103 protein-coding genes, 2 pseudogenes and 2 riboswitches (1 of these 107 only partly in view) are annotated in these 113745 nt (G+C 61.7%); of the genes and pseudogenes, 56 read left to right on the forward strand and 49 right to left on the reverse strand.

The genetic code is table 11. The features are described 5' to 3' along the window. Positions 1–137 precede the first annotated feature (137 nt). On the reverse strand, positions 138–1529 hold the full coding sequence (locus ACFWEM_RS14910; RefSeq protein ID WP_378534623.1) for a PLP-dependent aminotransferase family protein: 1392 nt from the start codon (positions 1527–1529) through the stop codon (positions 138–140). Positions 1530–1578: 49 nt separating this feature from the next. Here ACFWEM_RS14910 and ACFWEM_RS14915 point away from each other — a divergent pair, with 49 nt between their 5' ends. The 4 genes from ACFWEM_RS14915 (at position 1579) to ACFWEM_RS14930 (ending at position 5834) form a co-directional block, all read left to right on the forward strand. Next, positions 1579–2037, forward strand: coding sequence for a carboxymuconolactone decarboxylase family protein (locus tag ACFWEM_RS14915; protein ID WP_378534625.1), 459 nt, complete (start codon positions 1579–1581; stop codon positions 2035–2037). A 623-nt stretch (positions 2038–2660) separates the two neighbouring features. After that, the gene (locus ACFWEM_RS14920) at positions 2661–4139 is read left to right on the forward strand and encodes a hypothetical protein (protein ID WP_378534627.1); all 1479 of its coding nucleotides are present in this window, start codon (positions 2661–2663) and stop codon (positions 4137–4139) included. A 129-nt stretch (positions 4140–4268) separates the two neighbouring features. After that, positions 4269–4958, forward strand: coding sequence for a class F sortase (locus ACFWEM_RS14925; RefSeq protein WP_378534629.1), 690 nt, complete (start codon positions 4269–4271; stop codon positions 4956–4958). Positions 4959–5036: 78 nt separating this feature from the next. Then, positions 5037–5834 carry an SDR family NAD(P)-dependent oxidoreductase gene (locus ACFWEM_RS14930; protein WP_378534632.1) on the forward strand — a complete coding sequence of 266 codons (798 nt, stop codon included), beginning with the start codon at positions 5037–5039 and terminating at the stop codon, positions 5832–5834. Positions 5835–5848: 14 nt separating this feature from the next. Here ACFWEM_RS14930 and ACFWEM_RS14935 read toward each other — a convergent pair whose 3' ends face one another. Beyond that, positions 5849–6970, reverse strand: coding sequence for a GGDEF domain-containing protein (locus ACFWEM_RS14935; RefSeq protein ID WP_378534634.1), 1122 nt, complete (start codon positions 6968–6970; stop codon positions 5849–5851). Between the two features lie 175 nt (positions 6971–7145). Between ACFWEM_RS14935 and ACFWEM_RS14940 the strand changes: the two genes are divergently transcribed. Then, the gene (locus ACFWEM_RS14940) at positions 7146–7790 is read left to right on the forward strand and encodes a GntR family transcriptional regulator (RefSeq protein ID WP_378534636.1); all 645 of its coding nucleotides are present in this window, start codon (positions 7146–7148) and stop codon (positions 7788–7790) included. Next, the gene (locus ACFWEM_RS14945; protein ID WP_378534638.1) at positions 7790–9064 is read left to right on the forward strand and encodes an MFS transporter; all 1275 of its coding nucleotides are present in this window, start codon (positions 7790–7792) and stop codon (positions 9062–9064) included. Before ACFWEM_RS14940 ends, ACFWEM_RS14945 begins: the two co-directional genes overlap by 1 nt. Positions 9065–9111: 47 nt before the next feature. Here the strand turns inward: ACFWEM_RS14945 and ACFWEM_RS14950 are convergent, their stop codons facing one another. The 6 genes from ACFWEM_RS14950 to ACFWEM_RS14975 all read right to left on the reverse strand — a co-directional run bounded on the left by ACFWEM_RS14950 (position 9112) and on the right by ACFWEM_RS14975 (position 19375). Then, entirely contained in the window at positions 9112–10671 is a 1560-nt protein-coding gene (locus ACFWEM_RS14950) for an SPFH domain-containing protein (protein ID WP_378534640.1), read from the reverse strand. 11 nt (positions 10672–10682) lie between these two features. After that, a complete protein-coding gene (locus ACFWEM_RS14955; protein WP_378534642.1) occupies positions 10683–11198 on the reverse strand; it encodes a hypothetical protein in 516 nt (171 codons plus the stop codon). Between the two features lie 161 nt (positions 11199–11359). Next, positions 11360–12688 (reverse strand): M1 family metallopeptidase, encoded by a 1329-nt coding sequence (locus ACFWEM_RS14960; protein WP_378534644.1) that lies wholly within the window; start codon positions 12686–12688, stop codon positions 11360–11362. Next, complete coding sequence (locus ACFWEM_RS14965; protein ID WP_378536137.1) at positions 12673–16566, reverse strand: Pls/PosA family non-ribosomal peptide synthetase; 3894 nt, start codon at positions 16564–16566, stop codon at positions 12673–12675. The genes ACFWEM_RS14960 and ACFWEM_RS14965 overlap by 16 nt, the downstream gene beginning before the upstream one ends. 122 nt (positions 16567–16688) lie before the next feature. Continuing rightward, the gene (locus ACFWEM_RS14970; protein WP_378534646.1) at positions 16689–18542 is read right to left on the reverse strand and encodes a BCCT family transporter; all 1854 of its coding nucleotides are present in this window, start codon (positions 18540–18542) and stop codon (positions 16689–16691) included. A 428-nt stretch (positions 18543–18970) separates the two neighbouring features. Continuing rightward, positions 18971–19375 (reverse strand): hypothetical protein, encoded by a 405-nt coding sequence (locus tag ACFWEM_RS14975; RefSeq protein ID WP_378534648.1) that lies wholly within the window; start codon positions 19373–19375, stop codon positions 18971–18973. A gap of 58 nt (positions 19376–19433) precedes the next feature. Between ACFWEM_RS14975 and ACFWEM_RS14980 the strand changes: the two genes are divergently transcribed. After that, on the forward strand, positions 19434–19760 hold the full coding sequence (locus ACFWEM_RS14980) for a hypothetical protein (protein ID WP_378534650.1): 327 nt from the start codon (positions 19434–19436) through the stop codon (positions 19758–19760). 15 nt (positions 19761–19775) lie between these two features. Here ACFWEM_RS14980 and ACFWEM_RS14985 read toward each other — a convergent pair whose 3' ends face one another. Then, a complete protein-coding gene (locus ACFWEM_RS14985; RefSeq protein ID WP_003941170.1) occupies positions 19776–19916 on the reverse strand; it encodes a hypothetical protein in 141 nt (46 codons plus the stop codon). 243 nt (positions 19917–20159) lie between these two features. On the opposite strand from ACFWEM_RS14985, the gene ACFWEM_RS14990 reads away from it, so the two are divergent. From ACFWEM_RS14990 to ACFWEM_RS15025, 8 genes are all read left to right on the forward strand, one after another. Beyond that, positions 20160–20891 (forward strand): SDR family oxidoreductase, encoded by a 732-nt coding sequence (locus ACFWEM_RS14990; protein ID WP_378534652.1) that lies wholly within the window; start codon positions 20160–20162, stop codon positions 20889–20891. Positions 20892–21041: 150 nt separating this feature from the next. Further along, complete coding sequence (locus ACFWEM_RS14995; RefSeq protein ID WP_378534654.1) at positions 21042–22409, forward strand: purine-cytosine permease family protein; 1368 nt, start codon at positions 21042–21044, stop codon at positions 22407–22409. Positions 22410–22439: 30 nt separating this feature from the next. Next, positions 22440–24020 (forward strand): hydantoinase/oxoprolinase N-terminal domain-containing protein, encoded by a 1581-nt coding sequence (locus ACFWEM_RS15000; protein ID WP_378534656.1) that lies wholly within the window; start codon positions 22440–22442, stop codon positions 24018–24020. After that, positions 24017–25126 (forward strand): DUF917 domain-containing protein, encoded by a 1110-nt coding sequence (locus ACFWEM_RS15005; RefSeq protein WP_378534661.1) that lies wholly within the window; start codon positions 24017–24019, stop codon positions 25124–25126. The genes ACFWEM_RS15000 and ACFWEM_RS15005 overlap by 4 nt, the downstream gene beginning before the upstream one ends. A 6-nt stretch (positions 25127–25132) precedes the next feature. After that, on the forward strand, positions 25133–26191 hold the full coding sequence (locus ACFWEM_RS15010) for a DUF917 domain-containing protein (RefSeq protein ID WP_378534663.1): 1059 nt from the start codon (positions 25133–25135) through the stop codon (positions 26189–26191). Beyond that, positions 26188–27723: a PucR family transcriptional regulator gene (locus tag ACFWEM_RS15015; RefSeq protein ID WP_378534665.1), complete on the forward strand. Its 1536-nt coding sequence runs from the start codon at positions 26188–26190 to the stop codon at positions 27721–27723. Before ACFWEM_RS15010 ends, ACFWEM_RS15015 begins: the two co-directional genes overlap by 4 nt. A 60-nt stretch (positions 27724–27783) precedes the next feature. Next, positions 27784–27898, forward strand: a riboswitch (SAM riboswitch). Between the two features lie 53 nt (positions 27899–27951). After that, the gene (locus ACFWEM_RS15020; RefSeq protein WP_378534667.1) at positions 27952–29277 is read left to right on the forward strand and encodes an aminotransferase class V-fold PLP-dependent enzyme; all 1326 of its coding nucleotides are present in this window, start codon (positions 27952–27954) and stop codon (positions 29275–29277) included. Between the two features lie 210 nt (positions 29278–29487). Next, positions 29488–30102, forward strand: coding sequence for a hypothetical protein (locus tag ACFWEM_RS15025; RefSeq protein WP_378534669.1), 615 nt, complete (start codon positions 29488–29490; stop codon positions 30100–30102). Here the strand turns inward: ACFWEM_RS15025 and ACFWEM_RS15030 are convergent. Further along, positions 30081–30992: a PaaX family transcriptional regulator C-terminal domain-containing protein gene (locus ACFWEM_RS15030; protein ID WP_378534671.1), complete on the reverse strand. Its 912-nt coding sequence runs from the start codon at positions 30990–30992 to the stop codon at positions 30081–30083. The two genes, ACFWEM_RS15025 and ACFWEM_RS15030, sit on opposite strands and share 22 nt — an antisense overlap. A 110-nt stretch (positions 30993–31102) precedes the next feature. On the opposite strand from ACFWEM_RS15030, the gene ACFWEM_RS15035 reads away from it, so the two are divergent. Together ACFWEM_RS15035 and ACFWEM_RS15040 are read left to right on the forward strand one after the other, a co-directional pair. After that, entirely contained in the window at positions 31103–32101 is a 999-nt protein-coding gene (locus tag ACFWEM_RS15035; RefSeq protein WP_378536139.1) for an alpha/beta hydrolase family protein, read from the forward strand. Next, positions 32094–33305: a saccharopine dehydrogenase family protein gene (locus ACFWEM_RS15040; protein ID WP_378534673.1), complete on the forward strand. Its 1212-nt coding sequence runs from the start codon at positions 32094–32096 to the stop codon at positions 33303–33305. The genes ACFWEM_RS15035 and ACFWEM_RS15040 overlap by 8 nt, the downstream gene beginning before the upstream one ends. Here the strand turns inward: ACFWEM_RS15040 and ACFWEM_RS15045 are convergent, their stop codons facing one another. Continuing rightward, entirely contained in the window at positions 33306–33650 is a 345-nt protein-coding gene (locus tag ACFWEM_RS15045; protein ID WP_378534675.1) for a hypothetical protein, read from the reverse strand. A 93-nt stretch (positions 33651–33743) separates the two neighbouring features. Further along, complete coding sequence (locus tag ACFWEM_RS15050) at positions 33744–34121, reverse strand: hypothetical protein (RefSeq protein WP_378534677.1); 378 nt, start codon at positions 34119–34121, stop codon at positions 33744–33746. A gap of 63 nt (positions 34122–34184) precedes the next feature. On the opposite strand from ACFWEM_RS15050, the gene ACFWEM_RS15055 reads away from it, so the two are divergent. Beyond that, positions 34185–34763, forward strand: a complete 579-nt coding sequence (locus ACFWEM_RS15055; protein ID WP_378534679.1) for a CGNR zinc finger domain-containing protein — start codon at positions 34185–34187, stop codon at positions 34761–34763. A 134-nt stretch (positions 34764–34897) separates the two neighbouring features. Continuing rightward, on the forward strand, positions 34898–36505 hold the full coding sequence (locus tag ACFWEM_RS15060; RefSeq protein WP_378534681.1) for an ABC transporter substrate-binding protein: 1608 nt from the start codon (positions 34898–34900) through the stop codon (positions 36503–36505). A 355-nt stretch (positions 36506–36860) separates the two neighbouring features. On the opposite strand, the gene ACFWEM_RS15065 is transcribed toward ACFWEM_RS15060, so the two are convergent. Beyond that, positions 36861–38363, reverse strand: a complete 1503-nt coding sequence (locus ACFWEM_RS15065; RefSeq protein ID WP_378534683.1) for an MFS transporter — start codon at positions 38361–38363, stop codon at positions 36861–36863. Between the two features lie 157 nt (positions 38364–38520). Between ACFWEM_RS15065 and ACFWEM_RS15070 the strand changes: the two genes are divergently transcribed. Continuing rightward, positions 38521–39195 carry a TetR/AcrR family transcriptional regulator gene (locus ACFWEM_RS15070; protein WP_378534685.1) on the forward strand — a complete coding sequence of 225 codons (675 nt, stop codon included), beginning with the start codon at positions 38521–38523 and terminating at the stop codon, positions 39193–39195. On the opposite strand, the gene ACFWEM_RS15075 is transcribed toward ACFWEM_RS15070, so the two are convergent. Next, complete coding sequence (locus ACFWEM_RS15075) at positions 39185–40144, reverse strand: DMT family transporter (RefSeq protein WP_378534687.1); 960 nt, start codon at positions 40142–40144, stop codon at positions 39185–39187. The two genes, ACFWEM_RS15070 and ACFWEM_RS15075, sit on opposite strands and share 11 nt — an antisense overlap. A 273-nt stretch (positions 40145–40417) precedes the next feature. Here ACFWEM_RS15075 and ACFWEM_RS15080 point away from each other — a divergent pair, with 273 nt between their 5' ends. Next, positions 40418–40696, forward strand: a complete 279-nt coding sequence (locus ACFWEM_RS15080; protein WP_378534689.1) for a hypothetical protein — start codon at positions 40418–40420, stop codon at positions 40694–40696. Between the two features lie 79 nt (positions 40697–40775). On the opposite strand, the gene ACFWEM_RS15085 is transcribed toward ACFWEM_RS15080, so the two are convergent. The 3 genes from ACFWEM_RS15085 to ACFWEM_RS15095 form a co-directional block, all read right to left on the reverse strand. Continuing rightward, positions 40776–42098: an MFS transporter gene (locus ACFWEM_RS15085; protein ID WP_378534691.1), complete on the reverse strand. Its 1323-nt coding sequence runs from the start codon at positions 42096–42098 to the stop codon at positions 40776–40778. Continuing rightward, on the reverse strand, positions 42082–42609 hold the full coding sequence (locus tag ACFWEM_RS15090; protein WP_378534693.1) for a carboxymuconolactone decarboxylase family protein: 528 nt from the start codon (positions 42607–42609) through the stop codon (positions 42082–42084). Before ACFWEM_RS15090 ends, ACFWEM_RS15085 begins: the two co-directional genes overlap by 17 nt. A gap of 73 nt (positions 42610–42682) precedes the next feature. Continuing rightward, entirely contained in the window at positions 42683–44113 is a 1431-nt protein-coding gene (locus tag ACFWEM_RS15095) for an MFS transporter (protein ID WP_378534695.1), read from the reverse strand. A gap of 311 nt (positions 44114–44424) precedes the next feature. Here ACFWEM_RS15095 and ACFWEM_RS15100 point away from each other — a divergent pair, with 311 nt between their 5' ends. From ACFWEM_RS15100 to ACFWEM_RS15110, 3 genes are all read left to right on the forward strand, one after another. After that, positions 44425–45171, forward strand: a complete 747-nt coding sequence (locus ACFWEM_RS15100; RefSeq protein ID WP_378534697.1) for a hypothetical protein — start codon at positions 44425–44427, stop codon at positions 45169–45171. A 198-nt stretch (positions 45172–45369) separates the two neighbouring features. Then, positions 45370–45723, forward strand: a complete 354-nt coding sequence (locus ACFWEM_RS15105; protein ID WP_378534699.1) for a metal-sensitive transcriptional regulator — start codon at positions 45370–45372, stop codon at positions 45721–45723. Between the two features lie 35 nt (positions 45724–45758). Then, the gene (locus tag ACFWEM_RS15110) at positions 45759–46139 is read left to right on the forward strand and encodes a 6-carboxytetrahydropterin synthase (RefSeq protein ID WP_378534701.1); all 381 of its coding nucleotides are present in this window, start codon (positions 45759–45761) and stop codon (positions 46137–46139) included. Between the two features lie 40 nt (positions 46140–46179). On the opposite strand, the gene ACFWEM_RS15115 is transcribed toward ACFWEM_RS15110, so the two are convergent. Then, a complete protein-coding gene (locus ACFWEM_RS15115; protein ID WP_378534703.1) occupies positions 46180–47781 on the reverse strand; it encodes an ABC transporter substrate-binding protein in 1602 nt (533 codons plus the stop codon). Positions 47782–47944: 163 nt separating this feature from the next. Further along, the gene (locus ACFWEM_RS15120) at positions 47945–48382 is read right to left on the reverse strand and encodes a hypothetical protein (RefSeq protein WP_378534705.1); all 438 of its coding nucleotides are present in this window, start codon (positions 48380–48382) and stop codon (positions 47945–47947) included. A gap of 110 nt (positions 48383–48492) precedes the next feature. Here ACFWEM_RS15120 and ACFWEM_RS15125 point away from each other — a divergent pair, with 110 nt between their 5' ends. Continuing rightward, positions 48493–49167 carry a class I SAM-dependent methyltransferase gene (locus tag ACFWEM_RS15125; protein WP_378534707.1) on the forward strand — a complete coding sequence of 225 codons (675 nt, stop codon included), beginning with the start codon at positions 48493–48495 and terminating at the stop codon, positions 49165–49167. Here the strand turns inward: ACFWEM_RS15125 and speB are convergent. Then, entirely contained in the window at positions 49131–50087 is a 957-nt protein-coding gene (speB, locus tag ACFWEM_RS15130) for an agmatinase (RefSeq protein WP_003941134.1), read from the reverse strand. The two genes, ACFWEM_RS15125 and speB, sit on opposite strands and share 37 nt — an antisense overlap. Positions 50088–50233: 146 nt before the next feature. Here speB and ACFWEM_RS15135 point away from each other — a divergent pair, with 146 nt between their 5' ends. From ACFWEM_RS15135 to ACFWEM_RS15150, 4 genes are all read left to right on the forward strand, one after another. Beyond that, positions 50234–50869, forward strand: a complete 636-nt coding sequence (locus ACFWEM_RS15135; protein WP_317551735.1) for an XRE family transcriptional regulator — start codon at positions 50234–50236, stop codon at positions 50867–50869. A 133-nt stretch (positions 50870–51002) separates the two neighbouring features. Further along, a complete protein-coding gene (locus ACFWEM_RS15140) occupies positions 51003–51848 on the forward strand; it encodes a carbon-nitrogen hydrolase family protein (RefSeq protein WP_378534709.1) in 846 nt (281 codons plus the stop codon). After that, positions 51845–53533, forward strand: coding sequence for a flavin monoamine oxidase family protein (locus ACFWEM_RS15145; protein WP_378534711.1), 1689 nt, complete (start codon positions 51845–51847; stop codon positions 53531–53533). Before ACFWEM_RS15140 ends, ACFWEM_RS15145 begins: the two co-directional genes overlap by 4 nt. A gap of 127 nt (positions 53534–53660) precedes the next feature. Next, positions 53661–56852, forward strand: coding sequence for an NAD-glutamate dehydrogenase domain-containing protein (locus tag ACFWEM_RS15150; RefSeq protein WP_378534713.1), 3192 nt, complete (start codon positions 53661–53663; stop codon positions 56850–56852). Here ACFWEM_RS15150 and ACFWEM_RS15155 read toward each other — a convergent pair. Further along, entirely contained in the window at positions 56829–58346 is a 1518-nt protein-coding gene (locus ACFWEM_RS15155; protein WP_378534715.1) for a PucR family transcriptional regulator, read from the reverse strand. The genes ACFWEM_RS15150 and ACFWEM_RS15155 overlap by 24 nt on opposite strands. A gap of 128 nt (positions 58347–58474) precedes the next feature. Between ACFWEM_RS15155 and gabT the strand changes: the two genes are divergently transcribed. Both gabT and ACFWEM_RS15165 read left to right on the forward strand, forming a co-directional pair. Further along, positions 58475–59839 carry a 4-aminobutyrate--2-oxoglutarate transaminase gene (gene gabT, locus ACFWEM_RS15160; protein WP_378534717.1) on the forward strand — a complete coding sequence of 455 codons (1365 nt, stop codon included), beginning with the start codon at positions 58475–58477 and terminating at the stop codon, positions 59837–59839. A gap of 1 nt (position 59840) precedes the next feature. Continuing rightward, positions 59841–61286, forward strand: coding sequence for an NAD-dependent succinate-semialdehyde dehydrogenase (locus ACFWEM_RS15165; protein WP_378448105.1), 1446 nt, complete (start codon positions 59841–59843; stop codon positions 61284–61286). 52 nt (positions 61287–61338) lie between these two features. Here ACFWEM_RS15165 and dszD read toward each other — a convergent pair whose 3' ends face one another. The 3 genes from dszD to ACFWEM_RS15180 all read right to left on the reverse strand — a co-directional run bounded on the left by dszD (position 61339) and on the right by ACFWEM_RS15180 (position 63718). Then, positions 61339–61917, reverse strand: a complete 579-nt coding sequence (gene dszD, locus ACFWEM_RS15170) for an NADH:FMN oxidoreductase DszD (RefSeq protein WP_003941189.1) — start codon at positions 61915–61917, stop codon at positions 61339–61341. A 208-nt stretch (positions 61918–62125) separates the two neighbouring features. After that, positions 62126–62599 carry a YbaK/EbsC family protein gene (locus ACFWEM_RS15175; protein ID WP_003941167.1) on the reverse strand — a complete coding sequence of 158 codons (474 nt, stop codon included), beginning with the start codon at positions 62597–62599 and terminating at the stop codon, positions 62126–62128. Between the two features lie 15 nt (positions 62600–62614). Further along, the gene (locus tag ACFWEM_RS15180; RefSeq protein WP_378534719.1) at positions 62615–63718 is read right to left on the reverse strand and encodes a hypothetical protein; all 1104 of its coding nucleotides are present in this window, start codon (positions 63716–63718) and stop codon (positions 62615–62617) included. A 126-nt stretch (positions 63719–63844) separates the two neighbouring features. On the opposite strand from ACFWEM_RS15180, the gene ACFWEM_RS15185 reads away from it, so the two are divergent. The 3 genes from ACFWEM_RS15185 to ACFWEM_RS15195 all read left to right on the forward strand — a co-directional run bounded on the left by ACFWEM_RS15185 (position 63845) and on the right by ACFWEM_RS15195 (position 68403). After that, positions 63845–64429: a TetR/AcrR family transcriptional regulator gene (locus ACFWEM_RS15185; RefSeq protein WP_039972784.1), complete on the forward strand. Its 585-nt coding sequence runs from the start codon at positions 63845–63847 to the stop codon at positions 64427–64429. A 45-nt stretch (positions 64430–64474) separates the two neighbouring features. Continuing rightward, positions 64475–64648, forward strand: a riboswitch (M-box (ykoK) riboswitch). Between the two features lie 347 nt (positions 64649–64995). After that, complete coding sequence (gene mgtA / locus ACFWEM_RS15190; protein ID WP_378534721.1) at positions 64996–67689, forward strand: magnesium-translocating P-type ATPase; 2694 nt, start codon at positions 64996–64998, stop codon at positions 67687–67689. Positions 67690–67698: 9 nt separating this feature from the next. Further along, positions 67699–68403 (forward strand): MgtC/SapB family protein, encoded by a 705-nt coding sequence (locus ACFWEM_RS15195; RefSeq protein WP_003941187.1) that lies wholly within the window; start codon positions 67699–67701, stop codon positions 68401–68403. A 13-nt stretch (positions 68404–68416) separates the two neighbouring features. On the opposite strand, the gene ACFWEM_RS15200 is transcribed toward ACFWEM_RS15195, so the two are convergent. The 5 genes from ACFWEM_RS15200 to ACFWEM_RS15220 all read right to left on the reverse strand — a co-directional run bounded on the left by ACFWEM_RS15200 (position 68417) and on the right by ACFWEM_RS15220 (position 72796). Further along, a complete protein-coding gene (locus tag ACFWEM_RS15200; RefSeq protein ID WP_378534723.1) occupies positions 68417–69778 on the reverse strand; it encodes a lipase family protein in 1362 nt (453 codons plus the stop codon). Between the two features lie 64 nt (positions 69779–69842). Beyond that, the gene (locus ACFWEM_RS15205) at positions 69843–70292 is read right to left on the reverse strand and encodes a GNAT family N-acetyltransferase (protein ID WP_378534725.1); all 450 of its coding nucleotides are present in this window, start codon (positions 70290–70292) and stop codon (positions 69843–69845) included. Positions 70293–70310: 18 nt separating this feature from the next. Then, positions 70311–70787 carry a GNAT family N-acetyltransferase gene (locus tag ACFWEM_RS15210; RefSeq protein WP_378534728.1) on the reverse strand — a complete coding sequence of 159 codons (477 nt, stop codon included), beginning with the start codon at positions 70785–70787 and terminating at the stop codon, positions 70311–70313. Between the two features lie 174 nt (positions 70788–70961). Further along, positions 70962–72083 (reverse strand): DUF475 domain-containing protein, encoded by a 1122-nt coding sequence (locus ACFWEM_RS15215; protein WP_378534730.1) that lies wholly within the window; start codon positions 72081–72083, stop codon positions 70962–70964. A 137-nt stretch (positions 72084–72220) separates the two neighbouring features. Continuing rightward, positions 72221–72796, reverse strand: a complete 576-nt coding sequence (locus tag ACFWEM_RS15220) for a TerD family protein (RefSeq protein WP_003941199.1) — start codon at positions 72794–72796, stop codon at positions 72221–72223. Positions 72797–73039: 243 nt separating this feature from the next. Between ACFWEM_RS15220 and ACFWEM_RS15225 the strand changes: the two genes are divergently transcribed. The 9 genes from ACFWEM_RS15225 to ACFWEM_RS15265 all read left to right on the forward strand — a co-directional run bounded on the left by ACFWEM_RS15225 (position 73040) and on the right by ACFWEM_RS15265 (position 83293). After that, complete coding sequence (locus tag ACFWEM_RS15225; protein WP_378534732.1) at positions 73040–74185, forward strand: hypothetical protein; 1146 nt, start codon at positions 73040–73042, stop codon at positions 74183–74185. 92 nt (positions 74186–74277) lie between these two features. Beyond that, positions 74278–75435 (forward strand): HpcH/HpaI aldolase/citrate lyase family protein, encoded by a 1158-nt coding sequence (locus ACFWEM_RS15230; RefSeq protein WP_378534734.1) that lies wholly within the window; start codon positions 74278–74280, stop codon positions 75433–75435. After that, positions 75432–76721 carry a phosphoribosyltransferase family protein gene (locus tag ACFWEM_RS15235; RefSeq protein WP_378534736.1) on the forward strand — a complete coding sequence of 430 codons (1290 nt, stop codon included), beginning with the start codon at positions 75432–75434 and terminating at the stop codon, positions 76719–76721. Before ACFWEM_RS15230 ends, ACFWEM_RS15235 begins: the two co-directional genes overlap by 4 nt. Further along, positions 76718–77827, forward strand: a complete 1110-nt coding sequence (locus ACFWEM_RS15240) for a cysteine protease StiP family protein (protein WP_378534738.1) — start codon at positions 76718–76720, stop codon at positions 77825–77827. Before ACFWEM_RS15235 ends, ACFWEM_RS15240 begins: the two co-directional genes overlap by 4 nt. Then, on the forward strand, positions 77824–78681 hold the full coding sequence (locus ACFWEM_RS15245; protein ID WP_378534740.1) for an HAD family hydrolase: 858 nt from the start codon (positions 77824–77826) through the stop codon (positions 78679–78681). The genes ACFWEM_RS15240 and ACFWEM_RS15245 overlap by 4 nt, the downstream gene beginning before the upstream one ends. 27 nt (positions 78682–78708) lie before the next feature. Further along, entirely contained in the window at positions 78709–80103 is a 1395-nt protein-coding gene (locus tag ACFWEM_RS15250) for a TerD family protein (protein WP_378534742.1), read from the forward strand. A gap of 159 nt (positions 80104–80262) precedes the next feature. Further along, the gene (locus tag ACFWEM_RS15255; RefSeq protein ID WP_378534744.1) at positions 80263–81156 is read left to right on the forward strand and encodes an SGNH/GDSL hydrolase family protein; all 894 of its coding nucleotides are present in this window, start codon (positions 80263–80265) and stop codon (positions 81154–81156) included. Between the two features lie 40 nt (positions 81157–81196). Beyond that, positions 81197–82753: a TerD family protein gene (locus tag ACFWEM_RS15260; protein ID WP_378534746.1), complete on the forward strand. Its 1557-nt coding sequence runs from the start codon at positions 81197–81199 to the stop codon at positions 82751–82753. 84 nt (positions 82754–82837) lie between these two features. After that, the gene (locus ACFWEM_RS15265) at positions 82838–83293 is read left to right on the forward strand and encodes a tellurite resistance TerB family protein (protein WP_003941110.1); all 456 of its coding nucleotides are present in this window, start codon (positions 82838–82840) and stop codon (positions 83291–83293) included. Positions 83294–83349: 56 nt separating this feature from the next. On the opposite strand, the gene ACFWEM_RS15270 is transcribed toward ACFWEM_RS15265, so the two are convergent. Further along, positions 83350–83871 (reverse strand): 2-oxo-4-hydroxy-4-carboxy-5-ureidoimidazoline decarboxylase, encoded by a 522-nt coding sequence (locus tag ACFWEM_RS15270; RefSeq protein WP_209448315.1) that lies wholly within the window; start codon positions 83869–83871, stop codon positions 83350–83352. Positions 83872–84156: 285 nt separating this feature from the next. Between ACFWEM_RS15270 and ACFWEM_RS15275 the strand changes: the two genes are divergently transcribed. Further along, on the forward strand, positions 84157–84606 hold the full coding sequence (locus ACFWEM_RS15275) for a hypothetical protein (protein ID WP_209448316.1): 450 nt from the start codon (positions 84157–84159) through the stop codon (positions 84604–84606). A 297-nt stretch (positions 84607–84903) separates the two neighbouring features. Here the strand turns inward: ACFWEM_RS15275 and ACFWEM_RS15280 are convergent, their stop codons facing one another. After that, entirely contained in the window at positions 84904–85143 is a 240-nt protein-coding gene (locus ACFWEM_RS15280) for a hypothetical protein (protein ID WP_333829481.1), read from the reverse strand. A gap of 462 nt (positions 85144–85605) precedes the next feature. On the opposite strand from ACFWEM_RS15280, the gene ACFWEM_RS15285 reads away from it, so the two are divergent. Then, complete coding sequence (locus ACFWEM_RS15285) at positions 85606–86301, forward strand: hypothetical protein (protein ID WP_209448318.1); 696 nt, start codon at positions 85606–85608, stop codon at positions 86299–86301. A gap of 130 nt (positions 86302–86431) precedes the next feature. On the opposite strand, the gene ACFWEM_RS15290 is transcribed toward ACFWEM_RS15285, so the two are convergent. Both ACFWEM_RS15290 and ACFWEM_RS15295 read right to left on the reverse strand, forming a co-directional pair. Further along, the gene (locus tag ACFWEM_RS15290; protein ID WP_256083042.1) at positions 86432–87178 is read right to left on the reverse strand and encodes a phosphotransferase family protein; all 747 of its coding nucleotides are present in this window, start codon (positions 87176–87178) and stop codon (positions 86432–86434) included. 77 nt (positions 87179–87255) lie between these two features. Next, the gene (locus tag ACFWEM_RS15295; protein ID WP_209448320.1) at positions 87256–87663 is read right to left on the reverse strand and encodes a VOC family protein; all 408 of its coding nucleotides are present in this window, start codon (positions 87661–87663) and stop codon (positions 87256–87258) included. A gap of 88 nt (positions 87664–87751) precedes the next feature. On the opposite strand from ACFWEM_RS15295, the gene ACFWEM_RS15300 reads away from it, so the two are divergent. Together ACFWEM_RS15300 and ACFWEM_RS15305 are read left to right on the forward strand one after the other, a co-directional pair. Beyond that, a complete protein-coding gene (locus tag ACFWEM_RS15300; RefSeq protein WP_333829486.1) occupies positions 87752–88309 on the forward strand; it encodes a GNAT family protein in 558 nt (185 codons plus the stop codon). Positions 88310–88419: 110 nt separating this feature from the next. Then, entirely contained in the window at positions 88420–88812 is a 393-nt protein-coding gene (locus ACFWEM_RS15305; protein ID WP_256083040.1) for a nuclear transport factor 2 family protein, read from the forward strand. Positions 88813–88965: 153 nt separating this feature from the next. Here ACFWEM_RS15305 and ACFWEM_RS15310 read toward each other — a convergent pair whose 3' ends face one another. The 3 genes from ACFWEM_RS15310 to ACFWEM_RS15320 all read right to left on the reverse strand — a co-directional run bounded on the left by ACFWEM_RS15310 (position 88966) and on the right by ACFWEM_RS15320 (position 91623). Continuing rightward, positions 88966–89343, reverse strand: a complete 378-nt coding sequence (locus ACFWEM_RS15310) for a hypothetical protein (RefSeq protein ID WP_333829489.1) — start codon at positions 89341–89343, stop codon at positions 88966–88968. Positions 89344–90014: 671 nt separating this feature from the next. Next, positions 90015–90818 (reverse strand): pyrroline-5-carboxylate reductase, encoded by an 804-nt coding sequence (gene proC / locus ACFWEM_RS15315; RefSeq protein WP_209448324.1) that lies wholly within the window; start codon positions 90816–90818, stop codon positions 90015–90017. Positions 90819–91146: 328 nt separating this feature from the next. After that, positions 91147–91623: a DUF5956 family protein gene (locus tag ACFWEM_RS15320; RefSeq protein WP_134932037.1), complete on the reverse strand. Its 477-nt coding sequence runs from the start codon at positions 91621–91623 to the stop codon at positions 91147–91149. Positions 91624–91761: 138 nt separating this feature from the next. Between ACFWEM_RS15320 and ACFWEM_RS15325 the strand changes: the two genes are divergently transcribed. Both ACFWEM_RS15325 and ACFWEM_RS15330 read left to right on the forward strand, forming a co-directional pair. Beyond that, positions 91762–91950 (forward strand): hypothetical protein, encoded by a 189-nt coding sequence (locus ACFWEM_RS15325; protein WP_378534752.1) that lies wholly within the window; start codon positions 91762–91764, stop codon positions 91948–91950. A 573-nt stretch (positions 91951–92523) separates the two neighbouring features. Then, a complete protein-coding gene (locus tag ACFWEM_RS15330) occupies positions 92524–93654 on the forward strand; it encodes a lipase family protein (protein ID WP_378534754.1) in 1131 nt (376 codons plus the stop codon). A gap of 376 nt (positions 93655–94030) precedes the next feature. Here ACFWEM_RS15330 and ACFWEM_RS15335 read toward each other — a convergent pair whose 3' ends face one another. Further along, entirely contained in the window at positions 94031–94516 is a 486-nt protein-coding gene (locus ACFWEM_RS15335) for a DUF6301 family protein (protein ID WP_378534756.1), read from the reverse strand. A 115-nt stretch (positions 94517–94631) separates the two neighbouring features. Further along, entirely contained in the window at positions 94632–95858 is a 1227-nt protein-coding gene (locus ACFWEM_RS15340; protein WP_378534758.1) for an MFS transporter, read from the reverse strand. A gap of 308 nt (positions 95859–96166) precedes the next feature. Here ACFWEM_RS15340 and ACFWEM_RS15345 point away from each other — a divergent pair. Beyond that, positions 96167–96373: pseudogene (locus ACFWEM_RS15345) on the forward strand (lipid-transfer protein); the annotation flags it as partial. Here ACFWEM_RS15345 and ACFWEM_RS15350 read toward each other — a convergent pair. The 3 genes from ACFWEM_RS15350 to ACFWEM_RS15360 all read right to left on the reverse strand — a co-directional run bounded on the left by ACFWEM_RS15350 (position 96373) and on the right by ACFWEM_RS15360 (position 98479). Next, positions 96373–97194, reverse strand: a complete 822-nt coding sequence (locus ACFWEM_RS15350; RefSeq protein WP_378534760.1) for an HAD-IIB family hydrolase — start codon at positions 97192–97194, stop codon at positions 96373–96375. The pseudogene ACFWEM_RS15345 and the gene ACFWEM_RS15350 overlap by 1 nt on opposite strands. An 890-nt stretch (positions 97195–98084) precedes the next feature. After that, entirely contained in the window at positions 98085–98225 is a 141-nt protein-coding gene (locus tag ACFWEM_RS15355) for a hypothetical protein (protein ID WP_378534762.1), read from the reverse strand. Continuing rightward, positions 98222–98479, reverse strand: a complete 258-nt coding sequence (locus ACFWEM_RS15360) for a hypothetical protein (RefSeq protein WP_378534764.1) — start codon at positions 98477–98479, stop codon at positions 98222–98224. The genes ACFWEM_RS15355 and ACFWEM_RS15360 overlap by 4 nt, the downstream gene beginning before the upstream one ends. A 386-nt stretch (positions 98480–98865) precedes the next feature. Here ACFWEM_RS15360 and ACFWEM_RS15365 point away from each other — a divergent pair, with 386 nt between their 5' ends. Next, entirely contained in the window at positions 98866–99816 is a 951-nt protein-coding gene (locus ACFWEM_RS15365; protein ID WP_003941115.1) for a hypothetical protein, read from the forward strand. 509 nt (positions 99817–100325) lie between these two features. On the opposite strand, the gene ACFWEM_RS15370 is transcribed toward ACFWEM_RS15365, so the two are convergent. The 6 genes from ACFWEM_RS15370 to ACFWEM_RS15395 all read right to left on the reverse strand — a co-directional run bounded on the left by ACFWEM_RS15370 (position 100326) and on the right by ACFWEM_RS15395 (position 106452). Further along, complete coding sequence (locus tag ACFWEM_RS15370) at positions 100326–101192, reverse strand: fumarylacetoacetate hydrolase family protein (RefSeq protein ID WP_378534766.1); 867 nt, start codon at positions 101190–101192, stop codon at positions 100326–100328. Between the two features lie 149 nt (positions 101193–101341). Continuing rightward, entirely contained in the window at positions 101342–102970 is a 1629-nt protein-coding gene (locus ACFWEM_RS15375) for a long-chain fatty acid--CoA ligase (RefSeq protein ID WP_378536142.1), read from the reverse strand. Positions 102971–103388: 418 nt separating this feature from the next. Continuing rightward, positions 103389–104312 carry an acetamidase/formamidase family protein gene (locus tag ACFWEM_RS15380; RefSeq protein ID WP_378534768.1) on the reverse strand — a complete coding sequence of 308 codons (924 nt, stop codon included), beginning with the start codon at positions 104310–104312 and terminating at the stop codon, positions 103389–103391. Between the two features lie 56 nt (positions 104313–104368). Next, positions 104369–104680, reverse strand: a complete 312-nt coding sequence (locus ACFWEM_RS15385; RefSeq protein ID WP_378536144.1) for an EthD family reductase — start codon at positions 104678–104680, stop codon at positions 104369–104371. A 65-nt stretch (positions 104681–104745) separates the two neighbouring features. Next, on the reverse strand, positions 104746–105180 hold the full coding sequence (locus ACFWEM_RS15390; protein WP_378534770.1) for a hypothetical protein: 435 nt from the start codon (positions 105178–105180) through the stop codon (positions 104746–104748). 300 nt (positions 105181–105480) lie between these two features. Beyond that, positions 105481–106452: an NAD(P)-dependent alcohol dehydrogenase gene (locus ACFWEM_RS15395; protein WP_378534772.1), complete on the reverse strand. Its 972-nt coding sequence runs from the start codon at positions 106450–106452 to the stop codon at positions 105481–105483. 94 nt (positions 106453–106546) lie between these two features. Between ACFWEM_RS15395 and ACFWEM_RS15400 the strand changes: the two genes are divergently transcribed. Next, positions 106547–107146 carry a TetR/AcrR family transcriptional regulator gene (locus ACFWEM_RS15400; protein ID WP_378534774.1) on the forward strand — a complete coding sequence of 200 codons (600 nt, stop codon included), beginning with the start codon at positions 106547–106549 and terminating at the stop codon, positions 107144–107146. A gap of 477 nt (positions 107147–107623) precedes the next feature. On the opposite strand, the pseudogene ACFWEM_RS15405 reads toward ACFWEM_RS15400, so the two are convergent. Continuing rightward, a pseudogene (locus ACFWEM_RS15405) lies at positions 107624–107827 on the reverse strand (recombinase family protein); the annotation flags it as partial. A 317-nt stretch (positions 107828–108144) separates the two neighbouring features. Between ACFWEM_RS15405 and ACFWEM_RS15410 the strand changes: the two are divergent. The 4 genes from ACFWEM_RS15410 (at position 108145) to ACFWEM_RS15425 (ending at position 113220) form a co-directional block, all read left to right on the forward strand. After that, positions 108145–109872 carry a bifunctional 3-(3-hydroxy-phenyl)propionate/3-hydroxycinnamic acid hydroxylase gene (locus ACFWEM_RS15410; RefSeq protein WP_378534776.1) on the forward strand — a complete coding sequence of 576 codons (1728 nt, stop codon included), beginning with the start codon at positions 108145–108147 and terminating at the stop codon, positions 109870–109872. A 30-nt stretch (positions 109873–109902) separates the two neighbouring features. Beyond that, the gene (locus tag ACFWEM_RS15415; RefSeq protein ID WP_378534778.1) at positions 109903–110766 is read left to right on the forward strand and encodes an alpha/beta fold hydrolase; all 864 of its coding nucleotides are present in this window, start codon (positions 109903–109905) and stop codon (positions 110764–110766) included. A gap of 12 nt (positions 110767–110778) precedes the next feature. Further along, complete coding sequence (locus tag ACFWEM_RS15420) at positions 110779–111729, forward strand: 3-carboxyethylcatechol 2,3-dioxygenase (RefSeq protein WP_378534780.1); 951 nt, start codon at positions 110779–110781, stop codon at positions 111727–111729. A 132-nt stretch (positions 111730–111861) separates the two neighbouring features. Beyond that, positions 111862–113220, forward strand: coding sequence for an MFS transporter (locus ACFWEM_RS15425; RefSeq protein ID WP_378534783.1), 1359 nt, complete (start codon positions 111862–111864; stop codon positions 113218–113220). A 66-nt stretch (positions 113221–113286) separates the two neighbouring features. On the opposite strand, the gene ACFWEM_RS15430 is transcribed toward ACFWEM_RS15425, so the two are convergent. Then, positions 113287–113745, reverse strand: the 3' portion of a protein-coding gene (locus tag ACFWEM_RS15430; protein WP_378534785.1) for a MarR family winged helix-turn-helix transcriptional regulator. The gene runs 108 nt beyond the window's last position; 459 of the gene's 567 nt are visible here — the last part of the coding sequence; the start codon falls outside the window, past its right edge; its stop codon occupies positions 113287–113289.

The following is a 113745-nucleotide window of genomic DNA, read 5'->3' on the forward strand; positions in this document are numbered from 1 at the left end:
CCGGGCAGGGGCGTGACCGACGACGCGCCGGGATCGAGCGAACGGCACTTCCGTCGCCTTCAACGAGATGAACGGTACGTTCGCTGGGGCAGGGCTGGCGGGGTGGGCCGACAAACCCCGGCAAAACCCGTGGGCTCTTATCGCAGCGCCGCCTGTAGCACCTCGCACAGCACATCCAGCGTCCTCGGATACTGGGATTGCGTCGGCGTGCTGTATCCGACGACGATGCCGTCACCCCCGACTGAAGACACGTCGGGGTGCCGGAAGGTCGAGAGCCCTTCGAGGCCGAGATCGCGTGTCTGAGCAGCAGCAAGCACGGCTTGTTCGCTTCCTGAAGGCAATCGGACCACAGCGTGAAGTCCCGCGGAGATCCCCTCGATCCGGACCTGAGGTACCTGCTGAGCGAGCGTCGCAACCAGTTGATCGCGTCGTCGTCGGTAAGTGGCGCGCATCTTCCGAATATGGCTGTCGAATCTTCCGGACTCGATGAAGTCTGCCAAGGTCAATTGATCCGTTGAACTGACCCAGCGTTCGTAGGGTCCCTTTGTTGCGAGAACGGGTTCGATCAGCCTGTCCGGCAACACCATCCACCCAATTCGAATCGCCGGCGACAGTGTCTTGCTGACAGTGCCCAGGTAGGCAACCTGCTGCGGTGCGATGCCTTGGAGTGCTCCGACAGGCTTTCTGTCATAACGGAATTCGCCGTCGTAGTCGTCTTCGATGATGACGCCGCCCGTGCTCGAGGCCCATTCGACAGCGGTTGCTCGCCTTGCCGGCGTCAGTGGTCCCCCGAGAGGGAACTGATGCGTCGGAGTCAGAAGCGCGTTGCGCGTGGATGTTGACGCCAATTCTTGTGTGCAAGTTCCGGATTCGTCTACGGAGATGGGAACTGTTCGTAATCCTTCGTCGACAAGTAGCTGCCGGTGAAGGTGAAGGCAGAAAGAATCGACTGCAATCGCTCCGCCAAGTGCACGGGCGAGGAGGGAGATCCCGTGACCCGAGCTGGCACTGATCACTATGCGGTTCGGGTCGACGCGAACTCCTCTGGCTCGGCTCAAATAGGTGGTGAGGGCGTTTCGGAGCTCGACTCGGCCTCTGGGGTCAGTGGCGGCGAATGCGTCGTTCGGTGCGGCAGTCAACGCCCGCCTGGCGGAGGAAATCCATGCAGCGCGGGGAAACGCCGACGCGTCCGGCGATCCGGGGAGAAGGCTGTAGGTGAAGCGCGGTCTTGTCGGCGACGGATCGGTCCCGCGAATGTGTGCGTCGGCGAGCGAAGCGACTACGGTCCCCGAACCCTGCCGTGTGACGAGCCATCCAGCTGCAGCAAGCTCGGCATAGCAGTCCGCAACGGTGTTTCGTGCGACGCCGAGGTCGAGTGCCAGGGTGCGAGAGGGTGGAAGCCTGGTGCCAGGTTTCAACAGCCCACTGTCGATCGCGTCGCGAAGCGTCTGTAGCAACGCGGCTCGAACTCCAATTCCGTGCGGTAGTTCGACATGCAGATCGAACCCAAGATTGGCCCATGAATTCATCACCGGATTGAACCACGTTTCGGGGTCTTTTCGGGCTTACGGTTTAGGTATGACTACAACAACAGGCCAACGAATCGACATTGCGAAGCTGGCGCCCGAGGTCTACAAGGCGATGATTGCGTTGGATGCCGCTGCGCGTCAGGGGCTGGAGCCGACGCTTGTCGAATTGGTCCTCACCCGCGCGTCGCAGCTGAATCACTGCGCATGGTGCTTGGACATGCACACACGTGATGCTCGAAAGGTCGGTGTGACGGAGCAGAAGCTGTATCTGTTGAGCGCGTGGGAAGAAGCGCGAGGGATGTACTCCGATCGCGAACGCGCCGCTCTCGCCTTGACCGAGGCCGTCACAGTCCTCACCGACGGTTTCGTTCCGGACGGGGTGTACAGCGAGGCGGCCGGCGAATTCTCGGACGTGGAACTGGCCCAGCTCATCAGCGTCATCTTGACGATCAATGCGTGGAATCGCATCGCGGTGACCACGAGGAAGGCGCCTCCGGTTCGAAGCTGACCCCGAGTCGCATCCTCTGCGTTCGATCCGGGGTCCTTTGTCTCAGCCGAAGATTTAGGTAATCGCCCCAAAGGCGACCAAAAGATTGATTACGAGTGTGAACAAAACCGACTGAATCTTTGAATGTGATGCAAATCACATTAAGAACTATCGGACGAGCGTGCCGAGCGCGGACAGGTTGTCCGAATTCCGACAAAGCAGTCTCGGTTGAAATCTCCCATGAAGGGGCCCGCCACGCGGGCCCCTTCATTTTGCGCGCGGACCGAAAGCGTCCCTTCCTGTGGGTTTCCTTGGAATCCATGAGTTACCTACTGGCTAGCGGCCGAGAAATGACGGGATCGTCTGGGTTGGGTGAGCCATTTTTGGGTTGATCGTGACGGTTGTGCGGTTGGACAAGGTTTCAGTCACCGGCTTGGCTAACTCGTTGCCCGTGGGGCGTCGCTGCGCTCAAAGGCTGGATGAGCATGTGTACTTTCTTGAAACATGCACTACATTGCCTTCTAGTAACTGGCTGGTTGCCATAAGTAACTGGCCTATCCTCTCGGAAGTGAGTGCTGGACAGCGTGGTCTTGGGAATCCAGGCAACCTCCCCGCTACCGAAATGTCTTGAAAGGGAAGCTTTGATGACTGTGTCTGGTTCACGGCGGAGGCCGCTTGCTCTCCGGCTCTCGCTAACCGCAGCTATTGCCGTGACGGTAGCCGGCAGTAGCGTTGCTTTTGCTTCGCCGGCTGTCTCCGCGCCACTGCCGGTGCGAGCCGCGGCGGCTCCGGCATTCACTGCCGGGCTGTGCGAGGGCACCGAGTACACACCCTCGGAGCAGATGCTCGACATCGCAGGTGTTCGACTCGAACATTACAACGACGGCAACATCGTGCCGCTGTACGGCACTACTGATCGGGGTACCTCGACCGCGGTCGACGCGCCGGTCTGCGGTGTTCGCGACGTCGACGGAATCGCGAAGTCGGAATGGATGTACTGCACGGACTTCGATCTCGATCCCTGTGCCGGCGTCGACGAGAACGGCTTGCCCGTCGACAAGCACAACGACGAGATGGGGCCGACCGTGCCGTCTTCGGGCAATCCCGATCTGTCGGCCGACGATCTCGCTGTCATCAGTTGGTTGCTGCAGAATCCTGCCAAGCTCGACGGCAGCGTCTCGGGCAATGGCAGTGAAGATGCGCGTTCGGCGCGCCAGACGCTGGTGTGGTGTGTCTCGGACTACGACAATCCGCTGATGGCCGACTTCAAAGGCTTGTGCGACAGGAATCTCGGCGCAGACGAGCGTGCTCGCATCGTCGAGATCATGAACGTCACGCAAACGCTCGACCTTGCTCGCAAGACGCCGGCGACCGGCACCCTGAAAGCCGGAGAAACCGCCGTTTTCGCCCTGAACACGAATATGTACCGGAAGCCGATCAGTGTTCAGTCTTCGGCGGGAACCGAACTCACTGTCTGTGGCGACAACGGCAAGGCGACGCTGAGTGGAAACCAATTGACGGTCGACGGTCGCGGAGATGCACCGACCGCCGTTGATCTTTGCCTCACCGCTGCGAACAGCGGGGACTACTCCGTGACCGCAAGCGTCATTCCGGATTCGGTCGAGAACCTGCACTGGAACACTGCCGGGGCGGAATGCCAGATCTTCGCGTCGTTCGACACCGTTCGGCCCGCTTCGATGAATGCATCCGCCAGCGTCGGATATGCCGCAGTGCCCACGACAACACCGGCAACAACGACGCCCGCAACGACGACACCGGCAACGACAACACCGGCAACAACGACGCCCGCAACGACGACACCCGCAACTCCCGTCGTTCCGATCGTGCCCATAGTGCCGATTGTTCCGATCGTGCCCATCATTCCGATTGTGCCGGTCGTGCCCGTAGTTCCCGGTGTTCCTGTTCCGTCGCAGCCGGTTGCCACGTCTGCGACTCCGGCACCGGCGACTCCGAAGCCGGCCACCGGACCTCGGCCGGTTGCCATCGACGGTGGTGCTGCTGAACAGAATTCAGGCCGTAACGTCGCCGTCGCAGTGACAGGTCTCGCCCTGGTCGGAATGGCTGCTGCCGGAGCAGTTGCTCTCCGCCGCAAGCGTTCCTGACGCCAGGCACAAGCAGTAGACGTCGGCACCGATCACAGGCTGTGTGATCGGTGCCGACACTGATCAGACGCAGGGGGCGTCAATTCGCAAGAGGTGCCGGGGGTGCCTCATCCCGCAGGAGACAGTTCGATGACAATGTACGAGTCGGATCCCAATCCATACGACGATCCCAACCACGACCAGCCCGCGAGTCCCGCTAAGGGGCGTCGTGTCGCGTTCATCCTGGCTGTCATCGCGGTGCTTGTCGCTGGTGCTTCCATGGCCTTCGTCGGCCTACGATCCTCCGATGACAATGCTGCGATTCCGCCGAGTCCGGGAGTTGTCATGTCGCACTCCGCGAATCCGGCAGCGCCGGCGGATGCGTTGATGACTCCCAACACCCTTTCGCTCGATTCGGTGGGTGTTCAGGCGCCGATCGTGGACGCCACAGTCCCTGACGGCGTCCTCACTCCGCCGGAGAACGTCAAGAACGTCGGAATCTGGCTCGACGGTGCCGCCCTCGACTCGGTCACCGGCACGACTTTGATTGCCGGACACGTCAATTTGACCGGCCAGGGGAACGGCGCGCTGTTCGACCTGGGCACGATCGAACCGGGCGAAGTGATCCGTACATCCGACGCGACCGGCAAGAGCACGTCGTGGAAGGTGACCGCGGTGAAGACGCGTCCGAAGGCCGACGGCGTGGAGGAAAGCGTGTTGGCCGGCCCGGAGGGCGCCCGCAAGTTGGCTGTTGTCACCTGCGGCGGTGAACTCCAATTCGAGGACGGTGTGGGGAACTACGCCGACAACGTCTACCTGTACGCGGACCTGATGGTCTGACTCACTGGAAATTGCGCCCACGGTCCCCGATCTCTCGTCGTAGAGATCGGGGACTACCTGTTGGATAGTGTCGCAGGCATGGATCTTCACCTTTCTGGGAAACGTGCCATTGTCGCCGGCGGGAGCAAGGGGATCGGCCTGGCTATTGCCAGAGGTCTCGCAGCTGAAGGGGTTGATGTCGCGATACTTGCGCGGACGGAATCGACTGTCGTGGACGTTGCCCGAGATTTGGCTTCGGAGTTCGGAGTTCGAGCTGTCGGCATCGCGACCGACACGCGTGACGACGATTCGGTCCAGGCTTCGGTGCGGCGGGTGGTCGAGGAGTTCGGCGGCGTCGACATTCTGGTCAACTCGGCTGCGACGCCGTTCAGTGCGGGGCGATCGTTCGACTTGGAGGCGACCTCCGATGATGTCGTGCGTGGTGAGCTCGACGTCAAAGTGCTGGGGTACCTGCGCACTGCACGCGCAGTAGCGCCATATCTGATCGATCAAGGCTGGGGCCGGATCATCAACATCAGCGGCTTGGGGGCCAGACAGGCCACTTCGATCGCCCACACGATCCGCAACGTCAGTGTGTCGGCGCTGACCAAGAATCTTGCAGACGAGCTGGGCCCCAAGGGAATCAACGTCACCGTCGTCCATCCGGGGGTTACGCGAACCGAAAGGTTGACCGCGCGGATCGCGCGCGAGTCGGAAGAATCCGGCCGTTCGCCTGCGCAGGTGGAAGAGGGCATCGCGACGAACTCGATACATCGGATCATCGACGCCGAAGAAGTAGCGGACGTCGTGACTTTCCTGGCATCGCCGCGGAGCATCGCAATCACGGGGGACGCAGTGGCTGTCGGTGGGGGAGTGCCGGGGCCGGTCTACTACTGATACCTCGCGTACGGCTACCTGGTCGCGGTGGTGACGATCGTGTGAACGCGTCCGCCGCCGAGTCTCTTGCTTTCGTACATCGCCGAATCAGCGACTTTCTGCATGTCCGTGAACGCTGCTGCGCGCTCTTCTCCGGCGACGAATTTGTGGGTACGCACGGCGATTCCGATGCTCGACGTCGACGGGATCTCGTCGGCGTTCGAGTGCATTGCCGGCCCGATCGAGTCGAGCATCGGGCCGATTGCCGGGACCGGAAGTCGTTGTACGAGGACGAATTCGTCGCCACCGACTCGCGCGACGACAGCATCGGCATGCGCCCAGGACGACAAGCGCTGTGCCACTCGAAGAATGATGCGATCGCCGACGTCGTGACCGTGGACGTCGTTGATCGTCTTGAACCGGTCGATGTCGATCGCGATCACGAGTAGTGCCGCAGATTCCTGACGCTGGAACCCCTCGAGTACCTTCTCGACGTGGCGGTCGAGACCACGACGGTTCAGGAGACCGGTGAGTGGATCCAGGTCGGAGCTGGATGCGTCCATGCTGAGCATCGTCAGCACGATCTGCGAGATGAACGCGCAGATCATGAGTGCAGTGACGACAACCAACATTTTCGAAACGCCCAGCGCAGGATCGCGATCCGGTCCGAAGAGGATCGGCTCCGCAGCCACCACGATCATCACAACCGAGAAGGTCAGGTGTGCGACCTGCAACTTCGGATTGTGAAAATAGGCGATGTAGATGCCGATCAGTGCGTAGATGACGCAAGTGAGCAGACGTGCGAGCGGTGCCGAGTCGCCGAGTATGGCGATCGAGACCGCAACGTCGCAGAAGACCACGAAGCCGAACGATCTACGCTTGGTCGGGCCGAATGTCCACCAGGCGATTCCGACCGCGAAGCATGCGAGCGTGACGACGGTGTTGAAGAACAGAGCAACAGGGCTTGTCGGACCGGACGGGCTGAACCGATTGAGCAGTGAGCACACGCCGAGCCCGATGACGATGATGCCAAGAAGTAGCCGGGTGACGGCAGTCAGGCCGTTATCGCGAAGGTAGCGAGTGAAGCGGTCGTATTGATCGGGAAGAACCAACCACTCGCGGGTCAGCGTCCTCATGGACTTCATCTGCGACGTCATGGGCGCTTCAGTGTGCGATGGCGGGGGTGTGTACCGCGCATCGTGAACCGACTCCTCTTCTGTCCTGCACCTTGCAATGCTAACTGGGCCGATGCCGCATTGGACTGAGATGTTCGGATCGATGACCCGAGAGACGGGGTTGGGCCAGCATGGAGTATAAATACATCTTGTGTCTATGTTGTATTCCGCTTCCGAAACCGTCTTCCGCGAAGTCAAGGAACTGATCCTTTCCGGCGAGCTTGCCGGAGGGGAGTTGATCAGTGAGGGTGACATCGCCGCACGGACCAATGTGAGCCGCACGCCGGTGCGTGAGGCGTTTCTGCGTCTCGAATCGGAAGGTTGGATGCGCCTCTACCCGAAGAAGGGGGCGCTGATCGTCCCGGTCGCGGACGGGGAAGCGGAACACGTAATCAGTGCCAGACAACTCGTCGAGACTCAGAGTGTTCGAGTGGTGTCGGTCCGACCGCACGCACGCGAAGTGCTTGTCGCAGCGTTGCGCGCGAATCTGATCGAGCAACGTGAGATTGCTGACCGCGGGGACGTGGCCGCATTCAGCGCAATCGACGCCGACTTTCACAAGATGATCGTTGCCGCCGGTGGGAACCCTTTGCTCGACTCGTTCTACGCAAGTCTGCGCGACAGACAACGGCGGATGACAGCACGGTCGATCTCGCGCGACCCTGGCCAACTCCCTCGGATACTGGCGGACCACACGGCGCTGACCGACCTCGTCGAATCCGGCGATGCTGACGGTTACAACACTGCCGCCCTCACACACATGCGCCAGGTGCACGGCCTCGGCTTCGAAGGAACTCTGTGATGAGCACCCAAACTATGGGCGCTGCGGCCGCGGTCGATCGTCGTCCCGGCAGTGAACGCGGCAGCGGTGGGAACTGGCTGTGGCTGACCGTCGCTGCCAGTATGTTCGCCGCGGCCTGGGGCGGTAACGAATTCACGCCGCTGCTGGTGATGTACCGACTCGACCACGGCTATTCGCCCGTGATGGTCGACTTCTTCCTCTTCGCCTACGTGGTCGGGATCGTGCCTGCCCTTCTGCTCGGCGGACCGCTGTCAGATCGATTGGGCCGACGCCCGATCATGCTTCCGGCACCGATCATCGCGATCGCCGGTTCGACGCTTCTCGCTTTCGGTGCCGACTCCGCCGCTGTCCTGATCTTGGGAAGAATCCTCTGCGGCATCGCTCTGGGGATCGGCATGGCCGTCGGCGGTTCGTGGGTAAAGGAGTTGTCCACGCAGCCTTGGGATTCGGAGGCGTCGGAAGGTGCGGGAGCCCGGCGAGCAGCGATGAGTCTGACCGCCGGCTTCGCGTTGGGGGCAGGTGCTGCGGGAATCTTGGCGCAGTGGGCGCCCATGCCGAGCGCGTTGGCGTACGTGCTGCACATCGTGATCACCGTAATTGCGGGCGTGGCGCTGTGGCGTGCGCCTGAAACCCGACCGGCACAGGAGAAATCCGATCGACGCAGGTTGATCGACGACCTCAAGATCCCTTCGGTGGGCCATCGCAGATTCCTCTACGTCGTTGTTCCCTTGGCTCCGTGGGTGTTCGGTGCTGCCAGTGTCGCGTATGCAGTCATTCCGTCGCTGATGACCGGGCACAGTGGCGATGCGCCCGTGGCCTTTTCGGCTTTGCTGTGCATGGTTGCGCTGACATGTGGGTTCGCGATTCAGTCGTTGGGGCGCAAGATCGATACCGACCGTAGTGCGCGTGGCGCTGTGGTGGCGCTGGTGTTTCTGGTGGTCGGCATGGCGGCCGCTGCTCTGGTTGCGTCGACGCTGACCGTGGCGGTCGCGATCGTCGCCGCAGCGATCCTCGGCTGCGGGTACGGCATGGCATTGGTGTCCGGATTGCTGGAGATCCAGCGAATCGCGGGCCCAGATGATCTGGCAGGGCTGACGGCAGTGTTCTACTCGATCACCTACATCGGGTTTGCCGTGCCGGCTCTGCTGGCAATGCTCTCGGAAAGCATTCCGGCGCTGAGTTATACGGTGACTCTTCTGTTCGGATCAGTTGCCGCAGCTGCTTGCCTGGTGCTGATCCTTTTCAAGTCGCGTTCACATCTTCCGACTGCCTGACACCGCCGGGTCCGCCGACTCCCGCAAGAGTCGGCGGACCGGGTGAATCATGCATCTACAGTTGCGGACCCGTTCTCGGAACTGTGTACTGAAGCAGCATGAACCGGTGCCGTCCTGTTCAGGCCGTTGAGCAAGCCGGTGATATCGACGCCTGAGCTCTCGAGAGTTTCGATGACGCCGGCAATCACCTGGGGACTGATGCCCAGTATCGAACCGATCGAGCCCTGCGCCCCGTCGCTGCCTCCGACGATCGAGATGCGATCGATGTCTCCGACCGGCTTCGCTGCCGCTGCGGTGGCGTCCACCAGTGCCGCCAGAACGTCTGGCAGAGTGAGCAACTGTGCCGCCTGCGGGGTGTAGGAATTGAGCGCCTCGGCGATCTGACGCTTACCGGCCGCCTCCGCTTCGAGCTTGGCGCGCAAACCGTCCGCCTCGGCTTGCTGCTCGGCGCGAACGGCGTCGGCCGCTACCTTGCGTCCGTCAGCTTCGGCTTCCAGACGTGCTCGCAGACCGTCGGCGTCAGCCTGCTGCTCAGCGCGAACGGCGTCGGCGACGAGCTTTCGTGCATCGGCCTGAGCGCCACCGGCCTGCCTTGCGGACTCGGCCTGTGCCTGCGCGCGGAGGATCGCAGCCTGCCGTTCACCTTCTGCGCGTGCGATGGAGGCTTGGCGTTCGGCCTCGGCCGGTGCAATGACATCTGCCTGCAACGCCGCTTCCGATTGCTGGGCGCGACGACGCTCGACCTCGGTGCGAGCCTCGACGCGGGCCGCCTCGGCCTGCTCACGTGCGATGCCGACGGCCTTCTCGGCCGTTGCCTGCGCGAGTGGTCCAGCCTGGTCGGCTTCGGCGTTCTCGGCTTCGGTCTGAGCTCGCAGGCGAGCGAGTTCGACGTCGCGCTTCTGATTCGCACTGGCGATCGCGGTGTCGGCTTCTGCCTGGGCGACGGATCCCGCCTGGCGCGCTTTTGCCGACTGAATCTGCGAATCACGCTCTGCTTCAGCAGTTCCGATCGCAGCATCGCGTTTGACCTCGGCGATACGGCGCTGACCCAGCGACTCGAGATAGCCGTTGAAGTCGGAGATTCCCGCGATCTTGATGACATCGACTTCCATGCCGATGCGGGCAAGGTCGCCGCCTGCCTCCTCGACCACGCTGCGGGCGAGGGAGTCGCGGTTGGAGTTCAAGTCCTCGACGGTCATGGTTGCGGTGATTCCGCGCAGACTGCCCGCGAGGATTTCGTTGATCTGCTGCTGCAGCTCGTCGAGATCGGAGGTCAGGAATCGTTGCACCGCTGTCTGAACCGCTTCGTCGGCGGAACCGATCCGTACCAGTCCGACTGCCTCGACATTGACCGGAACGCCGTCGTTGGAGAGTGCGTTCTTGAGGTTGATGCTGACGTTGAACGGTTCGAGAGACATGATGTCGACACGTTCGATGCCGGGAATCTTGAATCGGGCACCGCCGCGTACCACTTTCGGCTTGCCGCGACCGGTGAAGACCGCCACTTCGTTCGGCGGGACCTTGACGTAGTTCTTCACGTAGATCGCGGGTAGAACGATGAAGATGATTACCGCGACTACAACTGCAATGATGATGATTGCCAGCATGTATCGAGTCCTTAGATCGCGTCGTCAACCGTGACGACGTGAAGGTATTGATCGTCCACATCGGCGATGTAGACGGTGGTGCCGGTGGTGAGCGCCACCGGCTGTGAACTGATTGCCTTCGCCTGCACGCGATTGCCTTCGGCATCGACGAACGAGACTTCTCCCCAGCCTTCGGCGGCGATCGTGAGGGTGACTGTGCCCAGTAGTCCGGAGTATGAATCTCGCCCGATGTGCGAATTATCTTGTTGCTTCAGGAGATAAGGGAGGAGAAGGCCGCGCGTGACGACAACGAGAACGGCGGCGAGTGTGACTGCCGCAATCACCGCAACCAACGTCGGAGCGTCCGCGAGAGTGGCAGCTACGCCGCCGGCGCCGAAGCCGAAAAGTGCTGTGGCCAAAGTTGTCAGGCTCAGAAACGGCAGCCCGTCTGCGTGGCCGCCGCCGAGATCCGCAACCTCGCCGACGGCAAAGGCTCCGATCAGAGCGACAACTCCGATCACGAAACATATTGTGAATACAACGAACATCGATCCCCCGATCTACCTGTCGAGGAAGCGTGCCCTGAAATTTGTGTTGTCGGGGTCGTCCCTCGGCCCACCTCTATAGTAAAGGTAAGACAAAGCTAATCGGCGCATTCGGAATGTTTCGGCGTGGTGGTGCGGCTGTGTGGTGGTACGTCGTGTAAGCGTCAGAGTCGAGGTAGGAAGCGTTGATTCAGCCAAGCATCCCAGAGGGGCCGCAGCGGAGTGTCGGTGAAACGTGAAGCAAGATCGGTGAATTGCTCGGTGCTGACCGTGCTGTGCCGATGCTTCGTGGTCCACTGACGGATCAGTTCGAAGAACTTCTCGTCTCCGAGGACGCCGCGCAGGGCGTGCAGAGTCAACGCGCCCCGCTTGTAGATTCGATCGTCGAACATGTGGGCAGGGCCAGGATTGCCGATGATCAAGAACTGAGGTTTGCGCCGGAGTCCCTGATAGGCGTTGGCGGCCAATTGGTCGGAGGACGGACCGCCGGAATTCTCGGACCAAATCCACTCCGCGTAGCAGGCAAAGCCTTCGTGCAGCCAGATGTCACACCATTGTCCGAGAGTGAGACTGTTGCCGAACCACTGGTGGGCAAGCTCGTGCGCGACAAGACGTTCGGAACCGCGCCTGCCCGTGCAGTGGTTGGCTCCGAAGATCGAGAGACCCTGCGCTTCGATGGGGATTTCGAGTTCGTCGTCGGTGACCACAGCCGTGTAGTCGGCAAAAGGGTATGGGCCGAACAGTTTTCCGAAGACTTCCAACATCTGGGGCTGACGACCGAAATCGATGTCGAACGCTGCGCGAAGCCGTGGCGGGTGAACGGCGAAGACCGGCACCGGACCGGCGCTGACCTGACGGTGCTCGTACTGGCCGATCTGAATGGTGGCCAGATAGGTTGCCATCGGTTCGGTTTGCTCGTAGACCCACGTGGTCTGACTCGCGCGGGTCTGCTTGCGGATCAGCTTTCCGTTGGCGAGGGCGTAGAACGGTGAATCGGTGGTGATCGAAATGCGGTACGACGCTTTGGAAATCGGATGGTCGTCGCAGGGGAACCAGGATGCGGCGCCGTTGGGCTGACTTGCGACCAGTATTCCTTCGTCGAGTTCCTCCCATCCGACCTCGCCCCACAGGCTTTTGATCGGCTCGGGATTGCCGTTGTACGCGATGGTGACCGACAGCGCACCGCCAGCGGGAATCTTGGTGGACGGTGTGACGACCAGCTTGCTGTTCTGGTGCGTGTACTTGGTGCCGCGGGCACCGTTGACTGACACCTTGGACACCTGCAAGTTCTGCGCGAGGTCGAAGCTGAACTTGGATCGGCTCTCGGTGGTGACTGCGGTGATGACGGCTTTGCCCGCGAGACGGTTACTGAAGACCTTGTACGTCAGTTCCAGTTCGTACCGAGACACGCGGTAACCGCGGTTGCCGTTGTGCGGCAGGTACGGATCGAGCGGCTCCTCGAGTATGCGGTTCGGCTTCACGAGGCCGCCCACGGTGCAATCGGGTTGCCCTGCCAGCGCGTGGAAGGCGGAACGGTGTCACCTCGCATCACCAGAGATGCAGGCCCGACTGTCGCTCCCGCGCCGATGCCGGCTGCGGGTAGCGCGACACAATGCGGTCCCAGTGTTGCTCCTGCTCCCAGAGTGACGGTATCCATGGACATGATCCGATCATGGAAGAGATGAGTTTGCACGACGCACCCCCGTTCCACCGTCGCCCCGTCGCCCAAAGTCACAAGATCTGCCTCGGGTAGCCAGTAGGACTCACACCAAACGCCCTTGCCGATTTTCGCCCCGAGCCCGCGCAGGAAGATGTTCAGTACGGCAGTACCAGTCGCCGCGCGGGCGAACCACGGTGCGGCGACGGTCTCGACGAACGCGTCGGCCACTTCATTGCGCCAGACGAACGAACTCCACAACGGATGCTCGACCTTGGTGATGCGTCCCACGACGATCCACTTTGCCGCGATGGTGATCGCGCCTGCAACCGCGCCGGCGACGAGCAGGACTACACCGCTCAGCAGCGCCGCGAACCAGTATCCGACTGCGACGACCATCGCTTCGAGTGCAAACAGAACACCGAGGCCGATGCCGAACGTCACTATGACCGGGATCAGACGGCAGGTTTCGACCACTCCACGGGCGATCTTGAGGCGCGTCGGCGGATTGAACGTACGGGCAGCGTCGGTGCCCCCGGCAGCCCTCCGCAGACGTACCGGCGGACTGCCGAGCCAGGATGATCCGGACTTCGCCTTGGACGGTGTAGCGGACAGGACGGCCACCAGACCGTTCTTCGGGACGCGTCGACCGGGTGCGGTCATGCCGGAGTTTCCGAGGAACGCACGCTTGCCGATCTTTGCCTGTTCGATGTGCATCCAGCCGCCGCCGAGGCCGTAGCTCGCGACCATGGTGTCGTCGGCGAGGAATGCACCGTCGGCGACCGTCGTGAACTTGGGAAGCAGGAGCACCGTGGATGCTTCGACGTTCTTGCCGATCTTGGCACCCAGGAGACGGAGCCAACCCGGCGTCAGCAGGCTGGCGTAGAGGGGGAAGAGGAAGGCCCTGGCGGAGTCGAGCAGTCGTTCGGTCGCCCACACCTGCCAGCCGACGCGGCTGCGGACCGGGTGGTAGCCGGGGGTCATCCCGATCGAGAGAAGACGAACGGCAACCAGCGTCACGAGAGCAAAGACGAGCAGGGACAAGACAGTCGCCAAAGGGAGAATGATCATCGACTGAAGTACTGCGTTCCCGAGAGTCTCGGTGTCTCGAACCCACCAGCCGATCAGAGCGATTCCGGTCATCAGCGCAAAGATAGGCATGCCGGCCAGGAAGATCGAGGTGACGCCGTACACCGGAACCCAGCCAGGCGCGCGCTTGGGATGTTCGGACGGCCACGGGTGATTTGCTTTGCCGATCTTGACCGCCGGGGATCCGGCCCACTGCTGGTTCGCTTTGACGCGGCCGAACACCGCCGATCCGGGTTCGACGACGGCGTCGCGACCGATACGTGCGCCGGGCAGAAGCGTCGAGCGTGAGCCGACGGAGGCGCCGTCACCGATCTTGATCTCGCCGATGTGAATGACGTCGCCGTCGATCCAATGACCGGAGAGGTCGACTTCGGGTTCGACGGAGCAACCGTCACCGAGTTCGAGCATGCCGGTGATGGGGGGAAGTGTGTGGAGATCGACGCCGCTGCCGATGTCGGCACCGAGGGCGCGTGCGTAGTACAGCATCCACGGTGCACCCGAAAGATTGGCTGCGCCACTGGCTTCGGTGAGTCGCAGCGCTATCCACAGACGCAGATGCTCACTACCTCCTCGCGGATATGTGCCTGGTTCCAGCTTGCGGAGGAGCAGTCGCGCTCCGACGACGGCGATGGTCATGCGCCCGATCGGCGTGATGAACACGATGAACGCCAACAGGATCCACCACCACGAGACGGTGGGGGCCCAGCTCACGTCGACGAACCAGCCGAGGACGTTGTTCGCGATCGCCAGCCAGGTCACCCATTGCAGTCCGGTGAGCGTCGTGAGCGGAACGGTGACGGCGATCTGCGCCAGCTGCGTTTTCAACGGAGTCGGAGCGACGATGCGCGGCTCGACAGTTTCGGTGGGCGCCAATTCGTCGAGATATTCGGCGAGTGAGCCCAACCGTGGATGATCGTAGAGCTGTGCGACGGTCACTTCGGGGAACCGCTCGCGCAGGGCTGTCACCAGCTGAGCAGCGGAGAGGGATCCACCGCCCACTTCGAAGAAGTCGTCGTCGAGTCCGGTGATCTGCGCGCCCAGGATCGATCCCCACAGGCCGGCAACCCAGGCAGCGGTGCCGTCGAGTCCCAATGCGGCCCCGGCATCTTCACCGGCGCCGGGCAACGGCCACGGCAGGGCATTGCGGTCGACCTTGCCTGACGTGCGCGTCGGAAGTTCGTCCATCAATGCCAGACGGGGCACGAGGGCTGCCGGCAGTTGTTCGCTGAGCAAAGCGTGAGCGGCTTTGAGATCGAAGTCGGGATCCGTGCTCGCGATGTATCCGACGAGGATTTGATTGCCGGCGGCCGTTTTCTTCACGGCTGCGGCAGCGCCGCTGACGCCCGGCAGGTTCTGCAAAGCGTTGTCGACTTCACCGAGTTCGATGCGCCTGCCGCCGAGCTTGACCTGATCGTCCGCGCGGCCCTGGAACATCAAGCCGGTGGTCTCGAGCCGGACCAGGTCGCCGCTCCGATACGCGCGTTCCCACCCGAGCGAGGGCATCGACGCGTACTTCTCGGCGTCCTTCGCGGGATCGAGGTAGCGGGCCAGGCCGACTCCGCCGATCACCAGCTCGCCGACCTCACCGACCGCGACGGGATTGCTCTGGGCGTCGACGACGGCAAGGTCCCAGCCGTCGAGGGGGAGGCCGATACTGACGGGGCTCTTGCCGTCCATCAGCGCGCCGCAGGCCACGACGGTCGCCTCGGTGGGGCCGTACGTGTTCCAGACCTCACGGCCCTCGACGGCGAGGCGCTCGGCCAGTTCGGGTGGGCAGGCTTCGCCGCCGAAGATCAGGAGTCGAACGGCTTCGAGAGCTTCGGCCGGCCACAGAGACGCAAGCGTCGGCACGGTGGAGACGATGCTGACGTCTCGCGAGACCAGCCACGGGCCGAGGTCCATACCGCTGCGGACCAGCGAACGAGGTGCTGGGACGAGGCAGGCGCCGTGACGCCACGCAAGCCACATCTCCTCGCAGGACGCGTCGAATGCCACGGAGAGTCCCGCGAGGACGCGGTCGCCCGGCCCGATGGGCTCGTCCTGGAGGAACATGCGCGCCTCGGCGTCGACGAACGCTGCGGCGTTGAGATGGGTGACCGCGACGCCCTTGGGGGTGCCGGTGGATCCGGAGGTGAAGATGATCCAGGCGTCGTCGTCGGGTTCGGGCTCGCGAACCGGAGGATGCTCGAGTCGCTTCGGCGCCGTCCCTGGCTGGATACCGTCGCCGGTGATGATCGCCGCTACCTGCGCCTCGCCGAAGACCAACTCGGCGCGCTCTTCCGGATCGTCGGCGTCGACGGGCACGTAGGCTGCGCCCGCCGCGAGGATCGACAGGATCGCGACGTACAGCGACCGCGAACCAGACGGCATCCTGATTCCGACGCGGTCACCTGTGCCGACGCCGGCATCACCGAGCCAGCGCGCACCGAGCTCGATCTCGTCGAGCAACTCCGAGTACGACAGTGTGGTGTCGCCGTCGTCGATGGCAGGTGCTTCCGGGTTGGCCTCGGCTGAGGCCCGCACGATGTCGATGAGCGTGCGCGGCGCAGGTGCATGCGCCGACCGTAGGAATACGGACGGTATCTCGAAAGATTGTTCCGTCTCCGACTGCGACTGGAGTGGCAAACCCGTTGGTCCTGTTCTACTCACGAAACTTAGAGTCCTGCGAACTGTCGAGTTGAAAGTCTCATGACAAGTTTGCGAGTTGGTGAACAGATATGCCTAATGCAACATGCCGAACGTGCCGGTCAGTCCGTACTGGCAGCTTGGGCGTGGCCTTCTGCCGAGTCGGCGAACTCGGGTGTGTCGAACACCTCTCCGCCCAGCGGATCGACGACCTTCGAATCCTCGGAGAAGTCGACAGCGCCGGTATCCGGGTCGATGTTGACCGCATGGGCGGGAACTTCGTGCACCGCGACGAGCATGTGGGCGTCGGAGGGCTCCGTCGTTATCCCGCTTTGCGACGGGGTGAGCCCGGCGAAGGTGGACGAGATCTTCAGATCGCGGAGCCGTTTCTCGGTGGGCTGCGGAACGTCGGTCGACGCCGAGGTATTTGTCGAAACCCGCAGGTAGCGCGGTGCCGAAGCGACCTCGTACCGGAACGCCTTCAGCATCGACAGACATGCAAGCACCATGATGACCGAGAACGGCACGGCGGTGGCGATGGCAACGGTCTGCAGCGCCGTGAGCGATCCACTGCCACCCACGATGAGGAGAACCGCGGCGGCGGCGCCGGAGAGGAACGTCCAGTAGACGCGGGTGATCTTGGAAGTTTCCAGGCTGCCACCCGTCGCGAGGATGTCGATGACGATCGAGCCGGAATCGGCGGACGTGACGAAGAAGAACACGATCACGACGATCGCGAGGACACTCGAAATCGTTCCGAGCGGAAGTCCGTCGAGAAGCGTGAACAGTGACGTGTTGGTGTCCACTGCGCCGGATGCGTCGAGCATCGTGCCCTCGTTGCGCTGACGAAGAATGCCGGAATTACCGAAGATCGTGAACCACAGCGACCCGACCAGCGTCGGGGCCAGCAGCACACCGAAGACGAATTCGCGGATGGTGCGGCCACGTGAGATGCGCGCGATGAACATGCCGACGAACGGTGCCCAGCTCATCCACCAACCCCAGTAGAAGATGGTCCAGGCGCCCTGCCAGCCGTCTTCGGCGAACGGGGACGTGCGCAGCATCAGTTCGGGCAAGGCCTGGACGTATCCGCCGAGGTTCTGCACCCACGACTGCATCAGGAACAGTGTCGGTCCCAGAATCAGGACGAACAGGGCCAGCGCTGCGGCGAGCATCATGTTGATGTTGGAGAGCCACTTGAGGCCCTTGGTGACGCCGGAGACGACCGAGAAGGTGGCCATACCCGTCACGATGACGATGATGGTGATGACCAACCAGTTGTCGGTCTCCACCCAACCGAGGTAGTCGAGGCCGGCCGAGATCTGCTGGACACCGAAGCCCAGTGACGTCGCGACGCCGAACAACGTGCCGACGATGGCGACGACGTCGATGGCATGGCCGATCTTTCCCTCGATGCGAGCGCGTCCGAGCAGTGGCTCGAGCAGCCAACGGATCGACAGCGGGCGACCCTTGCGATAAGTCATGTATGCCAGACCCAGACCGACGACGACGTAGATCGCCCATGCATGCAGGCCCCAGTGGAACAGAGTCAGTTCCACCGCTTGATTGGCTGCGGCGTCCGTGGATCCCGCGATCTGCCCGGCGACGGGAGGGTTCACATAGTGCGAAAGGGGTTCTGCCACTCCGTAGAACACGAGGCCGATGCCCATCCCGGCGCTGAAGAGCATCGCGAACCACGAGAGCATGCCGAACTCGGGTTGCTCGTCGTCGCGCCCCAATCGGATGTTGCCGATGCGGCTGATTCCGCAGTACAGCGCAAAGATCACGAAACCGGTAGCAGAGAGGATGTACCACCAGCCGACGCCGTCGCTGATCACGTTGTTGAGTGTTTCGAAAGCATCCGCGGCGGTTCCCGCGTAGATCACGGCAAAGGCGATCAGGGCAAAGATCACTATCGACGCGGGGATGAACACGGGTTTCCGTAGTTCACGCCACGCAGTTTTGACCGCAGTCATTCCACTCCTCGAACGTTCAGGCATTCACAGCGCCCATTCGGGCGGCCACGTGTCACGCGTAGGTGGGCGTTTCGATCACACCATCGCAGGTCAAGACCGGGCTATTGCTTTGAAATTCAACGTAACGTCAAGTTTCGGTCAACTCAACTGGACGAAAGATGCTGCACTGTCGCGAGAATTCCCACTGACTGCCGTTGATCCTGTTGTAAACCGTTGGGTAATAGCGGAATTGGGCCATGAGTGGAATGCTGAACGGCGAATTCGATTGGTACGGTGAGTTGAATCGGTCGAGTCGACGCTCACCGATTGACCACATTTGTCAAACTCGGCGAAACAGCCTGTCTGTCAGGTGGTTAACTCCTGGCGTGCTTGCCCGATCGTGGCGGTCAGGTGTCGATACCTAACTGTGATTGTGATGGTCGCAACTATCAGTGATGCGGGCCCTGTTCGCCCCGCTGAGCGTCGATCAGATCCATCGCATCCTTCAGGCCCAAGCCCGGATGCAGTTCGCGCAGTGCCTTGATTGCCGGAATACGGTCGTCAGTCGACGCGAGTGCACTACGGACGTCGTCGGCGGGTATTTCGGTGGGGGCAGTTGTCCCTTCCCAACACGCCGGTTGAGGATTGTTCCTGGTTCGCCAGGCTTGGACGGTGCCGTAGGCAAATCCGACCGTCGCGAAAAGCCAGATTGCCAGGCGAACCCAATTACCGGTTGTCGGTTCCGTGGCCACTGTATGGATGGTGCTCGGACCGACTACGACTACGAGCAGGACGAGGCCAATCGTCTGGCCCCATCGCTCGACGCGCCTGCTCGGAACCCACCATTCGGCCATCGATCGATACTCGCACAGTGCTGCTGTTTCGATGCGACCCTGCTGTTTCGATGCGACGATGGGGACCATGGAGATTCGTGATGCGGTGGAGCGAGCACGAGCGGAATCAGGGACCTCGACGATCTTCGGTGAACCTCACCAGACCAGCGACGGAACAACGATCATCACGGTTTCGCGACTACACCGGCGGTGGCGCGGCGACCCGATACCGGTGCCAGTTGGAGTGTTCTCGATCCACGAGGGCGAGCCGTCGTGGTCACCGGCTGTCGATCACACTAGGGCGGCTTTGATGGGGGAGTTCATCGGGTTGGCGGCCGCGGTGATCGCAACCCTGGCCGTTCTACGTCGACCGCCCTGGCCTGATGTGACGATTCGGAGGGGGTGACTCAATAGGGGCGACTCAGAAGGGGTGACCCAGAATTACGCCGATCAGTTGGAACGGCATCGCGAGGAACATCGATCCGACGTAGAGCGGATAGCGAATCGGGTCGCCGGCGAGGTAACCCTCGGCGAGCCAGGCCATGACATCTGCTGATCCCATATTCGTACTTCCCTTCGCGGTTGTGGTTCACCGACATTTTCGGTCGTGGGAGTTGTTTTGTTACAAGCGAACTCGAAGGAGGAGTGCATGTGACAGCAGTTTCGACGCAGCAAACGTCGTCAAGCGAGATCCCCGGGGGCGGCAATCTCTACCAGCTAAGTCTCGATACTTAGCACTGTGTAGTGGTGAAATCTGTGCATTCTGCACATGTCGGGACAATTCGGTGAGCCTTACAGTCGCTGCATGACAACGACACCTTCTTCTCTCTCAGGCAAGACCGTCGTACTGATCGGCGGCGGAACAGGCATCGGGCTGCGGGTGGCGCAGCTTGCCGTCGACGCCGGCGCGCAGGTAGTTCTCGGAGGCCGAACCACATCCAAGCTGGAAGCAGCGGCCACGCAGCTGGGTGAGGCGGCGCACTGGTTCACCGTCGACACCTCCGACGACGACTCGGTGAAAGCGTTCTTCGCAAACATCCCCAGCGTCGACGCTCTCTTCACCACGGCTGCCGATTACCAGGTCGGCTCGTTCCGTGAACAGAGCGTCGAGGAAGCGGCGTCGCCGTTCACCTCCAAGTTCTGGGGGCAGTACCGCGTCGTGCACGCTGCGCTCGACAAGCTGACATCCACCGCATCGGTGGTCCTCATGTCCGGTGCTGCCAGTGTGCGGCCACCTGCGGCTGCTGCGGCATACGTTGCGGCCAATGCGGCAATCGAGGGGCTCGGACGGGGACTGGCGGTCGAGCTGTCGCCGATTCGCGTCAACACCGTTGCTCCCGGAACCATCGACGGGCATCTGTGGGCTCAGCGTCCGGCGGAGGTTCGGGAGGCGGCGTTCACCTGGAGTTCGGAGAACAACGTGCTCGGCCGCGTCGGGAACGAAGACGAGATCGCACAAGCGGTGTTCTATCTCTTCACCAACACGTACACAACGGGTTCCACGCTGTACCCCGACGGCGGGTACGCGTTGCGCTAGACCGTGCCATTTGACGACTGTGTGAAATGACGACTGTGCGAAATGCATTGTCGTAACACGAAGAAACGCCAATTCGCCCATAGGCGTGACCCCGGCCACATTCGTACCGTCTTCTCCGAGAACACTTCCCAACTATTCGAGGAGTCCGTCATGAAAAACACATCAACGACCGCCGCCGGCGGTGAAGTGTCCGACGGTGACGACTACGCGCTCACCCGCGTTCCCGACGAAGCACGGTATTCGTGGTTCTCGGTGGCAGTACAGCGATTCGGTCAGGTTTCGGCACTCGCACAGTTCCTGCTCGGTGCGACGCTCGGCTACGGCATGACGTTCTGGAATGCCTTCTGGGCATTGACAGTCGGGGCGGTGATTCTCGAGGTTGTCTGTATTTTCATCGGCATCATCGGGGTTCGTGAAGGGCTCAACACGTCGGTGGTCGCACGCTGGTGTGGATTCGGGCACGCTGGTTCCGCGGTGATCGGCCTGGTGATCGGAGTCAGCCTGATCGGTTGGTTCGGCATCCAATCTGCTGTCTCTGCATCAGGTTTGCACGGAATCATGCCGTTTCTGCCGCAGTGGGCGTGGGCCCTGGTCTTCGGCCTTCTGATCACCGCGATAGTCCTTCGCGGGTTCGGCTCCATGCAGCTGATCGCCAACATCACCGTTCCCCTGTTCCTGCTTCTGGTGGGTTGGGCCGTCATCGCCGAACTGCGTAATCACTCGCTGTCAGATCTGATGGCATCTGCTCCAGCCGGGCCGGAGCTCAGCTTCCTCGCCGGAACCACCATCGTCGCAGGCGGTTTCATTGCCGGAGCAGTGATCACACCCGACATGACGCGATTCAACCGCACGGCGGGTGACGTCGTGAAGCAGACACTCGTCGGAATCACATTAGGCGAATACGTGATCGGATTGACCGGTGTACTTCTTGCGCATGCCGTTCGCAGTTCCGATATCGCCACGATCATCCTGTCGTCGGTCGGCTGGGTCGGCGTTCTCATCATTGTTCTCGGAACTTTCAAGATCAACGACTGGAATCTGTACAGCTCGGGGCTCGGCATCGTGAACTTCATCGACGTCGTGTTCGGGCGACGCATCAATCGCGCCGTCGTCACCGCTGTGGTCGGCGTGACCGGTTCGATCCTCGCGGCTGCCGGAATCCTGAACTCGTTCACCGACTTCCTGATCCTGTTAGGCGTCGGATTCCCGCCGATCGCCGGAATCATGGTGGCGGAGTACTTCATCGTCAAGACCTGGCGCAAGGACCTGGAAGAGAGTCGAGCCGCGGGTACCCTCCCGAACTCGGCGCCCACTTGGGTGCCGGCCACGTTGGTGATCTGGATCGTCTCGGCGCTGATCGGGCATTACAGCACCTTCGGTTTGCCGTCCATCAACGCGGTGGCCTCGGCAGTCGTTCTCTACGTCGTCGCGGGTCGACTCGGCCTGATTCGCGGGGTCGGACGCACCACAACCGAAGCGCCGCAAGAGCCTTCGGGAACATCTGCGCTCACGCACTAGCACTGCAAACACTGTAGAAGGGAGTTCGCGATGCGAATCGGAATCGACGTCGGTGGTACAAACACCGATGCGGTCCTGATGGACGGGACCACCGTCATCGGGCATGTCAAACACTCGACCAGCAAGGACATCACCGGCGGAATCGGCGGAGCTCTGACGGCGCTGCAGCAGCAGTACTCGTTCTCTCCCAGCGCTGTTCAAGCAGTGATGATCGGCACGACGCACTTTCTCAACGCTCTCATCGAGCAGCGAGGACTTGCACCAACAGCGGCTCTGCGATTGGGGCTTCCGGCGACCGCAGCGCTTCCGCCGATGGTGGGGTGGCCGCGAGACCTGGTCTCCGCTGTGCAAGGAAGGCCCTACCTCGCTCACGGTGGGCACGAGTTCGACGGTCGTCGTATCTCACCGCTGGATCCCGACGAGATTCGTCGCCATGCCGCCGACATGGCTCGCAGCGGTACTCGTTCGGTCGCAATATCGTCGGTGTTCTCTCCGGTCAATCTCGAATGCGAAGCGGCGGCAGCGGAGATCGTGCGTCAGGAACTCGGCCCGGACGTCGCAATTTCGCTCTCTCACGAGATCGGTCGAGTGGGTCTACTCCAGCGGGAGAACGCGACCATCATCAACGCTGCGCTGCGCGAGCTTGCCGATCACATCGTCGACGGTCTTGCCAGTTCTTTGGTCGAGCACGGCATCGCCGCACCGCTGTATCTGAGCCAGAACGACGGAACCTTGATGGACATCGAGTACGCAAGGCGTTATCCGGTGGCGACTTTCGCGTCGGGACCGACCAACTCCATGCGAGGCGCCGCTGTTCTGTCCGGTCTGGCCAGCTGTGCGGTGATCGACATCGGGGGCACCACTACCGACGTGGGCGTACTGACCAACGGTTTCCCCAGAGAAGCCACCACGGAGGTGACGGTCGCGGGGGTACGGACCAATTTCCGTATGCCGGACGTCTTCTCGATCGGTATCGGTGGTGGTTCGCTGGTGGATGCGGACGGACTCACAGTCGGACCCGAATCTGTGGGATACGAATTGGGTTCACGGGCACTCGTATTCGGCGGTGACACGTTGACGGCCACCGACATAGCCGTCGCGGCAGGCTTGGCCGACGTCGGAGATCGCAGTGCGGTGGCGCACCTGGACCGCGGTCTGGTGTCGACGGCACTCGACCGGATCTCGCGCCGGGTCGCCGACGCCGTGGAACAGATGCGGACCACGTCGGATCCACTTCCCGTTGTGGCGGTTGGCGGGGGATCGGTTTTGCTGGAGCACGAACTTCCCGGCCTGGGAACGGTGATTCGTCCTGAGCGCTTCGACGTTGCCAATGCGATCGGCGCTGCGATCGCGCAGGTCAGTGGTGAGGTAGATCGAGTCGAAGCGGTACGGGACGGGCGCAGGCAGATTCTTGCCGACGACGCTCGCCAGGAGGCGATCGATCGGGCAGTCGCAGCAGGCGCACGGCCCGAGTCGGTGCAGATCGTGGAGTTCGACGAGGTCCCGATTCCGTATCTGCCGGGCAACGCAACACGTATTCGAGTGAAGGCAGTCGGTGACTTAGCACTGCACAGTGGTCTGGTCTCCACCGGTCAGGAGGGCTCACGATGAGTTGGACACTACGAACGGCAGACCTCGACGACCTCGCCAGGGGCGCAGCTTTGTTGGGGACCGGCGGCGGGGGAGATCCGTTCGTCGGCAAGATGTTGGTCACGCAGGCGCTCGGGGAAGCCGGTGAAATCACGATTCTGGATCCGGAGGAGCTCGACGACGACGCGTGGGTGATCCCCGTCGCGCAGATGGGTGCACCGACCGTCGTGGTCGAGAAGATGCCGCGCGGAACCGAACCCGAGCTGGCGCTGATCACGTTGGAGAAGCACACGGGTCGAACTGCAGATGCCACGATGCCGATGGAGTGCGGCGGAATCAATTCGATGATTCCGTTGCTGGTGGCCGCACGGCGCGGCCTGCCGGTTGTCGACGCCGACGGGATGGGACGAGCCTTTCCTCAGCTCGAGATGGAAACCTTCTCGGTGTACGGGATTTCGGCGAGTCCGCTCGCCATGGCGAACGAGCACGACGAGGTGGCGATCTTCGACACCGGAAGTGACAACAGCAGATTGGAAGGCCTCGCCCGCGGGGTGACGTCGAGGTTCGGTGGGATGGCGCACATCGCGCAGTACTCGATGACGGGTGCAGATGTGAAGCGGACGGCGATCCCACGGACTCTGTCGTTGGCCTTGGCCATCGGTCGGTCCATCAGGCTTTCACGTGAGCAGCGGGTGGACCCGGTTCAGGCGCTGGTGGACGGTCTCGCCGACACGCTTTACGGATACGGGCGAGTTCTCTTTCACGGCAAGGTGATCGATGTCGACCGGCGAACCGATGAGGGGTTCGCTCGGGGCTCGGTGCGGATCACCGGCGTCGGAGACGAAGAGCTGGAAGTTCAATTCCAGAACGAAAACCTGATCGCCGTGCAATCCGGAGTTATGGTGGCGATCGTGCCAGACCTTATCTGCATCGTCGAGGCCGACACTGCCGAGCCCATCACCACGGAGGGCTTGCGGTACGGGCAGCGAGTTGCGGTCATCGGGATCGCGACTCCGCCGATCATGAGAACACCAGAGGCACTGGCGGTCTTCGGCCCGGCAAGCTTCGGACTCGATCGCCCGTTCCTGCCGGTGGAGACACTCGAGCAACCTGTACTGGCAGAATAGCGAGCCGTGAGCAGGCTGCACGCGGTCCGTGAGGCCGACCTCGACGCGATCGCGGCGGGGGCGGTGGTCTTGGGCTGCGGCGGGGGCGGCGATCCACGCTTGTTCGTGGAAATGCTGCGTCCACTGATGGCGTCTACTTCGGTGGAGGTCATCGCGCCGGACCAGTTACCGGACGGGGCGTTGGTGATGCCGGTGGGAATAGTCGGATCAGCCCTGGCATTGGAGGAACAACTGCCCTCCGGACATGAGTTTGCGGACACCGCAGCAGCTTTGACGCGGTGGACCGGGAAAAGTCCGAGCGCAGTGATGACCTTCGAAGGCGGTGGACTCAACGCTCTTTCCGGCGTTGCGGCGGCGTTGGCGTTAGGAGTTCCCGTGGTCGACGCGGACCTGCTCGGTCGAGCGATGCCGCGGCTTGATCACTTCTCCCTGGCCGCAGCCGGGTTGGAATTGTGCCCGGTCACCCTCGCCCAGCCAGGCGGCTTGATTACGGTCGTCGATGGAGTAGATGTGCTGGGCGCCGAGGTAGCAGTGCGGTCGTTGATCGGGAGAACCAGCGGTTGGGGCGCTCTGGCCATCGCGTCGATCGATGCGCGGACTGTGCAGGAGGCGTGCATTCCGGGAACTCTCTCCCGGGCACACGAACTCGGTCAGCACATCGGGACCCTCGGCAGTTGGCAGGAGATCGCCGAGGCCATCGGAGCACGGGTACGGGGGACAGGCCGAGTGCGTGCGGTGCGTCGTGGTCACCCGGACGCCGGCGATCGTCGGGGCAACGTGATTCTCGAACACGGTTCTGCGGTGATTCGAGTCGAATTCGAAAGTGAGTTCCTGACCGTCGCGCTGGACGGCGAGATGATCTCGACGTGCCCCGACATCGTGACACTGCTCGACGTCCGGACCGGCGCCTTCGTCTCGTGCGAATCCGTGCACCAGGGCCAGGACGTGGCCGTGTTGGTTCTGCCCTGCCCTCAGTGGTGGGCCGAAGATGTAAGCAGATTGAAAGTTGTCGGCCCGCGTGCATTCGGGATCGACCACGACGCAGTGCTGATGGAGGCGCGATGAGCGCGAGTGTTTCGGCGTTGCTGAACAACCCGATTTTTGTCGGGTTGTATCGACTTGCCGGCAACGGTGATCCCGTCGTCACGACAGTGGGAGCACTCACCGGGGAATCGACACAGTCGGCCGAGGCAGTGTCGGGTGCGGCGAGTTCAGGATCAGTTCTGGTGATTCTCGATCTAATCGACATCGGAGAGTGGAGATTCGATGCTCTCCTTCGAAGAACGGCGGCGACCGGATGCCAGGTGGTCGCTGTGCACAGCACTGCGGCAGAGGATGCCAGTCTCACGTTGCTCGCCGATCGGCTCGGACTGGTGGTGCTCGGAGTGTCCGACCCGTGGCAGTTCAGCGTGGATCTTCGTGATCTTCTCTCGAATTCGCGGGCGGTGATGGCCGACGCGGTACTGCGGGCGACACACGCGGGCCAGCGTGCCGGTGGAAGCGTCGAGAATCTTCTGTCGGTGTTACTGAACACCTTTCAGCGTTCGTTCATTCTCCTGGACTCGTCCGGACGTCCGCTGACCGGTGCTGACCTGTTGTCGGACAACGATCGAGCGGCCGCAGGTACGTTGTCGGGCCGCGGGGCGCCCACCACTGTCGAATTGGACTCCGGCGGGGTTCTGATCGCATGCCCGGTGATGTCCGGCGCAGCCCGAGAGCCCTGGCTGGCGGTGCTGCTCCCGGTGCGTCAGAGCGTCGAAGAGGCTTCTCTCTCAGTCGTTCTCGATGTGGCCTCGTTGGCTGTCGGTCACCGGCTGGCCGTTGCGCGTATGGTCGATGAGCGCGAAGCGCGTCGGCGTAGCGCGTTGCTGGGTGAACTCGTCGACACGTCCGCAGACGCCACACCCGGACTGCTCAGGCGCGCACTCGACGCCGGTTGGGCGCTGGACGGCTGGCACATCGGCATCAAAGTCCTGGCCATCGGCGAGGTTGACCTGGTGGCCAGGCGCACTGAGGTTGCAGACGCCCTCGCAGCGGAGGGAATCGACGCCAACGTTGTGGAACAGGCTGACGGCTGGGCAGCGTGGACGACTCTGCCAGGTGAGCCGCGACCGGAGGCGATCACCAGGATTGCCGAACGTATTCGCACAGCTCAAGCGCGGTTGGAGCCCACAATGGAGACGTGGGTGGGAGTGGGACGCGCGCACGATGGCCCTGCCGGTATCGGAGCGTCTCTGTCGGAGGCGGGGGATGCCGCTCGTCTCGCCGGTTCCCGGTCGCACACCGGCCGGTTCCTGCACGTGGACCGCCTCGGGCTGGCGCAGTTGCTGCTGGCGTGGACGCGAACCGACACGTTTCAGCCCGCCGCCGCGGCACTGCTCGCGCCGCTACGAGATTCGAGTGGAGAGTTGCTCGAGACTCTCTCGACGTACCTCGACGAAGAATCGTCTCTGGCTCACACCGCAACTCGAATGGGCTTGCACCGCAACACCGTATCGAGTCGGATCGATCGAATTCAGCGCCTTCTCTCGGTGGATCTGGCCGATCCGGAAACCAGGCTTGCACTCCACCTCGCCTGCCGGACGATTACGCCGTGACGACGGGCTTCGCAGCTTCGTCTTGACAAGCACGGGAAGTTCCTGCCATCCTCGTTGCCAGGTCACGAGTACCAGTGTTCAGCCCCGGCTTGCTGGTCGGCAACCCTCCTCCGCGGTGGGGTGCTCCGGGTGACGACCCGGCTGCGTTCGAAAACGAATGCGGCAAGCGCGGACTCTTCCGGGGCCATCTCCCGACGAACGAGTCCTTGAACGTGAGGATTGTCTTCGATGACTGCTGTATTGAGTGCCGACACCTGCTGCACCGCTCCGATCGCCAAGGTTTCGGGTGCTGACCTGCAGGTTCCGCTGGTTCAGGGCGGCGAATGCTCCTACGCCAACTTCGACTACGCCGCGAGTGCGCCGGCATTGGCCCAGGTCACCGACCGTATCGCCGAGTTGTTGCCCACGTACGCCAGCGTCCACCGCGGTGCCGGCTACGCGTCCCGGATCTCCACCCTCACCTACGAGAACGCTCGTGAATCCGTTGCTCGTTTCGTGAACTGTGCCGACGATCAGGTTGTCGTCTTCACCCGAAACACCACCGATTCGCTGAACCTGCTGGCCCAGTGTGTCCCCGGCAGCACCGTTGTCCTCGACGTCGAGCATCACGCAAACCTGTTGCCGTGGAACGACGCTCGTATCGTCACCGCCGCAGACACCATCGAAGAGACCATCGAGCGTCTGATCGGTGAACTGTGCACCAAGCCTGCCGCACTGCTCGCAATCACCGGCGCCTCCAACGTGACCGGTGAGATCCTGCCGATTGCACGCTTGGCTGACATCGCTCACCGTTGCGGCGCACGTATCCTCGTCGACGCTGCTCAGTTGGCTCCCCACCGTCGCATCGACCTGCAGGAATGCGGCGTCGACTACGTAGCGTTCTCGGGCCACAAGCTGTACGCGCCCTTCGGCGCCGGCGTTCTCGTCGGCCGCCGTGACTGGCTCGACGAAGCTCAGCCATACCTCGCCGGCGGCGGCGCCGTGCGTGAGGTGACCATCGGATCCACCGAGTGGGCTTGCGCGCCCGCACGCCACGAGGCCGGTTCGCCCAACGTTCTCGGCGCCGCAGCTATCGCGACCGCCTGCGAAACCCTGCACGCTCTGGACTTCGACGTCATCGCCGAGCATGAGAAGGCGCTCACCGCCCAGCTCACTGACGGCTTGTCCGCCATCGAGGGCGTCTCACTCGTACGGCTGTGGAACGACGCTCCCGACGCCGTCGGAATCGTCACCTTCACCGTCGACGGATTCGAAGCGGGCGAGATCGCCGCATTCCTCTCCGCCGAGCACGGCATCGGAGTTCGCGACGGTCGCTTCTGCGCACATCCAGTTCTCGCACGCCTCGGCCTCTCCGGCGGTGCAGTTCGCGCCAGCCTCGGCCTCGGTAGCAGCTCGGATGACGTCACGCGGTTGGTCGACGCCGTGAACATCCTGGTTTCGAATCAGCGTGATTGGAAGTACGCGAAGACGGCAGGTGCGTGGAACCCTGTGCCCGAGACCCGCCCCTTCCTCGGAGCCGCAGACGACAATGCCGGCGCAGCCGAGTGCGTCTGAGCTGAGCTCGGTCCCCGAAAACTCGAACGGACAACTAGCATGGCAGCCATGGCACCAGCGGACTTTCCCGCCACCCCTTCGAGAGTGAGCATCACTCTCGGTCAGTGGTGCCGTCGCCATGTAGATCTGTGCCGCACCTCGTCAGGAATGTGTTCGAGCTGACGATTCGTCTCGCTCATCCCACACTTTTCTGATTTTCGGAGGTCTCACATGTCTTCACTCGCTTCGCATTCTCTGCACGTAGCGGTCGAGTTGACCGGATCCGGTCACCATCCGGCCGCTGAGGGCGCACCCGGCAACCTGCCCATCATCGGCGGCGACTACTGGGTGGACCTCACCGAGGGCGAAAAGGCTCTCGATTTAGCTTCATTCCCTACCAATGTGGTTCGGATTCGCGCTGCGGATCTGCGTGAGGCACAGCTCGAACGTGCACGGATACGCGCTGCCGTCGCCGAAGAAGGACGCGATCCCGACGGCGTCGCAGTGCTGGTCGATCTCGAGATTCTGATCGCGCCGGAGGCTCGCTCCGCTCGGAAAGAGCTTGCACAGTTGGACAGCGCGTTGACTGCGCCGCGGGTTCCCGTTTCGCTTCACTACGTCGGAACGCCTTCCGGTCTCGGCAGTTTGATCGCCGATATCCGAGCTGCCGATGTCGCCGACGGCGTTACGTTGTTGCCTCTCGCATTGCCCCGCACTCTCGAGCACCTGGTGGACAGCACCATTCCGTGGCTTCAGGATCGGGGACTTGTCACACCGTCCACCGCAGTCGACGAAGTGCTCAGTCGTTTCGGGCTGCCGCCCCGTCAGCGCACTCTCGCGTCCTGATCCTCACCGATTGCATCTGCGTACAGGTGGAACAGCGACGGTAGTTTGTCGACGCCGTCCACCTGTGCCAGCAGCGTCCAGCACTGTGCCGTGACGGAGCGCGCCCGCTTGCCGATCCAGTTGGTGGGCAGTAATTCCGGTGGCAGTAGCGGATCCGGTTCCATGGCTCGCGTGAACTCCGCCGCGAGCTCGATGGTCATCGTGACAGCATCGGTGCCCGGAGTGTTCTGCAGTTTGTGCAGGCGTGCGGTCGCTACGTCGAGCAGCCGTTCATATCCGTCAGCGATCTCGTCCAATGGCCACAACTGCGCGGCAATCTTCACGGGGTCTTCGAGCATGCCCACTTTCAGATCTCGAGTGGTGAGAGAAGACAGGTGCTGTTCGACATCGAGTTCGGCGGCCGCATCGAGAACGTACGGTTCCCAGGCGTGCGGCGAGACGTACAGGCCGCCTTGGACGAGCGCGCCACCGAGGTAAACGACCCTGGTGCGCAGCGCATCTCGCGCTTTCCGTGACGACTCCGGAATTGCGAATCCAACCAGGTGCCAGCACCCGTCCCACGGCGTCGTGGTGCCGCGATCTTGTTGACAGGCCAGCCGAACGAATTCGACGTCGGGTTCCATCTCCCGCAAGGCTTTCGGTGTTGCTCGTAGCGTGGCCTGCCGCCCGCGACCTTCCTGAGTGAACTTTCCCTCGGTGACCAACCGTTTGATGCACAGTCGAACCTGTTGATCTGTTTTGCCGAGGGCGTCGGCGGTGGCATAGAGGGTGTGCCCGTCGACAGTTCCGTCCGTACGCAGTAGCCCCTCGATCAAAATCCTCGTGGGTACATCGACGTCTCTGTCGGTCATCGCCCTGCCCTTTCCTCGCGTCTCGACATCTTCGCCCATAACTGTACTATCGAAGTCAAAACGATCGTTTTCACTTCGTACGTTAGGGCGGGAAGATGGCAGTGCAATCGGAGAGTGAGAGGAAGAGTAGCCCTCGTTTGCGCAGGTGGGTGGTTACTTCCCTGGCAGTGGTCGTTGTCCTGATCGTTGGACTTGTGGGCTGGACGCTGTACCAGAACAGCTACGACATCCGCGAGGAAAAAGTGACGATCACTGGGGGATCGGTGCCACTCCAGGGAGTCCTTGCATTGCCTGAGCATGGTGACGGCCCCTTCGGGCTCGTGGTTTTCGTCCACGGAGACGGACCGATCGATGCAACACACGACACCTTCTATCGGCCGCTCTGGGAGGCATTCGCAAAGGCGGGGTACGCGTCACTCTCCTGGGACAAGCCGGGGGTGAACGGGGCGCCGGGCAACTGGCTCGATCAGAGCATGGACGATCGGGCGGCGGAAACGGAAGCGGCAATCGCGTGGGCGCGGGGGCGTTCGGATATCGATCGCTCTCGGATCGGTCTGTGGGGTGCCAGCCAGGCAGGGTGGGTGATGCCCAAGGTGGTGAACCTCGACCCGGGCGTCGCGTTCGTCATTGCCGTGGGCCCCGCCATCAACTGGCTACAGCAAGGTGAATTCAATACCCTTGCCGAACTTTCCGAGAGAAATGCGTCGGCCGACGAGTTCGAGAAAGCGCGGGTCGACCGCTCGAAGAACTTGGATCAGTTGGCACGCGATGCATCGTTCGGCGATCTCGTGGCCTCCGGCGAGGCTGACGGTCTCACCGAAGACCGGTGGAACTTCATCCGAAAGAACTACCTCTCGGATGCGCGAGCCGATCTCGAAACCGTGAAGGTTCCGGTGCTCTTGATTGTCGGCGGACAAGACGTCAACGTCGACGTGGCAGACACCGAAAGGGTGTATCGCGAATTGCTCGACACTCCAGGGCAATTGGTGGTCAAGAAGTACCCCGACGCTACGCATTCGATCGTGGACAAGGATCTCGAAGACTCGGAAGTGAGGTCCGCTCTGGTGGCCGTCCTTGCTCCCCGTTCGATCTTCACCCCCGGGTATCTAGCAGAACAGACTGCATTCTTGGAGGGAATTCATGGCTGACGGAATCACAGTCGTCGCTCTGGGCGGTGCCGGCGCCATGGGATCGGCCGCAGTTCGTGTGGCTACCACCTTGCCGGGGATCGGCAAGGTGGTAGTCGCTGATCGTGATATCGATGCTGCGAAGCGAGTTTCAGTGGATCTGGCTCGCGCATCTGCGGAAGTAGAGGCTAGGAGTATCGACGTCACGGACCGTCGCTCGCTACGTGAATTGCTGGACGACGCAGACGTCGTCATCAATACGGTCGGCCCGTTCTTCCGTTTCGGCGTCGGTATTCTCCAGGTAGCGATCGAGACCGGGACTCACTATCTCGACATCTGCGACGACTGGGAGCCGGCCGTCGACATGCTGGAATTGGACGGTGCTGCCAGGGAAGCCGGAATCTGTGCGGTAGTCGGCATGGGCGCAAGTCCCGGGATGAGCAACCTCCTGGCCGCGATGGCAGTCTCGCGATTGGGCGTGGTCGACGATCTGTACACAGCCTGGCCGGTTGATGTCGACGGCGAGGACGAGTCGGTGGAAGCCGTCAGTGCCGCTGCCGTTCACTGGATGCAGCAGATCAGCGGCAAGGTTCCGGTGGTTCGTGCGGGTCGAATCGTCTACGAAGAACCGTTACGTTCCATCGCACTGCAACTGCCCGGCGGACGCCGCGGAAACGCTTACGTGGTCGGGCATCCTGAGCCGGTGATGTTTCATCGGACCTTCAGTCCCTCAGGCCATTCGGCTGATCTCATGGTGATCACACCGGAAACTGTGGCATTTCTCGACGTCCTCCGTGCGGATATCGACAGGGGGATAATCGATCTCGACGCGGCCGCTGAAGAATTGGGTAAGCCCTCGCTCCGGCGGATGATCCGCGCTGCACCTCGAATGCTCACGCGTGCCGACCACGGATCCCTGCCGTTGTTCTTCGCCTCGGCGACAGGAACGTTCGACGGAAGAGCGATGCGCGTCGTGGCCCGGATTGCAGACGATTCACCGGTGTCGGAGTTGCTGTCGGACATGGCCCGTGCGACTGGAATCCCTTTGGCGCTGGGCCTTGCTCAGGTTGTATCCCGGCTGGCCGACGGAACGATTTCGGATCGGGTCGGTGTGCACTCACCGGAGAGTGTCATCGATCCGGAAGTTCTGTTCACAGCGCTGGCGCGATTGTTCGATCGAACCGATTGGAGGGAGATCGTCACCGTCGAATCCGAGTTCCGCTAGTCAGTTCGCGGCGTGCGATCCGATGCGACTGCGGATTTCGGCGTCGACTCGGTCTGCGCTTTTCGGGCTGAACGAGGGTGCTCCACGGCCGGTGAGGGTGAGTACCACCGCAGTCTCCTTCCACGGACGTGAAAGATCCAGGCTGTACCACGAGCTGAAATCTGTTGTTCCCCAGATTCGTAGGCGTCCGCTCAGCCACGACATGACTCCGAGGTCGACGGATTCGATCTGCGAGTACGGGACGAACTTGCTGACAAACGGGAAGTAGTAGTGGTGGATCGTGACGCCCTGATCGTCGATCCGGACGGTTCGGTCCTCGTAGATTGTCGATGCTCCTGCACTCACAGTGATAACCCGGTTCCTGCTGGTCGTTGCTCTCGGCGGCTGCCTGAAAACCAACCATACAGTCTTTATTTGGGCAGGCTGCGAGCGCGGGCGTCAAGCGCTGGTGGGCCTTGAGACGACGAGATCGCTCACCGCGATCTGGGCATTGCCGATTGCCGTCTGAACTGGTTCGCAACTGCTCGATGCTCGGGCGAGCGCAAGAACTGCGGTGAGCAGGGCAGCGTCGGGTTGTCCTTCGAACGGTCCGCTCTCGACATCGAACTTTCCGGCCCGCAACTGCTTTCGGGCGTTGATTCCCAGTTGTGAAATGACCTCATCCATCGCGGTCAGGCATTGGGCGAGCGCTCCGATCGACCAGTAGAGATCGGCTGCAACGACGGGTGTCCCCGACGCTACGGTGCCGGCGCGGCGCAATCGGTGGTGGGTGTCTCGGAGTATCTCGGGCAGTCCGTGGTCTGCGCAGTGTTCCATCCCGCCGCCTCCGTAAGGTATAAAGTTAGGTTATTCAATTACGGTAAGGCAGGGAGGTAAGGGATGCAAGTAGTTTTAGACGATTACGTATCCGGTGCGTCGTTTGCGACGGACCTGGTCAACACCTCACCCCGCGTGTGGGTGGAGGCCGGTGACGCGTTGGCTGCCCCCCAGACGCTTCACGATCTACTGGATGAACACGGACTCTCGCCGGACGCGCTCCGCAACGGGCATCGGCTTACCAGCGGTGAACTTGCCGACGTCAAGGAACTCAGAGAGGGGATTCGTTCGATTCTCGATGCTCCGACTTCTGATGAGCTCGTTGATCGCACTCATCGACTCCTGCAGACCGTCCCACATCATGTTCGACTCACGCCGGATTCCCAGAACGACTACCGGTGGAATGCAGTACCGGACAACACAATCGATCTCGCGGGTGAACTCATGTTGTTGATCGGTTACTCGCTACTGGGGACCCTGCGCACATTGGGGTACGAACGATTCCGCCCATGTGCATCGCCGACATGCAACGGGGTGTTTGTCGATACAAGCCGGGGAGGGCGACGCCGCTACTGCATGCCGGCGTTGTGCGGCAACCGAATCAACGTCGCGAATCACCGTCAACGGCAGCGTGATACATAGTCGCTGTGCTTGCCCGGTCGATAGTGACAATCGAACAGAGTACGGCCGAGTGTATGGGTCACTTCAACGAGATCCAGACCACGTCAGTCCCGCACCATTGTCGCCATGGCAACTTCTAGTAGATGGCGGCTCGTATGAAAGCTCGTTCTGTCTCCGCGACAGCAGTTATCAGTGTTGGCGTGTTCACCCTGGCTGGGTGTGGCGGTGCGTCCAGCCCCGAAGGTTCGGTCGGTGAGTATGCAAAGGACGGCAGTTTCACGACTGTCATCAACGCCGATCCTGGAAATCTGCATCCTCTGATCACCAATCTCACGTCGACGCAGATCGTCAACGCGTACTCGTACGATTCGTTGATCGACGTCGATGCGCAAACACGCACTGTGCGTCCGTACCTGGCGGAGAGCTGGACGGAAGAAGGAAACACGCTGAAGTTCGTGCTCAAGAAGGGCATCACCTGTGCCGACGGCACTTCCTTCACCGCACAAACCGCGGCCGATGACATCAATTGGGTCATGGATCCTGAAAATGCTTCACCGCTACGCGGATCCACTGTGCCGATGTCGACTTCGGCCTCAGCGGACGGTGACGAACTGACGGTAACCACCGCCGAACCCGCCCCCTTCCTGCTCTCTCGAATCGGCGCGTTGCGGCTTCCGTGTGCCGCGACGCTCGAAGATCCGGCCAGCATCCGTTCGAGTAGCAACGGCACGGGTCTGTTCAAGGTCACCGAGGTTGTTCCCAACGATCACATCACGATGGAACGCCGCGACGGATACACCTGGAGCCCGAACGGGGAGACCACGTCTGACACTCTCGGGGTGCCGAAGACCGTGACGATCAAGATTGTCACCGATCCGAGTACGACGGCGAATCTTGTTCTCACCGGCGGGGTCAATGCCGCAGCGGTGACCGGTTCGGACGAGGAGCGAGTGCTGGCAGCTGGTCTTGATTCGAAGACGTACACCACGTTGTCCGGTGAGTTCATCTTCAATCATTTCGCGTCTCTGCCCACGGCGGACCGCGCTGTGCGACAGGCTCTTGTGCAAGCCGTCGATCTGGACGACTACACCGAGATCACCACCGGAGGTAAGGGAACCCGCGCACGCGCACTCGCGGTGTCGGAACCCCTCGCCTGCGATTACAACAGTGTCGAAGGAACGATTCCCGAGTTCGACGTCGACGCAGCCAAGAAGACCTTGTCCGACGCCGGCTGGAAGGCGGGTCCCGACGGCGTCCTGACAAAGGACGGTCGACCGCTTACCCTCAACGTGATTTTCAACAATGCCCGCGATACGAACTCTGCCGCCGCGGAATACGTAGCGACACAATGGGAAGGACTGGGGGCCAAGGTCAAACTGACCGGCGGCGATTACAGCTTCGTCATTGCCAACACGTTCAGCACCACTGACCTCTCGTCGTGGGACGTCTCCATCGGTTTGACGCTGGGCAGTGACACACCCAGTATCTTTGCCAAGTATTTCACCGGTCCGCCGAAGCCCGAAGGAGTGAACTTCGCTTCGCTCGACAACAAGAAGTACATCGAATTGTCCACTCAAGCTTCGCTTCTTCCGGGCGATGAGTCCTGCAAGGTGTGGGAGGAAAGTGAGCGGGCATTGTTCAACGACATCGACCTGCTTCCGGTGTCGACGACTCCCGCACACATGTTCTTCAACGGCGCGACGTCGATCTACCCGCCGTCGAGCGGAATTCTCCCGGGCTCGGCGATCCGTGTCCTGAAGTAGGACCCTCGGAGAATGCTCACTTTCGGGTATTGATCATCCGAAGTGCAAACCGAAATACCACCGCAGCACCCGCACCTGCAGCCAGGCCGGCGACGACATCGGCGAGAAGAACACCGACGCCTATGCCCAGGACGGCAGCAGCGGCGACGGCAAGGGCGACGTCAGCACGAGGAGCGGCGATCGCGGCATCCTTTCCCCGAGTATCGAACGAGCACCCATCTCAACGGAGCATGTCACGAAACTGTCGTCCGCAGGTGTATCAACTGCAAAACGTGTGAAACGCGTCGGCCCCGACGGAGTTGGACTCCGCCGGGGCCGGGCTGTGTGTACTGCGCAGTGTGTATTGCGCGCTTACTCAGTGTGTCGGGACGGATTCCTTCGAGGAAGTAAGAGACGTATCGGTGTGCGGGCTACCAATCTCCTTGCGGGAGTTGGAGCCGTTGAACCGAGGGAGGAAACCGGCCAGGACGAGTGCGATGACGGCGGATCCGGCAGCGAGGGCCATGACGACGCGGAAAGCGTTCTCCGACGGCAGCGTTGCCCCACCGATGGACATGGTCATCTGGGCGATGACGACACCCGCGATGGCGCTGGCGAATGATGTACCGAGGGAGCGCATCAGGGTGTTGAAGCTGTTGGCTGCACCGGTCTCGGACGGAGGAACAGCCCCCATGATGAGAGCGGGCATCGCGCCGTAAGCCATACCGGTACCGGCGCCGATGATCACTGCGATCACGATCAGTTCCCAAATCGAGTGCATGGCGAAAATGCCGATGCCGTAACCGATTGCGACGACAACGGCGCCGAGCATGAGCGTCACCTTGGGGCCGTGCGAATTGGTGATGCGTGAGGACAGCGGAGAGATGAGCATCATGATGATGCCGGACGGAGCCATGACCAGACCTGCGGTGAGCATCGAACCGCCGAGGCCGTAACCAGTGATTTCAGGCAACTGGACTACCTGGGGAAAGACCATGCTGGCGGCGAACATCGCGAATCCGAACACGATGGATGCGAGGTTGGTGAAGAGCACCTGGCGGCGGATGGATACGCGTAGATCCACCAACGGCTTGGGGGTGCGTAGTTCCCACCATGCCCAGAATCCGAATATCAGGATCGCGGCGCCGAACAGGGAAAGCGTGAGCGTGCTCGTCCAACCCCAGTCGCCACCCTTGGAAATTGCGAGTAGCAGAGCGATGAGGGCGGCTGAGAGTGAGATTGCTCCGCCGAAATCGAACGTGCCTCCTGTGCGAACCGCCGATTCGGGGACCAGGACGACAACAAGAACGGCCGCAAGCGCGCCGAGCACGGCTGACGCCCAGAACAGGACGTGCCAGTCGGCGTACTCGGCGATCAAAGCCGCGATCGGAAGCCCCAGAGCGCCACCGACTCCCAGCGAAGCGCTCATCATCGCAACAGCGCCGGCGAGCTTCTTGGGCGGAAGTACATCGCGCATCACACTGATACCCAGCGGGATGACGCCGGCAGCAAGACCCTGCAGGATTCGGCCGGCAACGAGGGGGATAACGCTCGAACTGAGTGCTCCGACCACCGAACCGGTGACCAACAGCGCCATGCTGATCAGGAGTAGACGGCGTTTGCCGAACATGTCGCCCAAGCGGCCCATGGTCGGGACGGCGACGGCGGCGGCGAGCAGCGTGGCGGTCACAGCCCACGCGGTATCGGACGCCGGCGCGTTCAGGTACTCGGGCAGATGCGGGATGATCGGGATGACCAGCGTCTGCATGAGCGAGACGACGATGCCGGAAAACGCCAGAACAGCCACCACTGCGGTGGTGGCTGGCGACTTAGTTGTCTGTGGCGGCGTTGTCGGTGGTGGAGAAGTGGTTGACGACATTGCGGTAACTCCATCGGAGGAAGTACGAAAGTGGTTTAAGTCAATTGCTTGAATTAAACTTAAATCAAGTGACTGACTTAAGGGAAGGGTGTGTCTCCGATCGTGACGAACATCTCCGGTGCCGAGCAGCTTCGGACAGTCGAGGATGATGGTGACCATGACTACGAGGGCTGAAGATGCGACGGCCGAAGCCGGCGTCGCGGCAAATTCCGCGCGTTCTGCTGCAACCCGAGACCGCATCCTCGCCGTCGCCGAGCAACTGTTCGCCGAACACGGAGTTTTTGCGGTCTCGAACCGTCAGGTGAGCGAAGCGGCAGGTCAGGGCAACAATGCGGCCGTCGGATATCACTTCGGCACCAAGACCGATCTGGTCCGCGCGATCGTGAACAAGCACTCCCAGCAGATCGAGAAGAAGCGCGGCGAACTGCTACGGAAGGTTGAAGGGTCGAAGGACGTTCGAGATTGGATTACGTGTCTGGTTCGGGCGTCGACCGATCACTACGCTGAAATGGGCGGCCCGACCTGGTACGCGCGGTTCAGTGCGCAGATTCTCACCGATCCAGTCCTGCGGAAAATCGTCTACGACGAGGTTCTGGCCTCGCCCACCCTGCAGGAGACGCTTCGCGGACTATCAGCCTGTCTCACTGACATGCCGATGAGTGTTCGACGCGCTCGCGCGGACATCGGACGCAATGCGATCGTGCACATGTTCGCCGAACGTGAGCGCGCGCTTGCAGAAGAGGGGCCGGATGAAGTCACGTCGTGGGAGGACTTCACGACCGACCTCGTCGACGCATTGGTGGGTCTTTGGACTGCCCCGATCAGCCGCTGACCGGCCGCTCATCTGCGCTGTCCACCCGTTCCGGCGGAACCCTGCGCAATGGATCTTGTGCCGGTGGAAGATCCAGGAGCAGCCCGACTCCCGCAAGAATGATGGCGAGCCCACTGACGAGCGCGAACGTGACAGGCTCGTTCAACCACAGCACTCCGATCGCTGATGCCGAAATCGGCACCAAAAGAGTGACGGCCGATGCCGCGACTGGGCCCGCCTGGCGAATGATCCAGAAATAGACCAGGTAGCCACCGGCGGTAGCCCCCAGCCCCAGGGCTGCCACGGCGATGAGTGGACCGACGGTTATGGGCCCCGGTGGGGGAGCGACGGCGGACACGGGCACCAAGAGGGCAACCGCGGCAAGTTGTTGGCCGAGGGCCAGTGTCATTGGTGGAGTGTCCTGGAATGACTTTCGTGCGTAGACACCTCCGACTGCATACAGCAGCGCCGCAGTCAACGACGCGCCGACGGCAAGCATTGCGCGACTGTCGAGCGCTGACGGCATCCCGCCGACGAGCACCGAGACGCCGGCAATGCCGATCGCAACACCCGAGATTTTTCGCCAGGTGATCTTTTGCCGAAGCCAGAAAGCGGCGGCGAATACGGTGAACATCGGAGTCGTGGCATTCAGGATCGACGCCGTCGACGAGTTGAGTCCGACGATCGCAGTTGCGACAAGCGTGAGAGGCCCAGCGACGTTGAGGGCCGCCAGCAGTAGGAATGCGGGAAACCGGTGACCGACTGCGTGCCAGGTCGATCTGCTGGAGGCCGTTATCAGTGCGAGAACCAGCGCTGCGACTATGAAGCGGGCATGCGTCGTGCCGACGGCGCCGAAGGTTGGGGCAGCCACGGCAACCAGTGGGAACGAGCTTCCCCAGAGTGCGCCGACCAGCAGCAAAGCTCCAACCACGGCGAATCGGCTGCTGCCGATTGCCTTTCGATTCTTCATTGAGCCTCTTCGTCAAAGACCTTGCGGACGTGGATGGTCAATGCCTCGACCTATCCTATACCCCCAGTAGGTATCATGATTATTGTGTCATGATGATGCGGTGATCGGGGATTGCTTGGCGGCTAATTCGTTTTCCCACAATGGTTTATGTGGCGAGGTGATGGCCGTACGCGCCTTCGCACATTCTCCAGTATACCTATAGGGGGTATATTTATAGATGTGTGAGGCTGGCTTCTCGGCTCACCGCCGTCCCCCGAGAGAACAGGAATCCCAATGAGCAGCTGTGGCTGTGGCAATACCCCGAAGACTGACGCCAATGGCGTTGCAGGCACTGTCGGTACGGCGATGCCGACCGGCGGGAAAGACCTACTCAACTCTGGGAGTGGTGAACTCGTCGAATGTCGGGTCATGCCCGGCAGTGTGATCGAGAAGGCGCGTGCCGAAGCGGAAGGCCTGTTCCGTGACTTCGAAGGCAATCGGTACTGGTTCTGCTGCAAGGGATGTGGTCCTCGATTCGACGCAAATCCCAGGAAGTACGCCGACGTGAGCTGAGCGAAAAGTGGTGGTGCAGGCGATGTCTGCACCACCACTTTTGTTGTAGCGCCGTCGGTGTTCGGGCGGACCGTCATCATCAGACAGCGCGAGCACAAGCGCACTGGGTAGCCGCCAAGGTGCATTCGCCTTGCGTCGTTTCGTATGACGGGGGTGCGGGCAATTTAGCACCGGTCTCCCGAGGCCAAAGTGCAAATCCTGCAACGGCTCCCGCTGCGGCAAGCGCTGCGAGGATGCTCCAGGTGACCGCAAATCCCGCGCTCGTGCCGACCCATCCGGCGATCGGATAGGTGACAAGCCAGGCGAGGTGCGACAGCGAGAACTGGGCTGCGAACACCTCCGGTATACCTGTGGGGTCGACGGAGCGCCGAAGCACCTTTCCGGTCGGTGTGACGATCATGGCCATCCCGGCGCCGATGAGTGCCCACACTGAGGCTGTGAGTATCCACGTGAATACGCCGGCCACGGCGAGGGATGCTGCCGCGCCGGCGCTGAAGACCAGAACGACGGAACCTGCTGTCATCACGGTGCGTTCAGCGGTTCTGTCGAGAATGCGTGGAAGAAGCAGAGCGGTCACCAGCGTGCCGGTGCCCGATGCGGCAAGCATCCAGGCCACGTCGGATTGGGTTCCACCGAGCTCGTCGCGAACGTAGTTGACGGTGTTGACCACCACGATCGAGCCGGCTGCTGCCACCACGAGATTGAGGGCCATGATGCCGCGCAGTCGCGGTGTGGTCACGAAGATTCGCACCCCCGACGCGATCCGATCCCACGCCTTGCGGTGAGTACTGGTACGAGCGTTGGGGATTCGGGTGGCCAGCACGAGCAGCGCCGAGACGGCAAAGCCCACGGAGGTGGCGACGAACAACAGGTTGAACGTCATGAAGGACAACGCGACTGCGGCAAGAACAGGGCTGAGCAGACTTTCCATCGTGTAAGCGACCTGCGATGCCGACAGCGCGCGGGTGAAATCGGCCTCGTCGGTCACGATGTCAGGGATGACCGCTTGGAACGTGGGAGTGAACGCTGCCGACGCAGCCTGGAGAACGCCTACCAGCACGTAGATGTGCCAGATCTCGCTGACGAAGGGCAATGCGATCACTACCGCTGCGCGAAGGACGTCGAGTGCGACGAGGAAAGCTCGTCTCGGCAACCGATCTACGTACGCCGCTGCGAGCGGAGCGATCACGACGTACAGGGACATCTTGATAGTCAGCGCGGTGGCCAGCACGGCTCCGGCGCTCGGTCCGGCGAGTTCGTATGCGAGTAGACCCAACGCAACCGTCGCCAACCCAGTGCCGAACAGCGCGATGATCTGGGCGCTGAAGAGCAGGCGATAGTCGCGAATCAAGAACAGACGCATGCTGTTCCGTTCTGGCACGGTCCTAGCGGTCCGGTTCATCTGGTTTCACTCCCGCGACAAGATTGAAAGCTCCGGTCAGGACATTGAGAGCGACGATTCCGACTACGTCGGCGATCTCGCGATCACCGTAGCCGTACGCTCGAAGGTCCGATATGTGTTCGTCGGAAATCGAGGCAGGTTCCCGGTAGACGCGCAGTCCGAGGTCGATCATTGCCGCGATGGCGGGATCGGCCGACGTGCCCGCGCGGGCACGCTCGATCTCGTCCGCCTCGACGCCGTTGGCGTGCGCGGCGGCAACGTGGGCTTCGAGGCAAACAGCGCAACCTTGCTGGACCTGCACAGCGATCGAGATTCGTTCGCTGATCTTGCGGTTCAACTTCGCTCGCTTCATTGCCCGGCTGAGTTGCAGATAGCCACCCAGCACAGCGGGTGAATGAGCCATCGCCGCAACCATGTCGCCGACCTGTCCGTGACGGTTGACGAGCTCGGCGAGCAGGTCTTTGGATGTGCCGACAGCGGTGGCCGGTGTGAGAGGTGCAAGGCGTGACATGAGTTGTCCTAGGTGGTTCCGATGGTGGTGGGTTCGGTGGACGATCGCCCGCCGAACCCACCACCGGAGTTGGTCAAGAATTGACGGTGGACTTAACGGTTCGAGACTCTTCGACTCTGGGTGAGCGCATCACTACCGCGGTGATTCCCGCGCCCACCACTGCGATGACGGCTGCACCGATGAACACTGCGGAGAACCCGTTCGTCAACTCCGTCAGGTCACCGAGTTGATCGGCGCCGAACATCGCCGCGATCGCGGTCATCACCGCGAGACCGACAGCCGAGCCGACCTGGTAACTGACGTTGACGATGCCGGAAGCCAATCCACCCTCCTCTGGGCGTGCGGCCGAAATCGCCGTACCCAGTGAAGGAATGAACGCCAGCGTCATACCGGCCGCAGCTACCAGCGAGGCCGGCAGCACGTCTACCCAGAAGTTGCCGGTGGGCCGGATCAACGACATCCAACCCAAACCTATTCCCAGGAACAGCAATCCGGCGACGATCATTGCTTTTGCGCCGAAGCGCGCCATGGCCCGTGGTGCCACGACGACCATGCCGAGCATGACGAAGATCGTCATCGGCAGCAGAGCCGCACCGGCGGGGAAGGCGCTGTATCCAAGCACTTGCTGCAGATACAGGTTCAGGAAGAACCACATCGGTATCCAGGCGGCGCCGAGCACGAGCTGAGCGATGTTCGCGGCACCGAGGTTGGGCGCCTTGAAGATTCCCAGACGCACGAGAGGCTCCCGACGCTTGGACTGGATCAATACGAATGCACCCAACAGAGCGGCCGACACGGCGAGCGCCAGCCACGTCTGCCCGGATCCCCAACCGACGTCAGGTGCTCTGACGATGCCGAAGACGCCGACAGCGAGGCCCGCGGTGACCGCCAGTGCGCCGAGGAAGTCGATCGACCCGGTACGTGCCGGTGCGTTCGGCATCAGGAAGGGAATGGCGATCAATGCAATAACTGCGATGGGGATGTTGAGATAGAAAACCCAAGGCCAGCTGGTGTATTCGGTGATGACGCCGCCGAGGAACACGCCGGCCGTACCGCCCGCCGGGGCGGCGGCGCCGTAGATGGACAGCGCCTTGGTCATTTCCTTTTGCGTGCTGCCGAACAGCATCATCAGCAGGGTGAGCGCCGATGGCGCGATGAGTGCGGCACCGGCGCCCTGAACTGCGCGGCCTGCAAGTTCGACGGCGACGTTACCGGCGGCACCGGCGACAACGGAACCGATCAGCAGGATCAGCCAACCGGCGGTGAACACTCTGCGGGCGCCGAACAGGTCGGACAGGCGCCCACCGAGGAGGAGTAGCCCGCCGAATGCGATGACGTATGCATTGAAGACCCAGGTGAGACCTTCCTGGGAGAAACCGAGATCGCTCTGCATCTGGGGGAGAGCGACACCGATGATCGAGGTGTCCATGATGACCATGAACTGAGCGGCGGCAATCAACGCCAACGCCCACCACTTACGTGTGGATTGCGGTTGTGTGGACATTCTGAATTCCTTACCTGTACGGGGTATAGGTGATGCTTGCGTGTTCCGGGGACGTCGTAAGCGAGCCGCTGCGACATCGGTGCAGTGCGACGATGAAATGTGTGGGGAATCGATGCTTTCGGAACTTATTCGACCGGCGCTCGACGTAGGTGCGCATCGGATCTCCTTCGAGTGAATTCAAAGTACTTCGGTCGTTCGTTGCATACCCTAGGGGGGTATGGTACAAATTGCAACAGGTTCGATTTCGAAGAGTGCAGAACCCAACGCAGACGGCAACGGAAGTGCTGCCGACCTAAGCTCGGGAGGGCAAGATGTTCAGCAAGAACGGCTACACACTGGAATTGGCAACGTCGGAGGCGGCTGTCGGCAGCAATGTACCTCTGCAATTCCGGATTCTGGATTCAGCGGGAACTCCGTTGACTCAGTACACGGACACCCACGACAAGCAGTTGCATCTGATCGTGGTCGGTCTGGACCTGACCGAGTTCCAGCACGTGCATCCCGAATTGGATGAGAACGGAAACTGGCACGTGTCAGTTCATTTCGCTCATTCGGGAGACTATCGAGTCTTCGCTGACTTCACCCCGGACGGCGGTGACGGAATCACGCTGAGTGCGGATGTACGCGTCGTCGGCCCCTATGATCCCCGGCCGTTGCCTGCCGCTGCTGCCGACACGACGGTCGACGGATACACAGTCTCCCTCGAAGGCGCGGCCCATGCCGGTCAGACATCGAAGCTCACGCTCTCGGTCAGTCGTGACGGAATCCCGGTCACAGACTTGCAGCCCTACCTTGCCGCGTACGGGCATCTGGTCGCGTTGCGTGCCTCCGACCTCGCCTATCTCCATGTGCATCCGGACGGTCATCCCGGTGACGGTGTCACGCCAGCTGGTCCGGCAATCACCTTCTACGCCAACATGCCGAGTGCCGAGGACTACCGATTGTTCTTGGACTTCAAACACGACGGGGTGGTGCGTACAGCGGAATTCACGCTGACGGCCGACAATGCGACCCCACCTGTGTCCGAACATGCGAACCACGCGCACCACGGGCACTGAGATCGAATGCGTTTCGCAGCAGCGGGAAAACGGGCATCGGCAATCGCCATGCACCCATCTGTTCGTGCAGTAGCGAAGTGCCTGGCGATGTGCGCAGTGATTGCTCTGCAGGACAACGGAAGCCGAAGAGTATCCGCACCTCGTCCCGGAAATGAGAATTGTTGCGACATCACGCGTTGACGAAAAGGAGGATATCGAATGTCGGAAGCGACAGAAGTTGGCAGTGCTCCAGGCAGTAATTCGACTGGCGATGCATGCTGCACGAGCGATTCGCACGGCTACATCTCCGCCAAGGACGACTACCTGGCGCGACTGCGTCGCATAGAAGGTCAATCTCGTGGCCTGCAGCGGATGGTCGACGAGGACAAGTACTGCATCGACATTCTCACTCAAGTCGCGGCGATGACCAAGGCTCTCCAGGCGGTAGCGATGGGCCTGCTCGAGGACCACATTGGCCACTGCGTCGTCAAAGCCGCTGTTGCCGGTGGACCCGAGGCGGACGCGAAGATCAAAGAAGCGAACGACGCGATTGCGCGATTGGTCCGCTCGTAGAACTGTGCTCGACGAACATTGATACCTTGGTGGGCATGTTCAGTGTCGAGATCCGTCGTACATTCGCTGTGAGGCAAGGGCTTCCGGCACCCGTGCGGGACGCAAAGAATTTGCCGCCGCTGATGCCTGCCGAGGGATTTCGGGTGACGATGCGAGCGGGGTTCTCGTTCCAGGACGACCAACTCGGAGATCGTGGATGGTTTGTCGACACGGACGCTCTGGACGAAGCGATCGATCGATGTACCGAGCAATTGGCGAGCGGTGTCTGGCCGGAGATTTTCGATTTCCGTCCGTCATTCGAGAACGTTACGAAGTGGGCTTTCGGTGAACTGGCGCCCAGCATTCCCCAACTCGCCTACGTCGAACTCGACAACGAGACAATCGGTGTGGCAACAAGATACGTCAGATCGCAGTGATCTGACGTATCTCGTTGCCGCTTAGAGTTCGATCGATCGGTTACTGGTAGAGACGCAGTGCGGAACCGATGAAGGTCTTGCCGAATGCGAGTCCGGCCTTGTTGAAGTAGAAGCTCAAGACCGTATCGGCAAACGGGACTGCGGACACCGTTTTGGTGATCTGCGACTCGGCGTCCGCCCACTCCGCGCATGCTGCGTCGCCGGTCAAACCGGAGGCCTTGGCAACGGCTGCTTCGTAGGCGGGGTTGTTGATCGAAGAGAAATTCTTACCTGCTGCCGGAGCAGGACCGGAGAAGAACGGGACGAACCCGCTGGGAACCGAGTTGTTGATCTGGATCCACGCGATGTCCCACTGGTTGTTGTCTTTGCCGCTGAGCATGACGTCGACAACCTTGGTCTGGTCGGCTCCTGTCACCTCGACGGTCGCGCCGAGGTCGGACCATGCCGTCTGAGTGAGTTCGGCTGCTGCGCTGCGCGCATCTTCGCCGGCAGCGTAGAAGAGGCGGAGGGTCAGCGGCTTTCCGTCCTTGCTTCGCTTGCCGTCAGAGCCGGCGGTCCAACCTGCAGCGTCCAGTGTTGCCTTTGCTGCGCTGAGGTCGAAGTCCGGAATGTTGCCTGCGACAGAGTCGTACACGCAGGCGCGGGGTTCGACGGAGACAAGACTTGTTGCACGGGTGCCTTGGCCGCCAGTGATCACTTCAGCGAGATCGTCGAGATTGACGGCCTGGACTAGAGCTTTTCGAACGGCGGGATCACTGGTCGGATTATCCGCAATCTGATTGAAGTACATCTGACCGGCGGGAAGTGGGCGCTGGACCGAGTCGAAATTGGCGGCATCGATGCGATCCTTGTCCGGACCGGCGATCGGAGATGCGCTCAGTTCGCCCGAGAGAAGCTGGTTTGCTGCGGTGCTGACATTGGGTGCCATGACAGCAATGACCGTCTTGGGGACGCCCGGTGTATCGGAGGTGGTGTCGTCGGGGCCCCAGCTGTAGCCGTCGCGACGCTCGAACGTGTAGTGGTCGTTGGCCGAGACTTCGGTGACTTCGAACATGCCGGAGCCCAGCGACTTGTTGTTCGAGGCGGTCGGATCTTCGAGTCCGGCATCGCACATGATCGGGAGGCGACTGATGGTGAGGAGGAGGAACGGGGTCGGCGCCGGAGTGGTGACCGTGATGGTGCGGGTGGCGAGATCGGCAGTGGCCGAAGCGCCGATGGGAACTGTGGTGCCACGTTGTTGCGAACCCTTGGCCGGATCGGCTACGAAGTTGATGTTGTTCGCGACGGTCTGTGCAGTCAGCGTCGACCCGTCGGTACAGGTCACGCCTTCACGAATGGTGAAGGACGCGGAGGTCGGCGTTTCTTCCCACTTCTCGGCCAACCATGGTTTGAATTCACTGGTTTCAGGATCCTGGTAGACCAGGGAGTCGTACGCCAGCTTCGAAATTTCCGCGGTTGCCGCCGAGCCGGACATGATCGGGTTGAGTGCACCCGGATCGCCTTGCAACGCGTACCGGAAGGTTCCGTCTGTCAGAGGCTCACCGCCGCCGGAGCCCGAGGACGTGCCTCCCGAGCTGCAAGCCGACAACACGAGCGCGAGCCCCGCGGTCGCGGCAAGCGTCGAATAGGAGCGGTGTTTCATTGTGCCTCCGTGAAGGAGCCGGGGCCCGGGAGTGAATCGTGAGGGCGCAGTCGAGTGTGACCGCTAAATCTTGGCGTAGGACGTGACGGGCATCTCGGTTGATCCTCACGAAAATCCGGCAGATTTTTGTTCGATTTCACGAAGGCTGGAGTTCTGGCTCAGTTCAGGGGGAGTCGAGGGCACTTCGATGTGGCCACCCGGTCTCCGTGAGTACTACGGCCGAAACCGAGGTCGCCGGGGCGATCGGGCCGAGACCGCGGAGATCTTCGTCGTCGTCGATCTCGGACCAGAATTCGTCCGCCGAAACATCGAGGCCGAGAACGATCCACGGCGGTCCGGCCCTTTGAAAGGCAAAGGAGACGTTGCCGGTTCGAGGAACCGTCGCATCGAACAAATGGTCTCCGACGGGATAACCCTGCTGCTCGCCGATCAAAGTCACGGTCGTCGGTTCGAAGGATGCCTCGCGCAGAATCTGCTCGACTGCGCGGTCGAAGCTCTGCTGGGCGCTGAACTCTTTGTCCGGCTTCGAACCGCTGAACTCGGGAAAATGCGCACAACACAAAACATGAGAGCCTGCTGAGGTGCAGTACAGGCGAAACACGGGAAATCCACCGGCCACGACGCGTGACGTTAGCAGAGCGTCGAAATGAAGGAATTGCTGTTTCAGCAAAGATTGTTGCCTGAATTGCGGGAGATGTTCATCCTGGATGAATGAGCCACGAACACCACACTCACCACGAAAACTCCGATACCACCGAGAATCCGTACGCCAAGGCGGACGCACAATTCTGGAACTCGCTGTACGAAGAACGCCCAGCACGTTGGAGCGGAAACCCCAACCCGCAGTTGATTGCCGAGGCCTCCGACCTCGAGCCGGGCACGGCACTCGACGTCGGTTGCGGTGAAGGTGCCGACGCTTTGTGGTTGGCGCGTCGCGGGTGGAAGGTCACCGGCACCGACATCTCGTCGGTTGCGCTCGGTCGCGCCCAGGCTCACGTCGAGGGCGAGGGCGTCGACATCGAATGGCTGGAAGCCGATCTGACGAAGTGGGATCCGCAGGGTCGTTCGTTCGATCTGGTGTCTGCGCAGTTCTTCCACATGCTCGAACCCGCGCGCGGGGAATTGTTCCGGGCGCTCGGTGATCTGGTCGCGCCGGATGGGCATCTTCTGATCGTGGGCCACTCGCCCCACGAGTCGCCCACCGAGCATCATCGGGCGATGCTGCATACCCCGGAATATGTGGAGTCGCTGTTCACCGATGGGTGGAAGGTGCTGGTCTCGGAGTCGCGGGAACGTGATCTCCCCGCGACCCCCGAGATGCATCACACCACGGATACCGTTGTGCTGCTTCAGCGATTGAGTGCGAGTACCGACAGCAACTCGTAGGCGACGTGAGCCGCTGCGATACCGGTGATCTCGGCGTGGTCGTACGCCGGCGCTACCTCGACGATGTCGGCGCCGACCACGTTGAGTCCCACCAACCCACGCAGTGTGTTCAACAATTCGCGAGAGGTCATGCCGCCCGCTTCGGGTGTTCCGGTGCCCGGAGCGTGGGCGGGATCGAGTACGTCGATGTCGACGGAGACGTACACCGGCCCACCGTCGAGGCGCTTACGCATGCGCTCGACGATGCTGGCGACGCCGTCGACCTCGTAGTCGTCGCTGCGGATCACCTGGAAGCCGAGGACGCGGTCGTCTTCGAGGTCCTTCTCGCTGTAGAGCGGTCCACGGATACCGATGTGCTGTGAGCGCTCCATGTCGATCAGGCCCTCTTCGCTGGCGCGGCGGAAGGGGGTCCCGTGGGTGAATGGCTGACCGAAGTAGGTGTCCCAGGTGTCGAGGTGAGCATCGAAGTGCAGGACGGCGATCGGGCCGTGATCGCGGGCCAGTGAGCGCAGGATCGGCAGTGCGATGGTGTGGTCGCCGCCGAGCGTGAGCACAGATGAACCGTCGGCGCGCAGGTCGGTGACGGCGGACTGAACCGTCGTGAGAGCTTCCTGGATGTCGAAGGGGTTGACGCCGATGTCGCCGAAATCGGCTACCTGCTGGTTCGCGAAGGGGGAGACCTTGAGCGCGGGGTTGTACGGACGCAGCAGCTTCGACGCAGCGCGGATGTGGCCCGGGCCGAAACGAGCGCCGGGGCGGTAGCTGACACCCGAATCGAAAGGAATGCCGAGAATCGTCACGTCGGCGCGCGAGACCTCGTCCAGGCGCGGCAGACGCGCAAAAGTGGTCGGCTCGGCGTAGCGGGGGACGCGCGTGGCGTCGACGGGTCCGATGAACGATCCGGGGTTGTTGGTAGCCATGTGCAGAGGTCCCTGCTCTCGATTCGGCGCACACCGGGCGCCCTTCAGTGATGTAGCTCTCTGAGCAAGTATGGTTTCTTCAAGAGGCTCGGTTGTCAACCCCTGTTTCCTGAAAGGGACACGGCGGTCGTGAAGGAGTGGGTTCAGTGGCCAAGGCGAAGGAAGCGGTCGAGCCGGTCGGTCCGCGCATCGGGGCGAGGCTCAAGGCGGCACGTCAGTCGAAGCGATTGACCCTCGACGACCTGGCCGAGGCCTGTGGTGTGACCAAGGGGTATCTCTCGAAACTCGAGCGCGATCACGTCAACGCGTCGGTGGCGACCCTGATCAAGGTGTGCGCGGTGCTCGAGATCCCCGTCGGATCTCTGTTCGAGAATGCGTCCGCCGGTGAAGTAGTCCGCGCCGACGCCATGCCGCAAATCAGCTTCGGTGGCGAAAAGATGACAGAGTACCTGCTCACGCCTACCAACGAGCGTCGGATCCAGGTGCTGCTCGGCGAGCTCGAACCAGGCGGCGGAAGTGGTCAGGAGTTCTACAGTCTGCCGATCGACGTGAACTTCGTACACGTGCTCGAGGGTGGCCTGCGGGTCTCGTTCGAGGGCGGTCGGACGGATCCGAACGGTGAGGCCGTCGATGCTGAGGATGTCGTGCTCGCGGCGGGCGATTCCTTCACGTTCACGCCTACGCACAATCACAGTTTTCAGGCCGAAGGCGCGGTTCTGGCGAAGGTTCTGTGGGTCCTGAATCCGGCGTTGCCAGAAGGGCCCCGCGCTCCGTCTTCGTGAGGCTCGAACGTGTAAATGTTGATTGTTAGGAAACAAGAGTTGACATGACTGGCGGCACCAGTCACGCTGGTAGTTGTCCCCGTCACACGCACCGTCGAAAATTGGCGTCACGGAACTCCTGAAGGAGCGAACCATGCATGTCGATTCTGTCCGAGTTGGCCTGTTTCAAGGTCCGCTCACCACACCGGACACCTTTGCGTCGGTGGAGTTCAACCTCGCTGCGATCGATACGGCAGCCCGTGAGGCTGCTGCGTCCGGTGCGAAGATCCTCCTGACGCCGGAGATGTCCGCAACCGGCTACGACATCGGCGAACTGGTGTCGCTGCGTGCGGAGCCGGCAGACGGCCCGATCTTCGATTCCGTCGCCGCGATTGCTCGCAGCGCGGGCATCGCAGTCGTCTACGGCTATCCCGAACTCGACGGGGGAGATGTCTACAACAGCGTGCAGGTGGTGGGCAGCGACGGCACTTCGCTTGCGCACTATCGCAAGACACACCTGTTCGGCACGCTCGACCGCGAGCACTTCCGGCCAGGTGAGACCTTGGTGGTCGGGTTCGACTTCGAGGGCATCCGCTGCGGATTGTTGATCTGCTACGACGTGGAATTTCCCGAAGCAGTTCGGGCACACGCCGACGCCGGAACCGAATGGCTGATCGTGCCGACGGGTTTGATGACTCCGTACGAACACATTGCGCAGCAGGTGGTTCCGGCCCGCGCATACGAAAGTCAGATGTTTCTCACCTACGTCAATCGCTGCGGTGCCGAAACCGACCTGACCTACTGCGGGCTCACGTGCGCCATCGCACCCGACGGTGCCGAGTTGGCGAGAGCCGGGGGTGGCCAGGAGTTGCTCTTCGCGGATCTTGCTGCCGCCACCGTCGCGCAATCGCGCACTCTCAATACGCATCTCGACGATCGACGCCTCGATCTGTATCCAGACCGTTCTGTCACAACTGTCTCCAAGGAGAACCGTAGATGACCATCCCAGTAGCTCCGGACAGTTCCTCGGAACCCGGCAAGCAGCCGCCGCTCACGATGTTCGGGCCGGATTTCCCGTTCCCGTACGACGATTACGTCTCCAGCCCGGCGGGGCTCGGCTCGGTGCCCGATCTGGCATTGGGTACCGAAGTTGCCGTGATCGGTGGCGGCCTCTCCGGCATGATCGCGGCCTACGAGTTGCTCAAAATCGGCCTCAAACCGATTGTCTACGAAGCCGATCAGATCGGTGGCCGGATGCGGTCGGTCGAGTTCGACGGGCACCCCGGAGTAGTCGCCGAGATGGGCGCAATGCGTTTCCCACCGTCGTCGACGACGTTGTTCCACTACCTGAACGAACTGGGGCTGCAGACCGAGGAGTTCCCCAATCCTCTTGCCGAGGTCACGCCCAGCACGGTCATCGACCTCAAGGGCGAGAGCCACTACGCGCACGCTCTCGAGGATCTGCCGCCGATCTACACCGAGGTGGCAAAGGCCTGGCAGCGCACTCTCGAAGAGCATGCGGATCTGATTCCGTTGCAGCAGGCCATTCGTGACCGTGACACCGCAGAGATCAAGCGGATCTGGAACGACCTCGTGGTGCGCTACGACGACCAGACCTTCTACGGATTCCTCGCCGCGTCGAAGCATTTCAAGTCCTTCCACATGCGGGAAGTGTTCGGGCAGGTCGGATTCGGTACGGGTGGTTGGGATACCGACTACCCCAACTCGATCCTCGAAATCCTTCGTGTGGTCATCACGGCCGCCGACGACGACCACCGCGGCATCGTGGGTGGATCGCAGCAGCTGCCGATGCGGTTGTGGAACCGCGCCCCGGCGCAGATGGCGCATTGGCCTGCCGGTACGACGGTCGCTTCGCTCAACGACGGCAAGACACGTCCCCGCGTCACCGAACTCCGGCGTACCGAGCCTGGCAACATCACCGTCACGGACTCCGACGGATTCATTCGCACCTACGCGAGTGCCGTTGTAACAGTGCAGAGTTGGATGCTGCTCAACAACATCAGGTGTGACGACGATCTGTTCCCGATCGACCACTGGACTGCGATCGAGCGCACTCACTACATGGGGTCGACCAAGGTGTTCGTACTCGTCGACCGCCCGTTCTGGAAGGACAAGGATCCCGTGACCGGCCGTGATTCGGTGTCGATGACACTGACGGACCGTATGAGTCGCGGCACGTACCTGCTCGATCAAGGCGAGGGCAAGCCTGGCCTGATCTGTTTGTCGTACACCTGGTCGGACGATTCGCTGAAGCTTCTGGCGCTCGACGCCACCGAGCGCATGAACATCATGCTGCGCTCTCTCGAAGAGATCTACCCCGGCGTGGACTTCCGCAGCCACATCATCTCGAGTCCGGTGACGCTCTCATGGGAAACCGAGCGCGACTTCATGGGTGCATTCAAGGCGAACCTTCCGGGGCACTACCGCTACCAGGAGCGCCTGTTCTCTCACTTCGTGCAGAATGATCTCGAACCGCGTCATCGCGGCATCTTCCTCGCCGGTGACGACGTGTCGTGGACTGCCGGCTGGGCCGAGGGCGCGATCCAGACCGCGATCAACGCGGTGTGGGGTGTCGTCAACCATCTCGGTGGCGCTGCGCCTACCGAGAATCCCGGACCCGGCGACGTGTTCGAGGAACTCGCTCCGATCAGGTTGGGCGACTGAGCTCACCGCAACTGCCGAAATGTCGTGCCCGATGGGGGTTTGTACTCCTATCGGGCACGACCTCTTTCCGGTGATCCACGCAACACTGGAAAGTGTTCGGATCCAATAATTTCCAGGAGGGTGTTCAATGGCGAGCACATCATCGGCGACCAAGACCGTAGCTGCAGAATCGAGACCGGCAGGCGGTGATCGACCCGGTGACCCGGCGCTCGAACTGGTCGCCGAACTGGCAGCAGCGGGCCAGCGACTCGTCTTCCGGCAGGGTGACGACCTGAGCAGTGGTGACCTGACCTGCGTGGTGCTGTGGCCGTCCGGAGAGCCCTCCCTCTCCGATCTGTGCGAGAACTTCGAATCCCTCGGACTCCGAGTGTCGACGCACCGCCCGATCCCGACCGTTCTGGGTTCGGCGCACTACTTCACCTTCGAGCCGAGCACTTTCGACGGTGGTGCGCTGGAGAAGATGGCGGACGCCTTCGAAGCCGTCATCGCCGGCCAGACCCGAATGGACGCCTTCTCCAGTCTGATCGGACGAGCAGACATCACGTGGCGCGACGCAGAGTTGCTGCGCGCTGCGTGCCGTTTCCTCGCTCAGGCTCGTATCGGGTTGTCCGAGAGCTACATCGTCGGAGTGTTGGCAGCGAAGCCACTCTTCGTACGACAGGCGATCGAACTCTTCACCGCGCGTTTCGATCCCACCGTTGCGGGGTCGCGTGAGACAGCCGTGGCTACCGCGGCATCGGCCATCGACGAATCAGTCGACGGTGCAGACACTCTGGACGAGGACCGCGTCTTGCGCGGCGTGCGTTCGTTCCTGCAGGCGACTCTGCGCACCAACTGGTACCTGCGTGGTGAGTCCGGCGACCCGTTGCCGTACGCGTCGTTCAAGATCGACTCACAGTTGCTCTCCACCCCACAGAAGACCGTTCCCTTCCGCGAGATCTACGTCAGCGCACCCAATGTCGAAGGCGTTCATCTGCGTAGTTCCTCCGTCGCCCGTGGCGGCCTGCGTTGGTCGGATCGATACGAGGACTACCGCACAGAGGCCCTGAGCCTCATGAAGACCCAGAGCGTGAAGAATTCCCCGATCGTTCCTTCTGGTGCCAAGGGCGCGTTCGTGGTTCGAGGCACGTCGTCACCGACCCCGGCGCAGGTGCAGGAGTCGTACAGCACCTTCATTCGCGGCTTGCTGGACGTGGTGGACAACATCGCCGACGGCGCAGCGGTACATCCGGCCGAAGTGATCGAGTACGACGGTGAAGACTCCTACCTGGTCGTGGCGGCCGACAAGGGGACTGCACGGTTCTCGGACGTCGCGAACGGCATCGCCGTCGAGCGTGGTTTCTGGCTCGGCGACGCTTTTGCTTCCGGCGGTTCGGCAGGGTACGACCACAAGGCGATGGGTATCACCGCTCGCGGCGCCTGGGTAGCGGTACGACGCCACTTCGCCGAGCGCGACCTCGACGTCGACACCGATCCGTTCACCGTCGCGGGCATCGGCGACATGTCCGGCGACGTGTTCGGCAACGGAATGTTGCTCTCGCACAAGATCCGTCTGGTCGCGGCATTCGATCACCGCCACATCTTCATCGACCCGAACCCCGACACCGAGACGACGTTCGCCGAGCGCGCTCGGCTCTTCACCGTGCCGCGCTCGTCCTGGGACGACTTCGATCGCACCGTGATGTCGCCTGGCGGTGGCGTCTGGCCGCGCAGCGCGAAGTCGATCCGCCTTCCGCTCGAGGCGCGTGCGGCCCTCGGCATCACCGAGGAGAAGCTGACCCCTCAGGAACTGATCCGAGCGATCCTGTGCGCTCCGGTGGACCTGTTGTGGAACGGCGGCGTCGGTACCTACGTGAAAGCGTCGACCGAAAGCAACGTCGACGCAGCTGATCCATCCAACGACGCAGTTCGCGTCAGCGCTGACGAGTTGCGTGCGACGGTGGTCGGTGAGGGCGGCAACCTCGGCTTCACCCAGCGTGCCCGCATCGAATATGCCGCTGGCGGTGGCCGAATCAACGCCGACTTCATCGACAACGCGGCCGGCGTGGCTACCTCGGACCGCGAGGTCAACATCAAGATCGCACTCGCAGCGTTGGACGCGACCTCGCGCAATGAACTGCTCGCGGCCGCTCAGGACGAGGTAGCCGCGTCGGTGCTCGAGGCCAGTGAAGATCAGACCCTCGCGATCAGCCTGGCCGAGCACCGCGCTCCCGCTCTGCTCGATCAGCACGAGCGGTTGATCGAGAACCTGGTCTCGGCGGGCGCGATGAAGCGTCTCGAAGAATCATTGCCGGACGCCAAAGCGCTGGCGGTCAGAGCCCGTGCCGGTCAGGGTTTGCTTCGGCCGGAACTTGCTGTGCTGGTGGCGCAATCGAAGAACGTGCTGACGGCGGAATTGGGGGCGTCGACCGTCCCGGACAATCAGATCTTCGCCGATCGCCTTCCTCAGTACTTCCCGCTCTCCGTCGTCGAGGCAGCACCGGACGCAGTCCGCGCACACCGGTTGGGCCGCGACATCATCATCACCTCGGTGGTCGACGAACTGGTCAACCGCGTCGGACCCGGCGTTCTGTTCCGGCTCGAGGAACACCTCGGAGTCCACAGTCCGGAAGCGGCTCTGGCCTACGCTGTGGTCAGCGAAGTGCTTGGCACAGAGGACCTTCGACGCGAAATCCTGAACTCCGATCTCAGTGCCACCGAACAGCTGAAGGCTCTCGATCGCTTGCAGCAGTTGTTGGAATCCGAGATGAGCTGGGTGTTGCGCCGCCCGGGTGCCGCAGGCCGGTTCACCGTGAACCCGCGCGCCGACATCGATCGATGGGCCGCTCCGGTGCGGGCGCTCATAGAAGGTTTGTCGGCAAGCGACCGTATCGAGGCGTCCTTCGGAGCGCTCGCCCTGGCAGACATTGCACTGCAGGAGAATACGACGGCCGCGGCCGCAGCTGCTATCTATCGGGACCTCTCCGACGCTCTCGATCTGGGCGAAGTTCTCGGTGGCGTCGACGTCGCCGTCGGTGCCTCGCATTGGGAGGTCATGGGCAGCGCCGCCGTCCATGCCAGGTTGACGGCGCGTTTTGCGGACCTCGTGTCCGGAGCCCTGGGTGAAGGTGTTTCGGACGTGGTCGAGCTGTGGACCGCCGCCAATCCACAAGCGGTGCGCCGGTTCACGGCTTTGATGTCGAGCGTGAGCCGCAGCGGAGCGCTGGACACAGCACGGCTCTGCACGGTCGACGCCGAACTCGAACTACTCGTTCGCGGTGCGTCCAGCTTCGCTTCGGTGTGTGCTGCGGAGCCTTCAGCGGCCCTCCCAGGCGAGTAGCGAGAGCAGTAGTTCAGCTCTGACCCTGGCCTGCCCGAGGTCGCATTGCAGCAGTTCCTCGATGCGTGCGATGCGGCCTCGGAGGGTGTGCCGGTGAACACCGAGTTCGGCTGCGGCCGACTCCCATTGGCCGTTCGCCTCGAGATAGGCGCGCAGTGACGCGACCAGTGCGGTTCCGTGTGCCTGGTCGTGTTCGGTCAGCACCGGGATGGTGTCCGCAGCCATGGCGATCAGTGCCTCCCGGGCAGGCTCGGACGCCAGAATCGTCGACCCGCTCAGAGCGTCGAACTCGAGAATGCGCGCCGTGGCCGTTGTGAGGTTGGCTGCGGCGCGGGCCTGAACGAGTGCGCGCGGTGCATCGAGAAGGCGGTGAGGGGTGCTGATTCCGGCGCGCACAGCTTTCGCCTCGGTGGGGGAGAGTTGCGCCAGTAGCGTTTTGGCTGTGTCGATGGTGTCGGTTCCACGAAGGAGTACGGTCAGCGCGCCGTCTTCGGATTGGGCGAACAGCGGGCGGCCTGCCCGGGCGAGAGCGTTGTCGAGTTCGCGAAGAACGGGTCCGAGGCCGGATCCGCGAACGTGGACTACACGAACGTTGCCGTGGGTGTCGCTTGCTTCGTCCAGATACGACGGCACGCCGTCCTCGGGAATTCGGCCGTCGAGCAGAAGCCCGAAAGCCATGGCATTGAGTCGGGTTCGCTCGGCCCGTAGCCGAACAGGCTTCTCGAGTTCGAGGGTGAGCAACGAGACGGCATGCCCGAGCAGCACTCTGTCGATGTTGCTCAGGGGCCCGGCGCCGGCCATGGCGAGGTATCCGTGCCAACTGTCGGTGACTCCGACAGGGGACAGTGTCAACGTCCGTTCGGGTGTGCTCTGCGAGATCGACGCCGGAGCGTTGGGATCGCGGGTGGTGGCCGCGACCGCGCGAACCTCGTTGATCAACGACTTCTGGTTTGCCGGGTGCACCGCGGTGATCCGATCTCCGACAAACGCCACCGAAGTTTTTGTGGCGGTAGCCAGTTCACGCACGATCGCAGAGACGCCACCGCGCAGCGCAACTCGGGTGATGCGTGTCTGTACTTCTGCGGCGCGCAGTACCGATTCGTATTCCTGCTGGCTCAGGCGAGTCATCACCGCGCGCGTGACGGCCGCGAAGGGGGTCGTGAACGGCACTTCCAGCAGGGGAAGTCCGCGACTGCGGGCGGCGGCAATCAGGTCTGCGGGCACACTCTCATGGGAAAGGCCGGTCCCGAAACCCAGAGCCGACACTTCTGCGGCGGCCAGACGGTCGATGTACTCGCTGTAGTCGGTGGCGTCGGCGCCCACCAGTGCCAGCCCGGTGGTGAGCACCAACTCACCGCCAGAAAGCCACGGTGTGGGGTCCGTCAGCTCTGTGGCCTGCGCAAACGTGACGGGATGGGTGGCGGCTGCTCGGTCGGTGAGCAGGGCCAGCGAGAGGTGTTTCTGGCGCAAGAGCCACGAGATCGGAACCGTCACCTGATCAAGGCTAGCTGTCGTTGCCGATATGGAGTAGCCCCGCAGCGTCAGGTATCCATTTCGGCAGTGCTTGCGGTGCTTCGCGCGTCGCATACTCGAATGCAATACACAACCGAGAGGGTGGTCACATGAGTGCAATCGAATACCGGCTTCCGCAGGAGCGTCGCATCGTCACGGAGTTCCCGGGCCCGCGCTCGGCTGCGCTCGCCGAACGTCGTAAGAAGGTCGTCGGCGCAGGCGTCGCATCCACCCTTCCGGTCTACGTCGCCGACGCAGACGGCGGAGTCATCGTCGACGTCGACGGCAACTCGCTGATCGACCTCGGTGCCGGTATTGCCGTGACCAGCGTCGGCGCCTCCAACCCGGCCGTCGTGTCCGCAGTTCAGGATCAGGTCGCGCACTTCACCCACACCTGTTTCATGGTCGCTCCGTACGAGGGCTACGTCGAGGTCGCCGAGCGTCTCGCCGAACTCACCCCCGGTGACCACGAGAAGCGTTCCGTGCTGTTCAACTCCGGCGCAGAAGCCGTCGAGAACGCCGTCAAGATCGCCCGTCACGCAACCGGTCGCGACGCAGTCGTCGTCTTCGACCACGCGTACCACGGCCGCACCAACCTCACGATGGCACTGACCTCGAAGTCCATGCCGTACAAGAGCGGCTTCGGTCCGTTCGCCCCCGAGGTCTACCGCGTCCCGATGTCCTACCCGTACCGCGAGGGCCTCAATGTCGACGGCTCCAAGATCACCGGTGAGCAGGCCGCACAGCGCGCCATCACGATGATCGAGAAGCAGGTCGGCGCCGCCAACACGGCCGCCATCCTCATCGAGCCCATTCAGGGCGAGGGCGGATTCATCGTTCCCGCAGAAGGATTCCTCCCGACGCTCGTCGCGTGGGCCAAGGAGAACGGCGTCGTCTTCATCGCCGACGAGGTTCAGGCAGGCTTCGCTCGTACCGGCGCCTGGTTCGCCAGCGATCACGAGGGCATCGTCCCCGACCTGGTCACGCTCGCCAAGGGCATCGCCGGCGGCATGCCGCTCGCCGCTGTCACGGGCCGCGCCGAGCTCATCGACGCCGTCCACCCCGGCGGCCTCGGTGGCACCTACGGCGGTAACCCCGTCGCCTGCGCCGCTGCATTGGCATCCATCGATCAGATGCGTGAGCTCGACCTCTGCGGCCGTGCGCGCACCATCGAATCGACCGTCGTCGGCCGAATGAACGCACTGGCAAAGGAACTCGACGTCATCGGTGACGTTCGCGGTCGCGGCGCCATGCTCGCCATCGAGCTGGTCAAGCCCGGTGGACAGGAGCCGGACGCCGACGTCACCAAGAAAATCGCCGCCGAGTGCCTCGCTGCCGGCGTCGTGATCCTCACCTGCGGTACCTACGGCAACGTCATCCGTCTGCTCCCTCCGCTGGTCATCTCCGAGGAGCTGCTCGACGACGCGTTGACCGTCCTCGAGACCGCCATCCGCTCTGCAGCACAGGGGAACTGACATGTCCAACGTCTCGGATCTTCTCGACTCGGTACCCCAGGGTCTCTGGCTCGGCGGCAAGCTCGTCCCGGCCGAGAAGACCTTTGCGGTCTACAACCCGGCAACGGGTGAGGAACTCGCCCAGGTAGCCGACGCCACCGCTGCCGACGGTATCCGCGCGCTCGACCTCGCCGCTGCGGCGCAGGAAGACTGGGCGGCTACTCCGGCACGTGTACGCGGCGAGATCCTGCGCACCGCCTTCGAATTGCTGCACGCCCGCGCCGAGGACTTTGCGCTGATGATGACCCTGGAAATGGGTAAGTCGTTGGCAGAGAGCCGCGGTGAGGTCAACTACGGCGGCGAATTCCTGCGCTGGTTCAGTGAGGAAGCAGTCCGCATCGGTGGCCGTTTCACGCAGGCTCCGGCCGGCAACGGTCGCATCCTGGTCACCAAGGAAGCCGTCGGACCGGTCCTCGCGATCACCCCGTGGAACTTCCCGCTCGCCATGGGCACGCGCAAGATCGGACCGGCGCTGGCTGCCGGTTGCACGATCATCGTCAAGCCCGCCGAGGACACGCCGCTGACCATGCAGCTCCTCGGTCAGGTGTTCGCCGACGCGGGTCTGCCCGACGGTGTGCTCTCGATTCTCCCGACGTCCGACGCGGCTTCCATCAGCGGACCGTTGATGGAAGATGCGCGTCTGCGCAAGGTCACCTTCACCGGCTCCACTGGCGTCGGAAAGTTGTTGGTGCGCAATGCTGCTGACAAGCTGCTCCGCACGTCGATGGAGCTCGGTGGCAATGCGCCGTTCATCGTCTTCGACGACGCCGACATCGACGCGGCTGTCGACGGCGCAATGCTCGCGAAGATGCGCAACGGCGGCGAGGCCTGCACCGCGGCCAACCGCATCTACGTCGCCAACTCGGTGCGTGAGGAGTTCACCGACAAGTTCACCGCCAAGGTTGCGGCCTTGAAGGTGGGCGCCGGTGACGCCGAGGGCACCAACATCGGACCGCTGATCAACACCAAGCAACTCGCAACCGTCACCGGACTCGTCGACGACGCCGTGTCCAAGGGTGCTCGCGTTCGCACCGGTGGATCGGCACCCGAAGGCCCCGGGTTCTTCTTCACCCCGACGGTCCTCGACCAGGTGCCCGCCGATGCGCGCCTGCTGAAGGAAGAGATCTTCGGACCCGTTGCGGCAGTGGTCGGTTTCGACACCGAAGACGAGGCGATCGCGGCTGCGAACAACACCGAGTACGGTCTCGTGGCGTACTTCTACACCCGCGACATCGACCGTGCGATGCGCGTCTCGGCCAAGCTGGACACCGGCATGGTAGGCGTCAATCGCGGCGCGATCTCCGATGCTGCCGCGCCGTTCGGTGGCGTCAAGGAATCGGGCTTCGGTCGTGAAGGCGGAACCGAGGGTATCGACGAGTACCTCGATACCAAGTACGTAGCGCTCTAACTTGCTGTGCGCCTTTATTAACCGCGGGCGGTTAATAAAGGCGCACAGTTGTCTATTGACCCAACGGAGTCGGGCGGTAGTACTTGCCCTCGTGGTAGAGCAGGGGCGCGGCAGCGGATTCGTCGTCTTCTTCGGCGTGAACCCGCGTGACGAGTCCGATGACCAGTGTGTGATCGCCGACGGGGATCAGCTGGTCGACCTTGACGCGCATCCAACTGGGGGTGCCGTGCAGAACCGGTTCCCCGGTGTCGAGTACCGCCCACAGCGACTCGTCTGCAAAACGCTGATCGGCGCTACGCGCAAAGCGCTGGGCCAGATGTTGCTGGTGTTCGCCGAGAAGGTGGATCACCAAGGACTCGGCGGCCTTGAGTGCGTTGATACTCGACGACGTCTCCGCGATGTTGAACGAGACGAGCGGCGGCTCGAGGGAGACGGACGAGAACGAGGTGGCGGTGAAACCCACCGGGCCGGTACCCGAATCGAGGGTCACGACGGTGACACCGGCGGGGTGGCGGCGAAGCGCTGCGCGGTAGTCGCCGGCGCAGATGCCGGTGGACAACTCGGGCGTCGCCGCTACTTCGGGGACGTCGGGGGTGGTGTGGCTGGAAACGGCATTCGGCTTGTCAGACAACGGGAACTCTCCGGCTGGAACTCGAGGTGTGCGGTGTGGTCGAGGTGACTGCGCTCGGCATACACAGACATGCGTCGGTGCGGCACAGATCTACGTGCCGTCGTCGCCAGTGGTTGCCGGCCGGGGTCCTGGTTGCAGTGCACATGGTGCGTCCAACTATAGGTGGACGCACGTACGAGTGGTTTCGGACCGGGTTGGCTGAAGTGCTTCAGTCCATGTCGACGGCGAGGCCGGCGGTGATTCGGAGGAGTTCGGAGTACGTCGTGCGAAAGACCGTGTTGGGGTGCCCGGCGGCTGCCCACAATTCGGGGTACTGCTCGAGGGCAGTATCGATGTACGTGGGCAGATTGGTGGGATGCCCGAGCGGAGCGACCCCACCGATCGGCTGGCCCGTCGCGGACTTCGCCATTTCCAGCGGCGCCCGCGTGAGTTTGCCTTCGAGGCGTTCACCGGTGGCCTTCAGGTTGACCTGATGTGCGCCGGAGACCAGCAGCAGGACCGGATCGTCGTCGAGAAGGAACACCAGTGACTTGGTGATCGCGCCTACCTCCACCCCCACGGCCGCCGCTGCCTCGGCCGCGGTGTGCGTGGCGTCGGGCTGCGTGACGATGACGCCGTGGTGACCCCGCGAGATCAGTGTTTCGGCGACGTGCGAGGCGTTGGGGTGGAGGAGGCTCGTCATGAGTTCAGACTAGGACTAGTCGGCGTTCGCCACAGCTGGAGTCGGCGTCGTGTCGGTGGACTTTCGGTTACGACGGATCGTGAAGCCGAACAGCATGACCGCACCGATCAGCGCGTACAGGAAGAGCGTCAGGGCAGGCTGGCCGACGCCGACGTTGTTGAAGTAGACGATGCTCCGGACGCCCTCGGTGCCGGCGCCGGGTGTGATCCATCGGCCGATGGCGGCGTAGAACGAGGGAATCACGTTGGAGCCGAATGCGCCTCCCGCACTGGGATTGCCGAGGATCACGAAGACGGCGATAGCCAGCGGGACTGCCAGAACGCCGATGGCGGCGCGCAATCCGAGTGTGAACATGGCGGTGCCGAACACCACGGCTGTTCCCAGGATCCAGAGCGGGAACCAGTGGCCGGCGAAGGTTCCGAGTACGTGCGAGGTGATGAGGGCGCCGAGGGCTCCCGATATGACCGAGTAGATCGCGATCACGCCCGTGTGTGCGCTTGCCTGGCGGAGCGTCTTCGGCGCACCGATGAACAGTCCGATGGCTGCCGCGAGGAGGTAGCCGCCGACGACCCAGCCGACCGAAAGGTAGAAGCCGGAGAGGCCGCGGTTGTCGTGCGCTCCGACGGGGATCTCGTCGCGGACGACGAACTGTCGGTCCTGCGTTGCCTCGACCTTCGTGAACACCGCTTCGAGTGACGTCGCGATGGAGCTGCCGCCCGCGCTCGCGGTGATCAGGGTGTCCGGTCCGGCCGGGTTGATGACAAACGCGCCCTGGATCTCTCGGTCGTTGATCATGCGGCGAGCGGTCGCCGTGCTGTCGACCACCTGAGCGTCGAGCGGGCTGCCGTCGATGGCGTTGAGTTTGTCGGCGATCTGCTGATCCATGCCGTCGGGTATGCCCTGATCGGCGATGACCGCGATTTCGATGTCTCGCGGAGTCGGCTGATGGAAGGCGGCGACGTAGCTGAGGATGAAGCCCATCTGCAGCAGGAGCACGCCGACGAACAACGCGGCCATCACCTTGGGTGCGCCGTACTTCACGAGCAGATTGTCGTGGTGGTGTTCGTCGTGGGTGGAGCTGTTGTCTGGTGCGGCGTGTGCTGGATGCGTAGTGGTCACGAAAGAGTCCTGATCTTGTCGAAAGTAAAGAGCTTGTCAATACCCGAGGTATTGAATACTCTAGGTATCGTGACTGAATCTCGTCAACCGGACTGGACTCCGGTAACCCGCCCCGGACGTGACGTGGTGCGGCAAAGACTGCTCGACGCTGCGGCGGAAGAGTTTGCGGAGCGCGGATTCAGTGCTGCACGTCTCACTGAAGTCGCTCGCCGAGCGGGCTTCACCAAGGGGGCTGTCTACTCCAACTTCGAGTCGAAACAGGATCTGTTCGCCGAACTGTTTGCGCAACGGTCTCTCGAACTGGCCGGCCGCGTACTCGCCGAGATTGCCGGCATGAACCCGGCGGATGCGGCGGGCAAAGGCGGCGAGGCAATTGCAACGTGGATGGTCGACGATCCGGGGTGGTCACTGCTCGTCCTCGAATTCGGAGTCCTCGCCGGGCGTGATCCGCAGATCGCTCAGGCGTACTTACGTGAGCGTCGCCACTTGCGCAGTCAACTCGTGGAGTTGATCGGCGAACGTGCCCGTGAATGGGGGGTGGACGATTCCTTCGACGTGCGGACAACCGCAATCTCGTTGATGGCCTTGATATCCGGGCTCGTTCTCGAGCACTCGGTGGATCCGGAAGAGGTTGATCAGAGTGTCATGGGTGCCGCCGTGACGGCACTCTTCGCCGGCGCCGTCGCACGGGCAGGATTGTCCGCCGTCTGAGTTGCTCGGTTGACAGGCAACAGATTTGAGAACTACCCTCTGGGTGCAGTACCTCGTTAGGTGAGGCTTCTGCACGAACACAGGCCACTGATCTCACGACGTCGAGAGACGCCCAAGGTTAGGACAGATCTCCCCGGCTTAAGGGGTGATCCAAAGTGGCTTCCCGGTTTGGATCGGGACACGTCGTGCAGTGCCAAAACTCGGACGTGGAGGTGTTTTCGCAGCTTGATGCCGGTTTCTTCCGGCGAAGGCGAGAGTACGTCGATATTCGGTTCTCCTGGCGTGTGCTGTGCGCATGCAATCGTGTGGCGTCAACGGACGCCCCGACCTTTCAGGAGGTGACCATCGTGGACGACCCGCCGAGTCGATATTCGACCCATCCTTCTGTTCTTGCCGACGATGCTCACCCCGGTCTTTTGCTCTTCAGTCACTGACTCTTTGCATCCTCGGCTTCATCTGCGCGGCTTTGCCGCGTCCGCTGACGACTTCCATTGTCGCTCAGCGCATTCTGCTGCCCTCATGCACTGACGTGGTCTGATGCGTTCGGGCAGCCGAGGAGATTCGTCATGTCATTTTCCGTTCTCGCATTGCGGCCACGGCCCACGAGAAACAGTGCACAACAAACACATTCAACAGTCCTGGCAAAGGAAAGCGCACAGGAATTGGTCGACTACTCGGCCTCGGACACGCGCACCGTCCTCGCGGATCTGACCACGACGGCCAACGGCCTTCGCGACGATCAGATCGACGATCTTCGTCGGCAATACGGGCGCAACGACGTCCGCCACGACCGCCCGGCGCCGGCAATCGTGCAGTTCGCGGGGGCCTTCAAGAACCCGTTCATCCTGATCCTGGTATTCCTCGCCCTGATCATGGTCGGGACGGACGTGGTGTGGGCGGACCCGGAAGACGGACCTTCCTACGAGGGCATCATCACTCTCGGGTTGATGATCTTTGTCAGTGTCTCACTGAGGTTCTGGCAGGAATATCGCTCGAGCCGCGCCGCCGAGGCGCTCAAGGCGATGGTGACGACAACAGTCGCGGCCACCCGCAAGATCAACAACACCGTGGTCACGGCTGAGATTCCGATCGAGCAGTTACTGCCAGGTGATGTAGTCCAGCTTGCCGCCGGCGACATGATCCCGGCCGATGTCCGCATCATCCGGGCCAAGGATCTACAGGTCAATCAGTCCATGCTCAGCGGTGAATCGATGCCGGCCGAGAAGTCTGCGGAACCATCCTCGGGGATCGACGTCGATCGACTGCTCGAAGCCGAGAACATCGGGTTCATGGGTACTTCCGTCGTGTCGGGCAGCGGCACCGCCGTTGCGGTGCACACCGGCAAGCGAACCTACTTCGGTGCCATGACAGCACAATTGGCGTCCAAGCGACCCGAAACCAGCTTCGACGTCGGGGTGCGCAGCGTCAGCTACCTGCTGATCAAGTTCATGCTGATCATGGTTCCCGCGGTGTTCATCATCAACGGACTGACCAAGGACTGGAGCCAAGCACTACTCTTCGGCGTCGCCACCGCCGTGGGGTTGACTCCGGAAATGTTGCCGCTCATCGTGACGGCGAACCTGGCCAAGGGTGCGCTCCACATGTCGCGCAAGAAGGTGATCGTCAAGCAGATCAACGCGATTCAGAACTTCGGTGCCATGGACGTTCTGTGCACGGACAAGACCGGAACTCTCACCGAGGACCGCATCGTTCTCGGTGAGCATCTTGATACTGCCGGACGTAAGTCCGAGGACGTATTGCGGCTAGCGGCGGTCAATTCCGTGAATCAGACCGGATTGCGCAGTCTTCTCGACGACGCGGTGATCGAGGCCGCCGGTCCCGGAGTGGTCGAGGAGATCTCGCGTCGCCACGGGTTGGTGGACGAGATTCCCTTCGACTTCAAGCGCCGTCGACTCTCCGTGGTGGTCGACCACGGAGACGCCGATCTGATCGTCACCAAAGGTGCAGTGGAAGAGCTCCTTTCGGTCTGTGAATCGGTGGAACTGGACGGGGTGACCCACCAATTGACACCGGGATGGCTGGCCCGAGTCGACCGTCTGGTCGCGGAGCTGAACGGTCAAGGCAAGCGAGTGCTTGCGGTGGCAACAAAGACGGTCGTCGAAGAGCAGCGCCGCGAGTACTCGACGGCCGACGAAGAGGGCATGACCCTGGTCGGGCTGCTCGCGTTCCTCGACCCGCCGAAGGAATCTGCGGCCGGGGCGATCGAAGCCCTCGCGAGCCACGGAGTCGCGGTCAAGGTAGTGACGGGTGACAACGAACTGGTCGCCGAAACCGTCTGCGGCAAAGTCGGTATCGACGTGGGAACTGTTGTATCCGGCGCCGAGATCGAAGCGTTGAGCGACGACGCCCTCGACGAGTTGGTGCAGCGGACAACCGTCTTCGCGAAGACGGATCCGATGCAGAAGGCACGTATTGTCGAATCGCTGCGCCGGGTCGGCCACACGGTTGGTTTCCTCGGTGACGGCGTCAACGACGCACCCGCACTGCGGGCCGCGGACGTCGGCATCTCCGTCGACACGGCGGCGGACATCGCCCGCGAATCCGCGGACATCATCTTGCTGGAGAAGGACCTCGGCGTACTCGAACAAGGAGTCATCGAAGGGCGTCGTACCTTCGGAAACATCCAGAAGTACATCAAGATGACCGCGTCATCGAACTTCGGGAACGTCTTCTCGGTACTCGTCGCCAGCGCCTTGCTGCCGTTCATCCCCATGATTCCCGTAGTTCTGTTGTTGCAGAATCTGATCTACGATCTCTCGATGCTCACGATCCCGTGGGACCGAGTCGACGACGACTTCCTCGCGAAGCCCCGTAAGTGGGAGACCAAGAGCCTGCGCCGGTTCATGGTGTTCATCGGCCCGATCAGTTCGATCTTCGACATCTCGACGTTTGCGCTGATGTGGTTCGTGTTCGCTGCCAACTCTCCCGAGCACGCAGCCCTGTTCCAATCGGGTTGGTTCATCGAGTCATTGATCTCGCAGACGCTGATCGTTCACATGATCCGCACCCGCAAGATCCCGTTCATCCAGTCGCGTGCATCGCTGCCGGTACTGCTCAGCACGGGCGCCGCCTGCGTCTTCGCGCTGGTGTTCCCGTTCACGTCCTGGGGTCATTCCCTCGGGTTGGTTTCACTGCCGTGGAACTACTTCCCGTGGCTGGTCCTCACTCTCGCGGCATACTGCGTCGTCACGCAGGTGGCCAAGGGAATGTTCATCCGTCGATTCGCGACCTGGCTCTAGGAGTTCACCGTGGAAATTCACGTCATCCTTGTGCGGATTGCGCTCGGGCTCGTCCTCGGCGCTGCCGTGGGGATCGAAAGGCAATGGCGCGCAAGGATGGCGGGTCTGCGAACCAACGCGTTGGTGAGCTTGGGTGCGACACTCTTCGTCATCATGGGCGCGTACGGGTTTCAGGGTCCGGACGCTGATCCGACGCGCGTCGCAGCGCAGATCGTCTCGGGGATCGGCTTCCTCGGTGCCGGGGTGATCATGAAGCAGGGGGCCTCGGTCACCGGCCTGAACACCGCCGCCACCTTGTGGGCCACGGCCGCCGTCGGCGCGCTGGCAGGCGGCGGAATGTACTGGGTGGCGGTGTTCGGTGCCGGCGCAATCATGTTGGCGAACACGCTGTTGAGGCCGTTGGGTCGGATGATGGATCACCAGCCTGCCCGCACCGGTCGCGAGGAACCGCCGGCGGACTATACCTTCGAGGTGACCTGCCACGGCGACGCCGAAGCCCACATCAGAGGTCTTACCGTGCAGTCCATTTCGAGGCCGGAGTTCCAACTGCGGTCAGTGCAGTCCTTCGATATCCCGGACAGCGACCGCGTGCGGGTGGTGGCCGAACTGGCTGCCGCCGAGCGTGACGACGGACTCCTGGAATCCGCCGTCAGCCGGTTGAGTCTGGAACCGTTGGTGACTCACGTTCGGTGGGAGGTGGAACCGTCGAAGTAGTTTCGCAGGCCAGTTAGCGCGCATGTTCCTGCGGCGCAAGAGAGTTCCCCGGTGCGATGTTCGCGCAGTTGGACGGTGCAGGCTTACCGTTCAATCGGTCGTCGACCCAAGCGAGCGCACCGGGGAGCCAGAGCATGGCGCCGAGGAAGTGGCTGATGGTGTCGTACTGGTCGTACTGAATCGCCAGGCCGGCGTCGCAGTACTTGCGTGCGAGGCTGCGGACGTCGCCCGTGATCATGACGCCGTCTCCTGCTCCGACGCCGGGGCCGCCGGGTTGGGTGCCCTCGATGGTGCCGTTGGCTGCTTGCGCGATGAACATCGGAATGGTCGGTATCGCCGCGGTGCCCATGTTGATCTTGTTCACGACATCGACGTACTCGGGAACCGTATTGGGATCGGCGTACTCGGGTTTGACCAGATCCTGCCAGGTCAGTCCGGGATACTGCGCCAGCACATTGCCGATGGACGCGTCTTCGAGTCGAGCCATGACGTCGCGTCCACGGTCGCTGAGATACTTCCCGAAATCGATGTCGTACGAACGCGCAACGCCGACGACTGCCATGCCGACAACGCCGCCCCACCCGATGCTTCCGCTTGCGTAGCGAAGGTTGTTGGCCGGATTGACCAGCACGCCGCCCTGCGCGGCGCCGATCAAGTTGTCGTTGATCTCCGGTGCATACGCGGGAGCGAGGATCGAAGCCCAGTTGGTGGCGATGGCTCCGCCGGAGTACCCCATCAGCGCGATCTCGGCGTCGTCGGTGATTCCGGTTTCCGGGACATCTCGAGCGGCACGCAGAGCGTCGAGCGTCATCATCCCGTATTCGGGTCCGGCAGCGAAGTTCGCATCCGGGCCCTCGGTGTCCGGGACGACGATCGTGTAGCCCAGTGCGAAGAGCGGCCCGAACAGAGCCGCTTCGATGCTCGTGAAGGTTCCGCCGATGTTGAAGTTGCGCCCGCTGGGAGTCCAGTCACCGATCGGGGTGTTACCCGCGATGGCCCGCGACGGACTGTCGTCGGGGTTCAGCGAATCGTAAAAAGACTGGTACGAAACAACTTTGTTCGGTTGGGCGTTGGCCGGGCGCAAGATCGAAGTGACGTTGGCGGACGGCTGGCCGAGGGCATCGGTCGAGCGATAGAGAACCTGGACTGCCTGTATCGGGGTCGGGATGTTGAGCACGGTGTACGGCACGGTGCGGGTCTCGAGGACTGCACCCGGGGCATACGACGAGAGGGGTGCCGCGCCGTCGTAGCTGTAGAAACCGTCGTCGGGGGACTTGGCAAGGGCTGGCTGCGCGAGCGCTACCGGTACGCCGACGCCTGTCAGCGCAAGCGCGAGTACTCCGACAACTGTGCGAGATAAGACCCTTGACGACATACTCGTCCTCCACATTGGTGTGCCACGCCCCACCCTGAGATCGCGGTGTGACGACCACCATATATTACTCGCGGGTAATGTGGGGATCGGTCAGATCGGGCGCCGTCTCGAGGTCTCGCCGCAGGAAGATCTCGGAGGATTCACCCGGGAGTAACAAGACTCCGGCGTCGGTGTATCCCATTGCGCGATAGAAGTTCTGGGCTGATTCGTCGGAGAGGGTGGAGGTGAGAACCTGCGAGTGTCCCGTACGGCTCATCAGTTTTTCCCAATATGTGACCAAGGCGCGCCCTGCGCCCTGGCTGCGCTTAGAAGACAGGACGGTCAGCATGTTCATGAACGGAATTTCGTCCCAGAACAAGCCCCAGCGCAGCCACCCGACCGCTTCGCCATTGTGCTCGGCAAGGAGTACCCGACCGCGTTGGACGACGGACGTGAGTTCCTCGGCTGCGACGTGCGAGTCATGCTCACGTAAGAACGGCAAGTCTGTCTGTGCTGCGACGCGAATGTTCACCACACAAGTCAGTATCGCCGTTCAGTCGGCGACGGCGACCTTCGGCTTCGACAAGTAGACAACTCCGGGGATGTGGTTGGGGTCCGTCGGCAACTGCACGTAACCCGCCCGGGAGTACAGGCGAATGTTTCGGACGCTCCTACTTCCCGTGAACAACTCGAAACTGGTGATGTGCGCCGGAGCATTCTGTTCCACGTGCTGCAGGAGGCGCCGGCCGAGGCCGTTACCCGCCGAGTCCGGTGCCACCATGAGACGCCCTATCTGCCAAGCGGTCCCGTCCGCTGTGCCTCGAACGGCCCCGACGAGCCTGCCGCTGCGTCGTGCGGTCCAGACGGTCGACTCCTGAACCCAGGCCCGGACCGTGGGAAGGTCCTCGTGGAGTGGGGGAATGTCCATGCTGTTGTTGGAGATTGCCTCCGAAACCCAGCAACAGCGTTGTAGAACAAGGATTTCCGCGGCGTCCTCGTCGGTTGCGCGTTCTATGACTATCTCGTCCATGGTTTCCTTTACGAATCGGTTCTTCGCACCCGCAGGGCAATTGTTCAGCCGCAGGCTGAATGTGGCGCGCGGCTGAACATTAGCCGCGCGGCTGTGAATGCAGAAAGTTCCAATTGAGGCATAACAAACAAAACGCCCGCGACCAATTGGTCGCGGGCGTTTCGAAAAAGAACGTCAGACAGTTGCCGGAGTGTTCTCGTCCATCTTCGGATCTTCGTTCGCGATTCGCTTGTTGCGAATGAGGCTGCTGATGAAAGCAGCGCCGATCAAGAAGACGCCGACCAAGCCGGTGATGATCTCGTTGATGTGAACGCCGATGGACACCATCAAGATAACGGCCAGAGCGCCGATGGCCCAGTGGGCACCGTGCTCGAGGTAGACGTAATCGGAGAGCGTTCCCTTGCGGACCAGGAAGACCGTGATGGAACGGACGAACATCGCGCCGACGAAGCCGAGGCCGAGGGCGATGATGATCGGGTCCGCCGTGATGGCGAACGCGCCGATGACGCCGTCGAAGGAGAAGGACGCGTCGAGGACCTCGAGGTAGAGGAACAGGAAGAAGCCGGCCTTGCCGGTTGCCTTCGCGAGCTGCGTGGGTCCGCCGGACTTGGCGCCCTCTTCCTCTTCGCCCTCTTCGGGGAGGTTGAACAGCTCACCCAAACCGTTGACCGCGATGTAGGTGATCATGCCCAGAACGCCCGAGATCATGACGGTCGAGACCTTGTCGTCAGCGGCGAGGAACGAACCACTCAGTACCAGGACGATGCCGGCCACGACGACCGAAAGCTGATCGAGCTTGCCGATGCGAGCGAGGGGCTTCTCGAGCCAGGACAACCAGGTGATTTCACGCTCTTCGAAGATGAAGCCGAGGAAGAGCATCAGCAGGAACATGCCACCGAAGGCAGCGATCTGCGGGTGAGCGTCGGTGAGGATGGTTTCGTAGCTCGGCTCGCCGTTGGCGAAGTACGCGGCGTCGTCAGCAGGCGGGTTGAGCGCGAGGTCGAGCGCAGCTACGGGTCCGAGCCCGGAAGCAGCCCAGACGATCACGAGCGGGAACACCAGGCGCATACCGAAGACAGCGATGATGACGCCGATGGTGAGGAAGATCTTCTGCCAGAATTCACTCATTCTTTGCAGAACAGTGGCGTTGATGACGGCGTTGTCGAACGAAAGCGAGATTTCCAGAATCGACAGGATGATGACGAGGAACAGTGCCTCGGGTCCGCCGTAGATGAACGCAACGATCATCGCGAGGATCGAAATTGCGATGGATAAACCGAATATTCGCAGTACCACGGAGCGTGGCCCTTTCTAGTTGGTCAATGCAGAGTGGTTACTGCAAGCGGTCTCTCACCGCATCCGAACGTGAAAACGGGGAGGGTTCCACAGACTACTGCGGAACCTTCCCCGAGTCAGCTCGTCGAGAGCGAAGATCAGACGTTGACGCCGTAATCGCGCGCGATGCCCGCGAGGCCGGACGCGTAGCCCTGGCCGATTGCGCGGAACTTCCACTCTGCACCGTTGCGGTACAGCTCACCGAAGACCATGGCGGTCTCGGTGGAAGCGTCCTCGGAGAGGTCGTAGCGAGCGAGCTCGTTGCCGTTCGACTTGTCGACGACGCGGATGTACGCGTTGCGGACCTGGCCGAAGGACTGCGAGCGAGCTTCTGCGTCGTAGATCGAGACGGGGAAGACAACGCTTTCGACCTCGGCGGGAACCGCTGCGAGGTTCACGTCGATCTGCTCGTCGTCGCCTTCGCCTTCGCCGTCCGTGTTGTCACCCTTGTGCTCGATCGAGCCGTCGGGCGAACGGAGGTTGTTGAAGAAGATGAAGTGCTGGTCGGAGAGGACCTTCTTGTTCGAGCCTGCGCCGATTGCGCTGGCGTCGAGGTCGAAAGCAGCTCCGGTGGTGGAACGCGCGTCCCAGCCCAGGCCGACGACCACTGCAGTCAGGTTCGGGGCCTCCTTCGTGAGAGAGACATTGCCGCCTTTGGTCAAGCTGACGCCCATTCAGGGGTCCTTTCAAGAGGAGAGACAAGGCCCACTACGACGCGAAGTCGTCTTGGGAGTGTGTTTACCTCCACCACCCTAACCGCAGTTCCGGTGTGTTCGCCGTAACAGCAGAATTACGAACCGAGAAGCGAAGTGCTGGACCCGTAGGATTCAATCGTGGTGGGAAGATGGTCGGAGCGCTTCAATCGGGGGGCAAGAGTGGGGGAGTCGGTCAGTCGTGCGCGGGAGGCGCAGACGGCCATGGTTTCGGCGTTCCTCGACATGGACAAGCGGCAGACAATCGCGTCGGCAGCAGTCGACGCTTCCGCCGAGCTGTACCCCGAGCGAGGGCTGCGCGCGGAGTGGGAACCCGTTCGTGACCGGTGCTACCAGGCAGCGTCGGACTACCTCGACACATCCGAGCGATACGGCAACGACCAGGTACTCCACCAGAACCCGAACGGAGCTCGGGCCGCATTCGAGAAGTCGGTAGCCGAACTCGTCGAAGCGGCACAGGGCGTCGACGCCTTCTACAACGGGAATCGCGCGCACCTCGAGCAGGCGACGGTCACGATGTCCGCCATTCCCGTTCTCGGCCAACAGGCCCGAACCCTGGCAAACGCCGTCCGGGAAAAACTTGCCGCTACCGATAAGCGATATCGCGAGTACCCGTCGGTGGCGACGGCCTCCGAACACCTCGACGATGCGGTTGCAGCGCTCGACCATGCGCGCACCTCCGGTCGTGCCGACGCCGTCCGCACCCGGGCCGAGAGTGTCCGCGAAGCGGTATCGGCGCTCGAGGAAGCGCTGGCAGAAGCCCCGTCGACCCAGCACCGTGCCGAGATGACGATCACCTCGGTCTCGACCAGGTTGTCGGCAGTCCGGACGCGAGTGGACCGACTCGACCCGGCGTACTCCGCATTGCTGCGCGAGTTCAACGCCGCGAGTTCTGCTGACCTCGTCGACAACAGCAGCCGCAGCCGAGCGCATATCGATCAGGCCGACATCGATCTCAAGGAAGCGAAGCAGTCGCTGGCTGCGGGAAACCCAGAACATGCACTGGCTTTGATGGCCGAAGCCCGAGTGCACCTCGCCGACGCCGAAGCGTGCGCCGACGCCGTGACGGACCGTCTCGCTACTCTGCGTGCAGTTCGGGCAGATCCGAGCCAAAAGGAACGTGAGGTTCGTTTCCGGTTGAAAGACGCTCAGATGTTCGCTGTTAACCAAGGGTTGGTGGCGGAGTGGGGCTCCGTACTCGATGCTCAACTAGCAAGGATCGAGCGAGCGAGTGCGTCACTGTCGGGAACTCATCCGGACTACTGGTCGTATGTATTACAGCTGGACTCGGTATCGACGTTCATCACCGAAGTTGTCGAGAAAATGCGGGCGCGAGCCGGCAAGAACTGAATGGTCGGGCCGATCGGGGGATCGGAGTTGCTCGACGCGTTGTCACAGGGGGTCGTTTCATGGACTTGATTGCGGTTACAGAGAGAAGAGAAATGCAGCACTTTCAACATCTCGAGGATGACGTGCGGGAGCAACTGTTCCTGCACGCGCCTCGATCGTTCGCGGATTCCGACGAGAGGGATCTGCTCGCGATTGCTCTGGGTGCAACTCTCTACGTTCCTGCCACCCGGGCCGGGTTGGCCGACATTGTGTCCAAGCGTGCGTCCGAGGGCGTCAGCTCGATGGTGCTCGATCTCGAAGACGCCGTCGCCGATCACGAGGTCGAATCGGCGCGAGCAAACGCGGTCGAAGCTCTCGACAAGATCGCGTCCACCGACGCCGTCGGAATGCTGCTGTTCGTGCGGGTTCGTGAAGTCGCGGACATCCACAAGGTCGCGGCGTCGTTGACCGAGGGGCGCGCAGCCCTCACTGGGTTCGTCATCCCGAAGTTCGGCAGCGAGTCCGGCCCCGTGTTCCTCGACGCCGTCGCGGACGCATCCGAGCTGCTGGGTAAGCATCTTTACGCGATGCCGGTGCTCGAATCACCCGCGCTGGTTCACCGCGATACGCGTGATCTCGAATTGCGCACCATCAGTGGGATTCTCGGGCAGCACCGCGATCGAATCCTTGCCGTCCGCATCGGCGCCACCGACATGTGCAGCACCTTCGGCATTCGTCGTGACCGCGATCTGACCATCTACGACGTGCGCGTGGTGGTCGACGTCATCGCCGACATCGTCAACTACCTCGGCCGCGCCGACGGTTCGGGTTTTGTCATCACCGGGCCCGTGTGGGAGTACTTCGCCGATCACGAACGCATGTTCCGGCCGATGCTCCGCGCCACTCCGTTCGAGGAACACGACGCTGTCCGGTTCCGTCAGCATCTCGTCAGCCGCGACCTCGACGGTCTGCTCCGCGAGATTGCGCTGGACCGGGCCAACGGAATCCAGGGCAAGACGGTCATCCACCCGTCGCACGTCGCGGCGGTCAATGCGCTGTCCGCGGTCACGCACGAGGAATATCACGATGCCCTCGACATTCTCGGTGCCGACGCCGGTGGAGTTCAGGCCTCCGGCTACCGGAACAAGATGAACGAGATGAAGCCGCATCGCAATTGGGCGCGGCAGACCGCGCTCCGCGCTCACGTGTTCGGTGTGACCAACAAGGGGATCACGTTTGTCGAGTTGCTGACGGCGTTGGTCGATCGATGACAGAGCTTGTCCAGTCCAAGGATGTTCCCTGGGCTACAGCAGAATTCGGCTTGGACCTCGTTCACGGTGATTCGTCACTCGGGCATTCGGTGCCCGATCTGGTGATCCCGGGTCTTCGACGGAATCCGCGCCGGGCGCACCTGCTGGTGTCCACCGTGCTGGGTAAGCACGTGCCCACCGAGCCGTCCGTGGTCATCGATGCTGCCGACGACCTCGGGGACTTGGTGCGAACCACCCTCGGTGACGGTGTGGACGTCGTCGTTCTCGGGTTTGCCGAAACTGCAACAGGTTTGGGTCACTGCGTCGCAGCTCGCCTCCACGCTCACTGCTACCTGCACTCCACGCGCCGAGACGTACCCGGTGCTACGACGCTCGCCGGGTTCGAGGAGGGGCACTCGCACGCCACGAGCCATCTGATGCAGCCGACGTCCGCCGAACTGTTCGAGAACGACCTGCCACTGGTCCTCGTCGACGACGAGATCTCCACCGGCGCCACCGCGATCGATGCCATCCGGGCGCTGCACGGGCAATGCCCGCGAAGCCGCTACGTCGTGGCCTCGCTGGTGGACATGAGAACCGAGGAACACCGTGCCGCCAGTGAGGCGGCGGCCGCGGAGTTGGGCGTGCGGATCGATTACGTCTCTCTCGCTTCGGGTTCGACCGTCCTGCCCGTCGGCCTGACCGAGCGTGTCACGGCTCTGGATGCTCCGGATCTCAATCCGATCGGTGACCGACGCGGCACGCTGTCCCGCCTGGATCTGCCGTGGCCAGCACATGTCCCTGACGGTGGCCGGCACGGATTTCTCGACGGCGACACCGAGGCATTCGAGTCAGCCGTCGAGGCAGCGGTGTCGCTTCTCGGATCATCGATCGACGCGTCGCGTGCTGTGATCGTGATCGGTCACGAGGAGTTGATGTACCTGCCACTGCGCATCGCGGCGGGCTTGGAAAGCTCTGGGCGAGCGGTTCGGTACCAGACCACGACTCGCTCACCCGCCTATGTCGTCGACGTTCCGGGATACCCGCTGCGCCGCGGGTTCACCTTTCCGGCACCGGAACTGGGTGAAAACGAGCCTCGATACGTCTACAACGCGCAGTGGCCTGATGCGGCGGTCGACGCGGTTGCATTGCTCGTGGTGGACGAGCCGGCCGACACCGATCGGTTGACGGCGATGGACGGAGTGGTCGAAGTGCTGCGAAACTCCGGCACCGACGTCTTGGTCGCCACCGTTCGCGGGGCCGATCCGTCGGCGCTGCGAGATTCCAGAGCAGGAGGGTCGTCATGAACGAACCATTGGTCGGACCCGATTTCGGTTCGTACTCGCCGGGTGAAGTGAAGTGGCTGCTCAAGGATCTCTCGCATGTGGATCTCGAAGCGGATGTTTCCGTGCGCGAGAAGCGCATTCAGTCGGGTGAGGCGCACTACGCGGAGTCCCTTCCCATCGAGTACCAACCCGATCAGGCGTACCGGGATCTGTTCGAGACGGTGCTCGCCGAGAGCGCTCCTCGCCTGGCACGCGCTGTCGGGACCGTGATGGACCTGGTGCTGGCCGAGCGGGGGAGTGACATCACGCTGGTCTCACTCGCCCGGGCCGGAACACCGATCGGGATTCTGATGCGCCGCTGGGCCCAGCAGACCCGCGGATTGACGCTGCCGCACTACGCGGTGTCCATCGTCCGTGGCAAGGGCATCGATTCCGTCGCACTCGATTATCTTGCGCACCATCACGACTCGGAGAACGTCGTCTTCGTCGACGGCTGGACGGGCAAAGGCGCCATCGCCCGCGAACTCGACGCAGCGTTGACGGAGTACCACGAGGCGGGCGGAGCGAAGTTCGATTCCGATCTGGCTGTTCTCGCAGACCCCGGCCACTGCGTGCGAACGTACGGAACCCGCGACGACTTCCTGATCGCGTCCGCGTGCCTCAATTCGACGGTGTCCGGGCTGGTCTCACGAACAGTCCTCAACGACACCCTCATCGGGCCGGGTGATTTCCACGGCGCCAAGTTCTACGCCGACCTCGCCGACGTCGACGTTTCCAACAGGTTGCTCGGCGTGGTCTCGGCCGAGTTCGACTCCGTCCGTGCCGATGTCGCGGATTCTCTTGCCGCAGTGCTCGATTCCGATCGGACGCCGACCTGGGCCGGTTGGGAGTCGGTGGAGAAGGTGCAGGTCGAATACGGGATATCGACGGTCAACTTCGTCAAACCCGGTGTCGGAGAAACAACAAGGGTGCTGCTGCGCCGGCTTCCCTGGAAGGTTCTGGTGCGCGAACTCGAAGCCCCGGAGCACGCACACATCCGGTTGTTGGCACAGGCCCGTGGGGTCCCGGTCGAGGTCGTCCATGATCTCGCCTACTCGTGTGTCGGGCTGATCAAGGACATCACGTGAGCCGTGTTGACACCGCTGCGTCCCAGGTCCTGATCGCCACGGATCTGGACCGCACGATGATCTATTCACAGGCCGCGATCGGCGGCGATCCCAGTGGCTCCGATCTGGATTCGGCCCCGAGCCCGCTGTGCGTCGAGTACTACAACGGCGGCCCGCTCTCACACATGAGCGTCGAATCGATCGAATTGCTGACTGCGCTCAGCTCGCGGGTTCCGGTGATTCCGACAACCACCAGGACCATTGCACAGTTCCAGCGGATCGACCTTCCCGGCGGACCGTGGAAGTACGCGATCACGAGCAACGGCGGAAACATCCTCGTAGACGGCGAAGCCGATCTCGAATGGCGAAACGAGATCGACCGTTCGACTCGCAAGGCCGGCGCCGAGTTGCCGCAGGTTCATGCGGAACTGGAATCGCGGATCGACTCGAGTTGGGTCAGCTCCATTCGTGTTGCCGACGATCTGTTTCCGTACCTGGTCGTCGATCTGGCCGTGATGCCGAGTGATTTCGAAACCGAATGGAATCACTGGTGCGTGACGCGGGGCTGGAACGTCTCGCGTCAAGGCCGGAAGATCTACACGATGCCCGACGCGGTCTCGAAGTCACGCGCGCTGGCAGAGGTGCGCCGCAGATTGGTCGAGTCGGGTGATCTGGATCAGTCAGCCGTCGTGATCTCGGCTGGTGACGGTGCGTTGGATGCGGACATGCTCGAATACTCCGATTTCGCGATCCGGCCGAGGCACGGTGAGCTGGAAGAACTGAATTGGCAACGGCCGACCGTTACTGTGACAGAAAGGTCCGGTATCGCAGCGAGCGCGGAGATATTGCGGTGGTTCTCTTCCGCGCTCGGGTAATACACGCTCTCTATGAAGGGGATTTAGTTGTCTGTATCGCTTGCCAAAGGGCAGAACGGCCCGCTGGACGTCTCGGATGTAGTTGTGTCGGTTCAGTTGGCTGCAGCCGCTGACCTGTCTGCACTCCTCGTGACGAGCAACGGAAAAGTTCGTTCCGACGCCGACTTCGTCTTCTTCAACCAGCCCACCGGACCCGGTGTGCAGTTGGTGCCCAACCCGGGTGGCATTGCCTCACTCCGAGTCTCACTCGCCGGCGTTCCGGCTGACATCGAGCAGGTTCGCGCCGTCATCACGCTCGACGACGCGTCGTCGAACTTCGGGCGCACTGCTGCACCGACCGCTCGGGTTTCCGACGCGACCGGGAACGTGTTGTACGAGTACGTGATCGACGGTCTCACCACCGAGTCCATCGTCATCGCACTCGAGGTGTACCGCCGCCAGGGCGCGTGGAAGGTGCGCGCTGTCGGCCAGGGTTACGCGGGTGGATTTGCCGCGCTGGTCACCGATCACGGTGTGTCCGTCGACGATGCGCCCGCGCCGCCGCCGCCCACTCCGGTCGCGGCTCCGGCTCCGATCACGCCGCCCTCGTCCGTCGCTCCTACTCCGCCGGCGTACAACCAGCCGCCGCAGCAGCAGCCTTCGTACAACGCGCCGCCGGTTCCGCCGGCCCCGCCCGCGTACAACCAGCCGCCTGCCTACAACCAGGGACCGACGCCGCCGGCCTACCCGCCGGCGCAGCAGCCTGCGTACAACCAGCAGCCGACTTACAACCAGGCACCCCCGGCGCCTCCCGTGCAGAACCAGCCGCCGGCGCAGCAGCCCGAGGTGAGCCTGGTCAAGGGACGTCCCGTCAGCCTGACCAAGGGCCAGAAGGTCACGCTCCGCAAGGAGGGCGGCGTCGCGCTCACCATGATCCAGATGGGTCTGGGTTGGGATCCGATCAAGAAGAGCGGCCTGTTCGGAAGCCGGACGGCCGACGTCGACCTCGACGCTTCTGCTCTCCTCTACGCCGACGGCAATCTCGTCGACGTCTGTTACTACGGTCAGCTGACGTCCAAGGACGGCTCCGTCCGTCACATGGGTGACAACCTGACCGGCGACGGCGACGGAGACGACGAGGTCATGCTCGTCGATCTGCAGCGAGTCCCGGCTCACGTGACCACCGTGATCTTCACCGTGACCTCGTACCGCGGACACACGTTCGAGCAGGTCTCGAATGCTTTCTGCCGTCTCGTGGACAGCACCACCAACTCCGAGCTCGCCCGGTACACGCTCCAGGGCGGCATGGCTTTCACCGGAATGGTGATGGCAAAGGTGTACCGCGTGAACGGTGAATGGAAGCTGCAGGCCATCGGTGAAGGCATCCAGGCCAAGCACGCAGGAGAAGCTGCGCCGCAGCTAGGCCGCTTCCTCACTGCTTGAGTCGAAACTGCATAAGCTCTGACGAATCCGGTTCGGCGGTAGGTGATTTCGATCGCCATCTGCCGAACCGGACATCGTTGTCCACTCTGTGCGTTAACCTCAGGCGGCATGTCGAGCCGTCAGTCGAGCGGCCGAGCGCGAGAGGACTTGGCACAGTAGATGATCATTCGAGGGAAACGTCTCGGTCGGGCGGCGGCTGTCGCAGGCGTTGTGCTGGCGCTCGTGAGCACCGGGATCGCGCAGGCTTCGGTGCCGCAGTCGGAAACGCTGTCAGGTGGATCCGAGACCGGGATCAAGTACGTCGCCCTCGGTGATTCCCGCGCTTCCGGCCCAAGGCTGGAACCGATGTACCCCGACGCCTGTTCGCGTTCGTACGAGAACTTCGCGGGCAAGATCTCGCGGGCACTCGAGGTCGCCGAGTTCGCCGACGTCTCCTGCAGTGCGGCCCGCGCCGAGAACATCATCGACACCCCGCAACTGATTCCGAACTACTGGCCGGTCCAGCTCGATGCCGTCCACCCGGACACCGACCTGATCACCATCTCGATCGGCGGCAACGATTCCAACAGCATTTTCCTCGGCCCTCTGTGCGTCGCTCCGGGACCAGGAACCGATCGTGGATGTCGATACGACCCGCTCGCGAATTCCGTCGCCCAATCCGGAATCGACCGCGCTGCCGGAGAATTGGATCGCATCCTGACCGCGGTCACGCAGCGCGCGCCGAACGCTCGCATCTACCTGATCGGAGAGGGCGGCATGATTTCCTCTCGCGGATGCTGGCCGAACATCCCGTTCTCCGACGCCGACGCAGCCTGGTTCATGGACTATTTCGCGCGCTACAACACGAAGTTCGACGAGGTCGCCCATGCCCACGGTGTGCGCACTGTCGACATTGCGGCGGCGAGCATCGCCGGCGGGCACGACGCGTGCGCGAGTGCAGATCAGCGTTGGTTCGAGGGCCTGTTCTCGGAGTCGACGGCGCAGCGCTTGCACTTCACGGACGCCGGGATGACCGCGGTGGCCGATCTAGTGGTGGCGGACGTGCAAGGCTGACCGAGAGAGCCCGGTCATGGCATAGTTCGCTGCTGTGGGTATGACTTTTGTTCCCGGACAGAACGCGCCGCTGCCGGCGCCCGTGGTGACGTTTCGAGCCGAGAGCCAGACGCCGTTCGACGTGTCGGCGCTGGTAGCGGACGCGAACCTGCGGGCATTGACGTCCGCGGACTTCGTTTTCTACAACCAACCGTCCACCGCTGGAGTGCAACTCGACGAGAGTGGCATCCGGGTGGAGCTCGATCGACTTCACCCCGCTGCGGCAGCCGTGTTGTGCATCGTGAGCGTGGATCCGGCAGCGACGGCCGCGGGCGTTTTTCGCGCAGCCGGGCTCTCCGCCACCCTGAGCGATCAATCCGGTTCGGTCCTGGCCGAATTCGCGATCCCCACCGCAGGCACCGAAACAGCGGTCATCTGCTGGGAGCTGTATCGAAAGTCCGGTGCGTGGAAGATCCGGGCCGTCGGGCAGGGCTATTCGGGTGGTTTGGCGGAACTGATCTCGGTGCACGGCGTCGAGGTGGACGACGAGCCGGCACAACCAGCCCCGACGGCTGCGCCCGCGTGGGATTCCGCGGTGGAGCCGTTGGAGGTGGGCCGGGGCCTGGAGCGTGCGTGGATGATCTTCGAGGACGCTTCGCGATCTGCCGCTTCCTTCGTCTCCAGCAGCGAGTACGCGCTGGCTCGGTTGGACGAGGATCTGACCGCAGCCGTCGCAGATCCGTCGCTGCGGAACTCGGCAGCGGGAGTGGCGGCGCGTGACGCCGCACAGAAGCGTCACGACGACCTCGTCTCACTCGCGCGGGACAACCACGCCCGAGACAGCGCCCAGCTTGCACACGAACTCGGCGTGATCGACGGCGTGCTCCCACGGTCGATGGCGTCGTGGAAGTCGGTGTCGTGGGCAGGTGCAACTGATCCGGCGCAGATCACGGCCGTCAGCGACGGAATGCGCCTTGGCGAGCTTACGGCTCCGGACCGCGGCACGCTCACCGTTCCGTACTGCGTCCCGCTGCCGCTGCGTCGGCCGATCTGGGTGGACAGTACGTCGAGCAAAGCAGCGCTCGGTCTGATCAGTGCCGTCACCGTGCGCGTCATGGCCGCAGGCCCGATGCCGCTACTCGACGTCGTCGATCTGACCGGCTCGCTCACACCATTGACCGATCGACTGGCACCGATGCTCGCGGGGCCGGTCATCACCGCTCACACCGAGATCTCGGCGCGCTTGCGGGCACTGGCCGAGGCCGTCGACATGGGCGAACTCGCGCGAATGAGTGGCGTCGCCGATGGCCCGAGTTCCCTTCGCCTGTTGATTCTCAGCGATTTCCCGCACGGATACTCCGCCGAAGACGCACAGACCATCATGTTCCTCGCCGAACGCGGGCCGGGAATCGGTTTGTCCATACTGATTGTCGGAGAGGACGAGTCGAACTTCGCGGAAGAATCCGTCGCCGCACTGTCCGAGGGGTGCCAACATCTTTCGGCAGCAGGGCAGACGGAGGTTCACGATCCGTGGACCCGCACGCAATGGCACTTCACCCCGGACGTGCTCGACCCGATCTCCGAGTCGCGAATTCTGGCAGTGTTCGACCGCACCTAGTGGCCGATGGCGGATTGCCGAGCGCACAGGCAGAGTGGTGGTACGACCACGCGCGGTGTGTGGCGGCAATACTCGAGGAGACTCATGGCATTCTGGGATCAGTTGAAGGCTAAGGCTCAGGAGATGAACGGCCAGCTCAAGACAAAGACCAGCCAGTTCCAGAACAAGGAATTCAAGAACGCGAGCATGGCAATGTGCGCGTTGATCGCCGCCGCAGACGGTTCGATCGATCCGTCGGAGCGTCAGAAGACCGCCGCGCTGATCATGAGCAACGAGTCGCTCGCGGTCTTCCCGCCGGACGAGCTTCGTGAGCAGTTCGACTGGTACTGCAGCAAGCTGTCCTCGGACTACGAGTTCGGCAAGGTCGAGGCAACCGCAACCATTGCCAAGCTCAAGTCGAAGCAAGATCAGGCCCGCGCGGTCATCCAGATCGGCATCATCATCGGCGGCGCGGACGGCAACTTCGACGAGCACGAGCGCGGCGTCGTACGCGACATGTGTTTTGCAGTCGGAATCTCTCCGGCCGAGTTCGATCTCTGATCGATTCAGAGCATGAAAGCGGGTGCGGCGCGAAAGCGCTGCACCCGCTTTTCTTTTCAGTATTCGGGATAACCGTCCTCGGGTCCCAGCATGCGCTCGATCCTCGTCCGCGTGATCTTGGCGAGCTCGTCGACGCAGACCTTGCGCTCGACGGACCGTTCGTTGGACATGCGCTGGCCGATGTTCTCGAGCAGGTCGTCGGCGTCGTGGCCGTGCGAACACCACAGATACCGGAAGCCGAAGTTCCGCTCGTACTCCTCGCCGGCGCGATAGATGGTGGCCATGACGGCGTCGTCCGGAACCCAGATCGAGCATTGCTCGAGGTGGGACGGCACGCTGTTCTTGCGCACGCCGATCGGTGGATGGCATTGCAGGGCGCGTTCGACGTCGACGTCCGAGAGGTTGAGAATCGCGTCCTCGGCTCGCGAGAGGATCTCCGCGTGACTGGCGAACGGACGTCCGTCGCTGACCCACCCGGCCCACGTCAGCGAGCAGCAGCACTCGAACAGTGCGTGAACCGCCTTCTGTCGCGGTAGTTCGTTGAAGCGCTCCAACCCGATCGATTGATGTAGCAGCATGTGACCTCCCGGCCCGTTGTGCCTTCAGGCGCGCTCGACATGCCGCACGGTAACCAGACGTGCGGCCAATTCGATAATCCGCCGCTTCACCTGGGAAAGGAAGGTTTGCTCACCGAGTTTTCAGGTTCTTAACGCGGCGTAATGAGCTGACCCACACAACGCAGGAACCCACGAGCGGCAACCGGCGAGGCTCAGAGTTGTCGAGTGCAGCATCGATGCCGTGCTCGACGACCCACGATTCGAGCAGCCCCTACTAGGCGTAGTGGTGCCTGTAGCGTCCATGCCATGGGCTCTCGGGATTCCCGGCGATGGGGATATGCGCTGACGGCATTGGCGGTCGTCGCAGCCGGTATCTCGGTCTTCGGCCCACAGAGCTTCCCAGGGCGAGAACCGACATTCACCGGGGTCAAAGCCTGGAACATCGATCCCGACGGCACCATCACTGAGATTACGGATTCGGACCTCGTTGCCGAAACCACATTCGAGGACCCGCCGCCGCTCCGGGCAAGCGCGGTCGTCCGTGAGTTCCACGCCGATGAGGGCTGGGGTGTACTCGACGCCGCCGAAATTCCCGGCGGTTGTTGGGTGTTCTACTCCGAGATTGTGGCGACTGGGTACCGCGTCCTGACTCCAGGCCAGCTAGTGGACCTCGAATACGAGGATCTCGTTGCGCAGTACGGTTCCGACGCGCACCAGGATGGCTACCGTTATCGTGCTACGTCCGTCCATCCGTGAGCCGCGCTGGTCTGGTAACGCGGATGTGGACCGCTTTTGGTGTGCGATGTGGAATACCGGGAGTACACCGACGGCGGACTCAGACACCCAGCATTCAAAGGTTTGCGCCCGACAAGTCCGCTGACGAAGTCAACCTGCCGGGGCGTCACTGAGTCAGTGCAACAGTGCAGGTGAGGAGGATTCGCAGATGGACAATTGGTGGTTGTATTGGAGTCCGTTTCCGCAGCCGGTCCGTGAGTGGCTGTGGATGATCGTGCAGCAGGTTTGGCCTAGCTGAGAATGGGTCATAGCCATCATTCACGCCCTGCCCTCGTACAGATCAGCTGCGGTATTTATGGTCAACCCGGAACCGAAATGCGGGCCACCGCCGAGGTAGTAGATCCCGGAAATCCGCTTGGGATAGGAGTTGGCATCGACGATCGCCTCGGACCAGGCGTCTAGGTAGGAGAGCAGTTCGTCGAGGTCGTCGCCGAGCGCATCGAGTCGACAACCTGCGGTGTCGCTTCCATACGTGGTGAATTTGGGTTGGTGAAGCACATGCCGCTTCAGCACAAGGCCGCGAGGTCGGTAGTGAGAAGGGTAAAAATTACCGGGTGCGCGACAACTGAACTCCGCTGCGCCAGACAACGAACCCAGTGAGCGCTCCGACCGCAGCGCTGGCCAGCAGCCCGACGATGAGATACAGCGTCGGGCTCTCATCACTGCCAGGGCAGAGGGAGATCGTAGGTAAGTTAGTCGGATCCGTGATCTGTGATGTCAGAGGTGCGTACGAAGTGCAATGGGTCGGTTGCCCGAGCCACCAAAGCACGAAGCCAACGCAGATAAGACCCCCAATCAAGAAGGTTGCAGCCCCCGCTGCGATCAACGTACGCATCTCATCATCCTTCCATGGTCCTCCAACGGAAAGGATGATTGTGGAACAGATTTGGTCTGGCTGAGTCTGCGGCCGGTCGGCGGCGGAATACGATCTTGTAACACCCGGGGCGAGAGGATCACAAGATGTCGGAACGCATCAATTTCGCCTACGTACGGTCCACCCCGCAGTGGGATGCGCACGTACTGCGCAGTGGTCAGGTCTTGCGGCTGGCTGTCGAACAAATTCCGGACCCGGTATTGAGGGAGAAGCTGGATGCCCTGAATCGTCCTGAACGATCACGCACCGAACAACTGATTCGTAGCCGAGATCTCCCCGACTGGCGACGACTCCCGCAAGCCGATTCCAACCTTCGCGCTTCATACGACATATCCCTACCGTTCCCCGCCGACCCCTGCTTCGATCTCCGGTTGACCAACCTGCAGCTATTTCGTACTGGGCTCGCATTCCATGTCGTAGCGCACGAACCTACGCCCGAGGAGATGCCCTCCCTCGCCCAGCCGAGCAACGAGCAGATGAATTTCGGATCCCGGATCAAACCCGGTGAACCGCACAGAATTAGACTCATTGTCGACACCATCACCGGGCCGATTCTCGCGAACTCGACCCACCCCGGTGACTACCCCGACGACCCGAATGAGCCTTGGTTGTACGGTGGCCGTTCGTGGCGTGGTATCGCCGAGAACCTGTTCGGGATCACCACCGGCGGCGAATACTTTCTCAGCCCGCCACCTCAGGGGCCCTTGTGGATCACCGTGGCATATCCCGAGTTCGGCCTGGCTCCGACAACGATCGAATTCGAGTTGCCGCAATTGCTGTGAAGGAATACTGCACGTTTCGAATGCTGCGCATTCGCAGTCAACCCACAGGGTCGTCATTGTGAGTCGGTGCGACAGTGCAATTGCGGTCCAATCGAAGCGCGGCAGAACTATCCTGGTGATTCGGTTCTCGTCATCCGCGTATCGCTTGTCGGTTCAGCAGGTCGACTTCGCAGCCCGGTGCGGCTGGATTGAAATCGTGCTCGATCAGCCAACGGACACCTCTCAAGCTGCGCAACGACCACCACGCCTGGATGACCTCGAGGTCGACGTCAGCGCCGTAGCCCTCAACGACGTTATCGAGATGTTCCGGGTGGCCGAGGGTCAGTGTTGCGAGGTCGTACAAGGGATCACCTTGGGTTGCTTCGGACCAGTCGATGACACCGGTGACCTCGTCGCCGGCGACGAACATATGGGAGGCTTGGAGATCACCGTGTGTGAACACCGGAGTCCACGACCTGAGCGCAATCTCGGCAATCCGACGGTTGGATGCAATCACGCCGGTGGCAACGGCCCCGCTCCTGGTCAGCCATGCACATTCGCGGTCCAGTTCTGAGGCGATGTCGTCGAGACTACGGCCGGGCCAGGGCGGCAACGGTGCGTCGTGCAGCATTCGAACGGCGGCACCTGCTGCGGCCCACGCCGCTGAAGACGCGGTCGACGGTTCGCCGAGGCGACCGAGCGCGTTTCCCCGCAGTGCGGCGAGCGCGAGCACGGGCGGCTTGCGCCACAGAATCTGCGCCGTGGGGATTGGGGCTCGAAGCATTGCTTCGACCTCGACGTCGGTATTCGACTGATCGGCGTCGATCTTGAGGAACACCTCGCCGACCCGCAGAGTCGCGCGCTCGTTATGGGCGACGACGACCTCGACTTCTGTCACGTCGACAATTGTGACTGAGATGGGCTCTGGCGTCGGGGGGTTATCGTGCGCATGCGATCGTGATCGGTTGTTCGAGCTCACTCGTTCGGGTCCGAGCGGGGTGGGATCGTTGCTGCCACCTGAGACGAGGTGACGCAGAACGGGTGCCCGGCGGGATCGAAGAAGACCCGAAACCGCTGACCACCCGGTTGGTGAGAAGCGAGTTCTGCACCGAGATCACACAGCTGCTGTTCAGCTTCAGGAAGGTTGTCGACACTGAAGTCGAGGTGAAGTCGACGAGGCGCGTCCGGGTTGGGCCACCGGTCTGGCACATGATTGTCAACGCGTTGGAAATCAATGCGGACATCCTGCTCACTCGTGAGCACAACGAAATCCGGGTTACCTGAACGAAGTTGTCCACCAAGGAACTTCTGATAAAACTCGGCTAGTTCTCTGGGCTGCGGGCAGTCGACGGTCACGGCGAACAACTTTGCAGAAAGCGGCATGCGACAGTTCTATCAGGGCTCCGGCATCACGCCGCCAGTTCTGTGCTCTGACCGGGGGCGTGTGGGAAGCGAGGGGGAAGGTGGCGTAATGACAGTGTCCGAGGTATTCGAGCCGGTCAGCACCGAGCGGTTGGTGCTCCGCGGCTACTGCGCGGATGACGTGGACGATCTGCTGCGTTATTACAGCCGTCATGAGGTGTGTCGTTTTCTGTTTGACGATCCGTGGACAATCGACCATGCGCGGAAGGTAGTGCAGCGGAAGGTTTTGTGCCGAAGCCTCGGCGACGGTCATCTGGCGCTTGTCGTCGAATACGAGGGCCGGGTGGTGGGCAATGTGGGGGCATGGTTGATCGAAGGGACCGAACACTCTGCGGAACTCGGGTGGGTGTTTTCCCCGGAGGTTGCGGGGAAGGGGTTCGCGACGGAAGCGGTGACCGCGTTGCTCGATCTCGTGTTCGCAGCACCGTCGCTGCATCGGGTGAGGGCGCAGATGGATGCGCGAAACGATGCTTCTGCTCGGCTCGCACGTCGTGTGGGAATGCGACGGGAGGCCCATTTCCGGGAAGATATGTGGGTCAAGGGCGAGTGGACGGACACGGTGGTATTCGCTGTGCTTGCTGACGAGTGGTCGCCGACATCGTGCTGAGAAGTGAGCGATCGGAGATGGTGGTTTTCAGAAATGGGTGGACCTTGAGATCGGTTGTTGGTGCGGTTGTTTCGCTCGCCGCCACAGTCTCGATATGCGCCTGCAACGCAATGGCGCCCGAAACAGTCACGAGTTCGGGCCCTCGGTCCGCGTCGCCCACCAGCATTGTGCGGGCCTTTCTCGAATCGTTGAATGCGCATGACGTGGAGGCGGCGAAGCGTTTGCTGAGTCCTGAGTTCGAGCAGCGGTTCGAGAGCACTGCGGATAGTTGGTTCACCAACATCGTCAGCATCACGAACATCGAGGTCGGGGATCCATTGCCTCAGGTCCCCGAGGGTAACGGGATGTCCGGGTACCAGCAGGGCGTTCAAGTCTTGACTCATTTCGACTTGGAACAGCGGACTGTCGCGTCGATGCACAATGGCGCTACTTCGTGGGGGTACATGCTCGCCCGCGAGTCTGACGGTGACCCTTGGCTCATTGTCAGTCAGGGAATGGGGTAGCGCCCGAAATCAACCGATCCATCTGTCACGGATGTGCCGCCGAAACGCCGATCGAGGACTTCACCCGGATCCTGAACCCGCGGCAATCGGCCGGATGATGTGAGTGCTGGGAGAGCGCCGTGGGGTAGACCGTCGGTTCGTTTCGTCGAGTTCTCAGGGACCGCCTTGGAGCGTGTACGGGACGAACATCCCGTTCGCCCCTTGCGCAAGGACGGTGACGGGTTGGCTGGTGGTGACGGGCCGTCCCGGCCGAATTGCGGCATACAGGTCGATGTTCTCGTCGTCGATGTGGTCGACTTTCGAGTAGTCGTATCCACTCGCAGATCGTGGCATGTCGGCGACGGGGTCGCCGTTGCGGTTGTAGTGCCGGTGACGGTAGGTGAGACTGATCGGGAATTCGTCAGCGGGTGTCCGGTGACGCGCGTAGTAGAGACCGCCGTAGATGGACACCACGACGAGTGTTCCGGCGATCACAAGCATGACGAACGCTGCGACGGCGTTCGCCGGCCACAGCCGGCTCCCTTTGCGCATGCACGAAGTATGGCGAACAGTAGACACTTCCGTCTGGCGGGTTTTCGATTTCGGACTACAGACCCCGTGGTGTGTTGTCTCGGGATAAGGAAACGACGGCATCATCTGTGAGCCAGGATGTACCGGATCAGGATTGCGAAGAGGGATGCCAGCGAGCAGTAGGCGAGGAAGCCTCCCATATCAACCCAGGTGCGTTCACCGAAGGGGCCTGGGCTACCAGCGACACCTGGACTTCACGACTGCTGCGTCGGGCGAGGTGGATCCACCACACAGCAACATTGCCCACGCCCCATCCCCACAGTAGCCACATGAGCACCCTGTTGGCTTTGTCGACTGACGTTCGGTCCTCACTGCGTGGGCGCATGATTGAGTGTCCATCGTCGGCCGGAATACAGCACCTTTCGAATACTGCACATGCCCCCAGCAACCCGCCAGGTCGTCATTGAGTCTGTGCAACAGCACTATTGAGGCAGTGACGCCCATGCAGAGGCTGTTGTTTCCCCGGAGTCCCACGCTATTGCGAGCTATGCGCCACCGCGCAGGAACTGTCGGTTCAATGAACTGCCGTACTTGTGGACCAGATGCCGCTAGCGCACTCACCCTGTCCCAGATGGGTGGCTTCGGCCTGGGCGAACTCGCGGTCACCGCGCCAACTTGGCGGTGGGGGACGTTCAGTTGTCGTGCTGTTTGCCTAGCTCTGCGGCTCTGTCGTGAGCGGCTTCGATCGCCGCGAGCACGGCGGTGTGAACGCCGCGACTATCCAGTTCACGGATCGCGCTGATCGTCGTCCCTCCGGGCGAAGTGACCGCCTCGCGCAGACTCCTCGGATTGTCGTCTGACTCGTCGAGCATCTTTGCCGATCCTACGGCCGACTGAATGATCAGCTTTTCGGCGATCGCTCGCGGCAGACCGAGTCGGATACCGGCGTCGACCATCGCTTCGACGAGGTAGAAGAAGTACGCAGGCCCCGACCCGGACAGCGCTGTGACGGCGTCCAACTGAGGCTCGGCCAGTTCGATGACCTCCCCGACATGCTCGAACATGGCCTTGACGGTGGCCACATGTTCGGCGGTGGCGTACCGGCCGGCGGCGAGAACACTCATCGCCTCGCCCACCACCATTGGGGTGTTCGGCATGGCCCGCACGACCGGAACGTCGCCGAGGCGACGTTCGAACAGTGCCGTCGGCAGACCGGCGCACACGGTCACCAGCAGCTTGTGGGCTGTCATTCCGATGCTCAGCTCTTCGAGCGTCACGTCGATGTCCTGCGGTTTCACAGCTACGACCAGCACGTCCGCCTGCTCGACGGCCTCCCAAGTCTCGACAACTTTCACGCCGTACTTGGTGGTCAGCTGTTGCGCGCGGTCGGCCCGACGCGTGGTGAACAGGAGATCTTCGGGCTTGTGCCCACCGTGCAGCAGGCCCGACATGAGGGCTTCGCCGATCATTCCTGCACCCAGTACCGAGATCACCATGGCGCCGAGCTTAGCGTTTTGCCGACGGTGAGTTGGGGGGGTTGTGCCGGCTTTGTGTAACGGCTTTGAATGTCCTGGATTCTCAACAGAACAAGCTATTCGATTGGTGTGGAATCGATTTCATGGCTTGTGCGCGCTGAGGCTCTTGTTGGCATTGAACTACGTTGGGGTAGTCGATGTTCGATGTCGGGTGCCGGATCAGACGTTTCGATGAATTCGATTGGTGAGAAGCATGTGTCGGAATTCAGAGGAGCGAGGCGCTCACCAAGCTGTCCTGTGAGTGGCTGTGGATGATCGTGCAACAGATTTGGTAGACCGGCGAGACTGGTCAGGAAGTCGGCGGTATCTGGCTGACCAGTGATTCGTACAATCGCTCTATTGCTCTTAGGACTTCGGCCGGTTCGATGTATTGGTTCTTCTCACGCAGCGCGTATTCCAGTTCTTCGCCATCGCGAACGCTTTCAGGCACCAGCACGTGCCATTTGTACCCCCGGGGTTGCAACCGGACTCCGGCCTCCGCGAGGTAGGAGTTGACGTCGTCGTTGACCATCCGCAGGTCTTCTTCGGTGTATGGCTCGAACCAGACTTCCTCGGGTTCCCTGCTCGGGTCACCGCGAGTAACCCGTACGGGCGGGTGCGCGGATGCCGGATGCGGTGTCCTGTAGCACCTGCTTGGCCCCGCAACCCACGCGGTCAGCGCTCCGTGTCCATTCGAAATGACGCTGACGTAGCGACCCACAGGCAGGGCACTGGGCACCTGACCGTCGACCTCGGACAATGGATACTCGCTCCAGTACTGCGCCATGTCGTCCATTATCGTGCGCGAGCTGTGATTTCGGCATTAAGGGAGCAGACGCAGCAAGGTGCAACGGATGCAATTGTTCTCTGCCAGAGTTGAATTCCCTAAGGAAATGCCGTTCACGTTGCATGGTAGTTTTCGTCGATGGATTCCGTCTCCTTGGTCCGCGTAACCGAAGCACTGAACGCTTCATGGGGACCCGATACGTGCGCTCCAGAAGACATCGGGGATTGGTCGGAGGAGAATCCCGCGCGCGGGCAATGTGCGACTACTGCGGTGGTGGTGCACGACTATTTCGGTGGTGACCTGGTTCGCGGCGAGGTGCACGTTTGAGGTGAACGAGTGGACTTTCACTGGCGGAACCGGTTACCAGATGGGTCGGAGATTGATCTCACGCGTGAACAATTTTCGGTGCAGGAGAGCGTGATCGGTGGTGTCTATGTTCCGCGTCCGACGGGTTGGACGCGGCTCGATTATGAATACTCACTCCTCTCAGGCCGAGTCGCCGAACACTTGAAGCGCTCACCCACAACATTTTTGGCGTCACAGGGTTGAACCTCACTGCACCAGATCGTCCGCGCGATGTCCTTGTGGATCGGCGATGGCGGTGCGCTTGGTCATGCCTCTTCGTGCGCATTCGAGCCCGAAGACACCCATCAATCGTCCACCGTGCCACATCAATGCCCTCACTACGCATTTCCAGCCACACCTTGTGTGCACCGTAGACCGAATAATTCTCGGTATGCACACGGCTGACCTCGGCTTGAAGTTCTTCGTCGCGCACAGTCCGCTGGCCCCTCGACTGCAGGAGCGGCACCCGAAGATAGTCGAACCGGCATACCGACACCTCCGGATCGCGCAGAATGGTAGTCGGCGTACACGCGGATGAACCCGGGGAGCGGTGCAATGATCCGACGACGGCTCGGCCAAGCATTAATGGTGATCGCGCTCGCCTCCGCGGCCGTTTCGACCGCGCCCGTCCACGCGCAGGAACCGTCGCCAATCACGACGCCGGGCACAGTGACCGCGGCAACTTCCCTGCCGCACTCCTTCTGGATCCCCGGCGCCGCCAACGCATCAAAACTCACCTATTGGTCTACGGGACCGCTGGGCCGGCCCGCGTTGAGTACAGGCGCGCTCTTCCTGCCCCCCGGCGACCCACCCGAAGGCGGCTGGCCGGTCATCTCGTGGGCTCACGGCACTGTAGGTATTTCCGACCAGTGCGCTCCCACCGTGACCGGGACCGTCGGCAGTCCATACCTCACGAACTGGCTCTCGCAGGGCTACGCGATCGTCGCGACCGACTACGTGGGGCTCGGCACGCCGGGAATCCACGCATACCTGGACGGACCCTCGGCGGCGCACAGCGTGATCGACATGGTGCGCGCCGCGCGTGCGGTCGAACCGTCGCTCTCACCGCGGTGGGTGGCACTCGGACAGTCTCAGGGCGGTCAGGCCGCGATGGTCACGGCAGCGATCGCCACACGGTACGCACCCGAACTGGACTACCGGGGCGCGGTCGCGACCGGGGCGCCGTCCAACCTGGAGAACCTTGCACCACTCGTGGGGCCGGACTTTCCCCGCTTGCCACTGACCGGCAGCACCGTGTTCGTCTCGTACCTCTTGGCCGGACTCCGGGCGGCGCGACCCGATCTCGACATCGATCGCTACCTGACACCACGCGGCACGGATGCCCTGGCCAGAGCCGAAACCAACTGCTACCAGGACATGGCATCGGACCTCGGCGACACAGCGATCGGCGATCTGGTGAACCGGCCCCTCGACGATCCCGCGGTGCTGGCCGCTGCTCGCGGCATGCTGGAGATCCCGACGACCGGGTACGACCGGCCAGTGTTCCTCGGACAAGGGCTGACGGACGAGATGGTGCCGGCACCGCTGGCTTTGAAACTCGCGGCCGAACTCGCCGCCAACCGCCAGCCAGTTACATTCCGCACATATCCGAACGGTCATATCGAGACGATGCGGGCAGCGCTCCCCGAAAGCCTCGCCTTCGCCCGGAATCTCTTCCAGCCGTAGGTGAATCATGCGTTTCGTGAGAGCCTGTCCGACCCACTTTTCATCTTCTCAGCACCGTCAGGAGTGCGCGGCTGACCGAGGATCTGCCGAAGCCGAGCGTTGCAGCTATGGCGTCGAGGCTCTTGCCCCCGCCGCAGGTTGAACCGTCACCGAACATCGGGAGCGAGGCGCGTCAATAACCATAGACCTCAACATCGCATGTCCTGGGGGCCGCGGATCTAGACACGTACAGCGTCCAGGCGATCGACTTCGACGTTACGGATCGCTTGGGGCCACAGTGCGATGCGACCAGGCGAACCGACTTTGACCATTCTACTGAAATATTCTTCCTGGCAACAAAATTCGACTGAACCTGGTCAGGAGATGACCTCGATCGCTAATCCTCGTCCTCGTACTCCGGTTCGGGCTCATCCGCCCATGCCTGATATCCCGGACTCTTCAGATGCAGGTGGATCGCACTGACACCCCGGTTCAGTGTGATGACCGCGTTCGGCAGATCCCACCGGATAGTTGCCTCAGGTTCGGCGCTCGTGGCTGTCCCCAGGAGTGCAGTTAGTGCCACATCGAGGTTCGTGAATCCTTCGACCAGCAACGGACGCACCACGGTCATGGGCGTAGCATCATCTGCCACGTCCGTGACTAAGATCGAGATCGAATCCATTCTGTGTTGCCGCCCGAACATGTTCGCCGTCGGCCGGCTGACATGAAAGTTCGTCCGAATCGAGCCGCCAGCATGCCTGAGTTCGACGAGGTCCCATCCAGCCTGTGCGCAGAATGGTTCCAGGTCGTCGACGGCCCAGGTCCAGTCGAATTCTGCGGCGAGGCGGGTGATCCGGGTGGCGCCCTCGATGTCGACGTGCATGCGTGGATGCTTGCGAGTGTCAACATGACCTGCACCTGGAACGGACGCTCCTAGGAATTACACGCTGTCAGAGAACTCGGCCGCCGCGGAGGTAAACCTGCGCTGAACGCCGAGGTCAGAGATCCCGCGCCGAGTGTCGCAGCGGCGAGGACGCCAGTGTGCCTGCTGCGATGGCGAACACGATGGTGACGCCGATCAGGGTGGGGCGTTCGCCGATCGCGCCGACCAACAGGCCTGCTGTCACGGCACCGAGGGCGGCCATGGTGCGGTTGACGGAACGCCGGGCGGCATTCACGCGCCCGAGAAGCTCATCCGGAGTGAGCGCTTGCCAATAGCCCATCTCGTTCGCGTTCTCCGCGCCTGCTGCCAAGCCCTGCAGGCCAAGAGCTGCGAAGAGAAGGAGATGGCCAACAAGTGTGTCGGTCGCGAAGGTAACGAGAAGCCAGGTGAGGGGATACAGCGAGCGGGCGAGGATGACCGTTCGTCCTGGTCCGATTCGCGTGCCGATCGCATGTGCACTGGACGCTCCGAGGAGGCTTGCGACACCGAACGTCGTCAGAAGCAGGCCGTATGTGTAGGCGCTGAACCCGAGTGAGCGGAGGGCGAAGAGAGACAGCACAGTCAACGCGGCTCCGTTGGCGAGGAACCACACGTGTGTCGATATTGCGAGCGGGTTGAGAGTGCGGTGGCGGTAGGTGAATCTCAGACCCTCACGCACTTCGTTCATCAGGTTGCGGGAGCGAGAAGCGGGTCGCGGCTCGTCTACGTCGAGACCGTAATTGAGTGCGGCATCAGCGAGATAGCTGATTGCGTCGACGGCAATCACCACGGGAGCGCCGAGCAGGCCTACGAGTGCGCCCCCGACCGTTGGCCCCAATGTCGTTGCTGCTGCGTCGGCTTGGTCGAGTCGAGCGTTTGCTTTCACCAGTTGGCTGCGTGGAACCAGCCGGGGTAACAAGGACTGCATCGCAGCGAAGCCGAACACCGAGAAGGAGCCGAACAACAGCAACGCGATGACCAGGACCCAGATGTGCAGAAGGCCGGCGAGCCACAGAAGCGGAACAGTGCCGAGTGCTACCGCTCGACCGACGCTGGCCCACACTAGGATTGGCTTGCGCCGCCACCGATCGACGTAAACCCCCGCGAACAACCCGAGCACCGCATAAGGAATCAACTGAGCCGCGTTCACCATACCGACTTCGAAGGGCGTCGCGTCTAGAAGCTGCACTACCAAAATGGGCATCGCCACCGCTGTCACCGACGAGCCGGCCGAACTGATCACCGCGGCCGTGAGGAAGCGGCGAAATGATGAACGATTGACGGCCGGAGAAACCTCACTCATCGCTTCTACTCACGATGCCGCCACATGTCCGACTCCGCAGGTCCGTCCCATGAAGGGAACTGTAGTCGAGCACGCCCGATATGGTGCTGAGCCCGGGACGGTTGTTTGGCATTGCGAAGTTGACAGAAGTGCTCGACATGGCGACAGGGGGGGCGACTCTACCGATTCGAGGGAAGGCATCACCATGATCGAAACAGGCTCTCCCACACACATTTTCGTGATACCCCGCACTGAAGAACGCGACGGGTACGAGAATGAGTGCTTCACCCATTACGTCCAAGGCATGTTCCACCGCTGGATGTCAGGGCGCCACAGGATCTTCGGCCCTTTTCCTCGCACGCCAAGCCGTCGCCAGCGGCACCGTCGAATGCGCATTGGCTGTCGGCTTCGAGCAGATGAAACCCGGCGCACTCAAGCGGGTCTGGGACGACCGCCCAGCGCCGATGTTCCGTTTCGACGATCTGATGACCGAGATCCAAGGCGTCCACGACGCGCCGCGCACAGCCCAGATGTTCTATCGGAACCATGTCGACAATGCGGTGGCAAGACCGTCCTCGGTGCCTGGTGGGCAGATCTGGTCGGCTGCGGCAAGCACGGAAGCGGGTGCGTGACCCATGGCCACGCCGTGAGCTGCCCAGTCCAGCATTTCCAGATCGTTGATGCCGTCACCGACGGCTAGGGTCCGTGTTGCGGCGACGCCCAGCTCGATGCGCAGCTTTTCCAGCATCGCAGCCTTGCTTACTCCGGCTGCGGTCAAGTCGGCCAGTGGTTCGTCTTCGTAGCACAGGCTTCGAATGCCGGGGAGGTCGAGAGTAGACAAGATTTCGGTCAGCTCCTGTCCACTGCGTCCAGGCCAGTGGATCGCTAGTCGGGTGGTCGGCGTGGTCGCAAGTTCGTCGATATCGACCAGCTCGACCTCGCCGTGGTGCATATCCGCGTCGTCGACAGGGCCGGTTGCTCTGACCCCGATGCCCGGGTTCTCGGCTACGAAGATCGCGCCGGGTAGTTGTTCGCGTAGTGCCGCGATGGGAGTGCGTAAATCGAAGACCACTTGCTCCGCGATTTTCCCGGTTGCGGCATCGATCAGCACGGCCCCGTTGGAACAGATCGCGAACCCCGTCATGATGTCGAGCTCGAGTAGGAACGGTCGCGTCGCGGGGGCGAGTCTGCCGGTGCACAGCACGACGTGGGCTCCGGATCGAACAGCGGCCCGCACAGCCGATCTCACTGCGATGCTGATCGTTTCGTGCGCGAGTGGATTCGTGTCCTCGGCGACGTGCAGGGTGCCGTCAATGTCGAGGGCAATCATCATCGGGTGGCCGGATTCGAAAACCAAGGGTCATCCTTCGATAGTGTCAACTCGACAAAATTCATCGGTAGACCGTGTGTGGGTCGGCTCGGGTGCAACATACTCGAATCGGTATTCGTCGCCCAAACAGAGACGGTGGGCGCACACAAATCGTGCTGAATAGCGACACCTGAATTTCGCCGGCGAGTCCAGAGCCGTATCGCGTGGCTGCTCGGCTTATGGTGCGCGGGTGATGGCATTCGGGGGATGGGCGCGGTGGTGTCGGTGGGTGTTGTTTGGTGTGGGGTTGGTGTTGGTGGTGGGGCGTTCGGTGCTTTCGCGTTCTTGGGGGTGGGGCGGTGTTCGTATGAGCTGTGTGCAGCCGATTCGGCTGTGGCGTTGGAGAGTGCGTCGAGGGTGTGGCTGCCGGTTGTCGTCTCTTCGTGTACTTATGCGCCGTCCTTCGACCAGAGGGTGGTGATGGTGGTGTTCGATGGTGTGGCGTCGGTGTTCGCGGTCGTCGGGTGGGTGTTGATGGGTGCGGCGCTATATTCGAGGCGGCGACAACCGCCGACTGAGCACAAGTGGTCGATGCCAGTTGATCAGGGGTAGCGGCATGTTCTCCTCGCGTGTGGCCCGGTGGGTGCTTCGTGGTGTTTTGGGCGTTGTATCTGTGCTCGCGCTGATTACCTGCGCCTTGGTGGTGTTCACTGATCGGCTTGTGCCGTCGTGGCTCCCGTGGACGGAATTTGTCGTGGTTGTGGGGTTGATGGGGGTGCTGGCGATTGGGGAGCGGCGGGATTCACCTTCACTATGAGCGGGTATCCGACCTGCGCGTGCCTGAGTGCTCGTTTTGTGGCGTTGAACTGGGGTGATGACACGTCCCCGGTTTGTGGTGGGTGTCGGTGAGCTGCGCACTCGGCTAACAGCGGCGGCGTTTAGTCGGTGAGCACCAGGAAGGAAACTTTTGCTTGGCCGGTCCGCGTGAAGGTGGCTTCGTTGATCAGCTCGCTCAGTGCTTGTGCGCCATAGTTCGCCATCCGTTGGGTGGCCAGCGGTGTTCGTCCGCGTGCTGTCACGACTTTCCGGCGAAATCAATTGTGTCGGTGATGGTCAGGGTTGATTCGTAGTCGGATGTGTTGCCGCCGTAGGTGTTGACGATTCTGTCCGCGACGAGGCTGACCGTCTCTTCGGAGAACGGGAAGCTGGCGACGATTGTGGGAGTGATGTCTGCGAGATCGCCGCGCGGAACGGATCCGTGCGGTTCGGAACTGAAGGCAATGGCTAGTGATCGGGTGAAGGCGATCGTTTTCGTCCACCACAGCGAGCCCACTATGACACCATCACGGTGAACACGATCAGTATGCGATGGCGATTGGCGTAGCTCCTCATTGGTTAGTTGTACCGCGCGCAGCCCGGTGCCACCGCTAAACGTCCAAATACTGCAGTCGCGTTTATCTGGCCTGTTCGCGAGTTCGGTAGTGGCACAGTCGGGCTCGGTTCTGGTGACGTCGACGCCATTGGGATCGTGTGAGGACGTGGTCGGGGTTTATGCGTTTCCTGCGGGCAGGTTTGCGCCAGATCTCGCTGTGTTGCTCCTTGGCGGCCCTGGTTCGCGTGAGATTCGGGACTACCGGTCATCGCGACCCGCTGGTGGCGTTGTGGTTGTCGTAGCGGCAGATATGTTCTACGGCGAGAGAGACTATTGGGAGGACAAGCATGACTGCCGAGGGCTGGGAGAAGCTGCAGGCCGCGATTCCGGATCTGGTGGACGTCGACTTCGACGATGACGCCGAACCGATCCAGATATCGCAATTCGTCCGCTTGCGTGACAGTGGTACCGGCCGTGACATCACGGTCTACGAGAACGGCGGTGCAGTCGAGGCCACGCTCACGATCCCGTCGGATCCGGATGCCGCGCAGCAGTTGCTGAGCGTGCTACAAACCCAGCCGGTTTGGTTTCAGACCTCCAACGAGCAACGCTTGGAAACCAGCCGGTGGAGCCCGACCCATTCCGAACCCAGCGAACTTCGGGAGATATCGGCTTCGGTCGTCGCCATCATGCGCGACGGGCTCGGGATGGAATTCCAGCGCATCCGCTACACCGCCGGTGACGAAACCGGATACGACACCGGGCCGTGGGCCCTGCGCAACCTGTTGACTGCCGAACAACCGACGAAGCGTGGCGCACCCGACCGATGCACCGACTGGACGGATTTCGCCGAGCGACTGGAATGGGTGGTGCGCATTATGCCCGGCTACGACATCGTGACCCTCGATGCCCCTGCGGTGAAAGACCTCGGCTCGATCCAATTCCAACAGGACAACGGGAGATTGGAGGCGAGCATGATCACGGCGGACACCGTTCCCGGTTCCGGTGGCCTGGACCTTCGGCTGCGGGCACTCGGCTGGCGGGTAACAGAAGGACCGGGAGCCCCCCACGTGGAATGGCTGTACGGCCCGTTCAGTTCATCCGCCGGTTTCGTCGACCGACGCCTCGACCGAATCCCACAGCTCACGGTCGACACCTTCCGCACTGTGCACGGCGTCAACAGCCCACAAGACCTCGCCGTCAGCGGCCATGAGGAGACCGTTGTCAACGGCCACCAGGCCCATATCAGCAGAGAACTCGGCATACCCTGCCTTCCGTATACTCTGACTCCCCCGTGAGAGGCCTGACGCAGCGACGGCGTAGGTATCCGACCCACAGTGGGGCACCGTCTCTCGGCGGTGCGCACCTGGCTCAAGTGCCTCGCGAACTCGGAGACGTGCTCTAGCCGTGACCCGCGCCTAGGTCGATGCTCGAGCGCATCATTGCGCACGAAGCAACGGAACGCTTCGATTGCGATCAAGGCTGATAGCGCTTAGTGCAGTTAAGAGCCTTCGAGTCGAAATGGGACGGAGTCAGAGCCATCGCCACGACCGGATCCAAACCGCCGGCGCCGAGCGGGAAGAAAGCGTGCGAAAAGGGCCGGTGAGCAATGCGCTCACCGGCCCTTTGTGTGGTGATCTACCCGCATCATCACTCCGGGACGATGTGGATGGTGATCGTTCAGATTGCGGGGTTGTTGACTGTGAAAGTGACCCGGCCGCCACGGTTGTCGGTCTCATCAACCAACTGATCGACGCGGGCGGGCGTCGACGAGCTTGGTGTGGATCGAGCCGTCACGCCGACAGGGCTAGGAGGGGTTCGATGAAGAGGTAGCGTCGATCAGTGTCTGAGTGATCTCTCCTATTCCTTCCACCCAGCTCACCAGCGTGTCACCGTGTTTGAGGAACACCTTTGGGTCACGCATGACTCCCACGCCAGCAGGGGTCCCTGTGAAAATCAGATCTCCGGGCAGCAAAGTTACGGTGGTGGACAACGTGGAAATTAGCGACGGTACTGAGAAGACCAAGTCCCGGGTGCGGCCGAGCTGCATTTGTTTCCCGTTGATCGTGCATCCCAGCTCAAGATCTGAAGGGTTGCTGATCTCGTCGAGGGTGACCACCCACGGTCCGGTGGGGGAGAACCCAGGAAAGGACTTGCCGAGGCTGAACTGAGGTATCGGACCGAAGAACTGAGCATTGCGTTCGGACAAATCCTGTCCGACAGTCAGTCCCGCTACGTGCGACCAGGCCTCCGATTCTGCAATCTGTGAGGCGGTACGACCGATTACCACCACTAGTTCGACCTCCCAGTCCGTGTTGCCGCCGGGGGGCAACGTGACTGTCGTGATCGGACCACTCAACGACGATGGAAACTTGGTGAAGACGGTGGGGGCTTCCGGGACCGTTAGCCCGGATTCGTCTGCGTGCTCACTGTAGTTCAGTCCGATGGCGAAGATTTGTTGTGGCGCAGGCACTGGTGCACCTAGGTCTGCCGTGGTGAACTCAATCTGTTCGGCGCGGTCTGCGGTAGCTGCCCATGCGGTGAATTCGTCCCACCTCGCGTAGATTGACTGAGGGTCGGTACAGAACACACCGTCACTGGCTTTGTTGACATCGATGGCGGTGCTCACCCCTGTGATCAGTGACAAACGGCCGCCTATGCTGGCGATCTTCATGTGCTCCTCCTGAAAGTTGCAATCCGGCCTAGCCACCATCGGCGGTGACGTTGCGCTTGAGCCTCTTTGTTCAATGACGGGTTCGAGTGGTGACGCGGCAATAGTTCAAACAATCTGCTGGAGTTCAAACAATCTGCTGGGCAGCACTTTTAGGCATGAATTACGGAGAGTTCACCGTCCCCGTAGGCGGCGCGTAGGCGTTTCTTGTCGAATTTGCCGACGCTGGTTTTCGGTATTTCGTCCATCACCACCCAATTCTCCGGGAGCTGCCATCGTGCTACGGTGCCTGTCAAGTACTCCTTGAGTTCGCTGGGAGAGACGGAGATGCTGCCGTCGATTCGAAGAACCACTGCGACCAACGGACGTTCGTCCCATTTTCGATCCGGTACACCGATGACGGCAGCTTCCAGTACTGCTGGGTGCCCCATAACGGCGTTCTCGATTTCTACAGATGAGATCCATTCGCCACCTGATTTGATGATGTCTTTGGTGCGATCAGACAAGTGCAGGTAGCCGTCGGCAGTGATCGAACCGACGTCCCCGGTCCGAAGCCACCCGTCGTTGAAATTCTCCGGTGTGTCGACGTTGTAGTAGGACCCGGTGATCCACGGGCCCCGAACCTCGAGTTCGCCGATTTTGGTGCCGTCGTTTTCAAGTACCGTCCCATCCTCGGAGACGAGTCTGGCTTGAACCGACGAGGCGAAGCGTCCTTGCGTGTATCGGTACTTCCACATTGGATCACCTGTGACACCGGCCGGTGGACGTGCGACCGATCCCAACGGAGATGTCTCCGTCATTCCCCATGCGTGCAACACAGTCACTTGATGGTCCTTTTCGAAGGCTCGCATGAGCGTCGGAGAGACTGCCGACCCCCCGATCAGAACCTCCTTCAAGGAAGAGATGTCTTGCGGATTGCGCTCGAGATGTATATGCAGGGCTTGCCAGATCGTGGGGACTGCTGCAGCGAATGTTGGTTTCTGTGATGAGATCATCTCTGCTAGCCGTTCCGGCTGGAGAAAGCGATCGGGCATGATCAGGGAGGCTCCGATCATGAAAGACGCATAAGGAAGTCCCCACGCCATAGCGTGGAACTGGGGAACTATTGCTAGGGAACGGTCGCCCTGTTGGAGATTCGGTCCATCACTCATGCAAAGTTGCATCGAATGCAGATAGATTGAACGATGTGAATAGACAACACCTTTCGGGTCTCCCGTAGTTCCTGAGGTGTAGCACATCGCTGCTGCACTGCGCTCGTCGACGGCAGGCCATGGAAAGCTGGGAGGCTCATTTGCAATCAGTACCTCATACCCGTGGACCTTCATTCCGGCAGGCGCCTCGACTGCGACTGTGGGTGAACCGGTGACGATTAGGTGTTTGACGGTGGTAAATCTGGGAAGGTGCGGTTCGAGGAGCGGGATCAAGGTCGGGTCGACGATAATTACGCTGTCTTCGGCGTGGTTTACGATCTTGACAAGTTGATCGGGAAACAACCTGATGTTGAGGGTATGTAAGACAGCGCCCATAGCTGGAATGGCGAAGTAACACTCCAGGTGTTCGGAGTTATTCCACATAAAGGTTGCCACGCGTTCGTCCGTAGTGATGCCGAGCGTGCGCAGTGCATTGGCCAACGATCCACAGCGTTGTCCCACTTCGGCGTACGTTCTGTGACGAGGACCGGTGTCGGTCCACGTGGTCACACTCGCATCACTGTGTATGGAGCTTCCGTGTCGCAATATTTGTGCGATCGACAGCGGGACATCTTGCATCGTGCTGAGCATGTGGCTCCTGAAATTGAGTGTCCGGTGGTTCAGTTGATCGGGGTGGTGGGGTCGTTTCGCGGAGCTGCGAGGGCAAACGACGACATGAGGTCGAATTTCGGTGGGGCTGGTGTCGAGCTTTACACCAAAGGCTTGCATCGAGTTGACGAGTCGGCCGGAACTCGGGTATTGAATCGTTGGCGAATGGTATTTGCGTGCTTGTATTGTCGTCAAAAATCGTGTCTGCGTGCTTAATTGGTTCCAGAAATTGATAAGTACGGTGGCTGCCCCAGAGCCTCTCCTTCGATGGGGCGTGATGTCTAGCGCGTTCGGCGGCTCGGCGTGATCGGCAGCTAGAGCTTCCTTGAGGCCGGAGCTGTACATGCCGAGACCTCGGTCCACTTGTACTTCGGCCAGCAGTTTCAATTGGTGTTTAACATCAGCACATCACTGAAAGTGGAAGATATGCACTTACTATCCAATTGGGAGTGTCGACAACCTCGGTGATTTTGAGGTCGACGACCGTGCTGCAAAGGACATAGGCATCAATGGGTTCCAATCCATATTGTTTGCCCATGTGGTCGATCATTGCGCGCGTTGCGTCGCGTGCGGAGACCATCAGATCTGGCCCGATACCCATCGTTGCGAAGTAGCCTTGGTCCTCCATCATTGGCCGCAGCGGTCCGTTCGTCAGGAACTGTGGGCCAGGTATGCGTAGCTCTTTGTGGAGTGTCACGCGAACGGCGCCCGTCATCGAAGCTTCGATCGCGCTGACACAAACCTCACCATCACCTTGAGCGGCATGCGAATCACCAAGGCTCAGTAGCGCGCCGGGTACCTCCACTGGGAGGAAGATCTTGCTGCCAGTGGTGAGATCGCGACAATCGACGTTGCCGCCGAACTTGCCCGGGGGCAGTACCGGGATAGGCTCCGCTATGTCCGGGCAGACGCCGACCAGACCACAGAAGGGACGAATCGGGATTCGGGCGATTCCCAGGTAGTCTGCAAATTCTCCTTCTGTGAGATCCCACGTGTGCAGGTGTGCGTCGGGGAAATCGTCGGGTAACAGGCCCAATTCGGGTATGACAGCAGTCCATCCCCAATCGGCGGAGTCCATGTCCAGGAATTCGACCTCGAGGGTATCGCCGGGAGCGGCATCGGTGACATATATCGGTCCGGCAAGAGGATATATCTGATCCCAGTCGAGGGATACGACTGCCTCGGCTGTTGCGGAGGGAGTGAACTGGCCGCCAGATGCTTCAGTTGTTTCGAACTCGATTACGTCACCGCTGTTCGCGTACACGGAGGGTGCGTGGCTGGGACTCCACAACCTGTGTGTGGCGTTCTTCGCACTGTGAATCAATGTTGTAACCTCTCTTGCGAGTTGACAGGTCGATGTCCGAATTGGAACGGTGACCGTTACGCTTCGTCAGTCGGAAATGCAGGCCTTGAAGGAAAGTGCAGCATGAGTACGGGGCCTGTCACATAGTTGGGAAGGTCCGCTTGTGCGCGCTGTCCTTCCGGGGAATCCAGAGCGGCGAATAGGGCGTCAGTGGAGTCGAAGTCGGCTTCGAAAATCGCCACATAGGGTGACTTTCCTTCAATTGTGTTGACGTCGAAAGTCAGTCTGGTACTTCGGATTCCCGGCAACGTCTGTGCTATCGGGAGATGCGTCTGTTCGTAGTATTCCCTGAACTTATGTATGTCTTCCTGCGGTCCGTAGAGGACCATGAGCGTGTACACCGTCCGTTGACCTCCTCAAAGTTATTGCGCTGCTGCTTGACGTTTGGGTCGTACTAATCGTCGAACTTCATTTCCCGATACTCTGCTGTTTCCTCGTCGTAGATGAAGGCAGTGGTCGTGGTGTGGGCCGGCCATGTGACTTCGATTGCCTCGAAATCAGCGGACGCAGCAAACTCGCGGTGTCGGTTTTTTGGCAGTTGCCAGATGGACATGCCTTCTTCGAAGCGAATTTTTCCTATTCCTTCGAACTCATACTCCGCCCAGCCTTTGATCACGTATCCCATCTGAAATCCCCAGTCGTGCATATGCCAAGGAATGGCATGGGCCATTTCTTCGCCTTCGCCCGCGGTTCGCGCTCGGAAGATCTTTGCTCCGATTGCGCCGCCACTGAGTTCGGTGATTCCTAGGTCGCGAACCTCCAACGCATATCCGGGAAGTGGTTGGAAGCTATCGGGTCCGACCGCTTTGAAATGGTCGAGGCTTGCCATCCGCATGTCCTCGGTCGGTGCGGGCAAGGGGGGATCGAAGTGGGGTGTGGTGTGTTGGCCATCGCCTGACTGGTCTGTCGATGTCAGCGGTGCATTTTGTGTAGTCATTGTGACTCCGTGGGTAAGATTTGGTTGTCGTTCGTTGCGTTGTGGGGTCATGAGTTCTGTTGCGGCAGGACTGAACTGAAAGCCGCGCCACTCAACTCATGAAGTGGTAGGTAGCTTCCACTTATCGACGATAGCGCGCCGTTGTGATATTTGGAAGGGGGTTACCACTTATTGATGCTGCAGCGACTCGAGTCAGTCGATCTGCAGAACGCGCTTACCTCCTCGCCCGCGCCCTGCTTGAAGTGCCCAATGGGCTGCGGCGATGTCTTCCAGTGCGTAGATCTCATCGATGACGGGCTTGAGTGTGCTGTTCTCGGCCTGGACCGTGAGGTCGGTAAGCAACTCGGTAGTTGGTGATCCGCTGAAGGTTTGTATGCGTCGCGAACCCAGCGCGGAAGTTGCGAATACGTATGCGAGTGACCGCCAGTGGCCGAACGCGATCGACACCATTCGTCCACCGGGTGCTAGCAACCTCCGGTAGGACCGGAGATCCGATCCGACAGTGTCGAAGACTACGTCGTATTTCGGTAGGTCGAGAGGCTTCGTTACCGCGTAGTCCAGGCTCACATCGGCGCCGAGTTCTTTTGCGAGGGCGGTGGTTTTCGAACTGGATAGCGCTGTCACATGCGCTCCGGCTTCATGCGCGAACTGGACTGCGTAGCTTCCGACTCCACCGGTTGCGCCGCGAATCAGTACTCGATCACCACGTGTAAGTCCGGCTTTGTCGCGAAGGGCGGTTATCGTTGTGGTTCCGCCTGCAATTAACGACACCGCCTGCGTGTGATTCAGATTTGCAGGTGAGTGCGCGATACGGCCGGCATTGACGGTGACAAACTCGGCGGCGGCACCACTGCCTGTCTGGGCGATTCCGGGAAGCGTCCCCCAGACCCGATCGCCGACGTGGAACCCTGTAACGAGGTCGCCTGAGCCGGCAACCTCGCCGGCGAAATCGAGCCCGATGCCTTTCGGGAAGCGTCGAGCGGATACGGCCCGCAGTCGTCCTGATCGAACCGCGACATCGTGCGGATTGACGCTCGTAGCTCGTACGCGTATCAGGAGCTCATCTTGCTGGGGCGCAGGGATGGGAATATTCCTGACCGTCAGTACGTCCGGGGAGCCGTACCTTTCGAACTGCACAGCCTTCATGACTGTCTGTACTTTCATTCTCGACTCCCAACATTAAGTGAAACGGCCTTACCACTTATGGACGATAGCAGTTAAGTGGTAAAGCGTTCCCGCTTGGAGCTAGGCTGAGGTCATGCCCCAAGACGCCATACAGGTGAGCCGCGGTACGGGAGGTGGGTCACGTCCCCTACGTGCTGACGCACAGCACAATCGAGATCGGGCTGTGCACGTTGCGCGCGCAGTATTCTGTGAACTCGGTGTGGATGCATCGATGGCAGAAGTTGCCCGTCGTGCGGGGGTGGGACTGTCGACTCTCTTCAGGAGATTTCCAACGAAAGAGGACCTGCTACTTGCGGTCTTTTCCGACCATATTGCCGCCTGCTCTTCGGCGATCGATGAGGCGTTGTCGGATCCGGACCCGCGGCATGCAATTGACATTCTGATCAGAGACGTCTGTGAGAAGCAGGCGTCCGATAGAGCTCTTGCGTCGGTTTTGATCTCAGCTCTTGTGGGCGACCTATCGCTCGATGTTCGCGCGCACGTGGAATATGGTTTCGCAGAACTTATTTCGAGGGCGAAAGCGAATGGGACACTGCGCCAGGACTTCGAGTACCACGATGTGATCTTGGTTCTGATGGCGAATGCGGGTGTGGTTGCCATGTCAGATAGTGACGCTCCATCCAATTCAAGTAGAACGGTCGAACTCATGCTGACGTCGTTCGATCCCAACTAGACAAGTCGGGTTTGTCGCACGAAAGCCTTGCCTGGCAATCGAATCGAACCGGCTAGCCCAGCGACTTTTGGTGTTTCTGGAGTTAGCTCTAGACGTCATCGCTGGATATCTGTCATCTCGGCTCGCTTCCGGGGTCCTGCTGTGGCTGCCGAAGACTACGGCACGCGGAAGCAGCATTGACCAACTGCCCGAGTGCCTCCCGGAACTGGCGCATTCGACTGGGGAGGCGCAGCAAGTGATTGTGCTCGGAACTTCCGAGCTACGCCGGGCAATCACAATGCCCTAATCACCCCAGATTTTTGCGTCCTCACCGATCCTTCTGGTGAAGAGCCAGACGTGGTAGCGGTTCTCGAAGCCGAGACCGATGGCGAGATTGAACGTCAGTAGCCTCCGTGCAAGGCATCGGGTCGTGGTTTTACGGCTCTACCAGCCGACTTGGTCCCAGCGGGCAGTGCTCTCGTCGCGCAGTCTCCGCATGGCGACTGTGCGTTCCTGGATGAGGGTGCGTTCGAATTTTGCTAGGGCGCAAAATATCTGGAAGATGAGCACCCCGCCGGGAGACTAAGTGTCGATCGTTTCTGTCAAGGATTTGAACGACACCCCACGAGACTGGAGATCTTCGACAGGTTTGATCAGGTGCGTCAGTGACCGACCGAGTCAATCGAGTCGCCATACGACTATGCGGAACGGCGAGAGCCCCCGCGCGTTTTCCGGCGGGGGTCGGGGGAGTGGCGGGCGCCTCAAAAACGGTCGATTCAGAGAATGGATCTCTGATCAGGATGCGATCTACAACGTCCGCAGGCCGGGATCGCGATGTAGATCGCGGGTCGCATCCATGTTCGAAGTTACGGCGCCAAATTGTGCTTAATTCCAGGGTTCTGCCCGACTCACCGTTGACTTTTCCGTACGGAACCCGCTCTAATAGTCAAATATCGTGCACATATTGAGAGAGTGTGATCATTATATGCACACCCGTGGGAAAGGTGCGACTTCCAGACATGGAGCAAATTCAGGACACCGAGGTAGTGATCGTTGGAGCCGGACCGGCAGGATTGATGCTCGCCAATGTTCTCGGGATGTATGGAAAACGAGTCACAGTCCTCGAAGCGATGGATTCACTGATCGATTACCCCCGAGGCGTAGGGCTCGACGACGAATCCTTCCGAACGATCCAGACTGTCGGCCTCGTGGACGCAGTACGTCCCCACACCAGTCCGCAGCACATCATGAGGTTGGTCAACGGCGCAGGCAAGGTCATGCTCGTCAACAATCCTCAGACTGAAGAGTTCGGTTGGGAACGAAAGCATTCCTTCATCCAGCCCGAGGTCGACCGAGTGCTCTACGAGGGTCTTTCGCGTTTCGGCAATGTTGAGGTGTTGTTTGGTCACCGCGTGGAAGAGGTCGAGGAGGATCTCGGCGGAGTGACGGCCATTGCGCTCGTCACCTCGGCCGACGGCGAGGTCGAGCACCGGCGCATTCGAGGCCGTTTCCTTGTCGGCTGCGAGGGTGGAAAGTCGCCAACACGCAAGCGTCTGGGAGTGACTTTCGAAGGTGAATCTCCCTCAACTCGTTGGCTCGTTGTCGATGTCAACAACGACCCACTCGGTACGCCTAACGTTTTCCTCGGCGCCGACCCAAAGCGTCCGTACGTCTCGATCGGTCTGCCTCACGCGGTTCGTCGATGGGAGTTCATGCTGCACGACGACGAAACCGAGGAGCAGGTCACCGATCCCGCATACGTCAATGAACTTCTGTCAGAGCATGTTCCGAACCCAGCAGAGCTGGACTTCATTCGGCGTCGAGTCTTCACCCACCACGGCAGAGTGGCGTCGAACTTCCGACGCGGCAGACAGCTGATCGCGGGTGACGCCGCTCATCTCATGCCAGTGTGGATGGGACAGGGTTGGAATTCCGGCATCCGCGATGCGACGAATCTAGGCTGGAAGCTCGCGACGGTACTGTCTGGGCACGCTAGCGTCGACCTGCTCGACACATACACAACCGAACGCAAGGACCATGCGAAAGCGATGGTCGATCTCTCATTGACCTTCGGGAAGGTCATCAAGATCACTAATCCCGTTGCCGCCCTGGCCCGTGATGCAGCTTCATCGGCTCTCAACCGATTTCCGCAGATCAAAAGCTATTTCTCGGAAATGCGCTTCAAACCGATGCCGCGCTACACCCAAGGCGTGCTGGCCGATCCGTCCGATTGCACATCCGGTCGTGCCGACGCCACGATCACCAGTCGTCTCATCCCGGTGCGCACTGCCAACACGACTGTATCCCCAGTCGGAGTCCAGTTCCCGCAGCCGAGAGTGAATGCCGCAGCAACTTCGAACATTCTGCTCGACGACGCGATCGGGAACTGGTGGTCTGTCATCGTATGGGGAAACAGCCCGAAAGACGTTCTCCCGCGCAGCGCACTCCGCAGACTCGAGGCGTTGGGAGCGCAGCTCGTTGCAGTGGTACCCGAGACGCAACGGGCATGGGCACACCAGCACATGGATTCGGATGTCCTGGTGTTGGGAGACCACACAGGCCGACTCAAGAAATGGTTCGACGACCGGCCAACTCCGTTGATATTCCTGCGGCCAGACCGCTTCGTAGCGGGAGCCTGTCTGACACAGAACGCCCCAGCAACGCTCGACGCGATTTTGGCATCGATGTCGTTCATCGAGCCCGCACCGGCAAAGGATCAGATTGAAACATCCTCTGCAACAGCATGATCACTGCCCACCCCTTCGAAGGAACGCACCATGACCGCCATAACGATTCCTGAATTCATCACCGATCCGTTCTTCGGCCTACACGACCGATGGATCGAGACCGCCCCAGGGGAGATCACCCATTACCATGAGCTCGGCGAGGGCACACCCATTCTCTTTTTGCACGGATCCGGGACTGGGGTCACCGCCGCAGCGAACTGGTGGCTCAACCTGCCTGCCATCAGTGAACATGGTCGCTGCATCGCAATCGATTCCATCGGTTACGGACAAAGCATCGTCGCCGAGGGCACCAAGTACGGCATCAGGGAATGGGTCAGACACGCAGTTCGAGTTCTCGATGCACTCGGGATTGAGAAGACATGGATCGTCGGAAACTCGCTCGGCGGCTGGCTTGCGTTCCAATTCGCGATCGATTTTCCCGAGCGTTTGCTGGGCATCGTATCGATGGGTACCGGTGGCGCCAAACTCACGGGAGCACTTGCCGGACACTCCAATCCAACCCTCACGGAAGAGGGCATTCGTAAGACCCTCGAACTCTTCGTCGTTGACAAGTCCCTCGTCACCGATGAACTCGTTGCCCTTCGATACCAGTCTGCACTCAACGACACCGCATCCGACCGCCTGGCCGACGTCGTCGCAGCACGCGATCGCGACCGCCAAGAGCTACCGCTCGACTTCGACGTCCTTGCGCGATTGGAGATCCCAGTGCTGCTGATCCACGGTGTACAGGATGTCGTCATACCGGTCTCACGCACGTGGGAGCTGCTCAATCTCATCCCGCATGCAGACGCGCACATCTTCAGCCAGTGCGGTCACTGGTCCCAGGTCGAACGCGCCGAGGACTTCAACACCGTGATCACGCGATACCTCGCGTCCCACGGCGTCGGACACTGAGAGGCGAAGACCATGCCGCACGCACTGCTCTGCATGTCCCACAGCCCACTCCTACATCACGTCGACCCGCCAGGCGACGTCAAGTCATCGGTGGAGGCAGCATTCGGACATGCCCGCTGCTTTGTCGAGGACTTTGCCCCCGATCTCGTCATCAATTTCGGACCGGACCACTACAACGGCTTCTTCTACGACCTGATGCCACCCTTTTGTATCGGGTACACAGCGCACGGCACCGGCGACTACGATTCCTTCGCGGGCGAGCTGAACGTCCCAATAGAGGTCGCCGAATCGTTGGCCCAACACGTCATCGATCGTGAGATCGACGTGGCCATCTCGCGACAGATGGAGGTGGACCACGGCGCCGTACAACCCATGGAGATCATTTTCGGCGATGTCGCGCACGTCCCGGTCGTCCCGATTTTCGTCAACTCGGTGGCGCGGCCCTTCGTGAAGATGTCCCGCGTTCGTGCCTTCGGACATGCTGTGGGCGAATACTTTTCGTCGTCAGATAAGAAGATCCTGTTCATCGGATCCGGCGGTCTCTCGCATGACCCTCCTGTGCCGCAGATCGCAACAGCTACCGAGGCGCAGCGCAAGATGCTCACAGACGGGCGTAACCCCACCCTGCAGGCGCGCGCCGCCCGGCAGGCTCGCGTCATCGACACAGCTCGCGCGTTCGCCGCAGGCGAAGCTGACATCATGGATCTCAATCCTGAGTGGGACCGCGCGTTTCTCGATGTCTGCCGCTCGGGTCGCGTTGACGACTTCGACGAGTACACCGCCGACGAGATGGACGCCGTTGCCGGACATTCGGCTCACGAGGTCCGCAACTGGGTCGCCGCGTATTCGGCGCTGGCGGCCTGTGGTGGCTACCGCGTGACCTACGAGTTCTACCGCCCCATCAAGGAGTACATCGCCGGGTTTGGAATCACCACAGCTGTCCTCGATCAGGAACGTACCTAACTTGACAGCATGGTGACTGTCAGTACTTTGACAATATGTGTGGTCGCTGTCACTCTTTTTATCAGGTCGTCCGGCCGTATCGATTCTGCGCTTCGTGGTTCTGCTGGAGCACAACACATTCCGACTACAGAAATGACCGTATTCATGGACGTTCGAGAAGCGATTCGAACTGCGCCGATGCGTCGGTACCAGATTCGGACCATCGCTATCTGCTTGGTTCTGAGCATGGTGGACGGATTCGAGATCCTCATCATGGCCTTCGTGGCACCACATCTCGGAAAGGACTGGGGTCTGTCCTCGGTCGAGATCGGATGGCTGCTGAGCGCCGGAATCATCGGTACAGCGCTTGGGGCAATCTTCATCTCGCCCTTGGCCGACCGCATCGGACGTCGGAATCTCGCGATCTGGTGCCTGGCCGGAATCGTGATCGGCATGGGCCTGTCCGCCGCCGCGATGAACGTACCGCAGATGATCGCCTTTCGAACCTTTGCGGGTATTGGTATCGGCGGCCTCGTCGCCAACCTCAACGTGCTCGTCTCCGAGTACAGTTCGGACAAGCGTCGAGGTTCGGCGCTGGGAATCTACGCCGTGGGCTACCCGCTCGGCGGCGCACTGGGCGGCGTCGTGTCGGGCGTACTCATTGCCCAGTTCGGGTGGCGATCGGCGTTCGTCTTCGGCACGATTCTCACCGCAGTCCTGTTGGGTATCGTGATCCGGGCATTGCCCGAGTCGATCGAATTCCTCATCGAAAAACGCCCGAAAGATGCACTGGGGAAATACAACACGATCGCGAAGAAGCTCGGGTACGCAACGTCGACCGAATTACCGGTGCGCCTCGAGGTGGTACGAAATGCGGTGCGAACAGGGCTGTTCGAAGGGGTCATGCTGTGGCGCACCTCAGCACTGTGGCTCGGATACTCGTGCCTCATTGCAGCCTTCTACTTCGCGAACACCTGGACTCCGAAGCTTCTCAGCGATTCAAGTGGTGACGCGAACCTCGGTGTCACCGCAGGCATCCTCATCAGTGTCGGTGGTGTCGTCGGCTCGCTGATCTTCGCAGGCCTGGCCATGGTGATGCGGCCTCGCATGGTCACCGTGCTGCTGATGTTCGGCGGCGCGATCGCATTTGGTGCCTACGCCACCGGTTTTCAGGTAGCAGCTGTTGCTCTGACTCTGTCTCTGTGCGTGGGAATCTTCGCAGCAGGAGGCGTCACTGCGTTCTATGCGATCAGTCCTCCGATCTACCCCACCGCTGTTCGAGGCACAGGTGTGGGTTGGATGATCGGTTGCGGTCGAACGGTGTCGATCGTCGCGCCGATTCTTACGGGATATTTGCTGAACATGGGAATGTCTCCGAAAGACCTCTACGTCGGTTTCGGCGGTGTCATGATCGTCGCCGGCGTAGCCGTTGTACTTCTCGATCTCACTTACCGGCAGAAGAAGAGTCGCGTTGACGCGGTGACATCCCGGGTGGAGTCGGCGTCGGTGTGAACAGCGCTCGCGACAGTCGAAGCTGACGGCCCCTCGATGGGGGGTGGCCGGCAGCTTCGACTGTCGCTACTCGTCGAGTGACTTCTTGGACGACTCAGCGATGCGGATGGATATTCGGTCCAAAAAGCCTTTGAACTGCGACTTTTCGTCGGCATTCAAACAATCGAACCAATACGCTTCGAGTTTGTTCTGCGCCGCGAACGATTCCTCGATCGACTTCGTGCCTTCGGCGGTCAGCCTGATTGCCACCAACCTTCGGTCCGTCTCCGAGGTTCGATCGCGAATGATCAAGCCGGCCGACTCGAGATTCGCCAGCACCGTCGACGTTGTCTGCCTGCTCACACCCGCGAGCCGCGCGAGGTCTCTGGCCTCGATCTCCTCGAACAGCCAGATCATGTACATGATGCGAAACCCACTGAAGCTCGACCCTTTTGGCCGGTGCACCTCACGCTCGAGTTCCTGCAGATGGGCTGCCGACGTGCGGACCAGCGCAAAACCCAATTCGACTGCGCTCTCGTCGAGACC

It is taken from the genome of Rhodococcus sp. NPDC060176, assembly GCF_042728675.1.
Classification (GTDB): Bacteria; Actinomycetota; Actinomycetes; order Mycobacteriales; family Mycobacteriaceae; genus Rhodococcus_F.

Excerpts from the sequence above, each read along its gene's own strand:
- speB (WP_003941134.1), bottom strand. The coding sequence starts at position 50,087 with ATGGCTACCAACAACCCCGGATCGTTCATCGGACCCGTCGACGCCACG.
- ACFWEM_RS15050 (WP_378534677.1), bottom strand. The coding sequence starts at position 34,121 with ATGGAACACTGCGCAGACCACGGACTGCCCGAGATACTCCGAGACACC.
- ACFWEM_RS14945 (WP_378534638.1), top strand. The coding sequence starts at position 7,790 with ATGAGCACCCAAACTATGGGCGCTGCGGCCGCGGTCGATCGTCGTCCC.
- ACFWEM_RS15375 (WP_378536142.1), bottom strand. The coding sequence starts at position 102,970 with ATGCTCAGCACGATGCAAGATGTCCCGCTGTCGATCGCACAAATATTG.
- ACFWEM_RS15410 (WP_378534776.1), top strand. The coding sequence starts at position 108,145 with ATGGAGCAAATTCAGGACACCGAGGTAGTGATCGTTGGAGCCGGACCG.
- ACFWEM_RS15115 (WP_378534703.1), bottom strand. The coding sequence starts at position 47,781 with ATGAAACACCGCTCCTATTCGACGCTTGCCGCGACCGCGGGGCTCGCG.
- ACFWEM_RS15085 (WP_378534691.1), bottom strand. The coding sequence starts at position 42,098 with ATGAACCGGACCGCTAGGACCGTGCCAGAACGGAACAGCATGCGTCTG.
- ACFWEM_RS15000 (WP_378534656.1), top strand. The coding sequence starts at position 22,440 with ATGCGAATCGGAATCGACGTCGGTGGTACAAACACCGATGCGGTCCTG.
- ACFWEM_RS15395 (WP_378534772.1), bottom strand. The coding sequence starts at position 106,452 with ATGAAAGTACAGACAGTCATGAAGGCTGTGCAGTTCGAAAGGTACGGC.
- ACFWEM_RS15140 (WP_378534709.1), top strand. The coding sequence starts at position 51,003 with ATGCATGTCGATTCTGTCCGAGTTGGCCTGTTTCAAGGTCCGCTCACC.
- ACFWEM_RS15020 (WP_378534667.1), top strand. The coding sequence starts at position 27,952 with ATGACTGCTGTATTGAGTGCCGACACCTGCTGCACCGCTCCGATCGCC.
- ACFWEM_RS15015 (WP_378534665.1), top strand. The coding sequence starts at position 26,188 with ATGAGCGCGAGTGTTTCGGCGTTGCTGAACAACCCGATTTTTGTCGGG.
- ACFWEM_RS15285 (WP_209448318.1), top strand. The coding sequence starts at position 85,606 with ATGTCGGAACGCATCAATTTCGCCTACGTACGGTCCACCCCGCAGTGG.
- ACFWEM_RS15310 (WP_333829489.1), bottom strand. The coding sequence starts at position 89,343 with ATGCGCAAAGGGAGCCGGCTGTGGCCGGCGAACGCCGTCGCAGCGTTC.
- ACFWEM_RS15385 (WP_378536144.1), bottom strand. The coding sequence starts at position 104,680 with ATGGTCCTCTACGGACCGCAGGAAGACATACATAAGTTCAGGGAATAC.
- ACFWEM_RS14990 (WP_378534652.1), top strand. The coding sequence starts at position 20,160 with ATGACAACGACACCTTCTTCTCTCTCAGGCAAGACCGTCGTACTGATC.
- ACFWEM_RS15030 (WP_378534671.1), bottom strand. The coding sequence starts at position 30,992 with ATGGGCGAAGATGTCGAGACGCGAGGAAAGGGCAGGGCGATGACCGAC.
- ACFWEM_RS15110 (WP_378534701.1), top strand. The coding sequence starts at position 45,759 with ATGTTCAGTGTCGAGATCCGTCGTACATTCGCTGTGAGGCAAGGGCTT.
- ACFWEM_RS15125 (WP_378534707.1), top strand. The coding sequence starts at position 48,493 with ATGAGCCACGAACACCACACTCACCACGAAAACTCCGATACCACCGAG.
- ACFWEM_RS15335 (WP_378534756.1), bottom strand. The coding sequence starts at position 94,516 with ATGCACGTCGACATCGAGGGCGCCACCCGGATCACCCGCCTCGCCGCA.
- ACFWEM_RS14940 (WP_378534636.1), top strand. The coding sequence starts at position 7,146 with ATGTTGTATTCCGCTTCCGAAACCGTCTTCCGCGAAGTCAAGGAACTG.
- ACFWEM_RS15080 (WP_378534689.1), top strand. The coding sequence starts at position 40,418 with ATGAGCAGCTGTGGCTGTGGCAATACCCCGAAGACTGACGCCAATGGC.
- ACFWEM_RS15200 (WP_378534723.1), bottom strand. The coding sequence starts at position 69,778 with ATGTCGTCAAGGGTCTTATCTCGCACAGTTGTCGGAGTACTCGCGCTT.
- ACFWEM_RS15175 (WP_003941167.1), bottom strand. The coding sequence starts at position 62,599 with ATGACGAGCCTCCTCCACCCCAACGCCTCGCACGTCGCCGAAACACTG.
- ACFWEM_RS15330 (WP_378534754.1), top strand. The coding sequence starts at position 92,524 with ATGATCCGACGACGGCTCGGCCAAGCATTAATGGTGATCGCGCTCGCC.
- ACFWEM_RS15065 (WP_378534683.1), bottom strand. The coding sequence starts at position 38,363 with ATGTCGTCAACCACTTCTCCACCACCGACAACGCCGCCACAGACAACT.
- ACFWEM_RS14950 (WP_378534640.1), bottom strand. The coding sequence starts at position 10,671 with ATGCTGGCAATCATCATCATTGCAGTTGTAGTCGCGGTAATCATCTTC.
- ACFWEM_RS15390 (WP_378534770.1), bottom strand. The coding sequence starts at position 105,180 with ATGGCAAGCCTCGACCATTTCAAAGCGGTCGGACCCGATAGCTTCCAA.
- ACFWEM_RS15370 (WP_378534766.1), bottom strand. The coding sequence starts at position 101,192 with ATGAAGATCGCCAGCATAGGCGGCCGTTTGTCACTGATCACAGGGGTG.
- ACFWEM_RS15305 (WP_256083040.1), top strand. The coding sequence starts at position 88,420 with ATGGCGCCCGAAACAGTCACGAGTTCGGGCCCTCGGTCCGCGTCGCCC.
- ACFWEM_RS15255 (WP_378534744.1), top strand. The coding sequence starts at position 80,263 with ATGATCATTCGAGGGAAACGTCTCGGTCGGGCGGCGGCTGTCGCAGGC.
- ACFWEM_RS14970 (WP_378534646.1), bottom strand. The coding sequence starts at position 18,542 with ATGACTGCGGTCAAAACTGCGTGGCGTGAACTACGGAAACCCGTGTTC.
- ACFWEM_RS15300 (WP_333829486.1), top strand. The coding sequence starts at position 87,752 with ATGACAGTGTCCGAGGTATTCGAGCCGGTCAGCACCGAGCGGTTGGTG.
- ACFWEM_RS15075 (WP_378534687.1), bottom strand. The coding sequence starts at position 40,144 with ATGAAGAATCGAAAGGCAATCGGCAGCAGCCGATTCGCCGTGGTTGGA.
- mgtA (WP_378534721.1), top strand. The coding sequence starts at position 64,996 with ATGTCATTTTCCGTTCTCGCATTGCGGCCACGGCCCACGAGAAACAGT.
- ACFWEM_RS15265 (WP_003941110.1), top strand. The coding sequence starts at position 82,838 with ATGGCATTCTGGGATCAGTTGAAGGCTAAGGCTCAGGAGATGAACGGC.
- ACFWEM_RS15230 (WP_378534734.1), top strand. The coding sequence starts at position 74,278 with ATGCAGCACTTTCAACATCTCGAGGATGACGTGCGGGAGCAACTGTTC.
- ACFWEM_RS15100 (WP_378534697.1), top strand. The coding sequence starts at position 44,425 with ATGTTCAGCAAGAACGGCTACACACTGGAATTGGCAACGTCGGAGGCG.
- ACFWEM_RS15240 (WP_378534738.1), top strand. The coding sequence starts at position 76,718 with ATGAACGAACCATTGGTCGGACCCGATTTCGGTTCGTACTCGCCGGGT.
- ACFWEM_RS15055 (WP_378534679.1), top strand. The coding sequence starts at position 34,185 with ATGCAAGTAGTTTTAGACGATTACGTATCCGGTGCGTCGTTTGCGACG.
- ACFWEM_RS15320 (WP_134932037.1), bottom strand. The coding sequence starts at position 91,623 with ATGGCGCAGTACTGGAGCGAGTATCCATTGTCCGAGGTCGACGGTCAG.
- ACFWEM_RS14910 (WP_378534623.1), bottom strand. The coding sequence starts at position 1,529 with ATGAATTCATGGGCCAATCTTGGGTTCGATCTGCATGTCGAACTACCG.
- ACFWEM_RS15070 (WP_378534685.1), top strand. The coding sequence starts at position 38,521 with ATGACTACGAGGGCTGAAGATGCGACGGCCGAAGCCGGCGTCGCGGCA.
- proC (WP_209448324.1), bottom strand. The coding sequence starts at position 90,818 with ATGGTGATCTCGGTACTGGGTGCAGGAATGATCGGCGAAGCCCTCATG.
- ACFWEM_RS15365 (WP_003941115.1), top strand. The coding sequence starts at position 98,866 with ATGACTGCCGAGGGCTGGGAGAAGCTGCAGGCCGCGATTCCGGATCTG.
- ACFWEM_RS15220 (WP_003941199.1), bottom strand. The coding sequence starts at position 72,796 with ATGGGCGTCAGCTTGACCAAAGGCGGCAATGTCTCTCTCACGAAGGAG.
- ACFWEM_RS15060 (WP_378534681.1), top strand. The coding sequence starts at position 34,898 with ATGAAAGCTCGTTCTGTCTCCGCGACAGCAGTTATCAGTGTTGGCGTG.
- ACFWEM_RS15005 (WP_378534661.1), top strand. The coding sequence starts at position 24,017 with ATGAGTTGGACACTACGAACGGCAGACCTCGACGACCTCGCCAGGGGC.
- ACFWEM_RS15235 (WP_378534736.1), top strand. The coding sequence starts at position 75,432 with ATGACAGAGCTTGTCCAGTCCAAGGATGTTCCCTGGGCTACAGCAGAA.
- ACFWEM_RS15150 (WP_378534713.1), top strand. The coding sequence starts at position 53,661 with ATGGCGAGCACATCATCGGCGACCAAGACCGTAGCTGCAGAATCGAGA.
- ACFWEM_RS15040 (WP_378534673.1), top strand. The coding sequence starts at position 32,094 with ATGGCTGACGGAATCACAGTCGTCGCTCTGGGCGGTGCCGGCGCCATG.
- ACFWEM_RS14975 (WP_378534648.1), bottom strand. The coding sequence starts at position 19,375 with ATGGCCGAATGGTGGGTTCCGAGCAGGCGCGTCGAGCGATGGGGCCAG.
- ACFWEM_RS14995 (WP_378534654.1), top strand. The coding sequence starts at position 21,042 with ATGAAAAACACATCAACGACCGCCGCCGGCGGTGAAGTGTCCGACGGT.
- ACFWEM_RS15275 (WP_209448316.1), top strand. The coding sequence starts at position 84,157 with ATGGGCTCTCGGGATTCCCGGCGATGGGGATATGCGCTGACGGCATTG.
- ACFWEM_RS15210 (WP_378534728.1), bottom strand. The coding sequence starts at position 70,787 with ATGGACGAGATAGTCATAGAACGCGCAACCGACGAGGACGCCGCGGAA.
- ACFWEM_RS14925 (WP_378534629.1), top strand. The coding sequence starts at position 4,269 with ATGACAATGTACGAGTCGGATCCCAATCCATACGACGATCCCAACCAC.
- ACFWEM_RS14955 (WP_378534642.1), bottom strand. The coding sequence starts at position 11,198 with ATGTTCGTTGTATTCACAATATGTTTCGTGATCGGAGTTGTCGCTCTG.
- ACFWEM_RS15270 (WP_209448315.1), bottom strand. The coding sequence starts at position 83,871 with ATGCTGCTACATCAATCGATCGGGTTGGAGCGCTTCAACGAACTACCG.
- ACFWEM_RS15415 (WP_378534778.1), top strand. The coding sequence starts at position 109,903 with ATGACCGCCATAACGATTCCTGAATTCATCACCGATCCGTTCTTCGGC.
- ACFWEM_RS15105 (WP_378534699.1), top strand. The coding sequence starts at position 45,370 with ATGTCGGAAGCGACAGAAGTTGGCAGTGCTCCAGGCAGTAATTCGACT.
- ACFWEM_RS15400 (WP_378534774.1), top strand. The coding sequence starts at position 106,547 with ATGCCCCAAGACGCCATACAGGTGAGCCGCGGTACGGGAGGTGGGTCA.
- ACFWEM_RS14985 (WP_003941170.1), bottom strand. The coding sequence starts at position 19,916 with ATGGGATCAGCAGATGTCATGGCCTGGCTCGCCGAGGGTTACCTCGCC.
- ACFWEM_RS15095 (WP_378534695.1), bottom strand. The coding sequence starts at position 44,113 with ATGTCCACACAACCGCAATCCACACGTAAGTGGTGGGCGTTGGCGTTG.
- ACFWEM_RS15090 (WP_378534693.1), bottom strand. The coding sequence starts at position 42,609 with ATGTCACGCCTTGCACCTCTCACACCGGCCACCGCTGTCGGCACATCC.
- ACFWEM_RS15025 (WP_378534669.1), top strand. The coding sequence starts at position 29,488 with ATGTCTTCACTCGCTTCGCATTCTCTGCACGTAGCGGTCGAGTTGACC.
- ACFWEM_RS14920 (WP_378534627.1), top strand. The coding sequence starts at position 2,661 with ATGACTGTGTCTGGTTCACGGCGGAGGCCGCTTGCTCTCCGGCTCTCG.
- ACFWEM_RS14935 (WP_378534634.1), bottom strand. The coding sequence starts at position 6,970 with ATGACGTCGCAGATGAAGTCCATGAGGACGCTGACCCGCGAGTGGTTG.
- ACFWEM_RS15295 (WP_209448320.1), bottom strand. The coding sequence starts at position 87,663 with ATGCCGCTTTCTGCAAAGTTGTTCGCCGTGACCGTCGACTGCCCGCAG.
- ACFWEM_RS15425 (WP_378534783.1), top strand. The coding sequence starts at position 111,862 with ATGACCGTATTCATGGACGTTCGAGAAGCGATTCGAACTGCGCCGATG.
- ACFWEM_RS15145 (WP_378534711.1), top strand. The coding sequence starts at position 51,845 with ATGACCATCCCAGTAGCTCCGGACAGTTCCTCGGAACCCGGCAAGCAG.
- ACFWEM_RS15340 (WP_378534758.1), bottom strand. The coding sequence starts at position 95,858 with ATGAGTGAGGTTTCTCCGGCCGTCAATCGTTCATCATTTCGCCGCTTC.
- ACFWEM_RS15260 (WP_378534746.1), top strand. The coding sequence starts at position 81,197 with ATGACTTTTGTTCCCGGACAGAACGCGCCGCTGCCGGCGCCCGTGGTG.
- gabT (WP_378534717.1), top strand. The coding sequence starts at position 58,475 with ATGAGTGCAATCGAATACCGGCTTCCGCAGGAGCGTCGCATCGTCACG.
- ACFWEM_RS14915 (WP_378534625.1), top strand. The coding sequence starts at position 1,579 with ATGACTACAACAACAGGCCAACGAATCGACATTGCGAAGCTGGCGCCC.
- ACFWEM_RS14930 (WP_378534632.1), top strand. The coding sequence starts at position 5,037 with ATGGATCTTCACCTTTCTGGGAAACGTGCCATTGTCGCCGGCGGGAGC.
- ACFWEM_RS15225 (WP_378534732.1), top strand. The coding sequence starts at position 73,040 with ATGGTTTCGGCGTTCCTCGACATGGACAAGCGGCAGACAATCGCGTCG.
- ACFWEM_RS15325 (WP_378534752.1), top strand. The coding sequence starts at position 91,762 with ATGGATTCCGTCTCCTTGGTCCGCGTAACCGAAGCACTGAACGCTTCA.
- ACFWEM_RS14980 (WP_378534650.1), top strand. The coding sequence starts at position 19,434 with ATGGGGACCATGGAGATTCGTGATGCGGTGGAGCGAGCACGAGCGGAA.
- ACFWEM_RS15420 (WP_378534780.1), top strand. The coding sequence starts at position 110,779 with ATGCCGCACGCACTGCTCTGCATGTCCCACAGCCCACTCCTACATCAC.
- ACFWEM_RS15165 (WP_378448105.1), top strand. The coding sequence starts at position 59,841 with ATGTCCAACGTCTCGGATCTTCTCGACTCGGTACCCCAGGGTCTCTGG.